Source organism: Streptomyces sp. NPDC002669 (genome assembly GCF_042889165.1).
In the GTDB taxonomy this organism is placed as follows: domain Bacteria; phylum Actinomycetota; class Actinomycetes; order Streptomycetales; family Streptomycetaceae; genus Streptomyces.
Genome location: NZ_JBIAQQ010000019.1, coordinates 1 through 115,343 on the forward strand (window position 1 = coordinate 1; position 115,343 = coordinate 115,343).

Genomic DNA, 115,343 nt, shown 5'->3' on the forward strand with positions numbered 1-115,343 from the left:
CACCGTCAGATCATCGGCAAAACGCCGCTCACCCGTCGCATCGGGCACGTACTTCACACAGACAACGATCCTCAAGCTCACGCCGGCTCTCCTACTGCATCGTCTTTTCCGGGCTGCCTTGTTGCACGCAGCATAGGCGCCTGATGGGGCGGATTCCGGTCCGGGTGACCGGCGCTCCGAACGAAATATTACTAGCCAGTACACCCAGCGGCCCGCTGATGGGCAAGCGCTCGGAACTGTGATCTGGCCTACGCCCTGAGCCCTTGTGCCGCCTGGCCGTTCTCAGTCCCGCAGGGTGGTGAAACGGCCCTGGTGATAGAGGAGCGGACGCCCGCCCCCGGCCGGGTCCCCGACCACGGCCTCGGCGATCACGAGGTGGTGGTCGCCCGCCGGGATACGCGCCACCACACGGCAGACCAGCCACGCCGACACACCGTCGAGCACCGGCACTCCCTCGGGCCCGTTGCGCCAAAAGGTGGACGGGCCGAACCGGTCGGCGCCGCTGCGCGCGAAGGTGGCCGCCAGCTCCTGCTGGTGCTCGCCCAGTATGTGGACGCCGACGTGCTCGGCCTCGGCCACGACGGGCCAGCTGGAGGACGAGGTGCCCACGCCGAAGGAGATCAGCGGGGGTTCGGCGGCGACGGAGGTGAGGGAGGTGGCGGTGAAGCCGACCGGCCGGTCGCCCGCCGCGGTGATCACCGCGACTCCGGCGGCGTGCTGCCGGAAGACGGAGCGGAGGAGTTCGGGCGAGGCCGCGCGGGGCGCACCGAGCTCGGGGGAAGCCGTCATGGAGATGTCCTTCTGCGAAGAGGGCGTACGGGGCCGGGGTTGCTCAGGCACCCGGACAGCGCGCGCTCGCGTTGCGGGCGAGGTCCACGTGGACCCGGCCGTGGAGAAGGATTTCAGGCGGCACAGCGTCAGACTGACGATGCTCGGGGGGTGCAGTCAAGGGTGTTCCGCGATGTGGGAGATGCATCACGGTCCGTCACAACGCCTGCCCCAGGGCGGCGACCACGTCGACGGTGCGCGGCTGTCCCGCGGCCCGGCGGACGATCGTACCGTCGGCGTCGAGGACCAGGACGGTCGGCGTCCGGCTGATCCCCAGCTCCCGCACGAGAGTGAGATGCGCCTCGGCGTCGATCTCGACGTGGGCCACGCCGTCCACCATGCGCGCCACCTCGGCGAGGGTGCGGCGGGTCGCCCGGCAGGGCTGGCAGAAGGCGCTGGAGAACTGCACGAGCGTGGCCCGTTGCCCCAGTTCCGCGCCGATCCGGGCCGCGTCGAGCGTGCCCCCTGTCCCCTGCCCGTCCACCTTCGACCTCCTGTCGGAACTCTCCTCAGGTGATCAGCACCACCGGCCGACGGGACATTCCCGCCGGTTCCACGTGACGAGAATCTCGCGCCCCGAGCCCTCTGAGACTGGCCACCGCGTCGCACATGGGGCACGATCGGCGCCATGCCGCAAACCTACGGCTGCGTAACTTCCGCCGGGAGAACCCTCCCCAGGCGCTGAAGAAGGGTCTTCTCCAGATGGCAGAACTCGTCTATCGGCCGGTCATCGGCGCCGCCCTGACGTTTTTCAAGGCGCTTGACCTGAAGATCGACACTCAGGGTTCCGAGCACATCCCGAAGACCGGTGGCGCGGTACTGGTGAGCAATCACATCAGTTATCTGGACTTCATCTTCACCGGGCTCGCGGCTCTGCCGCAGAAACGGCTCGTCCGCTTCATGGCGAAGGAGTCGGTCTTCCGGCACAAGGTCTCCGGGCCGCTGATGCGCGGCATGAAGCACATCCCCGTCGACCGCAAGCAGGGCGAGCACGCCTACGCCCACGCGCTCACCTCGCTGCGTTCCGGCGAGGTGGTCGGGGTGTTCCCCGAGGCCACGATCTCGGAGTCGTTCACGCTGAAGAGCTTCAAGTCGGGCGCCGCCCGGCTGGCCCAGGAGGCCGGCGTGCCGCTGATCCCGATGGCGCTGTGGGGGACGCAGCGGCTGTGGACCAAGGGCCGTCCGCGCAATTTCAGGCGCAACCACTTCCCGGTGACGATCCGGGTCGGCGAGCCCCTGGAGGCGCCCGCCGACCAGTACGCGGGCGCGATCACCCGGCGGCTGCGCGAGCGGGTCCAGGAGCTCCTGGAGGCGGCCCAGCGCGCCCATCCGGTGCGTCCGAAGGACGCGACCGACACCTGGTGGGTACCGGCACACCTCGGCGGCACCGCGCCCTCCCCCGCCGAGCTGCGCGAGAAGAGCTGACGCGGCGGGTTTCGACGCCGAAACGTCACTCCGGGGAGCAGCGGGCGCCGGCCCGCTGCTCCCCGGAGTCCGTTCGGCCCGGTCCGGGCGCCGGGCATGCGGACGGCCGGGAAGTCGGTGACTTCCCGGCCGTCCGGATGCCGCTCCGGCGGTGGCTACCTCGCCAGTTCTTCCTTCAGCGCGAGGAGGAACGCGTCGACGTCCTCCTCGGTCGTGTCGAAGGAGCACATCCAGCGCACGTCGCCGGCGGCCTCGTCCCAGAAGTAGAAGCGGAAGCGTTCCTGCAGCCGCTCGCTCACCGCGTGCGGCAGCCGGGCGAAGACCGCGTTGGCCTGGACGGGGTGGAGGATCTCGACGCCGCCCACCGCGCGCACCCCCTCCGCGAGCCGCTGGGCCATGGCGTTGGCCTGCCGGGCGTTGCGCAGCCAGAGGTCCCCGGCGAGCAGCGCCTCCAGCTGCACGGAGACGAAGCGCATCTTCGAGGCGAGCTGCATCGAGAGCTTGCGCAGGTGCTTCATCGCGCGGACGGCGTCCGGGTTCAGGACGACCACGGCCTCGCCGAAGAGCGCCCCGTTCTTCGTGCCGCCGAAGGACAGGACGTCGACGCCGACGGTGTTGGTGAACGTGCGCATCGGCACGTCCAGGGACGCTGCGGCGTTGGCTATCCGGGCCCCGTCCAGGTGGACCTTCATGCCGTGTGCGTGGGCGTGGTCGCAGATGGCGCGGATCTCGTCGGGGGTGTAGACCGTGCCCAGCTCGGTGTTCTGGGCGATCGACACCACCTGCGGCATGGCCCGGTGCTCGTCGTCCCAGCCGTACGCCTGCCGGTCGATGAGCTCGGGCGTGAGCTTGCCGTCCGGGGTGGGCACGGTGAGCAGCTTGATGCCGCCCACCCGTTCCGGGGCGCCGCACTCGTCCACGTGGATGTGGGCGGACTCGGCACAGATCACCGCGCCCCAGCGGTCGGTCATCGCCTGGAGGGCGACGACGTTGGCGCCGGTCCCGTTGAAGACCGGGAAGGCTTCGGCGGTGGGGCCGAAGTGGCTGTGCATGACGCGCTGGAGGTGGTCGGTGTAGACGTCCTCGCCGTAGGCGATCTGATGACCGCCGTTGGCGAGGGCGATGGCCGCGAGGATCTCCGGGTGCGTGCCCGCGTAGTTGTCACTGGCGAAGCCGCGCACCCGCGGGTCGTGGTGACGTCGCGCGTCGGTCCTTACGGTTGTGGGGTCAGCCACAGGCGCTTTCCGTTCACTTCCGGGGCGGGCCGGTCCCAGACGCCGGCGATGGCATCGGCCAGGTCCTTGACGTCGGTGAAGCCCGCGAATTTCGCATTCGGGCGCTCGGCGCGCATGGCGTCGTGCACCAGTGCCTTGATGATCAGGATCGCAGCCGCCGTCCTGGGGCCCTCCTCGCCCCCCGCCTTGCGGAACGCGTCCGCGAGGGCGAGGGTCCATGCCTCGGCGGCCGCCTTCGACGCGGCGTAGGCGGCGTTCCCGGCAGTGGGCTTGCTCGCCCCGGCCGCGCTGATCAGCAGGTAGCGACCCCGGTCGCTGCGCTGCAGCCCCTCCTGGAAGGCCAGCGAGGTGTGCTGGACCGTGCGGATCAGGAGCTTCTCCAGCAGGTTCCAGTCGGCGAGGTCGGTCTCGGCGAAGGTCTTGCTGCCGCGCCAGCCGCCGACGAGGTGGACCAGTCCGTCGATCCGGCCGAATTCCTTCTCGGTCTTGTCCGCCCATTCCCGGGTGGCCCCGAGGTCGAGCAGGTCGACGGTGTCGCCGGTGACGGTGGCGCCGCCGTGGGCGTAGCGCGCGGCGTCGACCGCCTCGGCCAGGCGGGCGGCGTCCGCGTCGGAGGCGACGACGGTCGCACCGGCCTCGGCGAGCCTCAGCAGGGTGGCCCGGCCGGCCGGTCCCGCGGCCCCCGCGACCGCGATCACGGCACCTTCGAGAGCCCCGCTCCCGTTGCCCTTGCCGTTTGCGTTCATGGCCACCGCCTCCTCGGATCCGGCGCTCACGCGGCTGCCTTCTCGGCGTCCGCGGCGGTGATCCCCTTGGTGGAGGCGATCACGTTCTTCAGCTTCTTGGCGAGCGCCTCGTAGAACATGCTCAGGGGAAACTCGTCCGGAAGCACATCGTCGACGAGCTTACGCGGCGGCTGCGACAGGTCCAGCGCATCGGGGCCCTTGGCCCAGCGGGAGCCGGGGTGCGGGGCGAGGTAGGTGGAGACCAGGTCGTACGCCGCGAACCAGTGGACGAGCTTGGGGCGGTCGATGCCGTCGCGGTAGAGCTTCTCGATCTCGCCGCAGAGCTGGTTGGTGATCTGCGGGGCGCGGTCCCAGTCGATCCGCAGCTTGTTGTCGGTCCAGCGGATCACGTCGTGCTTGTGGAGGTACGCGAAGAGCAGCTGGCCGCCGAGGCCGTCGTAGTTGCGGACGCGCTCGCCGGTGACGGGGAAACGGAACATCCGGTCGAAGAGCACGGCGTACTGGACGTCGCGGCCCTGGGCGAAGCCGTCGGCCTCCAGCTTCACGGCCTCCTTGAAGGCGGTGAGGTCGCAGCGCAGCTCCTCGAGGCCGTACATCCAGAACGGCTGGCGCTGCTTGATCATGAAGGGGTCGAACGGCAGGTCGCCGTGGCTGTGCGTCCGGTCGTGGACCATGTCCCAGAGCACGAAGGCCTGCTCGCAGCGCTGCTGGTCGCCGACCATCTGCTGGATGTCCTCGGGCAGTTCGACGCCGAGCAGCTCGACCGACGCCTCGGTGACCCGGCGGAAGCGGGCGGCCTCGCGGTCGCAGAAGATGCCGCCCCAGCTGAAGCGCTCGGGGGCCTCGCGCACGGCGATGGTCTCCGGGAAGAGCACGGCGGAGTTGGTGTCGTAACCCGAGGTGAAGTCCTCGAAGGTGATGCCGCAGAACAGCGGGTTGTCGTAGCGGGTCGCTTCGAGCTCGGCCAGCCAGTCGGGCCAGACCATCCGCAGGACGACCGCTTCGAGGTTGCGGTCCGGGTTGCCGTTCTGCGTGTACATCGCGAAGACGACCAGGTGCTGGAGTCCGTCGGCGCGGTCCGCGGCCGGCTGGAAGGCGAGCAGCGAGTCGAGGAAGTCCGGCACGCCGAAACCGTCCGCGGCCCAGCGGCGCAGGTCCGTGACGAGGGCGCGGTGGTAGGCGGCGTCGTGCGGCAGCAGCGGGGACAGCTCCTCGACCGCGGAGATCACCCGGTCCAGGGTCGCCCGGGCGGCGTCCGGGGTGGGCGCGCCCTCGGCCTCGAAGTCGATGGAACCGTCCTTCGACTGCCAGGGGCGGATCTCCTCCACGGCATTCTTGAGCGTCGGCCAGGCGGGGTGCTCGATCACCCGCTGATCCGTAACCATGTCACCCGTGGTGACGTCCTGCACAAGAATTTCCGTCATAACACTTCCTCCACGGGAGAACCTCGCGTCAAGCAACCGTATACATGTGCGGTTGCTACGGACAAGTGGAGTCTCAGTAAATTATCCTGCCGCACCCCCATGGTCACCGCGATTCTTCCTGTGTGAAACCACGTCAGCGGTGGCTTCCGTCGGCCGCCTCCCTCCCCTGGCCCCGGTCCGGACGGACCGCCCGGGCCGGGTTCGCACCGCCGCGCCGTGATGCCCCGGCGTCCGGTGGGTAGGAGTCGCACGCGCAGGAGGCCGTCGACGGAAGCGGGTTGCCTTGTCTTTTCTCACCATCGGTCACCGCGGGGTGATGGGCGTGGAGCCGGAGAACACGCTCCGCTCGTTCGTCCGCGCGGAGCGGGCCGGGATGGACGCCATCGAACTGGACCTTCATCTGAGCAAGGACGGCGCGCTGGCCGTCATGCACGACGCCGAGGTCGACCGCACGACCGACGGCACCGGGCCGATCGCCCTGAAGACCCTGGCCGAGCTGCGGGCGCTCGATGCCGGGCGGGGCGAGCGCGTACCGGTCTTCGAGGAGGTGCTCGACGCCGTGCGCTCGCCCCTGCAGGCGGAGATCAAGGACGCGGACGCGGCCCGGGTCCTGGCCGGGGTGATGCTGCGGCGCGGGCTCGTCGAACGGGTCGAGGTGTCGTCGTTCCACGACGGGGCGGTCGCCGAGATCGCCCGGCTGGTGCCGGGCGTGCGGACCGTGCTCATCGCGAGCCGCTGGGACGGGGACGTGGTGGAGCGGGCGAAGGCGGTGGGGGCGGCGACCCTGGCCCTGAACATCCGCCGCCTCACCCTGGAGGTGGTCGAGCGGGCGCACGCCGAGGGGCTGAAGGTCATCGGCTGGGTGGTGAACACCCAGGACCACCTGCGGCTGGCCCGCGCCCTGCGACTGGACGGCGCGACCACCGACTACCCGGAGATCCGCCGCGCCGGCCGCTTCACCGCATGAGGACGGGGCCGGTCAGCCCAGGTCCTTGACCAGCAGTTCGAACTGGAGGTCGTCGCGCTGCGGGATGCCGAAGCGCTCGTCGCCGTACGGGAAGGGAGTGAGCCTTCCCGTACGGCGGTATCCGCGCCGCTCGTACCAGGCGATCAGCTCGTCGCGCACCGAGATCACGGTCATGTGCATCTCGGCCGCTCCCCAGTCCGCCCGGACCACGCGCTCGGCCTCGGCGATGATCACCTTGCCGAGGCCCTCCCCCTGCAACTCGGGGCGGACCGCGAACATCCCGAAGTAGGCGGCCTCGCCCCGGTGTTCGAGCTGGCAGCAGGCGACGAGGACACCGCCGCGCTCCACCACGAGCAGTCGGCTGCCGGGGGTCTCGATGACCTGGCGGACCCCGTCCGGGTCCGTCCGCTGTCCCTGGAGGATGTCCGCCTCGGTGGTCCATCCGGCCCGGCTGGAGTCCCCGCGGTACGCCGACTCGATCAGCGTCACGAGCGCGGGCACATCCACGTCGTCCGCGTCGCGGAAGGTCAGTCGTCCCAGGTCCTGGGCAGGGGCTATGTCCATGGCGATGGTTCTCCGAATTCTCCGCTGTGGCCGTGCCGGAGCAGGGTAACCCCGTGCCCCGGCCCGGCGGGCGGCGTCCGTCGCGGGACGGGCGGGGAGACCCTAGGCTCGGGACATGGTCCATGTGCTGAGCAGTCGGATCCTGCTGCGTCCGGTCGATCCCGAGCGGTCCCGGGGCTTCTACGGGGAGGCCCTCGGGCTGCCCGTCTACCGGGAGTTCGGCACCGGCCCCGAACGGGGCACGGTCTACTTCCTCGGCGGCGGCTTCCTGGAGGTCTCCGGGCGGGCCGCCGAACCCCCGGTGCCCGGTCTCGAACTGTGGTTGCAGGTCGCGGACGTGCGGGCGGCCCACGAGGACCTGTCGGCCCGCGGCGTCGAGGTGCTGCGGCCGCCGGTGCGCGAGCCGTGGGGGCTGGTGGAGATGTGGATCCGTGACCCGGACGGGCACCGGATCGTCGTGGTGGAGGTACCGGCGGACCATCCGCTGCGCCACCGGCCCTGAGCCCTCGCGGCCGGCGGGCCGCTCAGTGCGTGGTGCGGCTGCGTTCCGCGCAGTCGGCCAGCAGCGGCAGGGCCCGCTCCAGGCCGCCGTCGTGGTCGGCGAACGGGAGGCGCAGGTGGTGCCGGAAGCCGTCCACGGCGGAGAACGCGGGGCCGGGGACGATGAGCACGCCCGCGCGGCGGGCCAGCTGGGCGGTGGCCTCGGCGTCCGCCCAGGGGATCTCCACCCAGAGGGCGGAGCCTCCCACGGGCCGTTCCCACCGCCAGCCGGTCCCCCGGTCGCGCAGCAGCCGTTCGGTCTCCGCCAGTCGTTCGCGCAGCCGGGAGCGGCGCAGGGCGCGGGCCTCGGGCAGCTGCCGGAGCAGTTTCACGGCCACCATCTGGTCCACCACCGGGCAGGCCAGGTCGACGGACCGCTTGATGTCCGCCAGGCGGCGGATGACGGTGGTGGAGGCGCGGATCCAGCCCAGTCGCAGACCGCCCCAGAAGAGCTTGGACAGCGTGCCGACGGTGGCCGTCGCGGCGGGCGGCAGCAGCCCGGCGAGGGAGACCGGCGCGTCGTCGTGGTGCAGGGACAGTTCCGCGTAGGCGTTGTCCTCCACGGTGTACAGGCCCTGTTCGGCCAGTACGGCGGCCCAGGCGCGGCGGGTGTACTCGGTCATGCCGCGCCCGGTGGGGTTGTGGACGGCCGGCTGCAGATAGACCAGGCGCGGGCGGACGTGGCGGGCCAGCCGGGCCAGGGCGGCGGCGTTGTCGCCGGGGGCGGTGTCGGCGGGCAGCGGGACCAGTCGGGCGCCGCGGGCCCGTAGCGCCTCCAGGGCGCCCCGGTAGGTCGGGTCCTCCACGATCACGGTGTCACCCGGCTCGACCAGCCCCTGGGTGATCAGCCAGACGGCCTGCTGCGACCCGGCGGTCACCAGGATCTGTTCCGGGGAGGTCGGCAGACCCGCGGCCCGGTGGTAGTCGGCGATCCCCTCGCGCAGCTCGGGCAGCCCGTACGGCAGGTATCCGTCACCGGTCAGCGCCGCGGAGAGGTCGTGGGCCGACAGGCCGCCGACCGCCTCCGCGACGGCGGGCAGCCCGTCCAGCGCGCCGCTGGACAGGTCGATGCCGTCGTCCCTGGTCCCGAAGCTGGCCAGCCGCCCCTCGGTCACGGGTTCGCCCATCGCCCCGGAGCCCCGCAGCCGGGAGCCGCTGCCCTGCCGGCTCTCCAGCCAGCCCTCGGCCTCCAGCATCCCGAACGCGGCGGTCACGGTGCTGCGGCTGACCCCCAGGGCCGAGGCGAGGGCGCGCTGCGAGGGGAGCAGGGTGCCCGGCGCCACGTCCCCGCGCTGGGCCAGCTCGCGCAGCGCCTGCGCCAGCAGCTGCGGCAGGGGGCCGGGGCCGCCCCTGGACCATCCGGTCAGCAGACGCGACAGGCGGGTGGGAGGAATCCGGTCCATGACCCCATCATGGCCCGCCCCAGGCCAATTGCCGTCAAGTGGTCTTTGCCGCCTCCTGGTGCCCGTCCCATGATCGGGGGAACGCCGTTGCAAAGGAGCAGAACATGGCGACCGTGGTGCTCGTCGGGACGCTGGACACCAAGGGGGCGGAGTACGCGTGGCTCTCGGAACGGCTGCGCGCGTCGGGATGCGACGTCGTGCTGGTCGACGCCGGGGTGCTGCCCCCGCCCGCGGGCGCCCCCTCGGGCGATGTCGACGCCGCGACCGTCGCCCGCCGCGCCGGGTACGACCTGGAGGCGCTGCGCGCCGCCGGGGACCGGGGCGCCGCGGTGACCGCCATGGCCCGGGGCGTCGAGCTGGTCGTCGGAGACCTGCACCGCCAGGGGCGGCTGCACGCGGTGCTGGCGGTGGCCGGCAGCGGCGGATCGTTCATCGCCGCCCGGGCGATGCGGTCCCTGCCCGTCGGCGTCCCGAAGGTGCTGGTGTCCACCATGGCCGGCGGGGACGTGTCGCCGTACGTGGGCAGCAGCGACATCACCATGATGTACAGCGTCGTCGACGTAGCGGGCATCAACTCCGTGTCGTCGCGGATCCTGGGCAACGCGGTGGCCGCGGCGGCGGGCATGGCCGTCCACCACGAGCGGAGCCTGAACGAGCCGCAGGACCACGGGCGCCCGCTGATCGGCGCCAGCATGTTCGGCGTCACCACCCCCGCGGTGGACGCCGCGCGGCAGCGTCTGGACGAGCTCGGCTACGAGGTCCTGGTCTTCCACGCCACCGGTGCGGGCGGCCGGGCGCTGGAGAAGCTCGCCGCGGGCGGCTTCCTGGCCGGTGTGCTGGACCTGACCACCACCGAACTCGCGGACGATCTGGTCGGCGGCGTGCTGAGCGCGGGCCCCGACCGGCTCACCGCGGCGGGCCGGGCCGGTCTCCCGCAGGTCGTCGCGCCCGGCGCGCTGGACATGGTCAACTTCGGTGCCCGGGAGACCGTCCCCGAACGCTTCGCCGAGCGGCACCTCCTCGTGCACAACCCCACCGTCACGCTGATGCGCACCACCGCCGAGGAGATGGCGGAGCTCGGCGGGTCCATGGGGCGGAAGCTGGCCGCGGCGCAGGGCCCGACGGCGGTCCTGTGGCCGCTGGGCGGAGTCTCCGCCGTGGACGCCCCGGGCGGTCCCTTCCACGATCCGCAGGCCGACGCGGCCGGACTGGCGGGCCTGCGCATCGCCCTGCGCGGCAGCGCCGTCGAACTGCGCGAGCTCGACGCCCATGTGAACGACCCGGCGTTCGCCGTCGCCGCCGCCGACCACCTGCACCGCCTGATCGGCGCCCACGGGCGCCCGGCCGCATCCGCCTGAGCGGGGCGGACACCCGAGACCGAGCGGACGGCCGACGGCCCGGCCGTCCGCACCGGGCGGAACGCCCCGCCCGCACCACGACCCGACAGGAGCCCCACCGTGAACCGAAACCAAGCCCTGGCCCGTCTGACCAAGCAGATCCACTCCGGCAAGGCCGTCATCGGCGCGGGGGCGGGCACCGGCCTGTCCGCCAAGTGCGCGGAGGCCGGCGGCGTCGACCTGCTGATCATCTACAACTCCGGCCGTTACCGGATGGCCGGCCGGGGCTCGCTGGCGGGCCTGCTGCCCTACGGCGACGCCAACGCCATCGTGCTCGACATGGCGGGCGAGGTCCTCCCCGTGGTGCGGGACGTCCCGGTGCTCGCCGGGGTGTGCGGCACCGACCCGTTCCGGATCATGGGCAACTTCCTCGACCAGTTGAAGGCCGTCGGCTTCACCGGTGTGCAGAACTTCCCCACGGTCGGCCTGTACGACGGGAAGTTCCGCGAGAACCTGGAGGAGACCGGCATGGGCTTCGGGCTGGAGGTCGACATGATCCGCCAGGCCCACGAACGCGATCTGCTCACCGCGCCGTACGTCTTCGACGCGGAGCAGGCCACCGAGATGGCGCGGGCCGGCGCCGACGTCCTCGTGCCGCACGTCGGGCTGACCACCAAGGGGTCCATAGGCGCCTCGACCGCGCTCACCCTCGACGAGGCCGCCGCCGCCGTGCAGGAGATGCACGACGCCGCCAAGCTCGTCAATCCCCACATCGTCGTGCTCTGCCACGGCGGCCCGATCGCCGAGCCCGAGGACGCCCGCTACATCCTGGAGCACACCTCCGGCATCGCCGGGTTCTTCGGCGCCTCGTCCATGGAACGGCTGCCGACGGAGCGCGCCATCACCGAGCAGGCACGCGCCTTCAAGTCGCTCACGGTCGGCTGAGCGAGGCACGGGAGCACACGGCGCGGCGGTGAACACCACCTCCGCGCGCTCCCGTGCACCCCAGTGCGCCGCGTACGGCGCTCCCGGGCCGGGCATCGACCAGGGGGACCACGTCGTACGTCCAGGGGGAGGTGCGCTGTGCACGGACCGGCGGTGTCGGGGTGGCTGTTGATGGCGTTGTGCGCGCTGACGGGCGCGTACTGCCTGCTGCGCACCCGCAGCGAGACCGGGGAGGGGCTCAGGACGGCGCGCGCGGAGGCGCTGATGGGCTTCGGCATGGCCGCCATGGCGGTGCCCGCGGCCGTCGTGCCGCCGCCCGCGTGGGGGTGGGCGGTGTACGCGGTGCTGTTCGGCGCGGCCTCGTTGCGCGCGTTGTGGTTCTCCCGGCGCAGCGGACACCACCTGCACCATCTGGTGGGTTCGGCGGCGATGGTCTACATGGCGTTGGCGATGGCGCCCGGCGGGCCGGCCGCCCAGGGCGGCCACGGAGGGCACGCGGGCCACGGCGCGGCGGCCACGGCCGGCGGAATCCCTTTGCTGACGGGGCTGTTGCTGGCCTACTACGCGGTGTACATGGTGCGGTCGGGAGCCCGGCTGATACCCGTGGCCGCCGCGGCGGGCGGGGGCGACGGCGGCGGTGCGGCGAAGGGCGGGTGGGGGACGCGGCCCGAGCTGGCGCTCGCCTGCCGACTGGCGATGGGGATGGCCATGTTCGCGATGCTGCTCGCTCTGTGAGACGTGGAAGGCGGCAAACCGTGGCGTGCGTCACTTGCCGTGCACAGCCATACCCGTGGGTACCGCACCCTCATAGGCTGACGCCATGTTGGTCTCCCTGGTGCTGCTGTCGCTCGGTGCACTGGCTGCCGTCCTGACCCCGCGGCTGCTGGCGCGGGCCCGGTGGCCGGAGCGCGAGCCCGTGGTGGCGCTGTGGGCGTGGCAGTGCGTGGTGGCCGGAGTGCTGCTCTCCTTCGCGCTCTCCATGACGTTCAGTGCGGCGGCGGCCTGGCAGGCCGTGCGCGGCCATGTCTTCGCGCCGGCGCCGCGGGCCGTGGTGGACGCGTACGCCCTGGGCGGCCACGGACAGTGGTCCGCCGTCATGGCCGTACTGCTGGCGCTCGGCGGGGTGTGGTCCGCGGTGATGCTGGCCCGGGAGATCCACCGGGCCCAGGCGCGTCGCAGGCAGCGCCGCGCCGAACTGCGGGAGCGGGCCCCGTTGCTGCCCGGCGAGGAGCCCGACAGCGGCCGTCTCGTCGTGCTGGAGGGGAAGCGTCCGGACGCCTGGTGGTTGTCGGGTGCCGCGCCCCGGCTGGTCGTCACCACCGCGGCGCTCAGTCGCCTGAAAGGCCGTCAGCTGGATGCGGTGCTGGCGCACGAGCAGGGGCACGCGAAGGCGCGGCACGACTGGCTGCTGCACTGTTCCGACGCGCTCGCGACCGGGTTTCCGCAGGTGCCGGTGTTCGCGGCGTTCCGGGACGAGATGCACCGGCTGATCGAACTGGCCGCGGACGACGTGGCGTCGCGGCGTTTCGGACGGCTGACGGTGGCGCTCGCCCTGGTCGAACTCAACGAGGACCGGGGCGTGTTCGGCCCCGGCACGGCGCCGGACGCCGATCTGCCGCTGCGGGTGAACCGTCTGCTGGCCCCGGTGGAGCGGCTCACGGCCGGCCGCCGGCTCCTGCTGACCGCGGCGGCCACGCTGGTGCCGGCGGTTCCGCTGCTGGTGGCCTTCCTGCCGGGACTCAGCGCCCTGGGATAGCCCGGACGGCGGTCTTCCGCGAAGATCACCCCATGTCGACGGCAACCCCGACGCCCACCCGGTCCGCCGGGCCGCGTCCTCGTGTCACCCCCTTCACGGCCGGCGCGGTCTGCGCGGTCCTCGGTCTGGCGCTGCTGACCCTGGTCGCCGCCCGGTGGTCACCGCTGATGGCGGCGGACCGTGCGGTCGCGACCTCGCTGCACCGCAGAGCGGTGACCGAACCCGGCCTCGTCCACGTGAACCGGATCCTCAGCGACTGGGTGTGGGATCCGTGGACGATGCGCATCCTGATCGCGGTGGCCGTGGTGACGCTGTGGTGGCGCGGGGCGCGGCTGCTCGCGGGCTGGGTGGCGGCGACGAGCCTGCTGTGCACGCTGCTCCAGCAGGGACTGAAGGCCGCGGTCGGCCGGGAGCGGCCCCAGTGGCCCGATCCGGTGGACAGTGCCCACTACGCGGCGTTCCCGTCCGGTCACGCGATGACCGCGACGGTGAGCTGCGGCCTGCTGCTCTGGCTGCTGTGCCGGCACGGCACGGGGGCCGGGCCGTGGTGGACGGCGGTGGCGGTGGCCTCCGTCTCGGTGATCGGGGTGGGTCTCACCCGGCTCTACCTCGGTGTGCACTGGATGAGCGACGTACTGGGCGGGTGGCTGCTGGGGGCGGCCCTGGTGGGGTTCTCGATCGCCGGGTTCGTACGCCATGAACGCCGCGGCCGCACCGCCCCCGGGGACTCGCCGCACCACTCGTGAACCCGTGCCGCACGGGCCCCGGGCGGCGCCGGGCACCGGGTCCGGCCTTGTCGCACCGCTCCCCGACCGGGAAGGATCGCCCCCATGCAGATCAAGGGTGTGCTCTTCGACTTCTCCGGGACCCTCTTCCGCATCGAGTCGGTCCGGTCCTGGTTGCGCGCGGTCCTCGTGGAGCGGGGGGTGGCGGTGGACGAGGCCGACTTCGAGCGGTACGCGCGGGAGCTGGAGACCGCCGGAGCGCTGCCGGGCGGCCCGTCCCCCCGGCACGTCCCCGCCGGGCTCGCCGCCGTGTGGGCCGCCCGCGACGAGAGCGCGGAACTGCACCGGGAGGCGTACACGGCGCTGGCCCGGCAGGTGGACCTGCCGGATCCTGGGCTGTACGAGGCGCTGTACGAGCGGCACAGGTCGCCCGACGCCTGGCGGCCCTACCCGGACGCCGCGGAGGTGCTCGGCGCGCTGAGTGCCGCCGGGGTCCGGATCGGTGTGGTCAGCAACATCGGCTGGGACCTGCGGCCGGTCTTCCGGGCGCACGGACTGGACGCCCCGGTCGACGCGTACGTCCTGTCGTACGAGCACGGCGTCCAGAAGCCGGACCCACGACTCTTCCACACCGCCTGCACACTTCTCGGACTGGATCCGACGGATGTGGTGATGGTCGGCGACGACCGGCACGCGGACGGCGGGGCGGCGGCGCTGGGCTGTGACGTACGCTTCGTGCAGCATCTGCCGCTGGAGGAAAGGCCCGACGGACTGCGGACGCTCGAACTGGTACCGGGCGTTGCCTGACGAACATGTGAGAGATGTCCCTGACGCCCAATGGGTCTGATTATCACATGGTGGCCTTAGCCTGTATGTATGTCCCGTTCTCCGTGCTCCTCCGATTCCACGCGTACCGCCGCCGTGGTGAACGAAGAAATTCGCGACCTGTGGCAGCGCTCGGGCGGCTGCCTGTCCCCGGAGGACGAGGAGCAGTACCAGCGGCTGCTGGTGGAGTGGGCCGCGGCGACTCACGGAAGCACCCGGTCCGCCGCCTGACCCCCGCCCTTCGGCGGTGACGGCGTACGGCCCCGGCCGCCCCCGCTCCTCCCGGCAGCCCCGCACCGCCCGCGGTGGCCGAGGCGTGCCGCCGGGCGGAAGAACCCTGCGGCACGCCTCGGTCACGCGGTGGAACCGTACGGTTCCACCGGGCCGACCGGCCGGCCCGTGACCGCCGGTCAGTGGTCGAAGTAGTCGGGCTGCGTCTGGACGTTGAGTTCGTCCAGCCGCACCCGCTTCGCCGGGTCGGTCCGCCGGTCGTCGATCTTCAGGACGTCGAGGCCCTTGGCGATGTCGTTGGAGTAGATGTAGCCGTTGTAGTAGTACGCCGACCAGGGGCCGGCCGTGGTGACGGCGTCCGTGGTGACGGGGCCGCGCTCGAAGTAGCCGATCTCCTTCGGCTTCGACGAGTCGGTGAAGTCCCACACCGAGACTCCGCCCTGGTACCAGGCCTGGACCATCAGGTCGCGGCCCTTGACCGGGATGATCGAACCGTTGTGGGCGACACAGACCTCGGTGTCGGCCTGGGGGCGGTCGATCTTGAAGTAGCTGCGGAAGACCAGCTTGCGGTGGTCTCCCCTGCCGACGATGTCGTAGATCCCGTTGGCGCCGCGGTCCGGGCCGACCTCGTCGTTGCAGGTGGCCGCGCCACCGCCGCCGAGCTCATCGGTGAAGACGACCTTGTCCGTCTTCTGGTTGAACGTCGCCGAGTGCCAGAACGCGAAGTTCACGTTGTCCTGCACCCGGTCGATGATCTTCGGGTTCTCCGGGTCCTTGATGGAGAACAGCAGGCCGTCCCCCATGCAGGCACCGGCGGCCAGGTCCTTCGAGGGCAGCACGGTGATGTCGTGGCAGCCGGTGGTCCTGGAGACGCCCGGGTTGGTCGGGGCGCCCGGGTTGCCGCCGTCCGGGAAGAGCACCGGGAAGTTCACGACCGCGGCCTTCTCGGGCGCGTTGCGCGGCACCTTGATGACGGAGATCCCGTCGTGCGGGGGCCGGCAGTCCGGGAACGCCTCGCTCGGCGAGTACGAGGAGACGTACACGTACACGTTCCTGCGTTCGGGCACCAGGGTGTGGGTGTGCGAGCCGCAGGCGGTCTCGACCGCTGCGACGTACTTCGGGTTGCGCTTGTCGCTGATGTCGAAGACCTTCATGCCCTCCCAGGAGGATTTCTCCGTGGCGGGCTGGGTGGTGCTGGTGCAGGAGTCGTCGCTGCGCGAGGAGTCGGTGGACAGGAAGAGCAGGTCGCCCGAGACCGAGATGTCGTTCTGCGAGCCCGGGCAGAGGACCTGCGAGACCGTCTTCGGGGACTTCGGGTCGCTGATGTCGAAGATCCGGAAGCCGTCGTAGTTCCCGGCGTAGGCGTACTTCCCCTGGAAGGCCAGGTCCGTGTTGAGCCCCTTGAGCGCGTCCTTGGGGACGTTGGCGAGGTGGGTGATGTTGTCGCTGTGGACTATCTCGTCCACGCCGGGTATCTCGCCGCTCCTGATGGCGGCCTCGGCCTCGGCCTGCTGGGCGGTGGAGACATCGGTGCGGGCCGTGGACGTGTCACCGGGGTCGGGCGAGGCGGCCGCGGGCCCGGCCGCCAGCAGAGTGGCCAGCAGGCCGGCGGCGGCCACCACCCCCGGGCGTCTGCGCCGCGCCGGGTTCGTGCGCAACGAAATCACTGCGTCCTCCCATGTATCCGAACGTAGTTGAACGGTTCACGGTCCCCGGCAGTATGGTCCTTCCCGCGGTGATCCCGACAGATGGCGACGGAGACGTGCCGAAAGTTTCCGCTCGCCGTCACGAGGAAGCGTGTCAGCACGGCCACAACCGACCCATGGGGCACTGGAGGTCCACTTGTTGATCCGCCGTCAGACCATGTGTGTACGCAGATCCGCGCTCGTCGCGGTCGTCCTGTCCGCGGCCCTGGCCCTGAGCGCGTGCGACGCGGACGGCGGCGGGGACCGGGCCGCCGGGGCGGGGGCGGACGGGGGTCCTTCGGTGGTGGCGCCGGGGAGGCCGGGCGAGCCCGCCCGGACCCTGTCCGCGCAGGAGGCCGCGAAGGCCGCCGGGACCGACCGGGCGAACTCCGCCGACTTCCGCTACGCGCAGATGATGATCCAGCACCACGCCCAGGCACTGGAGATGACCGGTCTCGTCCCCGCCCGTGCCGAGTCCGCCGCGGTCAAACGGCTGGCCGAACGCATTGCGGCGGGTCAGAAGCCGGAGATCGGCGCCATGGAGGGATGGCTCACGCACCACGGCGGCAAGAAGCGCGAAACCGCCCACGACCACGCGGCGATGCCCGGTATGGCCACCCCCGCCCAGCTGGAGCGGTTGCGCGGGGCGAAGGACAGCGCCTTCGACGAGCTCTTCCTGAAACTGATGATCACCCACCACCAGGGGGCGGTCACGATGGCGACCGAGGCCCTCTCGGAGGGGAACGACGTGCAGATCGAGGAGATGGCCGGGGACGTCGTCGCCCAGCAGACGGTGGAGATCAACAGGATGCGCACCATGATGCCCTGACCGGGCCGCTCTGCCCCCTGTTCCCCACCCTCTTCCCCGGGCCGCGGACGGCACCGGCCCGGGGTGCGGGCGGCGGCCTCCGGAGCATCCGCCCGGCGGCCGTCCTGCCCGCTGACGCGCCCGGGCCCGGCCCGGGCCGGACGACAGGCCCTAACGGTCCTCGCCGGTGCGCCGCGCCTGGAGGTTCGCCGCGTCGAGGATGCTGTCGAGGAGCCCGGGGAACAGCGCCTCCAGGTCGTCGCGGCGCAGCCCGTTCATCTTGGCCGTGCCCCGGTAGACCTGCTGGACGATCCCGCTCTCGCGCAGCACCCGGAAGTGGTGCGTGGAGGTGGACTTGGACACCGGGAGGTCGAAGCAGGAACAGCTGAGCTCCTGGTCGGCCGCGGCCAGTTCGCGGACCACCCGCAGCCGCATCGGGTCGGAGAGCGCGTGCAGCACTCCCTCGACGCGGATCTCGTCCCGCGCGGGATGGTCGAGCACGCGTCCGCCGACCTCGGCGGCGCTTGCGGCAGGGGCGCTGAGAGGGGTCACGACGGCTCCGTTCCTGGCCTGTCCCGGCCTTCCGCGGCCGGTCACCCGTGATCGGTCCGGCCCACCCCCATACTACGAAACCCATCGTAGTTCGGGAGCGGAAGGTCGCCGCCGGAGACATCCGTCGGGGCCGCCCCGGTGCCGGGCCCCCTGGCCCGGCCGTCCGGGTCAGCCGGTGAGCAGGTCCGGGTTCTCGGCGAGCGAGGCGAGGTGCCCGGCCGGGTCGGGGATCAGTCTGCGGGCCGCCAGGTCCAGCATCCCGGCCACTCCGGTGACCTCCGCCGCGACGGTGCCGTCCTCCTTGACGACCTGCTGCGCGACCGTGAACGTCTTCCCCCCGCCGTACACGAACCGGCAGGTCACCCGCACCCGGTCGCCGCCGCGCAGCTCACGCAGGAACTTCACCGTCGTTTCGAGCGCCACCGGCCCCACGCCACTGGCCAGCAGCTTGTCCTGCGGCAGGCCGGCCGCGCGCAGCAGCTCCCAGCGCGCGTGCTCGGCGTACTGAAGGTAGACGGCCTGGTTCAGATGGCCCTGGGTGTCGAGCTCGTAGCCCCGGACGGTCACGTCCACAGAGAAGGTCATGGACGTCCCAACCCCGAGGCGCATTCCGCCATTCCCGCTCCCCCGCCTCCTCGTCGCCCCGGGTGTCCCCTCCCCGGACCCGTACCGCCCGACCCGTGCCGCAACCCTTTACGCGTCCGTCACGCCCCGGTAGCTTCCTTGCCGCAAGAGATTGCAGAAAAATTCCGACAGATCTTGCTGTCCGGAACGGACTGCTCGCCCGAACCCCGAGGCGCGTCAGGGTTCTCCGGCGGGACCTCGCAGGCGGTCGTCGAGCGCCTGCGCCGTTGGCCGCCCCGGCCGCCCGGCCGCGGGCCCTCCCCTGGAGACGCAGATGAAACGCACCCCCCTACGGCTGCTGAGACGCCCCCTGGCGGCAGCCGCGGCCACCCTCGGGATTCTGGGACTTCTCACCGCCGCACCGGAGTCCGAGGCTCCGGCCGCCGTGCCCGTGGCGGCGACGGGCAACACCGCGACGGTCTTCTACTACACGAAGACGAAGAACTGGGCGGCGTACGACCTGCATTACGCACCGGACGGCGGAAGCTGGACGACCGTGCCGGGGGTGCGGATGGAGGCCGCCTGCACCGACTGGGTGAAGAAGACCGTCGATCTGGGTTCCGCTTCCGGGCTGTCCGCGACGTTCAACGACGGGGCGGGGGTCTGGGACAACAACGCGGGGAAGAACTACGCCCTGGGCACCGGCGCCGTCACCGTCAAGGACGGGGTCGTGGCCCACAGCGATCCGTGCGCCGGCACCGGCGGTCCGGATCCCTCGCCCTCCCCGACCGGCGCGGGGGCCGCCACCGTCTACTACTCGACCGCGACGGTCGGCTGGACCACCACCAACATCCACTACCAGCCCTCGGGCGGAACGTGGACCACCGTCCCGGGCGTGGGCATGGAGCCGGCCTGCACCGGCTGGACGAAGCGGTCCGTCGGCCTCCCCGAAGGGGCCTCCCTGCGGGCCGCGTTCAACAACGGCAACGGGGTCTGGGACAACAACGGCGGCCGTGACTACACGATCCCGGCGGGCGTCTCGACGGTGGAGAACGGCACGGTCACCGCCGACGCCGAGGACCCGTGCGCCGAGGAACCGGCCGACACCGAAGCCCCGTCCGTACCGACGAAGGTCGCCGCCGACGCGGACGGGGTGTCGGTCGTACTGACGTGGGAGCCGTCCACCGACGACCGGGGCGTCACCAAGTACCAGGTCACCCGGACCGGCGGCACCAGGGGCACGACGGTCGTCGACGTCGGTTCCACCGTCCATTCCGACACGGACCTGGAGGAGCGGACGACCTACAGCTACACCGTGAGGGCGGTGGACGCGGCGGGCAACGTGTCCCCCGCGTCGGCCTCCGCCACCGCGACCACCGGGGAACGGCCCGCCACCCCGGCCGCCGGGAAGCCCCTGGGCACCGACCCGCGCAAGGACCCGATCTACTTCGTGCTCACCGCGCGGTTCAACGACGGCGACCCCTCCAACAACCGGGGCGGCAGCCAGCACGTGAAGTCCGGCAACGCGGCCAACGACGACCCGATGTTCCGCGGCGACTTCAAGGGCCTGGTCGAAAGGCTCGACTACATCAAGGGGCTGGGCTTCTCCGCCGTCTGGATCACCCCGGTGGTGCTGAACCGGTCCGACTACGACTACCACGGCTATCACGGCTACGACTTCTACGAGGTGGACGGCCGGCTGGAGTCAGCGGGCGCCTCGTACCAGGACCTGATCAACGCCGCCCACGCCAAGGGCATGAAGATCTACCAGGACGTCGTCTACAACCACTCCTCGCGCTGGGGCGCAAAGGGCCTGTTCACCCCGACGGTGTACGGGGTCCGTGACGACCAGTGGAGCTGGTACTACGACGAGAGGAACGAGGGCTTCGAGTACGACGGCGTGAGCGTCGAGACCAAGTCGGGGAAGTCGTACTACAACGGCGACCTCTGGTCCACCGCCGAGCCCTCGGGCAACACCTGTCTCGACTGGGGCAAGCCCACAGGCGGCACCTCCCCCGAGGGGTACCGGCTCTACAACTGCCAGTGGCCGAACCCCACTTCCGGCATGTTCCCGAAGGCGTACTACCACAACTGCTGGATCGGCAACTGGGAGGGCGAGGACGCGCGCAGCTGCTGGCTGCACGAGGACCTGGCCGATTTCAACACCGAGAGCGCGCCCGTCCAGAACTATCTGATCGGCGCCTACGACAAGTACATCGACATGGGAGTGGACGGCTTCCGCGTCGACACCGCCGTGCACATCCCCCGCACCACCTGGAACCGTCGTTTCCTGCCCGCCATTCATGACCGGGTCACCCAGCGGCACGGCGCCGGGGCCGCGGAGAACTTCTTCGTCTTCGGCGAGGTCGCGGCCTTCGTCAACGACAAGTGGAACCGCGGCTCGGTCAACCACTCGGCGCAGTTCTACACCTGGAAGGAGCGCAAGGAGTACGACGCCGACGACGCGAAGGCCGCCCTGGAGATGTACGACTACGAGCAGCAGCAGGGCACCGGTTCCCAGCCCACGTCCACCAACGCCTTCCTGGACGGGAACGCCTACCACACCCCGGACCACAGCCGGTTCTCCGGCATGAACGTCATCGACATGCGGATGCACATGAACTTCGGTGACGCCGCCAACGCGTACGGCAACGGCAAGGACTCCGACGACAGTTACAACGACGCGACGTACAACGTCGTGTACGTCGACAGCCACGACTACGGCCCCAACAAGAGCAGCGAGCGCTACGCGGGCGGCACCGACGCCTGGGCCGAGAACATGTCGCTGATGTGGACGTTCCGCGGGATCCCGACCCTGTACTACGGCTCCGAGATCGAGTTCCAGGCGGGCAGGAAGATCGACTGCGGGCCCAGCTGCCCGCTGGCGACCACCGGCCGGGCGTACTACGGCGACCACCTCGCCGGCACGGTCGTGGCATCCGACTTCGGCAAGGTCTCGTCGGCCACCGGAGAGGTCGCCCGCACGCTGGAGAAGCCGCTGGTCAAGCACCTGCAACGGCTCAACGAAATCCGGCGCGCCGTACCCGCCCTGCAGATGGGCCAGTACTCCACCGAGGGCATCACCGGCTCGATGGCGTACAAGCGCCGCTACACCGACGCCGCGAGCGGGGTCGACAGCTTCGCACTGGTGACCGTCACCGGCGGTGCCACGTACACCGGGATCCCCAACGGCACCTACAAGGACGCCGTCACCGGGGACACCCGGGTGGTGTCGGACGGCAGGCTCACGGTCGCGGCGCCCGGCAAGGGAAACCTCCGGGTCTACGTCCTCGACCTGGGCGGCAGCAACGCGGCCCCGGGCAGGATCGGCACGGCGGGCCCGTACCTGAAGTAGCCGGACCGGACCCGCGGGCCGAGGAGGATCCCCCGGCTCGCGGGTCCTTCGGGGCGATCGGCCCAAGGGCCCGGTCAGACCGCCCGGAGGTACTGGTCCGGGACACGGATGTCAGCACCCAGTTCACGGGCCGCCTGCTGGGCCCACGAGGGGTTGCGCAGCAGTTCGCGGCCGAGGAGCACCGCGTCCGCCCGTCCCTCGGTGAGGATCTTCTCGGCCTGCTGCGGTTCGGTGATCAGACCCACCGCAGCCACGGGGAGCGAGGTCTCGTTCCTGACCCGCTCGGCGAACGGCACCTGGTACCCCGGCCCGGCCTCGATGCGGGCGCGCGGGGCGTTGCCGCCGCTGGAGACGTCCAGCAGGTCGACGCCGTGCGCCTGGAGCTCCGCGGCCAGCCGCACGGTCTCGTCGACGGTCCAGCCCTCGCGCTCGTCCTCGTCGTTCTCCGTGAGCCAGTCCGTCGCGGAGACGCGGAAGAAGACCGGCAGTTCCTGCGGCCAGACCTCGCGGACCGCGTCGACGACCTGGAGTGCGAGGCGGGCGCGGTTCTCGAAGCTGCCGCCGTACTCGTCGGTGCGCCGGTTGCTGTGCGGGGAGAGGAACTCGCCGATGAGGTACCCGTGCGCCCCGTGCACCTCGACGACCTGGAATCCCGCCTCGACCGCGCGACGGGCCGCGTCGCGGAACCGGTCGACGATGCCCCGGATCTCCTCGGTGGTCAGCTCGTGCGGCACGGGGTGGCCGTCGTCGAAGGGCAGCGGGCTGGGGGCGACGGGCGTCCAGCCGTGCGCCTCGGGTCCGACCGGGGCCCCGCCCAGCCAGGGAGCGGCCGTGGACGCCTTGCGCCCGGCGTGGGCGAGCTGGATGCCGGGAACGGATCCCTGTTCCTTGATGAAGTCGGTGATCCGGCGGAAGGCGGCGACCTGGGTGTCGTTCCAGATGCCGAGATCGGCGGGGCTGATCCGGCCCTCGGGGCTGACGGCCGTCGCCTCGGTGAGGATGAGCCCGGTGCCGCCGATGGCCCGCGCCGCGAGATGGGCGAAGTGCCAGTCGGTCGCGACGCCCGCCTCCGGCCCGACGGGAGCGGCGCTGTACTGGCACATGGGCGCCATCCAGACCCGGTTGGGAATGACGAGCGACCGCAGGGTGTAGGGCTCGAAGAGGGCACTCACGTCGGACTCCGTTTCGACGGTACGGAAGAATCGTTAGTACGATACACACCGTACTACGACGTCCGTCAAATTACGACGCTCTTCGTACAAGGGAGGTCCGGGTGGGCCTCGGGACCCCGTCATCCGCCTCCGGTCCGCTGCCGCAGCGCGATGCCTGCGTCCGCGTCGTACGCCTGGGTCCAGCTGCGCCCGGCGCCCGACCTCCAGACGACGTGGGCGGTGGCCCCGTCGACCCTGACCTCCTCCACCGTCATGGTCCGGTCGCCGTCCCGTACGTCCCCGCGCCGCAGCTCGCGCGCCGGGACGGTGACGGGCTCCGCCGGCCGGGCACTCTCCGCCTCGTCCGCCGCGCGGGCGAGGGCCGCCGCCAGTTCCCGGGCCCGGCCGGGGGTGCAGCTCAGCGAGAGTCCGCCCGAGGGCGCCGAGGCCCTGAGCCCGACCCGCGCCCCGACGGGCACCACCTCCAGGGACGCCCCGCGTCCGTCGCCGTCCTCGAACCCGCCGCCGTGTCCGCCCGCCATCGCCGCACTCTCCCTTCCTCACCCGGTCCGCCGGCCGGCCCGGTACGGCCCGACGCCCTTCGGCGGGCCCCGGGCCGGTCATCCAGATTTCAGCACACGGGCGTTCCGCAGCCGGGCCGGTGCCCGGTCAGCGCTCGGCCACGACGACGTAGAACGTCACGGCCGCCAGGAAGGGCCCGGTGGCGAGGTGGTCGAGCCAGCGCCGGGCCGCTTCCCCGGTGAGGTGCCCGGCCTCGACGGCCCGCCGCGTGGTGCGCTCCAGCCCGAGGATCTCGTCGGCGGCGCGGACGTCCCGGAACACGGAGGTGATCGGGAGGACCGTCGGCACCGCGAATCCGGCGTCCGCCGCCAGCCGGGGCAGCCGGCTGCCGATGCGGGCGTTGCGGACGACTTCGTCCGTGACGTACCGGGTGTATGCCTGCGACAGGCCGCCGTCCGGGTGGTCGACCGTCAGCGTGCCCCAGTCCGGCTCCCCCATGACGAGCCGCCCGCCGGGCCGGAGCACCCGCCACGCCTCGCCGAGCGCCCGGGCGGGATCGGCGACGTGCTGCAGGACCCGGTCGGTACGGGCCCGGTCGACGCCGCCGTCCGGCAGCGGCAGTTCGTGGAGATCGCCGAGCCGGACGGTCACGTTGTCCCGTCCGGCGGTACGCTCCCCGGCGGCCGCCACCGCGGACTCGTCGTGGTCGACGCCGATCACGGTCCCCGTCGCGGTGACCACGTCGGCCAGCGCGCCGAGATCGGTGCCGGGGCCGCACCCGAGGTCGGCCACCGTCAGCCCCGCCCCGATCCCGAGTTCGTCGAGCATCCGCTTCTTGTAGGACCGGCCCGGTTCGGTGGCCGCGACCCGGTCGAGGTAGGCGATCGGGTCGGGGACAACGGTTTCGAACAAGAATGAGTTCATCGGCCCAGTCAACCAACTCCCTTGCTCCCGCGCGCTCCTGAGCACACCGGAGCCCTCCTCGGCCGGTTCTCCCCGGGCGGCGGCATCATCGGAGCCCGGGGAGAACGTTGCCCGCACGCGCCGGACGCCCGGGCCGCCCGGCGCGTGCGGGGAAGCACACGACGGGCGGCCTGCGCCGGAACCGGATTCCGGAGCCGTCGGCTCAGCCGTGCCAGACCTTCACGTAGCCGACGTTGTTGTTGTAGATCTCGTCACCGAAGCTCTCCGGGAGGGCGAAGGACTTCGAGTGGGTCTTCGCGATGTTGGTCAGCCTGAGCTTGTTGCACTGACCGTATCCCCTGATCGACGAGAGGCTGTCCTTCCAGTCGTCGCTGGGCTCGAACCCGTACCCCGCGCCGTCGCACGTCCCGTAGCTGCCGTAGATGTCGGAGATCATCTTGCCCTTGTAGCCGCCGTCCGAGTACCACGTCATCAGCTTCGTCGACCCCGCGAGACGAAGACCCTGGCGGGCCTCTTCCGGGGAGTTCGACGAGCACGACTCGCGGAGCGTCTCCAGCTTTCCGGAGGCGCCCTTCTGCCCCACCACCTTCGCGCAGTACTTGACCGCGGCGGTTGCTTCCGCCGGCGCCGCGGTGGCGGGAGCGGCCAGGGCCGCGGTGCCGGCGATCATCGCGGTGCCGATCACGCCGGTCGCGATGGCTCCGATCCGGGAACGGTTGAACTTCATGGGAAATCCCTTCTCTTATGGAGGGAGAGCGGGATATGAGCTGCCATGTCCCGCTCTCGCCCCGGTGTACGAGAAAGGTCGCAGCAGCTCACGGCGGCCGGGAAGATTGTTCGGCCGAGGCCGAATGTGGGGCCGGGCGGTTCCGGATGCCGGACCGGCCGGCGGGACACGGCGGCACCCGGGGGCGGAGCCGGGCCCGGCGTTCAGGACTCCAGTGCCTGGTGTATCTGTCTGCGGGTCAGCTTGTGTCCGACACGGGTGGACAGCCGGTGCAGTTCGGGCCGGCCCAGGGCGTGCGGGAAGCGGGCCAGGGAGCGTACGGCCGCGCCGGTCGACGAGGTCCGCAGGGGCGGGCGTTCCACCAGGGCGCCGAGGACGCGGATCGATTCGGGGCACGGCGGGAGCAGCGGGAGCAGCCGTACGAGGCCCACGAGCGCGGGCAGGTTGTACGGGTCGTAGGCGCCGTCGTCGCGGCCCCCGCCCTCGGCCGCGAGGTCCAGCCAGGGGATCACCGTGTCCCGGACCCGCCCGGGTCCGAGCGGATCGGCGAGGGCGAGCGCCCGGCGCTCCCAGGACCGGGCGGGGTGTCCGGCCGGTGCGCGCAGCGCGTGCGCCACGAGGGCGTGCCAGGAATCGCCGAGCACGGGCAGTTCGGCCAGGACCCGGTCGGCCCAGCGGTCACCGGGGTCGAGCACGGGTCCGCGCAGCCTGCCGAGCACCGGCTCCACGCACTCCCGCGGCCAGGAACCCTCCAGGGCCGAGCGGCGGAGCAGTCCGACGACCTCGTCGTGCGGCTGTCGGCCCGCGTCCAGCAGCGCGTGGGCGCAGGTCCACAGGTCGTCCTCCGTCCCGCAGGACCAGAGCCGGTCCGCCTTGTCCCTCAGCAGGGCCTCCCAGGCATCGCACCAGGAGCGTTCCGCGAAGCCTCGCGACACGGCGGCGAGCAGCACCGGAGCGCGCTTCCCGGCATCGGTGCCGTTCCGCTCCGGAGTCATGTGCTCGGCGAACGACCGGGCCAGCACGAGCCGTTGGTCCTCCGGCAGGCCGCGCAGCACCGCCATGACACCGAGTCCGTCGTCCCACCATCCGCTCCCCGGGAGGAGCAGGGCGCGCGACAGCGCCATCGGGTCGCCCCTGTCGACGAGCCCCCGGACGTACTCCACCCGCTCCCGTGACTCCCACGGCGATGTCACCGGTTCCATGTCTCCCGACCGTACGGGCCACCACTGACAACGCCGGGCCGTCCGGTGGGGTGCCCCGGCGGAATCCCGCCGTCCGCCCGGCCGCGGGGCGTCCGCCCGCCGGTCACGAGAAATGTCCGTTGCGGACCTGCCGTGCCTCTGCGTAGCGTCACCGGTCATGACGAGCCCTGCCCTGAGCACCGCACGACTGTGTCTGGAGCCGTACGCGCCCGGCGACGAGGAGGACTTCGTCGCGCTCTTCCAGGACCACCGGGTTTCCCGCTGGATGGGGAACGGGCCCTGCACCGAGGCCGAGGACCGCGCCCTGTTCGGGCGGATCTTCAGCAAGGTGTACGCCCAGGACCTGTTCGACGTGTGGGCGGTCCGGCACGGGGGCCGGTTCGTCGGGCACGCCGAGATCAAGCCGTCCGAGGAGGTGGGCGGCCACGAAATCGTCTACGCGCTGGCCGTCACCGCGTGGGGGCGCGGGTTCGGCACCGAGATCGCCGAGGTGCTGACCGGCTACGGCTTCGGCACGCTCGGGCTTCCCGAGGTGCACGCCACGGTGGCCGCCGAGAACGCCGCGTCCCTGGCGCTGTTGGGCCGGATCGGGTTCCGGCACGTCCGGGACATGCTGGAGGACGACGGCAGCACGACCCGGGTGCTGACCCGCTCCGCCCCGCCCCACCCCCACGCCGACGCCGACGCCGACGCCGACGCCGACGCGCGAGTCTGACCCCGGCCTGTACCCGGCCCGGGGCCCCGGCCGGTCAGCCCCGGTAGACGTCCAGGTAGCCGCACATGCCGAACTCCCCGTGTCCGGAGGGCCGTTCCGCGTGCACTTGGGCGTCGCCGAGATAACCGCCGTCCCCGCGCTCCAGCGCGTCGAGCCGTTCGCCGGTCGCCGCGGAAGCGGCGGCGGCTCCCCGCCGCCAGCGGTCGCGCCAGTCCTCGATCCGGGGGCGCACGAGCGCGGCCGCCGCCCGGTGGAAGGCGGCGAGCGGCGCGGGGTCGCCCGCCTCGGTGGATTCGCGCAGGGCGAGGAAGCCCTCGACCGCGAGGTCGCGGCGCGCCCGGGCGGCCCGTTCCCGTTCCGCCTCGGAGCCGTCGACGGGCAGGGCGGCCACCGCCCGGTAGGTCTCCGGGTCCGTCAGGTGCTCCGGCGGCAGGGTGAGCACGGCGTCGCCCGCCTCGGGCAGCCCGCCGTTCTCCATCAGGACGACGAGCCGCAGCCCGTCCCCGGCGACGAGCCGGTGGATCGTGCCCGGCGCGAACCGGACCAGCGCGCCGGGCGAGAGCGGCGTCCGCCGGAATCCCGAGGCGGTGAGGGTCTGCACCGAGCCCGTGCCCCCGACCACCACGTACCCCTCGGAACAGGCGAGGTGGAGATGGGGCGTCCCGCCGCGCAGGCCGTCCGCGGCGGGCCAGTCGTAGACCCGCAGGTGGGACACCGCGACGCCGCCGGGCAACCCCTCGAAGGTGGGCACAGTCGCTCCTCCGCCCTTTCGTCCGGGCGCTCCGCGCCGGATGCTTGGCAAGCGCTTTCCACGCCGGTCCGTACGGTACTCGCACCGCCCTTGACGCGACAGCCCCCGGATTCCGGTGCCGCCCTGCGGGCCGGTGTCAGTGGTGGGGTGCAGACTGGCCCGTATCCGGCACAACGGCGTTTCGGGAGGTTCGGTCATGACCGACGTACTGCTCACCGTGGGCACCCGCAAGGGACTCTTCATCGGCCGCAGGCACGGTGGCGGGTGGGAGTTCGACGGCCCGCACTTCAACGCACAGGCGATCTACTCGGTCGCCATCGACACCCGGAGGAAGGTCCCCCGGCTGCTGGTCGGCGGCGACAGTTCGCACTGGGGCCCTTCGGTCTTCCACTCCGACGACCTGGGCAGGACGTGGGTGGAGCCGCAGCAGCCGGCCGTGAAGTTCCCCCGGTTCACCGGGGCTTCGCTGGAGCGGGTCTGGCAGCTGCACCCGGCGGGCCCCGAGGCGCCCGATGTCGTGTACGCGGGGACGGAGCCCGCCGCGCTGTTCCGCTCCGAGGACGGCGGGGAGTCGTTCGAGCTGGTCCGTCCGCTGTGGGAGCACCCGACGCGTTCGCGGTGGGAGCCCGGCGGCGGCGGCGAGGGCCTGCACACCGTCCTGACGGACCGGAGGGACCCCCGCGCCGTCACCGTGGCGGTGTCCACGGCCGGGGTGTTCCGCACCAAGGACGGCGGCGCGAGCTGGGCCCCGTCGAACAAGGGGGTGTCGGCGGTCTTCCTGCCCGACCCGAATCCGGAGTTCGGCCAGTGCGTCCACAAAGTGACCAGGGACGCGGTCGACCCCGACCGGCTCTACCTCCAGAACCACTGGGGGGTGTTCCGCAGCGACGACTCCGGGGACAACTGGACCGACATCGGGCGGGGCCTGCCCTCGGACTTCGGTTTCGCCGCGGCCGCGCACCCGCACCGCCCGAACACGGTGTACGTCTTCCCGATCAACGCCGATTCCGACCGGGTGCCCGCCGAGCACCGCTGCCGGGTGTTCCGCACCGACGACGCGGGCGGGACCTGGGAGCCGCTGTCGGCCGGTCTGCCCGAGGGCACCCATTACGGCACGGTGCTGCGGGACGCCCTGTGCACGGACGACGCCGACCCGGCGGGCGTCTACTTCGGCAATCGCAACGGCGAGGTGTACGCGAGCGCGGACGACGGGGACAGCTGGCAGCAGCTCGCCTCGCACCTGCCGGACGTCTTCTGCGTGCGGGCGGCGGTCATCGACGCCTGACCCCCGCAGTCGGCCGGACCCTCCGGCGCGATCGGCCCGCCCCGGGGCTCCCGGGGTGTTTTCGAAAAGCCCGCCGAGCCCGGTGACGGGAACGGCACCGGCCCCCGGAGGGGGCGGCGCCGTTCCCGTGCCGTGCCGGACCGCGAGCGGCCGCGCTACGGCAGTCGCCAGTCCACCGCCGGAGCGCCCTGGCCGAGCAGGAGTTCGTTGGTGCGGCTGAACGGGCGCGAGCCGAAGAAGCCGCGGTCCGCCGACATCGGCGAGGGGTGCGCGGACTCGATCGCCGGATAGTCGCCGAGGAACGGCCGGAGGTTGCGGGCGTCGCGCCCCCACAGCACGGACACCAGTGGTTTGCCGCGCGCGGCCAGTGCCCGGATGGCCTGTTCGGTCACTTCCTCCCAGCCCTTGCCGCGGTGCGCGCCCGGCTTGCGGGGGGCCGTGGTGAGCGCCCTGTTCAGCAGCAGCACACCCTGGCGCGTCCAGGGCGTCAGGTCGCCGTTGGACGGGCGCGGCAGGCCCAGGTCCGTGTGCATTTCCCGGAAGATGTTCTCCAGGCTGCCGGGCACCTGGCGGATCTCGGGGGCCACCGAGAAGCTCAGCCCCATCGCCATTCCGGGTGTCGGATAGGGGTCCTGACCGACGATCAGGACGCGTACCTCGTCGAAGGGCTGCTGGAACGCGCGCAGGACGTTCGCCCCGGCCGGCAGGTAGGTGCGGCCGGCCGCGACCTCCGCCCGCAGGAAATCGCCCATCGCGGCGATGTGTCCGGCCACGGGGGCGAGTGCCTCGGCCCAACCGGGCTCTACTACTTCATTCAAGGGTCGTGGTGCCACGGTGGATCACTCTACCGGCGTAGTCGGACAACTCCCGTCCGTTCCCACCCGCATCGACCCGCACCACCCCGCATCGGCCCGGAGCCGCCCGCCGAAGCGGGACGGCCGCTCCCCCGGTCCCGGTCCGCGGGGGTGGGGATAGGCTGCCGCCGTCGTGATCCCCTTCCCCGTTGGAGCCGGTCCATGAGCTCAGCCAGGCGTTCGCCGGAAAGCACCGCTGCGGCCTCGGGGCCGTACGTGCTCGGCGTGGACTCGGGCGGTTCGGGGCTGCGGGTGGCGCTGGGCGCGGTCGAGGCGTCCGGCCCGGTGGCGACGGCGGTCTGCGCCGGCCCGGTGCGCACCGGGCCGGCCGGGATCGACGCGGACCACCTGCTGGAACAACTGCTGCCCGCCGCCCGCCGGTTGCTGGAGGAGCACGGCGGTGCGGACGGCCGCGGGATCGGGGCGGTGGCGATCGGCGCCGCCGGCATGGCGACGCTCGGCGGGCAGTTGCGCGCGGAGCTGCCGTCGGCCCTGGAGAAGGCGCTCGGGGTGCGGCGGCTGGCCCTCGCCGCCGACGCGGTGACCGCGTACGCGGGAGCGGTCGGCCAGCGTCCGGGCGCCGTCGTCGCGGGTGGCACGGGCATGATCGCGCTGGGCACGGACCTGCGGAGCTGGCGCCGGGCCGACGGCTGGGGGCACCTGCTGGGCGACAGCGGCGGCGGCGCCTGGATCGGCCGGGCCGGACTGGAGGCGGCCATGCGCGCCCACGACGGGCGGCGCGGCGGGTCCGCCGCACTGCTGGCCCGGCTGGAGGCGGTGTTCGGACCGGCTCCGGAACTGCCGGGGCTGCTCTATCCGCGTACCGACCGCCCCGCCGTACTGGCCTCGTTCGCGCCCGAGGTCGCGGCGTGCGCCGGGGACGACCCGGTCGCCGCGGGCATCCTGCGCGAGGCCGCCGGACACGTCGCGGACGCGGCCGCGGCGGTGTGTCCCGAGGCCGGGGCCGACGGCGAGCCGTGCGAGGTGGCGCTGACGGGCGGTCTGTTCCGGATGGGCGATCCGCTGCTGCGGCCGTTGCGCGCGGAGCTGGCGCGCCGGCTTCCGCGGGCACGGGTGGTCCCCGGTTCGGGTGATCCGCTGACGGGCGCGCTCGTCATCGCCCGGGCGCTGGCGACCGGGGACCTGCTGCTGCCCCGCCATCCGACCCTGCTCGGCGTGCCTGGTGACGGGCCTGCGCGAGAAAACGAGTAGGAGGCGACAGAGCAGGACAGTCGACAGGTATGCCACTCATCGGATAAAAGGGGACAGATGTCGCCCGTCCGGGCCCTCCCCGAACAGAGGCGCACCCAAAACCAGTAGCATGCGGCGCCATGAGCACCCCCACTGGGCCCGCTTCCGGCCTGCCTGTACGAATGCCGCGACCTCGCCAGTCCGGACGGCACCGCCGCCCGGAGCCCGTGGTCGCACCCGAGGGCGCCGCCGCGCTCGTCCTCGCCATCCCCGGTACCCCCTCCTCGGCCACCCGCGGTCTGGCCGAGGAAGTGATCAGCATCGCCCGTTCCGAGCTGCCCGGCCTCAACGCCCGGATCGGTTACCTCGACGGCGACGACGCCGAGTACCCCACGCTCTCCTCCGTCCTCGCCCACTGCGCCGCCGAGCGCGTCGCGCGCTACGAGCAGGCGCAGGCCGCGGGCCGTGAGGTCGCCGAGCCCGAGGGGCCGTCCGCCGTCGTCGTACCGCTGCTCGCGGGACCCGACAGCGCCCTGATCCGGCGGATACGGCAGGCGGTGATGGACAGCGGCACGCAGGCCGAGCTGACCGACGTGCTGGGCCCGCACCCGCTGCTCGCCGAGGCTCTGCACGTGCGCCTCTCCGAGGCCGGGCTGGCCCGCGCCGACCGGGCGAGGCTCTTCACGGTGGCGACGGCCGCCGACGGCATCGTGCTGGCGACGGTGGGCGGCGAGGAGGCCGTGCAGGCCGCCGGGATCACCGGCATGCTGCTGGCCGCCCGGCTGGCGGTGCCCGTGATGGCCGCGGCGCTCGACGTGGAGGGTTCCGTCGCGTCGATCGCCGAGCAGCTCACCGGGTCCGGCTCGGTGCAGCTCGCGGTGGCGCCGTACCTGGTCGGCCCGGAGGTGGCCGAGGGTCTGCTGGACGCCGCCGCGAAGGAGGCCGGCTGCGCGACGGCCGAGCCGCTCGGTGCGTACCCGGCGATCGGCAAGCTCGTGCTGTCGATGTACATGACGACGCTCGGGATCACGCCGGTGACGCCGCAGGGCGCCCAGGCGCACTGACCCGGTGCCGGGTTCCCGGCGGCCCAGCCGTCCGCGAGCGCCGGACGGGACCGGTCCTCCGGTCCCGTCCGGCGCTCGTGCCGTGTGCGGGGTGCGGTCAGCCGAAGATCACGCAGGAGGCGGCGGGAACGTCCAGTGAGCCGGCCCGCTCCGGGACGCCGGTCTCCGGGTCGACGTCGAACCAGGTGACGTTCCCGGACCGCTCGTTGGCCGCGTACAGCCTGCGCCCGGTGGGGTCGAGCGCGAGATCGCGCGGCCAGTGCCCGCCGCAGTCCACGGCCGTGACCGGGGTGACCCGCTCGCCGGTGGGGTCGAGCGCGAGGACGGAGATGCTGTCGGGGCCCCGGTTGGCGGTCCAGAGGAACCGTCCGTCGGGCGAGACGACCACCTCGGACGGGTACGCCGCCGCGTCGCTGTCCGCCGGCGCCCCGTCCGGCAGCACGGGCGTCTCCCCGACCGGCTCCAGGACTCCGGCGGCGGCGTTCCACCGGCACGTGGTGACGGTGGGTTCCAGCTCGTTCAGGACGTAGGCGTGGCCGCCGGCGGGGTGGAAGGCCAGGTGGCGCGGGCCCGTGCCCGGCCGCAGGGGCGTCTCTCCGTGCGGCCGCAGCTCCCCGGTGGCCGGGTCGAGCGCGCAGATCCGTACGGAGTCGGTCCCCAGGTCCACGGACAGGACCCAGTTCCCCGACGGGTCCGGCAGCACCTGGTGGGCGTGCGGGGACCGCTGGCGGTCGGGGTTCGGGCCGCTGCCCTCGTGCCGGAGCACGGAGGCGGCCGGGCCGAGCGAGCCGTCCGCCCTGACGGGCAGGGCGGTGACGCTGCCGGAGTTGTAGTTGGCGGTGAGCAGGTGGCCGCCCGCGAGCGCCAGATGGGTCGGGCCGCCGCCGTCCACCGGGCGGGTCCCGTCGACCGGCCGCGGTACGTCGCCGGTGACGTCCAGCGCGGCCGCCGCGCCGTCCTCGGTCTCGCTGACCGCGTAGAGCACGCCGCCGGCCGGGCCCGTGCCCCGGCCGAGAGCGAGGTACGAGGGGTCGGGCACCGCGTCCGTGGCGCCGAGGGCGGTCAGCGCCCCGGACTTCGCGTCCACGGCGGCGACGGTGATTCCCGGTCCGCCCGCCGAGGTGAACGAGCCGATGAACGCCCGTGTCGCACCGCTGTCGCTGCCCATCGCACTGCCCCTCTCGGCCGACTGATCACGGCCGCGCACGGCCGTGATCTTCCGGGGCGACGGTAGCAGTGACCGCCCTGGTACGGACCAGCGCCTCGGTCACCGGCCCGGTGCGACGGGGCGGTTCACGCTCCGACCAGCGGCGCCCCGGGGTCGGAGCGCAGCGGTGCGGCGAGTTCGGCGAGCGCCCGTTCCAGGCCGTGCAGATGGGCGAGCGCGGGTCCGGCCGCGGCCGGGTGCGGCGGGAGACTCGGGACGGGGTCCGTGCCGTGCGGCGGTTTCGGGGTCGTCAGGGCCTCCACGGACGCCTCCACGCGCCAGCAGGCGGCGGCGAGCCGGGCGTCGTGGCTGGCTTCCGGGTCGGCCGCGACGGAGGCCAGGCCGCGCACCTCGCGGGCGCAGTCGTCCAGCAGCGCGAGCACCTGCCCGGCGCGGACCCGGCGGGCCCGCAGCGGGCTCAGCGGGTGGACCAGCGGGGCCAGGGACAGCCGCACCCGGCCCAGGAGCGCCTCCAGTTCGGCGATCCGGGGCGCCGGGTCCGCGGTGGGCGATCCCGAGAGCCGGGCGGCGGCCTCCGCGGTGCAGGCGTGCACACAGCGCAGGGCCCGCTGGATCCAGGCGTCGGTCGTGGCGTGCGTGGTGACGGGCAGGACGAGGAGCACCGCGAGCATCGCGCCGAGCGCGCCCACGCCGGTCTCGGCCAGTCGCAGCGCGAGCAGCGCCGGGTCCAGTACGCCGAGGAGTCCGTAGAGCGCGCCGGCCATCACCGTGACCGAGAGGACCATCCAGGTGTAGGAGACCGCCGCGGTGTAGAAGATGCCGAAGACCCCGGCGGCGACGAGGAGCGCGGTGGGCGCGGGCGCCCCGTGCAGGGGGACGACGACGGCCAGGCCGACGGGGATGCCGATCAGCGTGCCCAGGATCCGGCGGAAGCCGCGCACCAGCGTCTCGCCGCGCGAGGCGGTGTTCACGAACACCCACCAGGTGGCGCCCACGGCCCAGTACCACCGTTCCTCGGAGAGGAGCAGTCCCGCCGTGAGGGCGAGGGCGCCGCCGGCGGTCGCCTGGACCGCCTGGCGCGTGGTCGCCCTGGCCAGGCCCCGGCCGGTCACCGGGGCGAGGGCGACGGCGGGCGGCTGCCGCCGCTCGTAGCACCACAGGCCGAAGCGGACGGTCGAGGAGACGAGCAGCGAGAGGGCGATCGCGGTGTACAGCTCGGGCAGTTGCCCCGGCAGGGTGTGGAGGAACTGCGCGGTGAAGAAGGCCATGAACGCGAACACGCCGAGCGAGTGGCCGCGCGGCCCCCAGCGCCGGGCGTACACGCCCGCGCCCACGATCACGAGGAAGACCGCGTCGCGCGCCATCGGGTGGTCGTGCAGCCCCGCGGCGAGAGCGAGCACGGGGAAACCGGCGACGGGCAGCAGGGCCGTGGTGACCGCCTGGCCGCGCACCGTGGTGTCCAGCACCGTGAACAGGGCCAGCAGGGCGGCGAGGCCGCCGGTGATGGCCGCGACGAGCGAGTGGCCGGTCAGTCCGCACAGCGCGACGGCCGCTCCGATGCCGAGGACGGCCCGGAGGGCGCCGCGCAGCCGCGCCCGGCCCGGGTCCGGGGAAACGAACATCCTCTTCAGCACCGCATGCTCCCGCTTCAGCGCACCGGCTCCGTGCACCGGCATGAAAAAGGCGCCGCGGAGATCCGCAGCGCCATCGACGGGTACATCACAACATCTTTCCGAATCATGGCTCAACTCGGCGCGAAAGCGATGGGCCATTGGCCCAGTGAACCGCCCGTCCGGCGCACCACGGGTAAGCCAACGGACCGGCGGCGCACCGTGTCCGGGCCGTCCCGTCGCGCCGTGGACCGGTGGCGACGGGACGGCGCTCCCGCGGCGGGAGCCGGGCCCGTCAGCGGGTCGGCGTCCGTTCCTCGGCGGGGGTCAGGAGGTGGGTCAGATGGCGGGCCGACGCCTCCCAGGACCAGGTCTCCTCGACCCAGGCGCGGCCCGCGGCGCCCATCGCGGCCCGGTCGGGGTCGAGGAGTATGCGGGTCAGCGCCTCGGCGACGGCCGTGTGGTCGGTGCCGTCCACGACCCGGCCGGTCCTGCCGTCGAGCACGGTGTCCGGGGCGCCGCCCGAGTCGCCGACGACCACCGGCAGCCCGCTCGCCGCCGCCTCCAGGAAAACGATCCCGAGCCCTTCGGCCTCCAGTCCGGCCCTGCGGGTGCGGCACGGCATCGCGAAGACGTCCGCCGCGGCGTAGTAGGGGGGCGTGTCGGTGTGCGACACACCGCCCACGAAGCGGACGGCTCCCCCGCCGTGGCGTTCGGCCAGCTTGCGCAGCCGGGCCTCGTCGGGACCCTGGCCGACCACCACCAGCACCGCGTCGGGCACCTTGCTCCGGATCAGCGGCAGGGCCCGGATCAGCATGTCCTGCCCCTTGCGGGGGACGAGCCTGGCGACGCACAGGATGATGCGCGCCCCGTCCGGGCCGAGTCCGGCCCGCAGCTCCGCCGCGTCGGCGGGCGGCCGGTACGTCTCGGCGTCGACGCCGGGCACCAGCCGGCTCATGTGCACTCCCGGGCCGAGGGCGGGCCGGATCCGGTCGCGGGTGTACTGCCCCAGGTAGGTGACGACGTCGACGCCGCGGCCCATCCGGCGCATGAGCCCGCGCGCGCCGGGGGTCCGGGCCCACCAGATCTCGTGGCCGTGCGTGGTGGCCACGATGCGCCGCACGCCGCTGCGGCGCAGGGCCGGCGCCATCAGGGCCAGGGGGGCGGCGGCCCCGAACCAGACCCGGTCGCAGCCGTGGCTCCGGGCTATCTCGACGGCCCTGCGGGTCGCCCGGGCGGTCGGCAGCAGCGTGCGGCTGCGGTCCCGTACGACGGGGAACGGGAGCCGCGCGTCGTAGGCGGTGTCCCCGGGCTCGTGCGAGGTGTAGACGACCACGTCGTCGTCGGGCACGCGGGTGGCCATCGCGTGGACGAAGGTTTCGATGCCGCCCTGGCGGGGCGGGAAGTCGTTGGTGATGACGAGGGTGGAGCCCATGGGGATATCGGTTCCTTCGGCTGGACGGGATCGGTCGGTCCGCGGGGAAGCGGGGTGCGGGCACGGACGTGGTGCCGCACGGCCGTTTTCGGGCAGGCGGATGTCTCCGGGCGGGTGTTTTCGGGCAGGCGGGCGTTTTCGGGCAGGCGGAAACGGACGGTGCGCACGGGTGATGGTGGTGGGGGGTGCCGGGCGGGTGGCGGCGCCGGGTCAGTAACCGGTCGGGCGCACCAGTCCCGTCTCATAGGCGTGGACCGCGGCCTGGGTCCGGTCGCGCAGCCCCAACTTGAGCAGTATCCGGCCCACATGGGTCTTCACGGTCTGCTCGGCGACCACCAGGCGTACGGCGATCTCGGCGTTGGACAGGCCCTGCGCGATCAGGGAGAGGACCTCGGTCTCACGCTCCGTCAGATCGCCCGCGCGGCCCTTCGCCGGGGGGCGCGGCGTGGCGCTCACCCGGGCGAACTCGGCGATCAGCCGCTTGGTGATGTTCGGGGCGAGCAGGGCCTCGCCTGCCGCCACCACCCGTACCGCGTGGGCGAGTTCGTCGGCCGACGCGTCCTTCAGGAGGAAGCCGGACGCGCCGGCGCGCAGCGCCTCGTAGACGTACTCGTCGAGGTCGAAGGTGGTGAGGACGAGGACCTTGACGGTGGCGCCGTCGCGTCCGGTGACGGTGCGCGTCGCCTCGATCCCGCCGAGCCGGGGCATGCGGATGTCCATCAGGACCACGTCCGGGTCGAGTTCGGCCACCTTCTCGACGGCGTCGACGCCGTCCACCGCCTGGCCGACCACCTCGATGCCGGGTTCCGCGTTGAGCAGCACCGTGAAGCCCTGACGGACCATCATCTGGTCGTCGGCGATCAGAACGCGAATGGCCGTCATCGGCTTTCCTCGGCAGGGTCGGTGGGGGCGGCGCGCCCCGCTGGGGGCGGTGTGGGCAGTATCGCAGCGACCTCGTAACCGCCGTCCGGGGTGGTTCCGGTGACGATCTCGCCGCCCAGCATCGCGGTGCGCTCGCGCATGCCGAGCAGGCCGTGGCCCGCGCCCGGCGAGGGCGGTACCGCCCGGTCGGGGGCGGTGTTGGTGACCCGGACGGCGACCTCGGACGCACCGTGGCCGATCTCCACCCGTACCCGGGCGCCCGGTGCGTGCCGCATCGCGTTGCTGAGCGCCTCCTGCACGATGCGGAAGGCGGACAGTTCGACCCCCGGGGAGAGCGGGCGCGGCTCCCCGGTGGTCTCGGCGGTGACCTCGACCCCGGCGCCCCGCGCGTTGTCGACGAGTTCGTCCAGCCGGTCGAGGGTGGGCTGCGGGGCGTGCCGGGCCGCCTGCGGGAGGGGGTCCTCCGAGCGCAGCACGCCCAGGACGCGGCGCAGTTCGGTGAGGGCGTCGACCGCGTTGCGGCGGATGCCCTCGACGTTCTCCCGCAGTTCGTCGGACGGGTTGTCGACCAGGTGCGGGACGACCTGCGCCTGGATGGAGATGACCGACATGTGGTGGGCGACCACGTCGTGCAGTTCCCGGGCGATGCGGTTGCGTTCCTCCAGCAGGGTGCGCCGGGCGCGTTCCTCGGCGGTGAGTTCCTCCTGCACGACGAGTCGGGTACGGGCCACGACCAGGCCGCGCAGGGCGGCACCCATCCCCGCGGCGACGAGCAGGACGGCGGCGGCGAGTCCGGGGCCGGGGCCGTCGCTCCAGGGGACGGCCCGGCCGCAGGCGAATCCCACCAGCATGGTGATCGTCAGGGCCTCGGCGGTGATCCGGGGGCGTACCCGCAGGGCGAGCAGGAACAGCACACCGGCCTGCACCGCGATGTTGGCCTCGTTCCAGGGGAACGCCACGTGGTCCGGGATGGTGACTCCCTCCCGGGGGAACACCATCTGGCCGGAACTGGCGTTCGTGGCGAACGGGGTGATCACCACCATGACGAGCACCGACGTCCACCAGGCCGGGACCGGGCGGTACAGGGCGGCGACGAACGCCGCCGACTGGACACCGGCGAACAGGAGGCCGAGCAGGAGGCCCGTCCCGAGTTCGAAGGTGTACTGGTTGGTGTTGGTGATGAGCACGACCATCGCGAGCAGCACCAGCGGCACCAGGATCACCGGTCGCCATTCCAGCCAACGCGGCCGCCCGTTCGGGTCGGTGGCCGATGTCATGAGGTCCTTGTGCAGGGCGCGGGGCAACTCCCGCAGCACCCGCGCCGACCACTTCGTCATGTCTCCCCGGTTCACAGGTCGCACCTTATGCACGTCGTGCCGCCGCCCGTCCGGGGCGCCCTTCACGGACGACCAGGCTCCTGCGCCGCGACCGCCCCTGTTCGTGGCCCCGGAACGCCGCCCAGCAGACCGTCAGCGCGAGGGCGAACACGGGCAGCCAGGCCAGCCGGGCGAGCACCCAGCCGGGATGGTCGGGGACGGTGTGCAGCCCCGTCAGGGCCCCGCCCGCCGACAGGCCGAGCGCGGTGACCGCGATCATCGCGGTCTGGTGCCACAGGAACACCGTCATCGCGGAGAGGTTCAGTACCGCCACCGCCGCCCAGACGGCGGGACGCCGCAGCACCCGGCGCAGCGGGCCGAGCAGCAGCAGCGCCGCACCGCACTGCGCGAGGCCGAAGGTGACCACGGCGAGGGTCGGCGGGTCGAGGTTGGAGACCTCCGTGCCGGGCACACCGACCATGGCGGCCGGGTAGCCGCCCCACCCGACCAGTCCGGCGGTGGCCGCGGCCCCGCCGAGCAGCAGGATCCAGCCGGTCCGGCGGCTCCGCAGCTCACCGCGTGCCCACGCCGCGCCCAGGCAGTACAGCACCAGCCAGCCGGCCGCCACGTTGACCGAGGCGAACGCGGTGGGCGTGTCCAGGCCGAACCGGTAGAGGTCGACGACGAGCACGACGGCGAACGGCCAGAGCGGGTGCAGCCGCGCCACCAGCGGGGTGGCCGCCGTCAGCGCCGCGAAGACCGCCAGGAACCACAGCGGGGACCAGACCAGTTTGCACAGGGCCCGCACGGTGCCCTGGTCCGTTCCGGAGGCCAGCATCGCGCACGCCGCCACGGTCCACACGGCCAGTACGACGACCACCGGGCGCAGCAGCCTGGTCATGCGGGCGCGGAGCCACTGGCCGTAACTCCCGCCCCGGGCCATGGCGTCGGCGTGGCTCCTGGCCGCGACCTGGCCGCCGACCAGGAAGAAGAGCGCGAGGGTCTGGAAGACCCAGGAGGCCGGTACGAGTCCGGGCAGGTACTGGAGCGGGCTCGCGCCGTGCAGGGTGCCGCTGTCCGCGACCAGGGCGGTCACCAGCCAGTGGCCGAGGACCACTCCGAGGATGGCGACGGCGCGCAGGGCGTCGACGGTGCGGTCGCGGTCGGCGGGGGTGGCGGCGTCGATCCGCCGGACGAGGTCACGCATGGCGTCCTCCCGGGGCCGAAACGGGTGCCGCGTCCGCGGCCCCGGCGTCCGCGCGGTTCTCCCCGGTCACGATCCGGGCCATGTTCCTCAGCGATTCGGAGCCGCTTCGCAGGTAGTCGCTGTGACCGGCGGAGCCCGCCGCGAAGGTCTCGGCGCCGAAGGCGGGCGAGACCGGGTCCGTCCCGAACCCGATGTCCACGAAGGGCAGTCGGAGCCTCACGTGGGGCACGTCGGCGATCCAGTCGTCGCTGCCGCGGCCCGCCCAGACGGTGGCCCGGGCGTGCAGGGCCGCGGCGTTCCCGTAGCCGGTGCCGGGGCTGCCGTACAGGACGATGCCGGCGACCCGCAGTCCGTGTGCGGCCCGCGCGCAGACGACGGAGCCGTAGGAGTGGCAGAGCAGGGTGGTCCTGGCCGTGGGTCTCATTCTTCTCAACTCCCCGATGAACGAGCGCAGTCCGGGGGCCGCCTCGACGGCCCGCCCCGAGGTCAGCGAGGTCGTGCTCACGGTGGTCGGCGTCCGGTAGCCGAGCCAGGCGATCACGGCCGACCGCCCGCCCAGTTCCTCGCGCAGGGCGAGCGCTCCCTTGCGCAGCCGCCAGTAGTGGTCGAGGTCGACGCCCGCGCCCGGGACCAGTACGGCGATCCGCTCGGCGCGGGACAGGTCGCCGACGACCTCGGCGCCGCGGCCCCCGTCGCGTCCGTCGAAGGAGAGGAAGTGGCGGCCGGGTCCGGCCATCGCGCGCAGCGCCTCGGCCCGTCCGTGGTCCTTGTGCCGGGCCGCCGCCCGCCCGGCCGCTTCGATGTCGGCGCGGGTCGCGGCGTACCGCTCGGCGAGGGCCCCGGGGTCGGCGGTGTGCAGGGGTCCGTGGGCGGCCGGGGCGGGCGCGGGCACGGCCGAGGGAATCGCCGCGCCCGAGACCGGCACGGCCACCGAGGCGGCCACCAGCGCGGCGAGCAGGCCGTGACGCAGTCGGGTTCCGCGCGGGTGGGACCGCATGAGGGGTGTTCCTTCCGTACCGGGTCGGCCGGGGCTTCCCGTGCCGGGTGGCCGGGGCTTCGGGTACAGAAGTTATGGACGGCGGCCCGTAGTCGGCGTCCCACCGGGGTGTGAACCTTCCTCGTAGCTCTGAGGGACTACAGGTATGAGCGTCATCGAGCCGGGCCGGACATGTCCGTCAGACCCGCCTTTCGCACCGTTGGTACATTCGCAGCCCCGACCGACCCACCAGGAAGAGACCGACGGAACCATGGCGGTGGACGCCCTCGACACCCGCATCCTGCGGCTGCTCATCGAGCAGCCGCGCACCAGCGTCCGCGAGTACGCGCGCATCCTCTCGATCGCCCGGGGCACCCTCCAGGCCCGGATCGACCGGCTGGAGCGGGACGGGGTGATCACGGGCACGGGACCGGTGCTGTCCCCCGCCGCGCTGGGTCATCCGGTCCTGGCCTTCGTCCATCTGGAGGTCACCCAGGGGCATCTGGACGAGGTGGGCGAGGCGCTCGCCGCGGTGCCGGAGATCGTCGAGGCGTTCTCGACGACGGGGGGCGGCGATCTGCTGGCGCGGGTGGTGGCCCGGGACAACGGGCATCTGGAGGACGTGATCCAGCGGCTGATCCGGCTGCCGGGCGTGGTCAGGACCCGTACCGAGGTGGCGCTGCGCGAACGGGTCGCGCACCGGCTGCTGCCGCTCGTCGAGTCGGTGGGACGCACGACGGCCGGTGGCCGGAAGTGATCGCCGGTCCGGCGTGCCGAGGGCCCCGGGTCCACCGGACGAACGGCCGGCCGTTCCGCGACGGGGTGGGACGGGGCGGGACGGGGTCCGGCGGACCGATATCCTGATCTTGCCGCGCGCCCCCCACCTCGCCCCGATCCCGTCGGGTCGCCGCCGTGGCAGCAGAAGCGGCCCACGATCCGAGATTGGTGCACAGGTGCTGGTAGCTGGTCGGTACCGGTTGATATCCCCCATCGGCCGCGGCGGCATGGGGGAGGTGTGGCGCGCCGCCGACGAAGTGCTCGGCAGGGCGGTCGCGGTGAAGCTGCTGCTGGGCGACCACGCCGACGAGTCGGCCACCGCCCGGTTCCGCCTGGAGGCGCAGACCGCGGCCCGGCTGAGCCACCCCCATCTGGTGGCCGTGTTCGACTTCGGCGCCTGGGAGGACCGTTTCTTCCTCGTGATGGAGCTCGTCGAGGGCAGGAGCCTGGGCGATCTGCTCGCGGCCGAGGAGCGGCTCGGCGCCGAACAGGTGGCCCGGATCGCGGGGCAGGCGGCCGCCGGGCTCGCCGCCGCCCACCGCCAGGGCATCGTGCACCGCGACATCAAGCCGGGGAACCTGATGCTGGACGCCGAAGGGTCCGTCAAGATCGGCGACTTCGGCATCGCCCAGTTCGTCGACGACCCCTCGGCCGCGCTGACCACCACGGGGCAGATCGTCGGCACCAGTCTCTATCTCGCCCCGGAGCGGGCCCTGGGCCGCACGGCCGGCTCGGCGTCCGACATGTACTCCCTCGGCTGCGTGATCTACCAGCTCCTGCTGGGCCGGCCGCCGTTCCGTTCGGACACGGCGACCGCGACGCTCTATCAACATGTCGACACCGCACCGGTGCCGCTGCGCCAACAGGGCGTCGACCTGTCCCCGGCCTTCGACTCCTATCTGCTGGGGCTGCTGGCGAAGCAGCCCGAGGACCGGCCCGGTGCGCAGCAGGTCGCCGACTGGTTCCAGAGCGGTGCCTGGCGGGGACAGCCCGAGCCGCTCCCGATGTACTCCCCCGCGCCCCCGCCGCCGACCGGCGCCCCCCGCACCGCGCCGCCGGGCGCGGGCGCCCCTCACCTCCAAGCGCCCGCGCCCGCGTTCGCTCCCGGGCCCGGCTCCGACCCGCAGGCCGGGGGCCCTGCGACGTACCGCCTGCCGCAGACCGGTGGCCACCGGCGGCGCGCGGCCGAGCGTCCGCCGTCCGGCCGGCGGGCCGCGCCGGAGCGTCCGCTCACCGGTACGCGTGAGGCGATCAGGCGGCGCCCTCGGGTGGCGAGCGCCATCGCCGGCACGATCGCCTTCATCGCGGCGGTGTACCTGGGGATGGCCCTGTTCTCCCCGGACAACGGGTCGGAGGGCACCCCCGAGACCGGTTCGACCGCGACCACCGGGCCCGAGGCACCGGCTCCCTGACCGCGCGTCGGCCCGGATCCGGGCGAAGCGGCCGTGCGTCGGGGCCGGGGCGGCGGCCCCGGCCCCGTTCCCGTTTCCCGCCCCGCTCCCGGCCGTCGTGCGATCGCACCACCGCGGCTTGACCAAACTTGCCAAGTCTCCCGGCGGCCGACGCAGTTCATTGACGAGTTCATGGCGACGTGTGAGTGTTCGGTCGCTCGATCACGGGCGCCGGAAACCGGCGGCCGCCGCTGTCGCGTCTTCGTGCGCTGCTGTCCGCGATCGAGGACCCCCCGACTCAAGGAGCCTCGATGAAACGCAGACCGTTGACGGCCGGGACCACCCTGGCCGTCCTCGCCGGAATGCTGGTGGTCACCAGCGGGCAGTCGGCGTCCGCCGAACCGTCCCCGCCCGCCCCCTCCGCCCTCTCGGCCGCGGTGTCCGCCGCCGACCGGGCCGCCGCCAGCGGCCTCGACACCCTGGCCAAGGGGCCCGAGGAACGGTACGAGCGGCAGATGGTGACCCCGTGGGTCAAGGGCCTGTACTCCGTCGCGTACCAGCGCACCTACCGCGGCCTGCCCGTCGTCGGCGGGGACGCCGTCGTGGTGGCCGACTCCAAGGGCCGGGTCCGCGGCACCCAGTCGGCGGTCTCCCGGCAGATCAACGTGCCGACCGTCCCGACCGTCTCCGCGAAGAAGGCCGAGGCCACCGCCCGCAAGAAGCTCCGCACGGTGCGGCGGGTCGAATCGCAGCGCCTGGTGGTGCGCGCCACCGAGAAGACCTCCCGGCTGGCCTGGGAGACGGTGCTTTCCGGACGCACCGCCAAGTCCCCCAGCAAGCTGCACGTCTTCGTGGACGCCGGCACCGGCAAGGTCCTCGACAGCTACGACGACGTCAAGGCGGGCACCGGCAACAGCCAGTGGAACGGCCCGTCCCCGTTGGCCATCGACACCACCGCCTCGGGCAGCAGCTTCTCGCTGCGCGACCCGAACCGGCCCGGCCTGAGCTGTGCCGACTACAGCACGGGCAGCGTCTTCAGCAAGTCGAGCGACTCCTGGGGCAACGGCAGCGCCACCAGCAAGGAAACCGGCTGCGTCGACGTCATGTGGGGGGCCCAGCACGAGTGGAACATGCTCAAGGACTGGCTGGGCCGCAACGGGCACGACGGCAACGGCCGCAGCTGGCCGGTGAAGGTGGGGCTCAACGACGTCAACGCCTACTGGGACGGCTCGTCGGTCTCCATCGGCCACAACAACGCCAACCAGTGGATCGGCGCGATGGACGTGGTGGGCCACGAGTTCGGCCACGGCATCGACCAGTACACCCCGGGCGGCGCCAACAACGAGTCGGGGCTCGGCGAGGCCACCGGCGACATCATGGGCGCCCTGACCGAGGCGTACACCAATGAGCCCGCCCCGTACGACGACCCCGACTACACGGTCGGCGAGAAGATCGACCTGGTCGGCAACGGGCCGATCCGCGTCATGTACGACCCCTCGCGGACCGGGGACCCGAACTGCTACAGCTCCTCCATACCCAACACCGAGGAGCACGCGGCGGCCGGCCCGCTGAACCACTGGTTCTACCTGCTGGCCGAGGGCTCCAACCCGGGCGGCGGCAAGCCGGCCAGCCCCACGTGCAACAGCTCCTCGATCACCGGCGTGGGCATCCAGAGCGCCGGCAAGGTCTTCTACGGCGGCATGCTGCTCAAGACGAGCGGGATGACGTACAAGCGCTACCGCACGGCCACGCTCACCGCCGCCAAGAACCTCGACGCCGGGTGCACGCTCTTCGACCGCACCAAGGCCGCGTGGGACGCCATCAGCGTCCCGGCGCAGAGCGGCGACCCGACCTGCACGCCCAGCGGGAACAACGACTTCTCGATCTCCCTCGACCCGTCCTCGGGCTCGGTGCAGCCGGGCAGTTCGGTGACGGCCGCGGTGCGCACCTCGGTCAGCTCCGGCAGCGCCGAGGCCGTCGCGCTGACGGCGAGCGGTCTGCCGAGCGGGGTCACCGCCTCGTTCAGCCCGTCGTCGGTGCAGTCCGGCGCGGCCTCGACGATGACGGTCTCGGCGTCCTCCGGCGCCGCGCCCGGCTCGTACACCTTCACCGTCAAGGGCCAGGGCACCCAGAGCCACACCGCGCAGTACACCCTCACCGTCGGCGGCGGTGGCACCCCGGGCGGTGACGCGCCCGACATCAGCGTCGCCAACGTGCAGGCGCACCTCACCCAGCTCAACACCATCGCCTCGCAGAACGGCGGCAACCGCCGTGCGGGCAGCGCCGGTTACACCGCCTCGGTCGCCTATGTGAAGAGCAAGCTGCAGGCCGCCGGGTACACCGTCACCGAGCAGACCTGCACCGGCTGCACCTACCGCGGCAACAACCTGATCGCCGACTGGCCGGGCGGCCCGTCCGACCAGACCATCATGTTCGGCGCCCACCTGGACGGCGTCTCGGCCGGCCCCGGCATGAACGACAACGGCTCCGGTTCGGCCACCCTGCTGGAGAACGCGCTCGCCCTGGCCCAGCGCAACCCGACCATGACCAAGCACGTCCGCTTCGCCTGGTGGAACGGCGAGGAGCAGGGCATGCAGGGTTCGGAGTACTACGTCGGCCAGCTCACCTCCGCCCAGCGCGGCGCCATCAAGGCGTACTACAACTTCGACATGGTCGCCTCGACCAACGGCGGCTACTTCATCAACAACCTCAACTCGGCCGCGTCCGCCCCGATGAAGGAGTACTGGGACTCGCTGAACCTCTCGCCGGAGGAGAACGTCGAGGGCCAGGGACGGTCGGACGACTACTCCTTCCAGCAGGGCGGCATCCCCACCTCGGGCTACGCCACCGGCGCCAGCGACACGAAGACGTCGGCGCAGGCCGCCAAGTGGGGCGGTACGGCGGGCCGTTCCTACGACCCGTGCTACCACTCGTCCTGTGACACCACGGCCAACATCAACGCGACCGCGCTCGACCGCAGCGCGGACGGCGTCGCCCACACGCTCTGGAAGACGTCCGTCGGCACCACCGCGCCCGGCGACGACTTCTCCGTCTCGGTGAAGCCGGTCACCGGCAACGTGCAGCCGGGCGCCTCGGTCACCGCGACCGTCTCGACCGCGACCACCGGCGGCTCCGCGCAGTCCGTGAAGCTGTCCGCCTCCGGCGCGCCGAGCGGGGTCACCGTCTCGTTCGACCCGGCGTCCGTGCAGTCGGGCTCCTCCTCGACGATGACCGTCTCCGCCGGGGCGCAGACCGCGGCGGGCACCTACACCATCACGGTGACCGGAACCGGCAAGGCCACCCACACCACCACGTACTCCCTCGCCGTCGGTGGCGGCGGCAGCTGCCAGGCCCGGCAGGTCGTCGCCAACGGCGGCTTCGAGAACGGGGTGACCCCGTGGACGCAGACGGACGGTGTGATCAACAACCGGACGTCCGAGAAGCCCGCGCACAGCGGCTCGTACACGGCGTGGCTCGGCGGCTGGGGCTCCACCCACTCGGACACGATCTCGCAGTCGCTGACCGTCCCGTCGGGCTGCGCGACCTACAAGCTGTCGTTCCACCTGCGCACCGACACCGACGAGTCGGCGAGCGACCCGACGGCGTACGACACGTTCACCGTCAAGCTGGGCACCAAGACGCTCGCGACGTACTCCAACACGGACGCCACGGGCTCCTACGTCCAGCGGTCCTTCGACGTCGGTGAGTTCGCCGGCCAGACGGTCACCCTCGGTTTCACCAGCAAAGAGGACGCCTACCTGCAGACCAGCTTCGTCGTGGACGACGTCGAGCTGAACGCCGGCTGATCATCCGTCGGTGAACCACCCGGGCGGGGCGTGCGTCGCGCACGTCCCGCCCTTCGCCGTCTCAGCGCACGACGGCGGCCAGTCGGCGGAGGAAGTCCTCGGTCTCCGGCCGGTCGTCCCGCCGGGACGCCAGTCGGCCGTGCAGCCCGCGCAGTTCCTGCCCGAGCAGGGTCGAGGCGGTGATCTCGGTGGTGTCGAGCACGGGCCGGGCGATGGCGACGGCCGCCTGTGGGTCCTGGGCGCAGGCGTGGGCGTCCGCCATGCGGACCAGGAACAGCTTCCGCGCCGAGTGCATCCCGGGCGGGAGCAGGTTCAGCGCGGCGCGGGACGCCCCGACCGCGCGCAGTGCCAGCCGGCGGTCGCCGGTCGCCGCCGCGAGGTCCCGCAGTGCCCCGGCGGCGCCGGACTCCACCCGCAGGCGCACGGAGGCGACGGACAGCCAGGGCGCCTCCGCCTCGTCCCGCTCGCCGACCCGGTCCAGCTCCCACCAGGCGCGTTCGATGTGGTCCAGGGTCTGTCGCGCGTCGCCGCGGACGGCGTGGCCGCGGGCCTGGTACAGGTCGCTCATGGCCCCCGCCCAGTGCCGGCCGGCGGCCACCTGCCGGATCGCGCCCCCGTAGGCGAGGGCGGACAGGCCGTCGCCCTCCAGCCGGGCCAGGGTGCTCATGTCGCCGAGTGCGGCCACCTGCGTCCCGACGTGCCCGGCCGGCCCGGCCCAGACCAGTGACCGGTCGAGCCAGGCCATCGCCGTCGCGTTGCGGCCCCACAGCAGCCTCAGGCAACCGGCCGACTGTGCGTACTCGGCCGCCAGCGGCGCCAGTTGGCGCTGGTAGGGCGCCGCGGGCAGGGCCATCCAGCGGAGCATCGCGTGCAGGGTGCGCTCGACCACGACGGTCGCTCCGGGCCAGGCCCGTTCCTCGTCGGCCCGCAGGCAGACGGCGAGCAGCGCCGTCAGGGCGTGCACCGTGTCGGTGTCCAGCGCGGGGCGGGTCGCGGTGGCCGGGTCCGGCGCGCAGAAGGCCGCGTACAGGGCGACCACGTCGTCGAGCGCGGGGACGGCGCACCCGTCGCGGCCGTGCACCGGGCACACCACCCCGTAGGTGGGCAGGCTCCGGGGCAGTTCGGTGTCCGGCGGCAGCATGGCGAGCAGGGAGCCGCCGGCGGGTTCCCCGGGCAGCGGGCCGGTCCGGGCGGGGGCCGGTGCGGGCGGTGCTCCCCCGGCCTCCTCGCCCTGGCCCGCCGCGCTCTCGGCCCGTGCCGCGGCCTCGCAGGCGGCGAGGAGGTCACCGCCCGCCGTCATGAGTTCGTCCAGCCGGCGGGCCAGCGGCAGCGGTGTCCTGCGGGTGCCGTGCTCCAGTTTGCTGATGGCGGTGTGGTCGTAGCCGACGCGGGCGCCCACCTGGGCCTGGGTGAGCCCGGCGCGCCTGCGCCACTGCCGCAGTCTGGACCCGAAGTCCTGCCACGCCTCTGCGGTACGGGCGTCCGGCAGAGGGCCCATGCCCTCGGTGATCACCCGGAACTCCGCGCGACCCCGTCGAACTCCCCACCCGTGCCACGCTCATGGCTCATGGTCGGGAGAATAGCGAGCACGCGCGCCCGCTGTCCCCTGTGCGAGGTAAAGATGGCGTCTTCCCGTTGCCTCCCGTTCCGTCCCGCGTACGACGCGACGGCGCCGGGGCGCGGCCGGTGACCGACGGATCGTCATGTCCCGTCCGGCGCACGCGTGGTGGGGCGGAAAGGGCGGATGCGCCGGCCCGCCTCGAAGAGTCCCGGAAGATCCGCATGAGTGAGTCGCGCACCGGGCATATGACGGATTACCGATCAGGAGGTGATGGCAATGGGCCGCATCAGGATCGTCCGACGTCCACAGCCGCCGGCCCGGCCGGCGCCCCTCGATCTGCGGACTCCGTCCGGCCGCCCGCTGCCGTACTGAACAAGGGCCCGGCACACCGCCGCCCCCGCCCGGGGGCGGCGGACCGCGTTTCCCCGGCCGGAATCCCGGCCGATGGCTCCCCCGCCGTCGCGTCCGCGCGGCACCATGCCCCCATGACTTCGCGACACCGTGCCCCCGTGCCCTCACGTTTGAGGAAAACCGCAGGGTGGCGGGGCGGAGTACCGCACCCGGTCCGGGGGTGATCCGCGTACCGGCGCCGACCGCCGATTCCTAGCGTTGCCGGTGAGGCGCGACGGACTTCTCGCGCCCGTCACCACCGGCCGGGAGTCAGGTCATGGATTTCGTGCAGTCGAGCCTTCCCCAGGAACCCGCGGGAGGCGTCGCGGGCTGGGCAGCCGATCTCGTCGACGCCATGGGAGGTCCGGGAGCCGGCCTCGCCATCGCGCTGGAGAACCTCTTTCCCCCGCTGCCCAGCGAGGTCATCCTCCCGCTGACCGGTTTCGCGGCGGGGCGGGGCGTCATCTCCCTGGCCTCCGCGCTCCTGTGGACCACGCTCGGTTCCGTGGTGGGCGCGGTGGCCCTGTACTGGCTGGGGATGCTCTTCGGCCGTGACCGGATGCATGCGATCTGGGCGAGGCTGCCCCTGGTGAAGGCGTCCGATCTGGAACGCACGGAGCGGTGGTTCGCCAGACACGGCACCAAGGCCGTCCTCCTCGGCCGCATGGTGCCGATCTTCCGGAGCCTCATCTCCGTGCCGGCCGGGGTGGAGCGCATGCGGCTGCCGCTCTTCGTCTCCCTGACCGCCGTGGGCAGCCTGCTGTGGAACACGGTGCTGGTGATGGCCGGGTACTGGCTCGGCGACCGCTGGGACCTGGTGGAGACCTATGTGGGGGTCCTGTCCAAGGCCGTTCTCGCCCTGGTCCTGGCGGCGGTCGCCGGATACGTGTGGCTGCGCCTGGGCGTCCGGGAGCGGGGCCGGCACCGGGGCGCCTCATGAGCTCCCGCCCCGGCCCCGCCGAACCGGCTTGCCGCGCCCGTGACGTGCGGCTAACCTCGGCGTCCGTACAGGGGACCGAGGGCCGTACGGGCGGCCGCACCCCGGAGCGTGACGGGGAGGGAGCGCCGACGGTGCGCAGGTCCCCTCGGCTCCTCCGGACCGCGGGCACCCTTCTCGGCTGCTGCACCGCTCTGGCGGGACTCCTCCACTTCGCCGTCGTGGGTGTGGCGGCAGGCCCGTTCCTCCTGTGGCCCCGCACCCGTCGGCGCGCGCGGACCGTGCTGAGCGCCGGTGCGCGACGGCTCGTGGAGCTCGAACGCGGGCGCCGCCGCTTCTTCTTCGGCGACCGCTTCCCCACGCGCCGGGCCTCCGACCCGGAAGTGCTCCGCCACCTCGCCGCGCGCACCTGGGCGGGTGTGCTGACGGGCGCCGTGCTCGCGCTGCTCGGCTACGGGGTCGTCCTGGCCGGTGTGCTGGTGGCCCGGCTGCCGCACTCCTCGTCGGGTCCGCTCACCCTGTTGTCGCAGGCCGCCCTCGGCGGCCTGCTGCTCTTCCTCGGCCTCCAGGGGCTCGTCTCCCTCCACGCCCTCGACGCCCGGCAGGCGCGCGAGCACTTCGGCCCCTCCGAACGGGAGTTGCTGGAGCTGCGGGTCGCGGAACTGGCCGCCAGCCGGGCCGAGGTGCTCCGGGCCGTCGACGCGGAACGCAGGCGCATCGAACGCGATCTGCACGACGGGGTGCAGCAGCGGCTCGTGGCGCTGGCCATGCTGCTGGGACGGGCGCGCCGCAACCGGACGCCCGAGCAGGCGGCCGCGCTGCTGAGGCAGGCGCACGAGGAGGCCGGGGAAGTCCTCACCGAACTGCGGGAAGTGGCCTGGCGGGTCTATCCGTCCGCGCTGGACGAACTGGGCCTGGAGGAGGCGCTGACCGGGGTGGCGCAGCGCTGCGCCATTCCCCTGCACATCACGTTCGACGTGCCGCTGCCGCTGCCCCGGCCCGTGGAGACGGCCGCCTACTTCGTGGTGTCGGAGGCCGTGACCAACGCGGCCAAGCACTCCGGCGCGACGTGCATCAGCGTCGGTGTCAGCGGCGACGGGCACGGGGTGTCGGTGCGGGTGCGGGACGACGGCACCGGCGGCGCGGACCCCACCGGCAGCGGCCTGGCCGGGCTGCGCGGCCGGGTGAACGCCCTCGACGGCCGCCTGTCCGTCGACAGCCCCCCGGGGGGACCCACCACCGTCGTCGCGGAGCTGCCGTGCGCATCATGATCGCCGAGGACTCGACACTGCTCAGGGAGGGCCTGGTCCGCCTGCTCGCCGAGGAGGGACACGAGGTCCTCGCCGCGGTGGGCGACGGGGACTCCCTCGTCCGGGCGGTCGAGGCGGACCCGCCCGACGTCGTCGTCGTGGACATCCGCATGCCACCCACCCATACCGACGAGGGGGTGCGGGCCGCGCTGGAGATCCGCGAGCGCCTGCCCCGCATCGGTGTGCTGGTCCTCTCCCAGCACGTGGAGCGCAGTTACGCCGTGCGGCTGCTGTCCGCGAACGCCGAGCGGATCGGCTATCTGCTCAAGGACCGGGTCGCGCAGGTGGACGAGTTCCTGGACTCGTTGGAGCGCGTCCACGCGGGTGGCGCGGCCATCGACGCCGAGGTGGTACGGCAGTTGGTGATCAGGACCACGCACACCGACCCGCTGGCCGGACTGACGCCCCGGGAGCGCGACGTGCTGGAGCAGGTCGCGCAGGGCCGTACCAACGCGGCCATCGGGGAGCAGCTGCACCTCTCGGTCAGCTCGGTCGAGAAGCACCTCAACTCCGTCTTCGACAAGCTCGGTCTGGCCCGCGCCACCGGTTACAGCCGACGGGTGCTGGCGGTCCTGCGCTATCTGGAGTCGTAGGCGGCCGGCTCCGACGGCCCCGGCCCGCGCTGCCGCGCGCCGGGCTGACGCCGCGTCAACCGGCCGCCGGGCGGCCGGGCCTGGTTCCGCCCGGCCCCTTCCTGATCGATGATGATCCCCGGAAATGCCGTCCCCGGTACGGCACCGGCTGTTCCAGGAAGGGGTTCCCGATGCGGGAGACGACGCCAGAGCGGTCACCGGCCGACGCCCGGTCCGACCACGGGTCGGATCAGGACGCCCAGGTCATCGTGGTGGGAGCGGGGCCCGCGGGCTCGGCCGCGGCCTTCCACCTCGCCAGAGCGGGCGTGGACGTCCTGCTCCTGGAGAAGTCGCACTTCCCCCGGGAGAAGGTGTGCGGGGACGGTCTGACGCCGCGTGCCGTGCACCAGCTCATCAGGATGGGCGTCGACATCAAGGCGCCGGGGTGGACCCGGTCGCGCGGAATGCGCTGGGTGGCCGGGGAGCACCAGGTGCACATCGACTGGCCCGCGCTCGGGCGCTACCCGGACTTCGGGCTCTCCCGGAGCCGGCACGACTTCGACGACATCCTCGCCCGGCACGCCGTGGCCGCCGGGGCCCGGCTGCGCCCCGGCATGAAGGTGACCCATCCGCTGACCGACCGGGCCGGCCGCATCACCGGCGTCACCGCCGTGACCGGGGAGAAGGAGTCCCTGGAGTTCCGCGCCCCGGTCGTGATCGCCGCCGACGGCGCCTCCGCCCGGCTCGCCCTCGCCATGGGCCTCCAGCGCGACAGGAGCAGGCAGATCGCGACGGCCGCCCGCCGCTACTACCACAGCCCGGAGCGCTCCAAGGAGGAGTACCTGGAGCTGTGGGCCGATCTCCGCTTCCCGGGGAGCGACCGGTACCTGCCCGGCTACGGCTGGATCTTCCCCATGGGCGACGGCCGCGTCAACGTCGGTCTCGGCGCGCTGCCGCACCGCCGGCACGGGAAGGCCGATCTGCGCGCCACGCTGGACGAGTGGCTGGCCCGTACCCCCGAGGAGTGGGGGCTGCGCGAGGAGAACGCGGAGGGGCCGGTCCGCAGCGCGGCCCTTCCGCTGGGCTTCAACCGCCACCCCCTGTACACCCGCGGGCTCCTCCTGGTGGGCGACTCCGGCGGCATGATCAGCCCCTGGAACGGCGAGGGGATCGGCCAGGCCATGGAGGCGGGCGAGGTCGCGGCCGAGACCGTCGCACTGGCCCTCGCCCTGCCCCGGGGCCCCCGGCGGGAACAGGTGCTGCGCGGCTACCCCCTGGAGATGAACCGGCGTTGGGGGCGCTACTACCGGCTCGGCAACAAGGCCGCCGACCTCGTCTTCAGCCGGTCCGGATTCCAGCCGGTCCTCAACCGCTACGTCATGGGCTCGCCGTTCCTGCTCGACACCCTGGCCCGGCTGCTCACCAACCTCACGGACAAGCCCTCGCACGACCTGATCGACCATCTGCTCAACGGCGTCGTGCGCCTGGTGCCCGAGCCCAGGGTGCGCCGCGGGCGCTGAGCACGGCGGTGCGGGCGGCGCGCCGGGCGTTCCCCGGTGCGCCGCCCCTCCGGCTACTCGTCGATCGCGGCCCCGTACGCCGCGTCCGACGAGGGCGCGTCCAGCGAGCCGCCGCCGTACGTCCACGAGCCGGTGGCCGTGATTCCGCCCGGTCCGGCCGGGAGCACCCACACCACTCCGTCGCCGGTGTTCTCGCCCGGGGCGGAGGCCAGCAGGCCGTGGCGGCCGTCCCGGTTCGGGTCGGTCAGCCGGACCTGCGCGCCCCAGCGGTCGCCCTTCTCGGCGGTGCCCGGGACCCCCGCGGAGTTCTGGTCCCACGACCTGGCGCCCCTCGCGGTCAGGCCGTCCGCCGTGCCGCGCAGCACCCACACCGCTCCGGCGTCCGTCACCGTGCCGATGTCCTCGCCGGCCGCCCCGACCACCACGTCCGCGTACCCGTCGCCGTCCGTGTCCTCGACGGAGAGGTCCGTGCCCCAGCCGTCGCCGCGTTCGGCCGTTCCCGGCACGCCCGGGGTGTCCTGGGTCCACCACTGCGGCGGACCGTCCGCGCCGTCGGCGCCGAGCGGGCCGTCGGGGCTGCCCCGGTACACGCCGACGAGGCCGCCGGTCGTGGTCTCGCCACCGTCGTCGGGGCCGTTCGGTTCGCCGGTGACGAGGTCGTCGTAGCCGTCGTGGTCGATGTCGCCCGAGGCGGCCACCGGTCCGCCGCGCAGATCGCGTGCGTACGTCAGCCCCGCGGCCTGTCCCGGGAAGAGGGCCGACCAGCCGTGGCCCGGCTCGTCGCCGGTCGTGACTCCGGAGACGACGAGGTCGGCGTAGCCGTTGTCGTCGTAGTCGCCGGTGGTCAGGGACCTGGGCAGGATCCGCCGCTGTGCCGCGGCCGCGGAGCGGTCGGGGGCGGTGCGGCGCAGCGGGGCGGACCGCTGCTGCGGGACGCTGTCGTAGACGTACAGCGCCAGGTCCTCGCGGTCGGCGACGGCCAGTTCGTCGCCGGGGGTGGCGGCGCTGAAGCGCGCCGCGGCGAGGGCGGAACCGAACCTCTTGCCCGCCGTGGGCTCCGCCGCCTCCAGCCAGTCGCCGCCCGCGCCGGTCAGTCCGCGCGGCGAACCCCACAGGACGGTGACGCCTCCGGCGTCCGTCACCGTGCCGATGTCCTCGCCGGGGATGCCCACGACCGCGTCGTCGTAGCCGTCCGCGTCGAGGTCACCGGTGGTCAGGGCCCGGCCGAAGCCGTCGCCCGTCTCGGGGGCGCCCGGCACCCCGGTGGTGGCCTGGGTGATGACCACGGCACGGCGGGTGCCCATGCCCGCCGGGCCGCCGTACTGCGCGGCCACGTATCCCGCGCCCTTCTTCCCGCCGACGGTGGCGCCGGGCGCGCCGACGAGCACGTCCTCGTAGCCGTCGCCGTCGAAATCGCTGTTGCGGTCGCTCGCGTGCGTTCCGCCAGGGGTACCGGCGTACGCGGCGGGGGCGGTGAGGCCGACCCCCGCGGTCAGGAGGAATGTTGCCGCGACGAGGGCGGCCGAACGGTAGGTGCGCACGAGCGGCTCCTTGGTCCAAGGATGACCGGGCGGGTGCGGGGGGCGACGGCCGGAAAGGGCCCGTTCCCTCCCGACGCACCGTTCGACCGCACATGGGACGAAAGGGTTGTACGGAACCGGGCGACGGGCGGGCCGATTCGCCCGTACGGCTGATTCCCGCCGGGTGCCGCGGCCCCGTCGCGACGCGGGGCGCGGGGTGGCTACGAGCGGCGGCGGGGCTTGCCGCGTCCGGCCGACCTGCCGCCGGAACCGCTCCGCGGATTCTTCCCCGCCGACTTGCCGTCCGTCCTCTTCCCCGTCGACCGGCCCGTCGCCGACCTGCCGCCCGCCGCGGGCTTGCGCCGCGCGCCGCCCGTCTCCGCGCGCTTGCCCTTCGCCGACCGGTCCTGGGCCTGGGCCGGGGGCTTGGCCCGGCCCCTCGTGCTGTTGACGGTCCGCCCGCGGACGATCCCGATGAACTCCTCCACCAGATCGGGGGTTTCGCCCTCCGGCCACGAGAGCGCGACCCCGGAGGCGGGGGCGTCCGTCACCGGCCGGTACGTGAGGTCCTTGCGGTGGTGCAGGCGGGCGAGCGACTGCGGTACGACGAGCAGCCCGATGCCCGCCGCCACCAGCTCGACGGCGTCCGCCGTCGTGGCGGGGCGCTCGTTGGCCGGCCGGCCGGGGAGCCGCTCCCAGTCGAGCGTGTCGTCGAGGGGGTGCAGCACGATCTCGTCGGCCAGGTCGGCCACGGCGATCTCGTCGGCCGCCGCCACGAGGTGGTCCTTCGGCACCACGACCACGGTCGTCTCGGTGTAGAGCGGAATCGCGCTGAGGACCGTCCGGTCGACGGGCAGCCGTACGAGACCGGCGTCGGCGCCACCGTCCCGCAGCATGCCGGGGGCCTCGGCGGCCGGCACCCCGACGAGGGTGAGCGGGACGTCGGGCAGCCGCTCGTTCCAGACCCGCACCCACTTGGCGGGGGTCACCCCCGGGACGTAGGCGAGCCGGAACGAGGGGGTTTCTTCCGCACATGTCACCCCGCCAGGTTACCGGCCCTGGTCGGAGGTAGCTCACATGCTCGATACCCTGGACCCCATGACGTCGCACAAGACCGCCCAGACGATGAAGCCCGCGACCGCGGCGAAGAAGCTGGGCGTGTACCTAGAGGCCACCCCCGCCGAGTTCCAGGAGGGTGTCGTCTCGCGCACCGAACTGAACGCCCTGCAGTCCGATCCTCCCCAGTGGCTGCAGGACCTGCGACGCAACGGCCCGCATCCCCGCCCGGTGGTCGCGGCGAAGCTGGGCGTCTCGATCTCCGGTCTCGCCCGGGGCGGGGTCACGCAGGCCCTCACGACGGAGCAGATCGAAGCGCTGAAGCAGGAGTCCCCCGAGTGGCTCCGGAAGGAGCGGGCCACCCAGGCGGAGGTCCGCAAGGAAGCGGTACGGATCAAGGAGAAGAACGCGGCGCGCGAGGACCGGACCGACGGCCCGCGCTCCTGAACGTCCCCCGTCCCCGCCATGACGCAGGAGTCATCGGTTATGACAGAGTCCGGGCCCTTCGAGCCGGAGTCGGAGCGCGTGACCCGGCAGTTGCGGGACGACATCCTCGACGGGGTCCGGCTGCCGGGCAGCAAGCTCGTCGAGCGTGAGATCGCCGCCGAGCTCGGGGTGAGCCGGGTGCCCGTGCGCGATGCCCTCAAGGCGCTCGTGACCGAGGGGCTGGTCACCCCCAGGCCCCGGACCTGGGCGGTCGTGCGGGAGTTCACCGCCTCGGACATCGCCGACCTGGACGAGATCCGGACCTCGCTCGAACTGCTCACCTTCCGGCTGGCCGCCCAGCGGCACACCCGCGCGGGCCTCGAAAGGCTTCGCTCGGATCTCGATTCGGAGCTGTCCGCGGCTCTCGCGGGCGACGCGGTGGGGGCCCGGCGGGCCGCCGCCGACTTCCACCAGACGGTGACCTCACTGGCCGGGAACGACCTGCTCCGCGAGTTGGAGCAGACGCTCCGCAGCAGGATGCGGTGGTTCCTGGCCCAGCACGACGACCTCGTGGGAGTCGCGAAGGAGCACGAGGCGCTCTGCGCGGCGATCGCCGACCGCGACGTCCAGCGGGTGGAGGAGCTCGTGACGGAGCACCTGGTGAACAGCCGCCGCGCCGTCGCGGCGCGGCGGCGCGGCACACCGGCTTCCTGAGGCCCGGAGAGCGCTGCCGGACCCGTCCGGTCCGGCGGCGCCCGGGGCGCCTCAGGAGGTGGGGGCGCCGCTGTACCCGAGCAGTTGGGGCACCCGGAGCGCGAGCGTCAGCAGGATCGCGACGAGCAGGAGTCCGCTCAGGAACGCGGTGGTGCCGACGCCCACCGACCCGGCGGCCGCGCCGAGCCCCAGCGACGCGAAGGGCATGACGCCGATCGCGAGTTCCTGGAGACCGAGGGCCCGGCCCCGCACCTCCGGCTCGGTCGTCATCAGCAGCAGTGTGGTCTGGAGCACGCCGAACGTGGCGCTCATCAGGCCGATGCACGCCATCAGGGCGAACGAGAGCGGGACCGTACGGGAGAGTGCGAACAGCGACCACAGGGCGCCCCACGCCGCGGTCCCGAGCACGAAGAGCCCGCCCTTGTACCGGAAGTCGCCGAGCACGGCGATGACGAGCGAGCCGACGAGACCGCCCAGGCCGCCGCAGGTCAGGAGCCATCCCAGGCCCGCCGCGTCGAGCCCGAGGTCGTCCGCGAACACCGGCATGAACGCCTGGTGGACGGGCCAGAGCAGAACGTTGGCGGCCAGGGTGACCAGGAGCACGGCCGAGGCGAGCCGGCCGGCCAGGACGGTGCGGAAGCCGCCGGTGAGCATCTTCAGCACGGGTTCCGGCCGGTGCGGTGCCGTGCGCCCCGCGCCGCGCAGCGGCCAGAGCGCCGCGAGCGAGACCGCGTACCACGTGGTCGAGATCCACAGGGCCGCGGGCGCCCCGAAGGCGCTGATCATCGCCCCGCCGACCGCCGGGCCGATGACCTGCGTCATGTTCATCGCCAGCGCGTTCAGCGCGTTGGCGTTGCTGAGGTTCTCCCGCCCGACGAGGTCGAGCACGAGCGAGGCGCGCGCGGGCTGTGACGGGGACTGCGCCAGGCCGATCGCCAGGCCGCCGGCGACCAGCGCCCCGTACGACACGAGGCCCGACGACGCCATCGCCGCCACCACGACGACGGCGCCCAGGGCCCACAGGCAGGCGAGCACGAGCAGGCGCACCCGGTCGTACCGGTCGGAGAGCACCCCGGCGAAGGGGCCCAGGAGCATCGGGGCGAGACGGACCGCGGTGAACACGGCGAGCAGGAACTCGGAGTCCGTCGTCTCGAAGACGAGCCAGCCCAGGACCATCGTCTGGGTCCACGCGCCGCCGTAGAAGAACAGGTTGGAGACCCACAGGAGGCGGAACCCCGGGCTGCTCCGCAGGGAGGCCAGTGCGTGCCGGGCGCCGCCCGCCCCCCGTTTCCGCGAGGCGGGCCGCGGCGGCGCCTCGACCCGTTCCGTGACGTTCGTCCGCTCCCCCGGCTCCTCCTGCGACAACGCGTTCCCTCCTCGTACGGCGCCCCGGTGCTCGGACCGTCCGCGGGTACGCGAAGGCGCCGCCCCTCTCCCCCGGTGCGGGACGGCCACCCCGAAGGACGATCACCGGCAAAATGGTATACCAATAATGGTTGCCGGTTGAATCGATCTGGCGGGAGCCGGGCGGCGACCGGGCGGGTCAGGAGGCCGTCGTCGGGGCCTCCCGCAGGGTGACGTTGGCGTGGCTCTCCTGGAAACTCTGGTCCGAGACGAGGGTCATCCGGGCCGTGGAGCGGAATTCCGGCAGGGTGGTGGAGCCGCAGGAGACCATCGTGGTCCTGAGCTTGGCCGTGGTCAGGGCGAGCCCTTCGTCGAGGTCGCCCGCGTAGGGGACGTAGCCGTCCACGCCCTCCTCGAAGACCAGCCCCTGGCCGCCCTGGCCGTAGCGCTGCCAGTTGCGGGCACGGTTCGAGCCCTCGCCCCAGTACTCCTTCACGAAGCCGTCGCGGGTGGGCAGCTTGGCGCCGGCCGCCTGGTCGAAGCGTGCGAAGTACCGCCCCATCATGACGAAGTCGGCTCCCATCGCCAGCGCCAGGGCCACGTGGTAGTCGTGCACCAGCCCGCCGTCGGAGCAGATCGGCACGTACTCGCCGGTGCGCTCGCAAAAGGCGTCCCGGGCCGCCGCGACGTCCAGCACCGCGCTGGCCTGGCCGCGGCCGATGCCCTTCTGGTCGCGGGTGATGCAGATGGAGCCGCCGCCCACCCCGACCTTGACGAAGTCCGCCCCCGCCTCGGCGAGAAAGGTGAACGCCTCGCCGTCGACCACGTTGCCGCCGCCGGTCGGGATCTCCGGATAGTGCTTCTTCACCCAGGTCAGGGCCTGTGCCTGCCAGTCGCTGTAGCCGTCGGACGAGTCGAAGCACAGCGCGTCCGCCCCCGCCTCCAGCAGGGCCGGGACGCGCTCTCGGTAGTCGTGGGTGTTGATGCCCGCGCCCACCCGGAGCCGCTTGGCGGCGTCCACGAGCTGGTTCGGGAAACGCTTGTTGTCCGCGTAGTCGGAGCGGAACACCAGGTGCTGGAGGCGGCCCTCGGCGTCCAGCACCGGGAGGCAGTCCAGCCGTTCGTCCCACAGCCGCGCGTTGGCCTCGGAGAGCGTGATGTCGGGGCCCGCGAGAGCCAGGTCGGCGACGGCGGTCATCCGGCCGCTCACCGGCCCGTCCAGCCCGTGGCGCTGGGGGTGGAAGTCCCGGGAGGTCACCAGGCCGAGCAGGCGGCCGTTCGCGGTCCCGTCGTCGGTGACCGCGGCGGTGCTGTGACCGGTGCGGCGCATGACCTCGGCCAGGAGACCCAGGCCGTCGTCGGGGCGGACGTTGGTGTCGCTGGTGACGAAGCCCGCCTTGAAGTTCTTCACCCGGCGGACCGCCGCGGCCTGTTCCTCGACCGGCTGGTTGTGGTGCAGGAAGCTGAGACCTCCGTTGCGCGCCAGTGCGATCGCGAGGTCGGGCGTGCTGACGGCCTGCATGATCGCGGACGTGAACGGGGACCGCAGCTCGATCGCCGACTCCTCGCCCACGGGGTGCCGCACCAGTGACGTACGCAGGTCGACCGTCGAGGCCGAGCAGTCGGTCCTGGTCCGGTTGGGCAGAAGCAGAAACTCGTTGAACGTCCGTGAGACCTCGGCGATGATCTGTGCCACTCGTTCCTCCTGGCCCGTCGGCGGGGCCCGGCCGGCCCCGCCGTGAGGATCGCCCCCGTGTTCCAGGGCCCCGGGCAGGCAGAGACGGCGCGGCGGTCGTGGAGGTGCCACCGACCGCGGCAGAGCTCTGACCGGCCCCGGATCGAACAGGGTGCGGTCGTGACCAGGCACCTTAGCGATCAACCCGGTCCCCGCACGAATCGTGGCCCCGCTCCGGCCGTCGGAGCGCGCACGGAGGGTGCGGCCGGGCGCATCGTCCCGGAGTATGACGGTGGCTCCGCCGCGCGGCTGACCGCAGGGCCCGGCTCCCCTTCCGGCGGCCTTCCGAGTCAGCCGTGCGGGCTGATGAAACGCGCTGGGGGCCGCTCGACGATGAGACGCATGAGTACTCACTCGACCGCCTCTCCTGTCGTATCCGCAGCGGCGCCGCCCCGTTGGGCGGTCCGGGCCGCGCACCTGACCACGCTGGTGGTCCTGCCGAGCGGGCTGTGGCGCATCGCCCTGGTGCTCGGTCACCCCGCCGGCTACACGGAGGCGGGCTTCGTGCCGTTCGATACGCCCGGTGCCAAGGTGTGGATGCTGACGCTCAGCGTGGTCAGCGAGCTGGTCGCCTTCCTGACGATCGGTCTGGTACGGCCGTGGGGTGAGGTCGTGCCTCCCTGGATACCGCTGATCGGGGGGCGGGCGGTCCGGCCCCTGGCCGCCGTCGTCCCCGCCGCCGTCGGCGCGACGGCCCTCACTCTGATCTGGGCCGGCATTCCCCTGTGGTGGACGCATCCGCACGAGGACATGACGCCGGCCGGGAACCTCGTCGTCGGCATCCTCTACCAGCCGTTGCTTCTGTGGGGCCCCCTCACCGCGGCCGTCACCGTCTCCTACCACCGCCGCCACCGAGCCCCTCAGCGGCGGCGTCACACGTCCGGCAGTCCGCGTGCGGACCGGCGCAGGTAACAGGCCCAGGTCAGCACCATGCACAGGCCGTAGCAGCCGAGGAACGCCAGGTCCGCGGCCCGGTCGTCGTGCGTCCGCAGGAAGGACTCCCGGAAGGCCAGGTTGACCAGTACTCCCCCGAAGGCCCCGACCGCTCCCGGGTGTCGAACTGCTGGTGGAACTGCACCTGGAGCACCTGCCCGAAGGCGAAGCCGAAGCCGATGAACGAGCCGGAGGTGCCGATGTGGAGCAGCGACATCACCCAGCCGTGCGCGTCCCCGAGCACCTCGCGCATCGCGCCCCGCTCGCCGCGCACGGTGGCGAGGTTGCCCATCCGCAGGGCGGCGGCGAGCGCCGCCGGCACGATCAGCGGCAGGTGGCCGAGCACCGGCCGTTGCTGCTGAGCACCGGCCACCACGTCACGGTCGACCTGCCCGCGGTCCGGGCCGCCGCGCCGCACCTGGACATCGGGCAGGCGCGGCCGCTCGGGCCCGATCCGCTGCTTGCCGCCGCTCTGGGCGACCGGCTCGTCGAGGCGGACCGGTCCCCGGCGCGGCCCGGGCCTGGCGGGGCGGACGCGGTCGTGCTGGCGGCGGCCGGTTCCACCGATCCGGCGGCCCGCACCGACACCGCGGCGATGGCGGACCTGCTCCGGCGGCGGCTCGGACGTCCGGTCGTTCCGGCCCACCTCTGCGCGAGTTCCCCGACCCCGGCCGAGCCCGTGCGGGCCCTGCGGGCGGCGGGCCACCGGCGGGTGGCGGTGGCCCGGTACCTGATGGCCCCCGGCGATTTCGCCCGCCGCGCGGACGGGGCCGGCGGCTGTTTCGTCTCGGCCCCGCTCGGCGCGCACCCCGAGGTGGCGCGTCTGGTGCTGAAGCGCTTCGACGAGGCGTGCGGAGGCGGGGAGCCGGCCCGGCCCCGGTGACGGCGGGCAGGCGGGCAGGCGGGCAGGCGGGCAGGCGGGCAGGCGGGCAGGCGGGCAGGCGGGCAGGCGGGCAGGCGGGTCCTACTCGAACCGGGCGGTGTCGCCGGCCCCGCGACGGACGATCTCGGGTTCGCCGCCCGAGAAGTCGATGACCGTGGTCGGTTCGGTGCCGCAGTCGCCCGAGTCCACGACGGCGTCCACCACGTGGTCGAGCCGTTCCTTGATCTCCCAGCCCTGGGTCATCGGCTCGTCCTCGTCGGGCAGGAGCAGGGTGCTGGACAGCAGCGGCTCCCCCAGTTCGGCGAGCAGCGCCTGGGCGACCACGTGGTCGGGGATCCGGACGCCGACCGTCTTCTTCTTGGGGTGCATCAGCTGGCGCGGCACCTCCTTCGTCGCGGGGAGGATGAAGGTGTAGCTGCCGGGCGTCGCCGCCTTGATCGCGCGGAAGACGTCGTTGTCGACGTGGACGAACTGGCCGAGCTGCGCGAAGTCCTGGCAGACGAGGGTGAAGTGGTGGCGGTCGTCGAGGTTGCGGATCGATCTGATCCGGCCGATGCCGTCCCGGCTGCCGAGTCGGCATCCCAGTGCGTAGCAGGAGTCCGTGGGGTATGCGACGAGCGCGCCGGACCGAATACTTTCGGCCACGCTGCTGATGGTGCGCCGCTGAGGATTCACGGGGTGTACGTCGTAGTACTTCGCCATTTCACCGAGTCTAGGCCCGTTCGCGGGCCGGTCCGCCCATCGGCGGTCGCGTCGCCCGTCCGGGTGCCGTGCGCGGCACGGCGGACCGGCTCCGGTGACGGCCCCTCAGTCGGAGAGCGGGACGTGGAGTTCGGGAGGGAAGCCGGTCCAGCGCAGTTCCCCGGGGAGGTGTCCCGTGTCGTTGAAGAGGAGCACGGATGCGGGACGGTCGGCCGCGTACCGGATGACGGTGAGCGCGGCGTTGGCCTGGTGGAGGCCCATCCAGCGCCACTCGGGGGCGTCGAGGGCGTCCCGGACGAGCCAGCCGATGAGGAAGTTGTGGGTGACGACCAGTTCGTGGCGGGGTTCGTCGCCCTCGACGGGTCCGGTGAACCGGGCGAGGGCCTCCCGGGCCAGTCCGGGCCCGCACTCGCGTTCCTCGGCCGGGAAGCCGGACAGGCGGGCGAGCACGGAGTCGGCCCATTCCGCGGGGAGTTCTTCTCGTTCCGGCAGGTGGGGGAGGTAGTCCCCGGCCGGTTCGGACGGCTGCGGGAGCACGCCGTCGAGCCGGTCGCAGATCAGCCGGGCGGTCTGTGCCGCCCGCGGGAGCGGGCCGTGGTGGACGGCCGCGAGCGGGACGTGCCGGAGCCGCTCGCCGAGCAGCAGGGCCTGGCGGCGGCCGTTGTCCGTCAGACGGCTCTCGTCCGGTGTGGCCTCGCCGTGCCGGGCGAGGTAGAGGTAGCGGTCGGCTGTTCTGGGCATGTACGGGTTCCTCCGGTGCCGTTCACGATCTTGCGGACATCCGGACCGACGCCGGTCCGCGCCGCGCGGTTCCGTCGCCGTCCGGGCACACGTCCTGGCGGGTCACCGGGAGGACACCGAATGTTCCACCGCCCGTTCCCGTCCCCCGGTCGCATACGTGTGCGGTGCGATTGCCCGCGTGGCATGGTGGTGCGGCGCCACGGCCCTTCCGGGCGCCGCGGGCCCGCCGACGGCGCCGCGACGGGGGATTCCGCAGGGAGGTCGGTGTGACGGGGGCACGGTCCGCCGGGGACGTGATCGATGGCCGGTACGAGGTGCTGCGGGTGCACGGCGACGGGGCGATGGGGCTGGTGTACCGGGTGCGCCACCTCCGCTGGGGCACCGAGCTGGCGATGAAGTGCCCGCGTCCCGGGCTGTTCGCGACCGCCGCCGACCGGGACCGGTTCGTGGCGGAGGCGGAGACCTGGGTGTCGCTCGGGCTGCATCCCAACGTGTGCGGCTGCCACTACGTGCGCGTGATCGACGGGGTGCCGTGCGTCTTCGCCGAGTACGTCGCGGGCGGCAGCCTCAAGGAGCGGATCGCCGACCGGAGCCTCTACACGGGCGGCGCGGCGGCCGCACTGACCCGGATCCTGGACGTCGCGGTGCAGTTCGCCCGCGGTCTGGAACACGCCCACGCGCACGGACTGGTGCACCAGGACGTCAAACCGGCGAACGTGCTGCTGGACACGGACGGCACGGTGAAGGTGACGGACTTCGGGCTGGCCCGCACCGGCGGCGGCACCGGGTCCGGGGCGCCGGGCCGAAGCCCGGCCGGGGGGACCGTTCTCGTGCCCACCGGCGGGCTGACCCCCGCCTACGCGTCCCCGGAGCAGAGCGCGGGCGGGCCGCTGGGCCGACGCAGCGACATCTACAGCTTCGGCGTCTCGGTGCTGGAGATGTTCACCGGCGGAGTCGGCTGGATGGCCGGGCCGGTGGCCGGGGCCGCGCTGGAGAGTCATCTCGCCGACGGCCCGGACGACCCCGCCCTGCCCGCCGTGCCCCCGGACGTGGCCGCCCTCCTCGCCCGCTGCCTCGCCCCCGAGCCCGCCGGCCGCCCCGCCACCATGACCCGGGTGGCGGACGAACTGACCTCCGCCTACCGTCGTGTGACGGGAGGTCAATATCCGCGGGCGGTGCCCGAGGCCGCCGAGCTGCGTGCCGACGAGCTCAACAACCGCGCCCTGTCCCTCCTCGACCTCGATCGCACGGACGAGGCCGAGGAGGCGTTCACCGCCGCGCTGGCCGCCGACCCCCGGCACCTGGAAGCCCTCTACAACTCCGGGCTCCTGCGGTGGCGACGGGGTTCCCTGGTCGAAGGGCCCACCGGGCACGGCCCGGAGGACGGACGCGAGCCCGTCACCGACAGCCACCTCCTCGCCCGGCTCCACACCGACGGCACGGACGCCGACGCCGACCGGCAGTCCCGGGTGCTGCGGGCGCATGTGCACCTGGAGCGCGGCGACACGCGAACGGCCCGTCAGCTGCTGGAGGAACTGGAACGCGAGCAGCCCCATGACCCCGAGGTGCGCGGCCCGGCCGAGGCCCTGCGGTCCGGCCGGGCCGGGGAGGGGAACTGCGCCGGCTCCATGGAACTGCCGTGGAGCCACGGGGAGGAGAGCCGCTACCTCCAGCCCTCGGTGCGGCTGACCGCCGACAGCCTGTGGGCGATGCGCAAGGTCGGCCGTTTCGACGTCCAGGTGTGGGACCTCGGCCGAAGCCGCCTGGCACTCACCCTCACGGGCACCGAGCCCGACGCGGTCGACGTCACCGCGGACGGCCGCGCCGTCGTGTCGTCCCACACCGACGGCCTGCTGCGGTTCTGGGATCCGGAAAGCGGCGGTCTCCTGCACGAGCACGCCCTGCCGGGGTGGTCCGCGGGGGCGCCGGGTGCGGTGCTGCCGCGGCGGGCGGGGCTGGTGCGGATGGCCGTGGACGGCCGTCACTTCGCCGTGGTCGCCGACCGCGAGGCCCAGTTGTGGCCCGCCGCCGCGACCCCGGGCCTGCGGCCGGTGCGCCGACGGCCGTTGGAGGGGTACCGCGACCACACGTGGCTCGCGGTGAGCGACTTCGGCCGCTGGGCGCTGGGCGGGACCACCGGGGGCGGGGCCGCCCTGTGGGACCTGGAGACCGGTCGGCACCGGCTGAACCTGGCGGGCGACGGCGACCGCCTCACCACCGCGTTCGTGAACGCCGACGGCCGCCACGCGCTGACGGCGTCCCGCAACCGCCTGAGCCTGTGGGACCTGACGGACGGCCGCTGCGTCGGCCGGGTCCTCACCGGCACCGGTCTGATCCACACGATGTGGCTGAGCCCCGACGCCCGGCTCGCCCTCGTCGGCGGCGCCGACCGCAACGTCCGGCTGTGGGACCTGCGCACGGGGCGCTGTCTGCGCACGTTCTCCGGTCACACGAAACCGGTGTACGCCGTGCTCATGGGCACCCGGGCCGACCGCGGCGCCTCGATCGACGCCTCGGGAACCCTCCTGGGGTGGACCTGGCGGCTCCCCGGTACCTACACCGCCCCGATGCACCCGAGCCGCCCCCGCCGCGTCGCGGAGCGGCAACGGCTGGACCACGACGCGGGGGCCCTGGCGGCCGAGGCGGAGCGGGCCCTCACCGACGGCAGGCACCGAAGGGCCCACGAACTGCTCGTACGGGCCCGGGAGTTGCCCGGACACGAGCGGCGGCCGCAGCTGCTGGACGCATGGTGGCGGCTGGGCACGGCGACCGGGTTCGCGGGGCTGCGGACGGCCTGGCCGGTACGGAGTTTCCCACCGGTCACGGACACCCGCGTCGACGACGTCGCGATCGGCGCCGACGGCCGCACGGCGGTGTCCGCCCATGGCTCCAAGGGGGTGTACTCCTGGGACCTCACCACCGGCCGGAGCCGGCACCGGCCGCACCCCCGAACCCTCTTCGCGGTGGGGATCGGCCGGGACGACGGCCGGGTGCTGGCGGGCGGTGACGCGCTGGTGGTCTGGCGGGGCGGCGCCGGGCCCCGGCACGCGGCCGGCGCACGGATCAACTACATGTTCAAGGGAGTCTCGTTCAGCGCCGACGGCCGACGCGCCCTGACCGCCGAACGGAAGACCGTACGGCTGTGGGACCTGGACACCGGGCGCTGTCTGCGCGAACTGACCGGCCACCGCGCCCCGGTCTCCGCGGTGGCCATGTCCGGGTACGGGCGGTGGGCCGCCTCCGCCGATCTCGACCGGGGCGTACGGGTCTGGGACCTGTTCAGCGGCAGGTGCCGGCACGTCCTGCTCGACGGCCGCCGGAAGGTGTCCGACCAGGTCGGCATCAGCGCCGACGGCCGCAGGCTGCTCTGCTACGGCCTGCACGGCGGCCGTCTGCTGTGGGACACGGTCACGGGCGAGCAGTTGACCGTCTTCGACGAGGAACCGGGGGTGACGGTGGTGGGCCGGCTCACCGCGGACGGCCGCCATGCCGTCACCGGGGACAGCGACGGCCGCGTCCGCGTCTGGGACACCGGCAGCGGCCGCTGTCTGCACGCCCTCGGCGGCCACGCCGGGATGGTCAGCTCCCTCGCGATCACTCCGGACGCCCGGTTCGTGGTGTCGGGCGGCGGTGACGGCACGGTGCGGCTGTGGGAGCTCGACTGGGAGCCCGCGACAGGGGACGGGGGCGGCGGACGCGCGAGGGGCTGAGCGCCCGCCGCCGGTTCCCCGTCCGGCGGGTGTCAGTCCCAGCGGTCCTGGTTGATGAAGCGGCTGAAGCCGCGCCAGGAGTTGGGGCCCATCACGCCATCGACGGGGCCGGTGTAGCCGTGTGCGGCGGCCAGTCGCTGGACGGCGGCCCAGGTGTTGGGGCCGGGGGCTCCGTCGACGGGTCCGGTGTAGCCCCAGCCGCGCATGTTCCGCTGGAGCGCGGCGTAGGTGTTGGGGCCCGGGGCGCCGTCGATCGGACCGGTGTAACCGGACTCGATCCGCAGCCAGTTCTGGGTGCGTTTCCACATGACGGGGCCGGGGATGCCGTCCTGCTCCGTCGTCGTCTTCGGCAGCCCGCCACCGCCACCGCCCAGATGGTCCAGCGGGTTGACCCGGGTGCCGCCCGGGGTGATCAGGTGCCAGTGCACGTGCGGGCCGGTGGAGCTTCCCGAGCCCGGGGCCCCGGCGGCGCCGCCGGAGTACCCGACGATGTCCCCCCGGCCGACCGGGGTGCCGTCGGACAGCCGGAACTCCGACAGGTGCATGTACTGCGTCCGGTACCCGTCGCCGTGGGTGATGGTCACCGTGTGCCCGCCGGTGCCGTTGTACGGAATGTTGGTGACGACACCGGCGCCCGCAGCCGGCAGTGCGGTGCCGACTCCCATCGCGTAGTCGATTCCGCCCAGGGAACCCCGGTTGATGTGCTCCCACCAGCCGTCCGTCATCGGGTAGCCGCTGAACGGGTTGTAGATGTCCAGTGCCCGGGCGGGGCTTCCCGAGAACAGCACGCCGCCGGCGGCCAGACCGAATGCGGCGACCGAGCCGCGCAGCAGCGTGCGCCGGCTCGCTCCGGCCTGCGATTGGCTCTTTTGACCGTCATCGGATCCACGACTTCCGCACACATCAACTCCCTTGATTTTATGGCCACTTGACCAGTTCCGACGGAGTGGAGCCACGGTAGCCCACGCGCGTAGATTCTGATACGGACATGACATGACGCTGCCGCGACCCCACCCGGGCGCACCGACCCGCCCCCCGGCGACCGCCATCCCGGCCGGCCCACCGCCCGGACTGCGCGGACGCGGCGGCGCGGGCACGAAAAATCCCCGGACCACAATTGCGGGCCGGGGATTTTGCCGAGTATATTGAGTGTTTCTCTGTGTCCATAGAAAAGGCCCCACAGCGGGGGCCATTAAGAAACACCATATCCGGCAGGGAGCCATTTTGTCAAATCGGGAAAGCGCCGAATTGCAGAAGGAACAGGAATTCGTCGACCGGCTCCACGACCGTGTCGACGTCCTGCGCGGCGACACCGCCCAGGGCGTCGAGGACGCGCTGACACCGGTCGGGAACGGCTTGCAGGCCCGGCTCGAACGGGATGTGCTGGTCGCCGAACGTTCCGGTCTGCTGGCCGCCCTGAACGCGGTGGACGGCTCGCTGTGTTTCGGTCGCATCGATTTCCGCGACGGCACCGCGCGCCATATCGGCCGGGTCGGAATCCGTGAGGACGACGCCGAACGCACTCCGCTGCTGATCGACTGGCGCGCACCGGTCGCCCGCCCCTTCTATCTCGCCACCGGTCACACCCCCATGGGGCTGCGCCGGCGCAGACACATCAGTTCCAGGAACCGCACCGTCACCGAGCTGCACGACGAGATCCTCGACCTCCGGGACCGGGAGCGCACCGGCTTCGAGGACCCGAGCGGCGACGCCGTGCTGCTCGCCGCCGTGAACTCCGCCCGTACCGGCCGCATGGGCGACATCGTGCGGACCATCCAGGCGGAGCAGGACCGCATCATCCGCGCCCCGCACCGCGGGGTCCTCGTCGTCGAGGGCGGCCCCGGCACCGGCAAGACGGCGGTGGCACTGCACCGGGCGGCCTTCCTGCTGTACGAGCACCGCGAGCTGCTCGCCAGGCGCGCCGTCCTGATCGTGGGCCCCAATCCCGCCTTCCTGCACTACATCGGCGAGGTGCTGCCCGCGCTCGGCGAGACCGGTGTCCTGCTCGCCACCCAGGCCGAACTCTTCCCCGGGGTGCGCGCCCACGGCACCGACACGCCCCGCGCCGCCGCGGTCAAGGGCGGGGCCCGGATGGCCGGGGCGCTCGCCCTCGCCGTCCGTGACCGGCAGCGGCTGCCCGAACCCGGCGCACCGCTGGTCGTCCCGCACGACGACGGGGAGCTCGTGCTCGACCGGGAGATCGCCCGCGAGGCCCGGGAGGCGGCCCGTGACACCCGGCTGCCGCACAACCTGGCCCGCCCGTACTTCGCGTTCCGGATCATCGACGCCCTCACCGCGCAGCTCGCCGAGCGGATCGGCGCCGACCCGTACGGCGGCCCCAACTTCCTCGGCCCCGACGACATCGCCCAGCTCGGCAAGGGGGTCGCGGCCAGTCGGGAGGTGCACTCCGCCGTCGAGGAACTGTGGCCGGCCCTCACCCCGGAGGGGTTCCTCACCGACTACCTGGCCGACCCCGCGCACCTGCCGGACGAGGACGCCGGGGCCATCCGGCGCCCGCCCGGCGAGGGGGCGTGGACCCCTGCCGACGTTCCGCTGCTCGACGAGGCGGCGGAGCTCCTCGGGGTCGACGACAGCGCCGAACGGGCCGCCGCCGAGGCCGAGCGCCAGGAGCGGATCGCGTACGCGCAGGGCGTGCTGGAGCTTTCGCGGGGCTCGGAGACCTACGAGTTCGAGGACGAGGAGTCCGAGGTCCTCGCCGCCCACGACATCGTCGACGCCGAGCGGATGGCGGAGCGGCACGAGGAGGCCGATCACCGCAGTGCGGCCGAGCGCGCCGCCGCGGACCGGACCTGGGCGTTCGGGCACATCATCGTCGACGAGGCGCAGGAGCTGTCGCCGATGATGTGGCGGCTGCTGATGCGCCGTTCGCCGACCCGTTCGATGACCCTGGTCGGCGACCCGGCGCAGACCTCCGAGGAGGCCGGCGTCGGTTCGTGGGAGCAGATCCTGGAGCCGTACGTCGGTGACCGCTTCGAGCACGTCCGGCTCGGGGTCAACTACCGCACGCCCGCCGAGATCATGGAGCTGGCCGCCGGGGTCGTACGGGCCGAGAACCCCGGCTTCCGGCCGCCCGGCTCGGTGCGGTCCACCGGTGAGGCGCCGTGGATCCGGCACGCCGGGGAGGATCTGGCGGGTGCCGTGGCCCGGGCGGTCGCGGAGCTGACGCCGGAGGAGGGGCGCCTCGCGGTGATCGCGCCGCGGGAGCTCCACGAGGAGATCGCGGCCCCGCTGGAGGGGGTCACGGCCGGCGCCGAGCCGGATCTGACCCGGCCGGTGGTGCTGCTCGGCCCGCGCCAGGCCAAGGGGCTCGAATTCGACCACGTGCTGGTCGTGGAGCCCGCCCGGTTCGGGACCAGTGACCTGTACGTGGCCCTGACCCGCGCCACCCAGCGTCTGGGCATCGTCCACCGGGAGGAGCTGCCCGGGGCGCTGCGCTGACGGGACGGGGAGAGGGAACGGCACGGGCCGGGAGCCGGATGGCGGGCCGGGACCGGCGGGCATAGCCTGCCCAGCAGTGCCGTTCCATCGTCCCCGGTCCGCCCGGCGGAAGGGTTGAGAGCCGTGAGCACCACCCGTGACGAGCAGGAATCCCCGGAGCCCCCGGCGGGGCCCGCCCCCGGGGGCGATCCGGAGTTCCACCCCTACCACCACCCCGCCGCGGGCTGGGGCGCGGCGGAGAGCGTGAGCCGTTTCCTGATGCGCGAGGGCTCGCTGGTGGACGGCCCGCGGGCCATCATGCGGATGAACCACGAGAACGGCGGGTTCGACTGTCCCGGATGCGCCTGGCCGGACGACACCAAGGGCCTGCACCTGGACATCTGCGAGAACGGGATCAAGCACGTCACCTGGGAGATGACCCGCAAGCGGGTCGGGCGCGAGTTCTTCGCCGCCCACCCGGTGACCGAGCTGGCCGGATGGAGCGACCACGATCTGGAGAACCAGGGCCGGCTGACCGAGCCGATGGTCTACGATCCCGCGACGGACCACTACGTCCCGATCGGCTGGAAGGACGCGTTCGAGCTGGTGGGCCGCGCCCTGCGCGAGCTGGACCATCCGGACCGGGCCGCGTTCTACACCTCCGGCCGACTCGGCAACGAGGCCACCTTCCTCTACCAGCTGATGGCCCGCGAGCTGGGTACGAACAACCTGCCGGACTGCTCCAACATGTGCCACGAGGCCAGCGGCCGCGGCCTCCAGGCATCCCTGGGCACCGGCAAGGGCACCGTCGACCTCAAGGACTGGGAGCGGGCCGACGCGCTGTTCGTCCTGGGGGTCAACGCCGCCTCCAACGCACCCAGGATGCTCACCGCCCTCGCCGGGGCGTACCGCCGCGGCGCCCGGATCGTGCACGTCAATCCGCTCGTCGAGGCGGCGGCCACCCGCACCATCGTCCCGCACGACTTCACCGACATGGCCCTCTTCAGGACGACCCCGACCAGCACCCTGAACCTGCAGCCCCGCATCGGCGGCGACATGGCGCTGCTGCGCGGGATGTCCAAGGCGATCCTGGAACAGGCCGAGTCCGACCCCAGGGCACTGGACCGGGAGTTCATCGAGCGCCACACCGCCGGCTTCGAGGAGTACCGCGCGCTGTGCCGGGCCACTTCGTGGCAGGAGATCGAGCACCAGTCCGGGCTGAGCCGCGTCGACATTCTCGACGCGGCGCGTGTGTACGGCGAGGCCGACCGCTCCGTCATCAGCTGGTGCCTGGGGATCACCCAGCACGAACACGGCGTCGACACCGTCCGGGAGATCGTCAACCTGCTGCTGCTCCGCGGCAACCTGGGGCGGGAGGGGGCGGGCCCCTCCCCCGTGCGCGGGCACAGCAACGTCCAGGGCAACCGCACCTGCGGCATCGACCACCGCCCCACCGACGCGTTCCTGGACCGCCTCGCCGAGGTCTGCGGGATCGAGCCGCCCCGCCGGCACGGCCTGGACACCGTCGGCACGATCAAGGCGATGCACAGCGGCGACGTGAAGGTGTTCGTCGGCATGGGCGGCAACTTCGCCCTCGCGGCGCCCGACACCCCGTACACCTGGGCGGCGCTGCGCTCCTGCGACCTCACCGTCCAGGTGAGCACCAAGCTGAACCGCAGCCACGTCGTCCACGGCCGCCGGGCCCTCATCCTGCCGTGCCTCGGCCGTACCGAGAAGGACCACCAGCGCAGGGGCGTCCAGAGCACGTCCGTCGAGGACTCGATGAGCATGGTCCACCTGTCGGTCGGCATGAAGCGCCCCGCCTCGCCGCACCTGCTGTCCGAGCCGGCCGTCGTCGCCGGCATGGCCCGCGCCGCCCTGCCCGACAGCGCCACCCCCTGGGAGTGGTACGTCGAGGACTACGACCGCATCCGGGACACCATGGCCCGCGCGCTCGACGGCTTCGAGGACTTCAACCGCCGGGTGCGGATGCCCCTCGGCTTCCGCATCAAGCAGCCCGCCCGCGAGCTGGTCTTCCTCACCCCCTCCGGGCGTGCCGAGTTCTCCACCGCCGCCCTGCCCGACGTCGTCCCCGCCCCCGGCACCCTGGTCCTGGGCACCATGCGGTCCCACGACCAGTGGAACACCACCGTCTACTCCGACAACGACCGCTACCGCGGCGTCAAGAACCTGCGCACGCTCATCTTCATGAACCGGGCCGACATGCGCGAGCGCGGCATCGCCGACCTCGGCCCCGTCGACATCACGAGCACCGCGAAGGACGGCAGCCAACGCTCGCTCGAGGGTTACCTCGCCGTCCCCTACGACATCCCCCGCGGCTGCGCGGCCGGCTACATGCCCGAGATGAACGTGCTGTGCGCGCTCTGCGACTACAGCACCCAGAGCGACCAGCCGATCATGAAGCACGTCAGGGTCACCGTCTCCCCCGCCGCCCGGGCCGGGGGTACGGGGCGGGAAACGGCGTAATCGCTTCGACAGCGCCCGCCGCGCCCGGCAGAGTCGCCGGTCATGACGAGCAGTGAGTCGTGGACCCGTGCGACCGCCGAACGCCACGACGCCGAGGAGAGGGAGATGTCCTCGGCCGCCGTGCCCGGACCGGCCCTCGACTGCCTCGCCGGGGACGGCCGGGCGCTGGAGTTCGCCATCGGGACCGGACGGGTGGGCGTCCCGCTCCGGGAGCGCGGCGTGCCCGTGGTGGGCATCGAGCTGGGTGTGCCGCCGCTGCGGTTCCTGCCGCCCGGGCAGGTCGCGGTGCCGTTCGACGTCTCCGAGGACCATCTCGGCTTCGACACCTTCGACCTGGTCGAACAGGTCCTGCGCTCGCACCGCCTCACCCGTGACGGCGACGACGACCGCTACCGTCGCGAGGTTTCCCGGCACCGGTACGCGTGGCCGGCGGAGCTCGACCTGATGGCCCGGCTCGCGGGGATCGAACCGGAGCGGCGCGTCGCGGACCGGGACGGGACGCCGTTCACCCAGGACTCCCCGAAGCACGTCTCCGTGTGGCGCAAGCCGGTCCGAACCGCCCCTCCCGGCTCTCTCCGCTCCCCCGGTCCGGCCGGCCCGGGCCCGCAGGGTACGGTCGCCTCCCATGTCATCACTTCACGCACCGGAGCCGGGCCCCGCGAGGGATCTGCGGGTGGGTGACGTCGTCAGGATCTCGTGCCCGTTCACCGAGGCCCTGGTCACGGAAGGGGCGCGGCCGGACGGGGAGGTCGCCCTGCGGTGGCCCTGGTGGTCGGCCGACCCGGACTGCTCGTGGTTCCGCTGGGACGGTTCGGTGGTCGTCGACGGCGGGACGGGGCCGGACTCGGGGGACGGGGGGCTGTTCCGCACCGATCCGGCGCCCCGGTCGCTCGCCACGGGTGACCCGTGCCGCGTCGGCATCCCGCCGACCCTCGTCCATGTCATCGACATCGCCCATTACGACCCGCCCCAGGAGACCGGCCGGCTGCCGCGCCCCGCCCGGCTGGTGGTCGTCCTGCCCGCGGGCCGCTCGTACGACCCCCGTCTGGAGGAGCAGGGGGAGAGTTTCGACCCCGACGACGACATCCCGCTCGTCCTCGAACCGGTCCTGCGCCCGTACGCCTTCCTGGAGCCCGGCGACGAGGTCGCCGACGACACCGGCCGGGCCTGGCGCTTCGACGGGCCGTGGGACTGGTGCCCCTTCGACGGCGCCGGGCCCCGCGAACCCGTCTGGCCCCTCGTCCTGCTCGCCCGCCGCTCCTGCGCCGACGCGGCGGAGGCGGGGGCCGCCGTCGCCGGGGCGACCCGTACCGGCTCACACCGCGAGGAAGTCGCCCGCTGGCGTGCCGTCGCACGGGCGGAACCTCCCGTCTTCGCGGGGTCGTGAGGCGTGGCGCGAAGTCGCCGGGCCCGCCGCCCTTCCGCCCGCCCCGTGATCCGCCCGCCCGGACCCGGCCGTGGCCGTATTCCTCTCCCCGGTCCGCTCGGTACGGGGCCGTCGTCGCCCGGCGGCCGGGGGCACGGAGGCCGCGCGCGTCGTTTCCCCGTCCGGTCGCACGCACCGCTTCCCGTCCGGCCGCGCGGGGGAGCCGCCGGAGGGGCTGTGACTCTTCGCGCGGGAGGCCGGGGAACGGTCCGGGCCGCCGCCGGGCACTGAATGGCCGAATACAGCTCATGGCACGCGGGCCCGGGCCCGTATCTATGGGGCGATTTCGAGCCGCTCGGCCATCGAGGCCCCGGGAGGGCACGGGGGCCGACCTCGGCGAACCGGGCGGGGGCACGGGCCGGACGGCCCCGGGCCGCGTACCGGACCGGGCGGTGGGCGGGCGAGGTAACCGGAGCGCGCGCCGCCGGTGGCGGGCGCCTCCGCGGCACGGTACGGCCGGACCGTGCGCCGTCGACCGCGGGCGCTTCCGGGGCGGGGTGCCACCGGGCCGGGCAGTCGACATCGCGCGGCCACACTCCGTGAGACCTCCAGCCCTCCGGGTTGCTGTGATCTTCGACACATCACCCTTTTCACGCCGCTCGAACACGCGTCATACACGTGTCATGCCCATGACTTGCAGGTGACGGCCGGTACGCGCCCGCGCGAGGAAGTCCGGATTGCCGCGCCTCGGGGTCTTTGCGGTTCACACCCGCTTAACGCGCGTAGACATCGGCGGCCGGACGGAGCAACGCGACCTGTTGACCTCGCAGAGGCCCCACCAGTTAACTACCGCAGATCACGCCCAACAGCCCCTCGAATCAGGAGACTTCATGTCGATGCCGTTATCCGGCGCGCCCTCCGTGCCGTCGGCGCCGGACCTGGTCATCGCGGTGAATCCACTCCACCGCCCCTCCCCCCGACTGACCGCGGCGGCGGTCCGGGCAGGCGCACTCGGCGTGCTGGAGCTGCCCACGGGGGACGCGCGCGGGGCCGGGGAGTTACTGGCCCGTACGGACCGCTGGACCCGGGCACCGTTCGGCGTGCGGCTCCGCCCCGGCTGCGTACTGCCGAACGGCGACACCGCCGACTCGCTGCCCGAGGGCGCGGGCACCGTCCTGCTGGCCGATTCCGCCCGCCGCCCCGCCGACTTCCCCGGCCGCCGGGTCCTGGTGGAGGTCACCGACCTGGCCGGGGCCCACGAGGCGGCCCGGGCCGGTGCGCACGGCCTGGTGGTACGCGGCCACGAGGGCGGCGGCCGGGTCGGTGAACTGAGCACGTTCATCCTCCTGCAGCAGGTCCTGGCCGACGAGGCGCTGGGGCTCCCCGTGTGGGCCTGCGGGGGCATCGGGCCGCACAGCGCGGCGGCGGCCGTCGCGGGGGGCGCGGCCGGGGTGGTGCTCGACACGCAGCTGGCGCTGTTCGACGAGGCCGAGCTGCCCGCCGGGATCGCGGACGCCCTGCGCGGGCTCGACGGTTCGGAGACCGTGGTGCACCACGGCCGGCGCGTGCTGCGCCGCCGGGGCCCCGGGGCTCCCCGACTCCCCGACGATCCGGACGAGTTCGCCTCCCGCATCGGCTCGGACGATCTGCGCACCCAGTTCCTGCCGGTCGGGCAGGACGTCTACCTGGCCGGGTCGTTCGCCGGACGGTACGCCCATGTGTCCCGGGCGCTGCGGGCGGTCCGCGACGCCGTGACCGGGGCGCTGGCCGACGACTCCGCCGGCGCCGCGCTGCTCGCGGACTCGCCCGGTGCCCGGACGCTCGGCACGGCCCTGCCCGTCGCCCAGGGCCCGATGACCCGGGTCAGCGACCAGCCGGCGTTCGCGGCGGCCGTGGCGGCACGGGGCGGACTTCCGTTCCTGGCACTGGCGTTGGCGGGACCCGAGCGCACCCGCGCCATGCTGGAGGAGACCCGCTCCCTGCTCGGGGACGCCGCCTGGGGCGTCGGCATCCTGGGCTTCGCGGACGACGCCGTGAAGGACGCCCAGCTGGAAGTGGTCCGCGAGCTGCGGCCCTCGCACGCGATCATCGCGGGCGGCAGGCCCGCGCAGGCCGCCGCCCTGGAGGCCGAGGGCATCACGACCTTCCTGCACGTGCCGTCGCCGGGGCTGCTGCGGCAGTTCCTGACGGCCGGGGCGCGCCGGTTCATCTTCGAGGGCTCGGAGTGCGGCGGCCATGTGGGCCCGCGCGGCAGCTTCCCGCTGTGGCAGGCCCAGACCGAGGTGCTGCTCGACTTCCTGGCCGAGTCCAACGGGCGGGGCGCGGGGGAGCTGACCGTGCTCTTCGCGGGCGGCATCCACGACGAGCGGTCGGCGGCGATGGCGGCGGCCCTGGCCGCCCCGCTGACCCGGGCCGGGGTGGGCTTCGGCGTGCTGATGGGCACGGCGTACCTGTTCACCGAGGAGGCCGTGACCGCCGGGGCGATCCAGCCGCTGTACCAGCGCCAGGTGATCGCCGCGGACCGCACCGACCTGCTGGAGACGGCCCCCGGACACGCCACCCGCTGCGCGCACTCCGCGATCACCCGCGACTTCGCGGCCCTCAGGGACGGGCTGCGCGAGCAGGGGGTGCCCGACCGGGAGGCATGGGAGCAGCTGGAGCGGTTCAACGTGGGCCGGCTGCGGCTGGCGTCCAAGGGCATCGAGCGGGTCGGCGACGAGCTGCTGACGGTGAACGAGGACCGCCAGGCGCACGAGGGCATGTTCATGGCCGGCGAGGTGGTGGTGCTGCGGCACGGCACGACCGACGTGGCGGCCCTGCACTCCTCGGTGACCGAGGGCGCGAACCGTCTGCTGCGGGAGCGCTCCACCGGCCCCGAGGCACCCGCCGAGGAACCCGCGCCGCTGCGGATCGCGGTGATCGGCATGGCCGGCATGTTCCCGGGGGCGGCCGATCTGACCGAGTTCTGGGCCAACGTCCTGTCCGGCGAGGACTGCGTGTCGGAGGTCCCGGCGGACCGCTGGGACCCGGAGCTGTACTACGCGCCGGACGGCGACGGCGAGCGCACCCCGTCCCGCTGGGGCGGCTTCCTGCCCGAGATCCCCTTCGACCCGCTGGTGTACGGCATTCCGCCGGCCTCGCTCGCCAGCATCGAACCGGTGCAGCTGCTGGCGCTGGAGGCGGCCCGCCGGACGTTGGTGGACGCCGGGTACGACGCGCCGGGCACCGACCACCGGCGCACCTCGGTGATCTTCGGGGCGGAGGCGGGCAGCGACCTGTCCAACGCGACGACGCTGCGCACGGTGCTGCCCGCGTACACCGGGAGCGTCCCGGCCGGTCTCGACGAGCAGTTGCCGAGGCTGACCGAGGACTCCTTCCCGGGCATGCTGGCCAACGTCATCGCGGGCCGCATCGCCAACCGGCTCGACCTGGGCGGCGCCAACTACACGGTGGACGCGGCCTGCGCCTCCTCGCTGACCGCGGTGGACGCGGCCTGCAAGGAGCTGGTCACCGGCACCAGCGACCTGGTGCTGTGCGGCGGCGCCGACCTGCACAACGGCATCAACGACTTCCTGCTGTTCTCCTCGGTGCACGCGCTCTCCCCCTCGGGCCGCTCGGCCACCTTCGACAGCTCCGCCGACGGCATCGCGCTCGGCGAGGGCGTGGGCTGCGTGGCGCTGAAGCGGCTCGCCGACGCGGAGCGCGACGGCGACCGGATCTACGCCGTCATCGACGGGGTGGGCAGCGCGAGCGACGGCCGGGCGCTGGGGCTGACCGCGCCCCGCCCCGAGGGCCAGCGCGCGGCGCTGGAGCGGGCGTACGCGGGTGCGGGCGTCTCCCCCGCCGAGGTCGGCCTCATCGAGGCGCACGGCACCGGCACCGTCGTCGGCGACCGTACCGAACTCGCCACGCTCACCGAGTACTTCTCCGAGTCCGGTGCGCTGCCCGGCAGTTGTGCGGTCGGTTCGGTCAAGTCGCAGATCGGGCACACCAAGTGCGCGGCGGGCATGGCCGGTCTGATCAAGACGGCGCTCGCCCTCCACCACGGGATCAAGCCGCCGACCCTGCACGTGCGGGAGCCCAACCCGGCCTGGGAGAAGGGGTCGAGCCCGTTCGTCTTCCACACCGAGGCCGGCCCGTGGCCGGTGGAGCCGGCCCGGCGGATCGCCGGGGTCAGCGCCTTCGGTTTCGGCGGCACCAACTTCCACGTGGTGCTGCGCGCCCACGAGCAGGCACCGGCGCCCCACACTCTGGACGGCTGGCCCGCCGAGCTGTTCGTGTTCCGCGGCAGGGACGAGGAGGCCGCCGCCCGTTCCGTACGGCGCCTGCTCGACCTGCTGGAGCGGGGCGGGACCTGGCGGCTGCGGGACTACGCCCGGCACGCCGCGCTCCGCGCCGACCGGGCCGCGCTGGACGGGGAGGCCGTCCGGTACGCGGTGGTGGCCGACTCGCTCGACGCGCTGCCCGGCCTGCTGGAGCGGGCCGTCCGCGGTGAACACGCCCCCGACGACGGCGTGTTCGTCGCGGCGCGGGAGCAGGAGGGCCTGTACGGGGACGCGGAGGCCGCCCCCGCCGAGGCGCTGGCGTTCCTCTTCCCCGGCCAGGGCAGCCAGCGGCCGGGCATGCTGGCGGACCTCTTCGTCGCCTTCCCCGAGCTGCACCACTACCTCCACCTCGGTGCCGAGTGGGCCGAGGCGCTCCACCCGCCCACCGCCTTCGACGCGGACACGAAGGCCGGGCAGCTGGCCCGGATCACCGACACGGCCGTGGCGCAGCCCGCGCTCGGCATCGTGGAGCTGGCCGCGGCCGATCTGCTCGGCAGCCTGGGGGTGCGGCCCGCGATGGCGGCGGGGCACAGCTACGGCGAGCTGGCGGCGCTGGGCGCCGCCGGGGTGTTCGCGCCGGAGGACCTGCTGGCGGCGAGTGCCGCGCGCGCCACGGCGATCCTCGGCGCGGTCGACGGCGGTGACCCGGGGTCGATGGCGGCCGTGAACGCTTCCGCGGAGCAGATCGAGGAGGTGCTGCGGCTGGCCGGTCTGCACGGCGAGGTCGTCACGGCCAACCACAACTCGCCGCGGCAGACCGCCATCTCGGGCCCGACCGGGTCGGTGGAAGCGGCCTGTGCCGCGTTGCGGGACGCCGGCCGCTCGGCCAAGAAGCTCCAGGTGGCCTGTGCCTTCCACAGTCCGGTGCTGTCGGGCGCGGGTGACGCCTTCGCCGGGCACCTGGCACGGGTCGCGCTGCATCCGCCCGCCTTCGACGTGTGGGCGAACCGCACCGCCGCGCGCTATCCGACCGCGCCCGGGGACATCCGTGCGGCGCTGGCGGGGCAGATCGAGGCCCCGGTGCGGTTCACCGAACAGATCGAGGCCATGTACGAGGCGGGGGCCAGGGTCTTCGCCGAGGTCGGCCCCGGCCGGATGATGTCGCGGCTGGTGGACACCATCCTCAAGGGCCGGCCGCACCGCACCGTGCCGGTGGCCGCCGACCACCGGGGCGGCCTGCGCGGGCTGCTCGACGCCCTGGCCCGGCTCGCGGCCCTCGGCGTCGACGTGCGCCTCGCCCGGCTCGTCCAGGGCCGTGACACCGTCGATCCCGCCACCGCCACCGCGCCGCGGGCCGCGGGCTGGACGGTCGACGGCCACCTGCTGCGCCGCGCCGACGGCACCATCCCGTCGGGCGCCCTCCATCCCCCCACCCAGATATCGGAGTCGGTCGTGTCGGAGCACCTCCACAACAACGGTTCCCTGTCCGGCCCCGACGCCCTGATCGCGGAGTTCCTCCGCAGCAGCCGGGACATGGTCGCCGCCCAGCGCGACGTGCTGCTGCGCTACCTGGGCGGGCCCGACACCGGTCACCCGGCGCCTTCGGTGCCGAGCGCCCCGGTGTACGCGCAGACCGTGGCGTACGAGCCGCCGCAGCTCGCCCCGGCGCTCCCGGCTCCCGCCGCCCCCTCCGCTCCCGGGGCCGCGGCGCCCGCGCCCGCCACCGACCGGGAGAGCGTGCTCGACACCGTCCTCGGGGTCGTCGCGGACCGCACCGGCTACCCGGTCGACATGATCGAGCCCGAGCTCGACCTGGAGGCCGACCTCAGCGTCGACTCCATCAAGCGCGCCGAGATAGCGGGCGAACTGGCCACCCGGCTCGGGCTGCCCACCGACACCCCCGACGGGCTCGACCGCCTCAGCGCCGCCCGTACCGCCGCCGCCCTCACCGGTCTCCTCGTCGAGGCGCTCGGTGACGGCGCGCCGGAGCCCGGGGCCGGGACGGCGGCCTCCGCGCCGGCTTCCGCGCCGGTCGTGGCCGAGGCCGTCGAGCCGGAGATCATCGCCCCGGTGCGGCTGGAGTTCACCGAGGAGGCGCTGCCCGGGGTGACCGCCACGATCCCGGCCGGGAGCCGGGTGCTGCTGCTCGGCGGCGGTGCGGCGGCCGAGGCACTGGCGGACCGGCTGCGGGCCGCGGGCGCCGAACCGGTGGTCCGTGACGACGTGCCCGACGAGGTCCCCGGCACCGTGTACTGCCTGGGCACCCTGGACGCCGACACCCCGCCGCTGCCCGACGCCCTGCCGCTGTTCCAGAAGCTGCTCGCGGCGGCCCCCGCCCGGCTGGTCGCGGTGGAGCGGCGCGCCGTGGGCGCGGCCAGCGGTCTGCGCGGCTTCTTCCGTACGGTCTCCCGCGAGTACCCCGAGTGCGCCGCGACCCTGCTGGAGGTGGAGGAGGGTGCCGACGCCGGGGCCGTCGCCGATGCCCTGTTCGTCGAGGCCGCGGCCACGGACCGGGAGCCGGTCGTGCTCACCGACGGAACGGTCCGGCGCGCGCTGCGGCTGACCCCGACCGGTCTGGGCGCGCTCGCCGAGACCGGCGCGGGCCCCGCCGGGGACGGCGTGGCGGAGGCGGAGGCCGTCGGTCTCGACCGGGAGGCCGTGGTGCTGCTGGTGGGCGGCGCGCGCGGCATCACCGCCCGGTTCGCCCGGACGCTGGCCGCCACCAGCCGTTGCCGGCTGGTCCTCATGGGCCGCACTCCGGTGCCGTCGGAGGCCGAGGACCCGGCGACTGCGTCCGCACAGGGCCGCGACGCGTTGCGCCGCGCGCTGCTGGCGACGGGGCTGACGCAGCCCGCCGAGATCGAGCGCAGGCTGAACTCCCTGCTGGCGGCCCGTGAGGTGCGCGACACGCTGCGGGAGTTGCGGGAGCTGGGCAGCGAGGCCCGGTACCACTGCGTGGACGTGCTGGACACCGAGGCCGTCAGCACCACGGTGAAGGAGGTGCACCGGGAGTACGGGCGGCTGGACGGGGTCGTCCACGCGGCCGGTGTCATCGAGGACAAGCTGATCGCGGAGAAGACCGCCGTCTCCTTCGACCGGGTCTTCTCCACCAAGGTCCAGGGGGCCAGGGCCGTGCTGGACGCGGTGGACTCGCTGCCCTCCGGGCCCCGTTTCGCGGTGCTCTTCGGCAGCATCGCGGCGGCCCTGGGCAACCGCGGCCAGTGCGACTACGCCGCGGCCAACGACGCCCTGGAGGAGCTGGGCCGCCGGTGGACCAGGCCCGGCCGGCGCGGGTTCACCGTGCACTGGGGGCCCTGGGCGGCGGCGGAGACCGGCGGCGGCATGGTGACCCCCGAGCTGATGCGTTCGTACGCGGCCCGCGGGATCAAGCTGATCGACCCGGAGGAGGGCCCGCTGAGCCTGCTGCGGGAACTGGCCTGGGGCCTGCCGGAGACGCACGCCACGGTCTACACCGCCTCGGGCTGGTGACGGGCGTGGACGCCCGCACACCGGTCGCCATCGTCGGCATGGACGCCTTCTTCCCGGGCGCCACCGACCTGGACGCCTACTGGCGCAACATCGTCGACGGGGTGGACGCCGTCACCCGGGTGCCGGACGACGGCTGGGACGCCGGTTTCTACGCGCCGGGTGCCACGGACGGGGACCGTCGCAGCGACCGGATCTACTGCCGGCGCGGCGGGTTCGTGGACCGGACGGCCGAGTTCGACGTGGCCCGGTTCGGGATCATGCCGTCGTCGGTGGCGGGCACCGAGCCGGACCAGCTGATCGCGCTGGAGGTGGCGCACCGTTCGCTCCAGGACGCGGGGGGCACCGATGTGCTGCCGTCCGCGCGGGAGCGGGCCGGGATCGTGCTGGGCCGCGGCGGCTATCTGACGCCCGGGCTGGTCCGCCTGGACCAACGGGTGCGCACCGCCCACCAGTTGGTCCGGACGCTGGGCGAGCTGGCCCCGCAGCTCGGCGCCGACCAGCTGGAGCGGGTGCGGGCGGCGTTCACCGAGCAGCTCGGCCCCGAGCAGCCGGAGTCCGCGATCGGGCTGGTGCCGAACCTGGTGGCCTCCCGGGTCGCCAACCGGCTCGATCTGCGCGGCCCGGCGTACACGGTCGACGCGGCGTGCGCGTCCTCGCTGATCGCGGTCGACCACGCGGTGCGCGAACTGGCCTCCGGGCGCTGCGACCTGATGCTGGCGGGCGGGGTGCACCACTGCCACGACATCACGTTGTGGAGCGTCTTCAACCAGCTCGGGGCGCTCTCCCCCTCCGAACGGATCCGTCCCTTCCACCGGGGCGCGGACGGGGTGCTGATCGGCGAGGGCACCGGTGTGGTCGTCCTGAAGCGGCTCGCCGACGCCGAGCGGGACGGGGACCGGATCTACGCCGTGGTCACCGGCACCGGGGTGGCGGGCGACGGCCGTTCGGCCAGTCTGCTCGCCCCGGACCCGGGCGGTCAGGTCCGGGCGGTGCGCCAGGCGTGGCAGGCCGCCGGGCTCGACCCGAGGGCCGCCGGTTCGATCGGTCTGCTGGAGGCGCACGGCACCGCGACCCCGGCCGGGGACAAGGCCGAACTCACCACGCTCGCCGAGGTGTTCGGCCCTTCCGCGGAGGGCGATCGGGCGGTCATCGGCTCGGTGAAATCGATGATCGGACACACGATGCCCGCCGCCGGGATCGCCGGTCTGATCAAGGCGGCGCTGGCGGTGCACCACGGGGTGCTGCCTCCGACGCTGCACTGCGAGGAGCCGCATCCGGCGCTCGCGGACACCCGGTTCGCCCCGTTGGCGAAGGCCCGTCCCTGGCAGGACCCGGCGGGCGGTGCGCCGCGCCGGGCGGGGGTGAACGCGTTCGGCTTCGGCGGCATCAACGCCCATGTGGTGCTGGAACAGCCGGCTGCGGCCGCGCCCCGGGCGGCGGGCCGGGTGACGGTGAGCGAGCCGGAGCGGGTGCTGCGGCTGGCCGCCGACACGGTCGACGAACTGGCCGGGCTGCTGACCGCCGACGACTCCTCGGTCCTGGCCGCGGGCCGGGACGAGCGGGTCCCGGGCGGCGGGCCGGTGCGACTGGGCATCGTCGACCCGACCGGGCGCAGGCTGAAGCTGGCCCGCCGGGCCGTGGCCAAGGGCGTGCCCTGGCGGGGCCGTACCGACGTGTGGTTCACACCGCGTCCGGTACTGGGGGCGGCCGGTGGCCGGACCGTGTTCGTCTTTCCCGGCCTGGAGGCCGAGTTCACCCCGCGCGTCGAGGAGCTGGCCTCTCGTTTCGGGCTGCCCTGGACCCCGGGCTCCGACGCGCGCGTCGGTGACGTGGGCCGGCACGGCACCGCCGTCTTCCAGTTGGGCCGGTTGCTGGACACCGCGCTGCGCCGGGTGGGCGTGGTCCCGGACGCCGTCGCGGGGCACAGCGTGGGCGAGTGGACGGCGATGGCCTGCGGCGGCATCCACGCGGCCGACGAGGTCGACGCGTTCCTCTCCGCCTTCGACCCGGACGCGCTGCGCGTGCCGGGCGTCGCCTTCGGGGTGCTGGGCACGTCCGCGCAGCGGGTGCTGGAGGAGCTCGGGGACCGCGAGGACGTGGTGCTCTCGCACGACAACGCGCCGCAGCAGTCGATGATCTGCGGCCCCGAGGAGGCGGTGGCCGAGCTCGTGCACCGCTTCCGCTCCCGGGGCGTCATCTGCCAGGTGCTGCCCTTCCGTTCCGGTTTCCACACCCCGCTGCTCGCGCCGTACCTGGGGCCGATCCGCGCGGCCGCCGAACGCTACTCGCTGCACCCGCAGACCACCCCGGTCTGGTCCGCGACGACCGCCGCGCCCTTCCCGGCCGGGGCGGACGCGGTGCGCGAGCTGTTCGTGCGCCACCTGCTGGAGCCCGTCCGCTTCCGGCAGACGGTACTCGCGCTGCACGAGGCCGGGTTCCGGGCCTTCGTGCAGCTCGGCGCGGGCCAGCTCGGCTCGCTCATCGACGACACCCTGGCCGGGCAGGACCGGCTGGTCGTCTCCGCGCACTCCTCGTCGCACGACAGCCTGGCGCAGTTGCGCCGGGTGGTGACCGCGCTGTGGACGGAGGGCGCCGCCCCCGACGTCACCCCGTTGCTCGCTCCCGGCCCGGCCGGGGCCGGTGCCCCGGGGGCGGCGCGCACCGCGCGCACCGGCCGTCCGGGGGTCCGGCTGGACCTCGGCGGGGCGCTGGTGTCGCTGCCCGCGCGGGAGCACGGCCTGCTCGCCCGGACCTCCGGGGCCGGTGCCGGTGTCGGCGCGCCGGTTCCCGGTACGGCGGGTGATCCGCTGAGCGCCGAACTGTCCGCGCTGCTCGACGACACGGCGTCGGTGGCCAGGGAGCTCATCGGTGCCCGCGCGCTCGCCCGCCGCGCCCCCGCGCCCCGGCCGGGGCGCGGGGTGCCGGTCCGGCGTCCGGCGGGCCCCCCGCCGTCCGCCGGTGTCCCGGCGCGCCCTGCTCCCCCGGCGCGTCCGGACGGGTCGGAACGGATGCTGCGGGTGGACGTGGCCGAGATGCCCTATCTGCTGGACCACTGCTTCTTCCGGCAGCGTCCCGGCTGGCCCGACGAGGGGGACCGCTGGCCCGTGGTGCCCGCCACCACGGTCATCACCCACCTCATGGAGTTCGCCGAACGGGCCCGCCCCGGGACGCGCGCGGTCGCCGTCCACGACGTGCGACTGCTGAAGTGGATCGCCGCGATCCCCTCGGTGCGGGTGCCGGTGGAAGTGCGGGACGTGACCCCGGACCGGGTGGAGGTCGCCCTGACCGGCTACTCCCGGGCGGTCGTCGAGCTGGCTCCGCGGTACGCCGCCGCCCCGGCGGTGTGGCCCACCGACCCGGCCGCGGAGCGGCGGCCCGAGCTGCGCGCGGAGCAGCTGTACACGGACCGGTGGATGTTCCACGGCCCCCGCTTCCAGGGGGTGAGCGAACTGACGGCCGAGGCCGACCACTACGTACGAGGGGTGCTGACCACCCCCGAGGCGCCCGGCGCGCTGCTGGACAACGTGGGGCAGCTGCTCGGCTACTGGATCATGTCGAAGCTCGACGAGCGCACCACGGTCTTCCCCGTGGCCATGGAGCGGATCCGCTTCTTCGGCCCCCATCCCGCCCCCGGCACCCGGCTGGTCTGCGCCATCCGCATCACCGATGTGAACGCGTCGACGCTGACCGCCGACATGCAGCTCAGTCACGAGGGCCGGGTGTGGGCGGAGTTCACCGGGTGGCAGGACCGGCGCTTCGACAACGACGCGACGATGCGCGCGGTCGACCGCTTCCCCGGCCGCAACACCCTCTCCGAGCCGCGCCCCGGCGGCTGGCTGTCGGTCCACGAGCGCTGGCCCGACCTGGCCACCCGCGAGCTGGTGATGCGCAACGTGCTGGGCGGCGCGGAACGCGAGGTGTACGAGGGGCTGAAGCCCATGGTCCGCCGCCGCTGGCTGCTCGGCCGGATCGCCGCCAAGGACGCGGTGCGCACCCTGTTGTGGCAGGAGGGCCGCGGCGACATCTACCCGGCGGAGCTGGCCGTGCACAACGACGCGTCCGGCCGGCCGCTGGTCCGCGGGGTGCACGGGTGCGAGCTGGGCGAGGGGCTGGTCGTGTCGCTCGCGCACTGCCGGGACATCGGTGTGGCCGTCGCCCGCCGGGGACCCTGCGGGATCGACGTCGAGGAGGTCGTCGACCGCCCGCGGGGCACCGTGACGGCCTCCTGCGACCCGGCGGAACTGGCCCTTCTCGACGGGCTGGTGGCGACGGACGGGGAGGGCGGGGCGGTCTGGTTCACCCGGTTCTGGACGGCCAAGGAAGCGGTCTCCAAACGGCTCGGGACCGGGCTGCGGGGCCGCCCCGCCGACTTCCGGGTGGTGTCCGCGACCCCCGAACGGCTGGAGGTCGTGACCGGGGGCGTGACCTACGAGGTGAAGAGCACCGAATTGACCGGCGGTGCACGGGAGCCGGACGGGCGGCGATACGTCGTCGCCTGGACGGCGGACGACAGGACGACAGGAGTCCAGAATGAGCACTGAAGCAATCGGGCGGCCCACCACGGCCACCCTTCCGGGGGACGAACTGTGGGAGAGGACCTTCGCCGACATCGCGGGCATGCTCCGCGACCTGTTGGCCGAGGAGGGGCTGGACGACGTCGGGATCGACCGGGGGACCACGTTCCACGGCGACCTCGAACTGGAGAGCATCGACCTGGTCACGCTCGCCGGTTCGCTGCGCGAGCACTACGGCGAGAAGGTCAACGTGGCCCTGTTCGTCGCCGATCTGGAGCTCGACGAGATCATCGCCCTGACGGTGGGACAGCTCGTCGACTACGTGACGGAATCGCTGCGGGCCGCTCCGTGAACCGGTCCGCTCCGTGAGCCGGGGTGCTCCGTGAGTCGGGGCGCCTCCCCTCCGTGCGAGCGCCCCGCCGAACCCCCCGCTCGACCGTCCCCGTGGCAGGCCCACCCCCCGGCGCCCGCCACCACCCACGAAAGGGTCCGACCCCCCATGTCCAAGATCCGTACCGGCGAGATCACCACACACGTGCAGCGGTTACCGGCCGCGACCGTGCCCGCCCACGGCGGTGAGCCCCAGGTCGTCGTCTTCGTCCACGGGCTGCTCACCGACAGCCTGGCCAGTTACTACTTCACGCTCGGCCCCGCCTTCGCCGCCGCCGGGCACGACGTCGTCATGTACGACCTGCGCGGCCACGGGCGCAGCGACCGGCCGCGCACCGGCTACCGGCTGGAGGCGTTCGTCGACGACCTGGCGGCACTGCTGGACGGCCTGGAGATCCCCGGCCGGGTGCACCTGGTCGGCAACTCCTTCGGCGGGACGATCGCCGCCGGCTTCGCCGCCTGGTACCCGGACCGGGTGGCCACCATCACCATGATCGAGTCCGAGCCGCCGGTCGCCCTGTGGAACGAGCACATGGCGGCGGGGCTCGCGGACGCCAAGACGCACCTGGTGCTGGAGGAGTCCATCAGCTGGATCGCCGCCAACCACGGCGCGCACACCGCCCGGTTGTCCCGCAACGCCGGCCGGATCCTGAGGACGACGACGCTCGCCGAGGACGTGCCGCTGAGCCGGACCATCGACGACGACCTGTCCGCGCTGACCTGCCCGCTGCTCGCCGTCTTCGGCGACGAGTCGGGGCTCGGTGCCCAGGCACCGGACCTGGAGAAGCGGGTGGCCGGCTGCCGCACGGTGATCCTGCCGGAGCAGGGCCACTCGGTCCTGGTCGAGCAGCCCGCCGTCACCCGCGATCTCATCCTGGAGTGGATCGCCGAGCACACCCCCGCGGGAGCGTTGCGGTGACGCGTTTCCTGCTGGTCGTACCGCCGCTGGTCGGTCACACCAACCCGCTGGTCGGGGTGGCCGACGAGCTGGCCGGGCGCGGGCACGACGTCGCCTGGTGCGGGAACGCCGGACAGCTCGAACGGCTCGTGGGCGGGGGCGCGCGGATCTACGACTGTCCGATGCCGCGCGACGAGCACATGGTCCGGCCCCCGAAACTGACCGGCCCGGCCGCGTTCCGCTTCCTGTGGGAGAACTTCTTCGTCCCCCTCGCCGACGCCATGGCGCCCGGTGTCGACGCCGCCGTCGAGGACTTCCGGCCCGATCTCGTCCTCACCGACCAGCACACGCTGGCCGGCTCGCTGACCGCGGAGCGGCGGGGCGTCGTGCACGTCACCTCGGCCAGCACCTCGGCCGAACTCGTCGACCCGCTCGCCGCGTTCCCGAAGATCGGTGCGTGGCTGCGGGAGCTGATGGACGGGCTGCGCCACCGCATCGGGGACCCCGGCGCCGAGGGCGACCCGCGGTTCTCCCCGTACGGGGTGGTGGCCTTCACCGGGCGCGAGCTGCTCGGTGACGCGCCGCTGCCGCACGACCGGGTCCGGCTGGTCGGCCCGGTCATCGCGCCGCGCCCCGGCGACGGCGACTTCCCCTGGGAGGCGCTGGACGGGGACCGCGAACTGGTGCTGGTCTCGCTGGGCACCGCCAACACCGACGCCGGGGGCCGTTTCCTGAGGGAGGCGGTCGCCGCCCTGGACTCGCTCCGCGACCGGGTCCAGGGCGTGGTCGTCGACCCCGGGGGCCTGTTGGAGGACGTCCCGGACGGCATCCTCGTACGGGAGTACGTGCCACAGCTCGACCTGCTGGCACGGGCGTCCGCGGTGGTGTCGCACGGCGGACACAACACCGTCTGCGAATCGCTGTGGCACGGGCTTCCGCTGGTCCTGGCGCCGATCCGGGACGACCAGCCGATCGTCACCGAGCAGGTCGTCGCGGCGGGCGCCGGGGTCCGGGTCCGCTTCGGACGGGTCGACGCGGCCCGGCTGCGGACGGCGCTGGAGACCGTGCTGGACGACACCGGGGGGCACCGCACCGCGGCCCGTGCCATCGGCCGCTCCCTGCGGGCGGCCGGCGGCCGGCGGGCCGCGGCCGACCTCGTGGAACGCGTCGCGGCCGGCACACCCGTACGCGGCTAGGACCTTTCGGCCGGACCGGCCCGGAAGCGCCGTCCGGTGCGTACGCCCGCGGGGCGGCGGGCCGTACCGGACGCGTCCCGCGCCCCGAGAAGCACGCACGAACCGCCCCGAGCACGCACGGACCGCACGGAGCACCACCGGGCCGACGGCCCGCCCCGCTCTCCTTCCTCGATGGGTTTCCCATGACACACCCCGTACGGGACGAGGCTCCCGCCACCGCCCCGGCCCCGCCCGGCACCGACCCCGCGGTGTCGCCGCTGCGGATCCTGCTGCGCTACGCCCGTCCGCACCGCGCGGTGCTCGGCGCCACCCTGCTGATGGTGCTCGCCGCCAGCGCCTCCGGGCTCGTCCAGCCCCTGGTCGCCCAGCACGTCCTGGACGGGCTGGGCGAGAGGCGCGGCGTGCTGGGTCCGGTGGTGCTGCTCGCCGCGCTGGTCGTCCTCGGCGCCGCGCTCACCGGGCTCCAGTCCTGGTGGCAGCAGCGCACCTCCGAACGCGTGGTCCGGCAGATCCGCACCGAACTGGTGCACCGTCTGATCCGGTTGCGGGTGCCCGAGCTGGAGCACCGCTCGCCCGGCGACCTGATCGCGCGCGTCACCTCCGACAGCGTCCTGGTGCAGAACGCCGCCACCGAGGGCATGGTGATGGTCGCCAACGGCGTCCTGAGCATCCTGGGCGCCGTCGTCCTGATGGGCGTGGTGCATCCGGGTCTGCTGGGGGTGACCGCCGCCGTCATGGTGGCCGTGGCCGTGGTGATGGGGCTGATCCTGCCGCACATCCGGAAGGCGGTGGCGCGGGCGCAGGAGTCGGTCGGGGCGATCGGGGCGACCCTCGACCGCACGCTGGGCGCGTACCGCACCGTCAAGGCCAACGGCGCCGAGGGCCGGGAGACCCTGCGCGCCGAGGCCGCCGTCGAGGAGGCCTACCGCGCCGGGCTGACCGGGGCGCGCTACGTGGCCTGGGTGAAGGTGCTGTCCGGGGTGTCCATCCAGGCGGCGTTCCTCGCCGTGCTCGGAGTCGGGGGCGCCCTGGTGGCCTCCGGCAGCCTCACGGTCTCCGCCCTGATCGCCTTCCTGCTGTACGTGTTCTACCTGGCCAGTCCGATCGGCTCGCTGGTCGGGGGGCTCAGCACGCTCCAGCAGGGGCTGGGCGCGATCGGCCGCATCGAGCAGGTGCGCCACATGCCCGCCGAGGACGACGTGGACGTGCCGCCCGCCGACGCTCCGGCGGAGGGCGGCGCTCCCCCGGTCGAGTTCGACGACGTCCGGTTCTCCTACCCGGGCCGCGGACCCGCGCTGCGCGGCATCTCCTGCACGGTGCCCGGGGGCACCCGGACCGCGCTGGTGGGTCTGTCGGGGGCGGGCAAGACCACCCTGTTCGCGCTGCTCCAGCGCTTCCACGAGCTCGATTCCGGCGCCATCCGGATCGACGGCGTGGACATCGCGACGCTGCCGCGCGCCGAGGTGCGCCGCCGCATCGCGTACGTGGAGCAGGAGTCGCCCGTGATGGCCGGCACCGTCGAGGACAACCTGCGGTACGCGGCACAGGACGTGACCGCCGAGGACATCGCCGAGGTACTGCGGCTGACCCGGCTCGACTCGCTGATCGCCCGGCTGCCCGAGGGGCTGCGCACCGAGGTCGGCAACCGCGGCGTCACGCTGTCCGGCGGGGAGCGCCAGCGCCTGGCCATCGCGCGTGCTCTGCTGCGCCGCCCGGAGGTGCTGCTGCTCGACGAGGCCACGGCACAGCTCGACGCGAACAACGAGCGCGCCCTGCGGGACGCCGTCGACCAGGCCGCGCGGCGCTGCACGGTGATCCTGATCGCGCACCGGCTCTCCACGGTCACGGAGGCGGATCAGATCGTGGTGCTCGAACACGGGCTGGTGCGGGCCTGCGGCCGTCACACCGAGCTGGTCGCCTCCGACGGTCTGTACCGCGAGCTGGCGGCCAGTCAGATGCTGGTGCCGGAGGTGGAGGACCCGTCGTCCCTCGCGGCTCCGGACGCCGTCGGCCCCGGCGGACCCTCGCCCGCCGGGGCGGAACGGAGCGGCCCCACCGGCTGAACGATCTTTTGCGGGGCGCCACTCCGGATGTTTCCCGGGCCGAATGCTTCCCGGGCCGGGACGAGGGCGCCCGGCCTTCCGGCCGAACGCCCTCGTCCTCGCGCTTGCCCGACAGCGGAGTCAGGAATTCCTTTCCCTTTTTCGTGGGCGCGGAATTCCCCATGCCCTTTCGGGGTCTCCGTCCGGGAAAATTACGGCCGGATGATTCAGCCGGTAATGCCGTTGAGCTGGGCGAGATATCCGTCGCGGTGGCCGGCCGCATTCGGGTGGTAGGACTCGTTGAGCTTGCTCCACTCCAGGCTCGTGACCCATTCCGAGCCGCCCGAGCAGATGGTGTGGGGGTCGAACGCGGCCCGCGGGTCGAGGTAGGTGAGTCCGGCGGCGGAGGCGGCCGCCGACTGCACCCCGGCCAGGGTGTCGGCCGCCGAGTTGAGCGCCGTGCGCTCCTTGTCGCTCAGCCCGAAGATGCCGCAGTTTCCGCCGATGGTGTAGAGGCGCGGGTAGCCCACGGCGACGATCCGGGCCTGGGGGGCGCGGGTCCGGATCGCGGAGTAGACCTGCTGGAGCCGGCCCGGAAGGTACCCGGTCGCGGCGGCCTTGGCGGCCTCGACGCCCTTGATGCAGTCCTTGTCGTCGATGGTGAGGATGCAGTTCTTCAGCACCTCGACGAAGCCGACGTCGTTGCCGCCGATCTGGACGGTCACCAGGGTGGTGTCCGCCGTCACCTTGGGCACCTGGTTGGCCAGCAGCTCCGTGGTGGTGTCACCGGAGCAGGCCGCCTCGACGAAGGAGTAGTTCGGGTGCTGGGCCGCCCACAGCCGGGTGTACGACAGCGGCCCCCGGCGGCACGCGTCGTCGGGGTTGTCGTACGTCCGCGTGCCGACACCCACGGTGTAGGAGTCGCCGAGCGCCACGTACTTGCCGTCCGCGGCGTGCGCCGGGGTGGCTAATGTCAGGCCGAGCAATAAGGCCGAAGCCATACCGAGAAAGATCTTCAAGGTTCTCATGGAGCCCTCTCCGATGAACGAAATTACCGACCCCAATGAAATACCATTGATGAATGCGGCGGAACACCCGCTGCTCGAAAAAATTCGAAACTCCCGATGACGTCCGCCCAAAAAGCACCGACCACCGGAAGAAACAGATGAAAGCGGACCAAGTGGGGTCAGGAGATACGGAGAAGACCGCCGCCCAGAAATGCACAACAAAGGCAAAAACGGTGCGGGGAACACCGCACCGGGAGATACCGCGTACGGGAAAGTCCGTCGCGGGGACGACCCCGGCACGGGGCGGGCCCCGGGTCGGCGGGCGGCGGACTCCGGCGGGGGCGGGCAGATGGTGTCATCCGGACCGGGCGGTGCATGTCGCCCGGTCCCGGTCCGTTCCGGCGGCGGGTCGTCGGCGGTAGTCGCCGGGCGGTACGCCCAGGACGCGTTCGAAGGCGATGCCGAGCGCACTCCCGGAGCCGTAGCCGACGGAGTGGGCGATGGCGGCGAGCGCGGCGTCGTCCTTCCGCAGCCGCTGGGCGGCGAGTTCGATGCGCCAGCGGGCGAGGTACTCCAGGGGGCCCCTGCCCGACGGCGGACTTGAGCGCGCGGCGCGGGTCGTCCGGGGCAGCGAGGAGCGGCCCGGGAGCGCGGGGCAAGAGGCGAGGGGCACAGGACGAGGGGGCGCCGGGTCGGCGCGGAGCGTACGCCGAATATCTCCCCTTGCATTTAGTCCGCGCATGCAAGTATTGTCTCTGCATGTAAGGCGCGCTTGCATCTGATGCGGGCCCGCACAATCGGTGGACCGCCCTCCCCCACGGCACCCCGGCTCCCCGGAGCCGGATCCGGCCGGGCATCCACCCCCACCCCCCGCAAAGGCACTTCCCATGTCGCTCAAGAACATCCTTCCCGGCCGTCTCGGCTTCGGCACGGCCCCGCTCGGCAACATGTTCCGCGCGATCCCCGACGCCGAGGCCCGCGCCACCGTCGAGGCCGCCTGGAACCACGGCATCCGCTACTACGACACCGCCCCCTTCTACGGCGCCGGCCTGGCCGAGACCCGCCTCGGCCAGGTCCTCGCCGGCAAGCCCCGCGACGAATACGTGCTCTCCACCAAGGTCGGCCGCGTCATCCTCGACGAGCACGAGACGGACGTCCCCGACTTCGGCGAGAAGGGCGGCCTGTTCGAGCACGGCAACCCGAACAGGATCGTCCACGAGTGGACCGCCGAGGCCACCGAACGCTCCATCGAGGACAGCCTCAAGCGTCTGGGCACCGACCGGCTCGACGTCGTCTGGGTCCACGACATCGCTCAGGACTTCCACGGCGACGCGTGGCTGCAGAAGTTCGAGGAGGCCCGCACCGGCGCCTTCCGCGTCCTGTCCCGGCTGCGCGACGAGGGCGTCATCCAGGCATGGGGCCTCGGCGTCAACAAGACCGAGCCCGTCGAGCTGACCCTCGCCCTCGACGAGCCGCGGCCCGACGGCTTCCTCCTCGCGGGCCGCTACACCCTCCTCGACCACGAGCACGCCCTCCAGCGCCTGCTTCCCATGGCCCAGGAGCAGGGCGTCGACATGGTCGTCGGCGGCCCCTACAGCTCCGGCATCCTCGCCGGCGGCACCCACTTCGAGTACCAGCAGGCCCCGGCCGAGATCGTCGAGCGCGTCGGGAAGCTGAAGGCCCTGGCCGAGCGGCACGGTGTGAGCATCAAGGCCGCCGCCCTGCAGTTCTCCCTCGCCCACCCGGCCACCGCCGCCGTCATCCCCGGCGCCACCCGGCCCGGCCGCATCGCCGAGGACACCGCCGCCCTCGCCGAGGCCGTCCCCGCCGCGTTCTGGACCGAGCTCCGCGCCGCCGGCCTGGTCAGCCCGGCCGCCCCGCTCCCGAACAACGCCTGACCCCCACGACTCCCCTCCCCCACACCCCCCACGGACTCCACCCCTCAGGAGAGAAGATCATGGCCTCCACCTCCGTCTCCCGCGTCGTCCCCGCCTCCCCCCAGCAGGTCTGGAACCTCATCGGCGGCTTCGACTCCCTCCCCGGCTGGCTTCCCTACATCCCCGAGAGCACCGCTCTCGAAGGCGGCCGGGTCCGGCGCCTGACCAACCCGGACGGCGATGTCATCATCGAGCGCCTGGTCGCCTTCGACGAGGCGGAGCGCCACTACAGCTACGCCATCCTCCAGGCGCCGTTCCCGGTCACCGGTTACGTCTCCACCCTCCGCGTCCACGCGGTCGCCGGCCGGGACGACGTCGCCGAGGTCCAGTGGTCCGGCCGCTTCACCCCCGACGGCGTCACCGACGCCGAGGCCGAGGACCTGTTCGCGGGCATCTACCGCGACGGCCTGGCCGCCCTCCATCAGGCCCTGGCCTCCTGACCTGTCGCCGGCCCCGGCCTCCCGGCCCGGAAGCCGCACCGAATCGCACGGCCCGGACACGCCCCACGCGTGCCCGGGCCGCGGTGCACCCGGCCCACCGCCGGTCCGGGGCAGCGGCCCCGGCCGACGGCCCCGCCCCTCCTGAGTCGGCGAACCTGCCCTCCGGCTCGATGTTCTCCGGGTTCGTGCCGTCGGGGGCGTTCCCCGCCGGCTCTTCCGACAGTTCCGCATCGCGCATTCTGACCGGCGCGTGACGGCGCGGGCCGTCGTCCCGGTCCCGCTGCGGCTGACCGGGGCGGGCATGGGCCCCGGACGCGCGGACCGGCCGGGCGTAAGCTGCGTTCAGCATGGACACGGCGGGGGACGGAGCACATGGCGACTGAGCCGGCACAGCAGTGGGGATCGACCCTCGATTCGGTCGTGGTGTACGCGCAGGGCGCGCTCTGCCGGCGCCTGGCCCGGGGCGGCGTGCCGTCCGACGGCCGGGTTCGGGTGACGGGGCTGCCCCGCTCGCTGGACCCGGGTTCGCTGCGGGCCCGGGTCCTGGGCGCCCCCGGGGTACGCGTCACCGGGGCCCGGGTCGAGGTCGGGGCCGAGCCGGTGGCCGCGGACGCGCCGGACGGCCTGCGGCACGAGGTGGAGCGGCTGAGCGACGCGTGCGCGGCGGCGCGGGGCCGCCGGGACCGACAGTTGGGCCTGATCGCGGAGGTCGGCGCCCTCCGCCCGGTCCCGCCCGCCCGCAAGCGCGAGGACCCGCACCGCAGCACCCCGGTCGACGCCTGGCTGGAGCTCGCCGACTTCGTCGACGAACGGCTGACGGGACTGCACCGGCGCCTCGTCGAGCTGGAGGAGGAACTGCGCGACGTCGAGCACGAACTCGACGTCGCCGCCGACCGGCTCGCCCGCGCCTCCACCGACGCGCCGTCCGCGCATGTGGAGACCACGGTCTGCGCGGCCCTGACCCTCGACGGCGCCGGGGACGCGGGGACGGAGCTGGAACTGGAACTGGAGTACGGGGTGCCGGGCGCGGTCTGGGTGCCCGCCTACCGGCTCACCCACCGTCAGGGCGAGGGTGACGGCCGTCTGGTGCTGCGCGCCTCGGTCGCCCAGCGGACCGGTGAGGACTGGACCGGCGTACGCGTCGCCCTGGCCACCGCCGATCTCCGGCGCCGCACCGACCTGCCGGAACTCCGCTCGATCCGGGTCGGACGCAGTCAGCCCGTCCCCGCGCCCTCCGGCTGGCGCGAGCCCCCGGCCGGGCTCGCCGACCTGTTCTCCGGATACGACGCGGCAGGCCCCGCACCGGCCCCGGCCGCCGTGCCCGCGGCCCTGGCCGCGGGTGCCGGTGCCGCGCCCGATCCCGTTCCGGCTGCCCCGCTGCCTCCCCCGCCGCCCGCGCCGCAGGGCTACGGCGGTCCGCCCCCTCCGGCACCCAGTGGCGGATACGGGGCTCCCCCGGCGGCCTTCGGCGGACGGGCCGAGCGTGCGCGGTCGGCCCGTCCGCGGGCGGGCGCCGGCGCCTTCCCGAGCGCCCCCGCCGCGATGAGGCCCGCGGGCCTCGGCCGGACCGCGCCGGCGCCGGTGACCGGTCCGCCGCAGCCGAGCGGTGACGAACTCGACTACGCCGCCCTCGTCCTGTGCGGCCCCGACGAACAGAGCGGCCGCAGGGGCCGGCTGTTCCCCGGCGAACCCTTCGACCCGGTGGCGGTCGAATACCGCCGCCGCGCCGAGGCGGTGGCCGCGCTGCCGCTGCCCGGGCAGGCCGTGCGCCCCCGCGAGTCGGCGGGGTCCTTCGACCACCGCTTCGACGCCGCCGCCCGCGCGGACATCCCGTCGGACGGCACCTGGCACACCGTCACCGTCGGCGAGATCCCGGTCGGTCTGCGCACCGAGTACCTCTGCGTCCCGTCCGTGGAGCAGACCGTGTACGCGACGCTGGTGCTCTCCAACGCCACCGATCAGGCGCTGCTGGCCGGTCCGGTGGAGGTCGTCGTCGACGACGACTTCCTGCTGACCGCCGCCCTGCCCACGCTCGCCCCCGGCGGGATCCGCCGGGTGGGGCTCGGACCGGCCGAGGGCATCCGGGTCACCCGGCGCACGAACCTGCGCGAGTCGACCGCGGGGCTGCGCAACAACATCACCGTGCTCGACCACCACGTCCACGTGGAGCTGGCCAACCGGCTCGCGCGGCCCGTCACCGTGGAGGTCCGCGAACGGGTGCCGGTCTCCTCCGAACCGGACGTCCGGATCGAGGAGCGGGCCGACTGGACGGCACCCGAGGAGAGCACCGGGCCCGACCCGCACGCGCCGGGCACCCGAGTCTGGCGACTGGACCTGCCCGCAGGCGCCACCGCCGCCCTCGACGGCGGCTACGAGATCCGCATCCCGGCCGGCAAGGCCCTGGCCGGCGGCAACCGCAGGAGCTGACACCCGCCATGTCCACGGCCCCGAAGCCGATCGCCCTTCCCGTCACCGCCGTCACCTGTCTGGAGGACCGCGCCCACGTCGAGCGTGCCGTCGTGCTCGATCTGGCGGCCGGGGTCCAGCGGCTGCGTCTCGGGCCGGTCAGCGCGCTGGCCGTCGACCGCACTCTCCACGCCGAACTGACCGGTGAGCACTCCGCGACCGTGCTCGACGTGCGGATCGTCCGCGACTGGACGCCGCGCGGGCCGCGGCCGCCCGCCGACGACGACTCCGCCCTGCGCCACCGCGTGCACGCCCTCGAAGCGGAACAGCTGTCCCTGGAGCAGCACCGCGACCGGCTGCGCGCCCGCCTCGACCTGCTCGGCCGCCTCGCCACCGACCTGCTGCGGGAGATCGGCGAGGGCGCCGGATCCGGGGAGGCCGACCCGTCCCGCTGGACCCGTGAACTGGACCGGGTGGACGGCGAGCGCGACACGCACGGCGAACGACTGCGCGCCGCGGAGGCCCGGTTGGGCGACCTCGCCACCGAACTCGGGGAGGCGCGGCAGGCCGTGCTCCTCTCCGAGGAGGAACCCGCCGAGCTGGTCGGCCACATCGAGTTGACCGTGCGGGCCGGGACCGCGGGACCGGTCGGGCTGCGCCTGAGCCACCTCGTCCCGTGCGCGCTGTGGCGGCCCGCCTACCGGGCCGTGCTCGACGGGGACTCCCTGACGCTGGAGACCGACGCGATGGTCTGGCAGCGCACCGGTGAGGACTGGTCGGACGTGCGGCTGACCCTGTCGACGGCCCGTTCGGCGCTGGCCACCGATCCGCCGCGACTGGACGAGGACCGGCTGACGCTCCGGGAGCGTTCCGCGGCGGAGCGCCGCACGGTGGACGTCGAGCTGCGCGAGGAGGAGGTCGGTGACCTCGGACCGGCCCCGGTGCTCGGTCTGCCGGGGGTGGACGACGGCGGCGAGGCGCGGGTGCTGAGGTCCCCCGCGCCGGTCTCGGTGCCCTGCGACGGCCGCGCCCACCGGGTGCCGCTCTCCTCGTTCACCACGGCCGCGCCCAGTGAGTACGCCTGCGCACCGGAGCTGTCCCCCCTGGTCACCCAGGTGGTGCGGTTCGACAACCTGTCCGGCCACGCGCTGCTCGCCGGGCCCGTGGACCTGGTCCGCGACAGCGGGTTCGGCGGTCGCGGCACGCTGGACTTCACCGCTCCCGGCGCCCCCGCCCGGCTGGCCTTCGGCAGCCGGGACGACTACCGGGTGGTGCGACGGACCGAGGAATCCCGCGACACCATCGGCATCGCCCAGCGGACCGTGGTGACCCGCACGGTCCAGTTGCACCTGTCCCGGTTCTCCGCCCCCGGGGAGCACGGCGAACAGCGGGTGGCGCTGCGGGAACGGATCCCGGTCTCCGAGGTCTCGGCGGTGGAGGTGCGCCTGCGCGAGGGCTCCTGCTCCCCGGTCCCCGACGCGGTCGACGCCGAGGGCATCGTCCACTGGAACGTCCCCCTCCCGCCCGGCGGCCGCCGCACGGTCACCCTGGTCTACGAACTGTCGGCGAGCGCCCGGGTCACCGGCCTCTGAGCCCGGTCCGCACCGGCCGCCGCCCCGCCCCAACCGGGCGGCGGCGCCCGGCCGTTGCCGGGCCGACGGGCCGGACGGCCCCGCTCACCCCGTCTCCGGCAGCCGGGCCACGGTGGCGGGGCCGTCGTGGAACATCGAGGCCAGGACCTCGTCCTGCACGCGCGCGCCGTGCCGCTCCAGCCGTTCCCGGCCGCCGGGCAGCACACCGAGGATCCGGTACCGGACCGTGTTCGTGACCAGGGCGAGTGCCGGCCCCCACGGGAGGCTGGGCCGCAGCCCCAGTTCGCGCATCCCGGTCGGGCCCACGAAGGCGGTGAGCAGGCTCATCTGCCGGGCGCGCTCGTAGCGCCGGTGGAGCCGTTCGGCGACGGGGCTCTCGTGGCCGAAATCGCGCTCGGCCTGGGCGTCCATGGTCAGGCGGGCGAGGTCCCGGCCGGCCCGGGTCTGTCCGGCGGCGGACAGCAGGATGTGGTAGTTCCACCGGTGCCGGACGTCCTCGACGTCCGTCAGCCACTCCGGCGCGACGCCCATCAGCAGGCCGACGTACCGCCACAGGTGCATGAGGTCGTCGCGCTGCCGGCGGGTCAGGCGCACCCCGAGCCCGAGGCAGCCGACGATCACGGTCGCGTCGAAGAGCCCGAGGGTGGCCGCCTGGTCGGCCTGGTTGATCGGCAGGCCCCAGCGCCCGGAGTCCCAGCGCGGCTCGAAGTGCGCGTTCACCAGGGCGTGCATGGCGCGCACGTGGACGGTGAGGCGCCAGCCCTCGGCCCCCGGGCGCAGGCCGCCGGGGCGGGTGACGGCGTGGGACCACTTGGCCGTCTCGCCGAGGCGCCGCAGCGTCTCGTCCCCGCCCAGGCCGCCGGTGAGCACCAGCAGGTCGGCCGGGCCGCCGAAGCGGTAACCGCCGACGAGAGAGAGGAGGGTGAGGACGTCGCCGCTGTTGCGGCCCAGGGAGCGGTAGGCCGCCGCGCCGCGCTCGATTCGGTCCCAGTCGACCCAGTGGGGGACGGTCGTCGCGTGGTCCAGGAAGGCCCGCAGCGCGGGCGGCAGGTCCCGGGGCACGTCGGGGACCGCGTGCAGCGCCCTGCCGAGCAGGGAGCGCGTGACCCGGGCCGGATCACCGGGTGGCAGGCGCATCGCCCCGGCGAGGGCGGCGCCCAGTTCGTCGCGCTGGAGGAGAGCGGCCCCCAGCCGCTCCATGAGGGCCTCGTCGACGTCCTTGTCGATGTCGGTGAGGAGGAAGAGCGCACGGGCGATCCTGCGGCCGCGTCGCTCGGCCTCCCGGAAGCGGCTCGGAAACGGACCGATGGCACGGACCTCGCTGCTCTGCGTCATACAACCGTTGTAATGCGAATAATTATTCGCATACAATTCGCTTATGCGTAAGACGCCCCGTCAGGAGCGGTCGCGGGAGATGGTCGAGCGGATCATCGACGCAGGGCGCGCGGTCCTGGCACGCGATGGCTACGCACGGTTCGCGACGACCCGGGTCGCCGACGCGGCCGGCATCAGCCCGGGTTCCCTCTACCAGTACTTCCGGAACAAGGAAGAACTCCTCACCGTGCTCATGGAGCGGTACTGGGCGGAGGCGGGCGACCGGGTGGCGGCTTCGCTCGCCGACCATCTCGCCGATCCGCCCGAACGGCTGATCCCCAATGTGATCGAGGCGCTGCTGTCCGCCCTGGAGCAGGACTCGCAACTTCTTCGCGTCGTGATCGAGGAGGTGCCGCCGAGCTATCACGAGGATCATCTGCATCACCTCCGGCGGCGCATCCAGGATCTGGGGTCGGCGTACCTCGCGGGGCGCGCGCCCGAGGAGCGGAACGGGGCCACCCGCGCCTGGGTGCTCGTGGCCGCGATGGAGGCGCTCAGCGTGCGCTGGATCCTCGACCGGCCCGCCATCCGGCGCGACGAGCTGATCGAGGAACTCACCGCGCTCGTGACCCACTACATGTTCCGCCCGGGCCCGGCCTGACGGCGGGGCGCCCGCGCCACCGGGCCCCGGGACGTCGCAGGACGCCCGGAGCCGGCGGGGATGTGCTCAGTAGCGCAGGACCGCGGCGATCCGCCCCTCGTCGGCAAGGGTGCCGGTGGGGACGAACCTGACCTCGGCCCCGGTGTCCAGGGCGCGTTCGACGATCTCGTCGACCATGTCGTCCCGGGCACCCGGTTCGCCGGAGCCGGCCGGTTCCAGGTGGCCGCCCTCCTCGCGCACGACCGTCCGGTAGTCGTCCTCGACCGCGACCACACGGGCCCGGCCCTCCTTCGCGGCCAGCCACACCTCGTCGATGCCGCCCGCGTACTCCCGTCTGCCGCGCGCGGCGTCCAGTTCCGTGACGAGGGCGGAGACGGCGGCCGTCTCCCGTGCGGTGCGCGAGGGTTCGACGGCCCGGTGCACCTCGGCGGCCGGTCCCTCGGCCAGCCCGCCGTGCTCCACCGTGACCGTCTCCGGGGCCGGCGGGCCGAGTTCCTCCAGCAGGGCCAGGGCCTCGGCGGAGCCGAGGACGTACAGCGGGCGGGGTTCGGCGGCCAGGACGGCACGCAGCTTCTCGTGCGCCTCGCGCAGGAACTGCCGGGTGGCCTCGTCCCGGAAGGTGCTGGGCAGGTCGCCGATGCGTTCCTTCCGCTCGGCGTCCGGGTCCTCCAGACTGCGGGTCAGCGGAAACCCGTCGCGTTCGGCCTCGACCACGCGTTCGGGATCGCCGCTCCACAGCGAAACCCGGTCGGCGGCCACTGCCAGCACCCAGTACGGCCGCTCCGCGGCGGCGGCCGCGACCAGGTTGCGGGTGAGGAAGGTGTCCGAGAGGACCACCCGTTCCGGAACGGCCCGGGGCAGCGACCACACCTGGTGCTCGCCCTGCGCCACGTGGATCACCAGGCCGTCCTCCGCGTGCACGAGGTCGACCTCGGCGGCGGCCCGGCCCAGCTCGTCCAGGATGTCGACCCGGCGCTCCCGCGACACGTCGGGGTCCTCGGTGAGCGCCTTCTTCGCCTCGGTGAGGAGGTTGCGCAGCCGCACCTGGTCCTGGGCGTTGTCCGGTTCGCGGCGGTGCGTCGGCATCACGAGCGAGACGGCCGGGTACGGACGGGGCCGGCGGAGTTCCGCGAGTACCTCGCCGCTGAGCACGGGGTTCATGGAGAAGCCTTCCTGCTGGTTCGGTGGGAACCGTCGGTACGGGCCCGAGGTCCTGCTCCGCGCCGTTCCGTCCCGGGCCCCGCTCCGGGGTGCCGTTCGGATTCGGAGCCGTCGCCGCTTCCCTCCGTCGCCCCGGCCTCCGCCCGGAATCGACCGGGTGCGGTCGTCGACGGTGTCGCGGACGACCGGGCGGGTCATGCGGCTGCCTCCCGGCCGCGGCCGAACCCGCCGTCGACGGCGAGGATCCCGACGCCCGCCCGCCGCGACAGGGCGGCGGTCTCGCGGCCGTACGTGACGGCGACACCGGTGCCGGGGCGACGGTGTCGTTGCCGCCGCCCGGTTGCTGACGTCAGGTGATACCGACGTTACTCCCCGGCGCCGGGGCGTGCACTCGGAGAACGACTGCGGGCCTCCCCCGGGTCCGCGAGCGCGGGCCCTCTCCCGGAGAGGTCTCAGGGGACGACCGGGGCCGAGCATCCACGGGCCTTCGCCGAACGCTCGGCGAACGCCTTCGGCGCGGCACGTTCGTACCCGAGGTCCGCCTCGCCGGCCGGGGGCTCGGCCCGCTTCCCCTTCTCCTGCCTCCCGTACGAGGGGCGCAGGACGAACAGGGCCCGGCCGTCCGCGCACATGGCCGTGGTCCAGCTCATCCGGCCGTACCGGTCCCGGTGGTGCGCGGGGGTGTCGCTGTCCGGTGCGGCCTCCTCACTGCCGAGCCGCCGGTGCTCCTCGTAGCCGTACAACCGCTCCTGCGCGTAAGGGCCGTAGTCCGCGTCGAGCGAGTAGCGGGTCGTGCCGTCGGTGTCACCGAGCAGGCACATCTCTTGCGGTGTCCCTCCGCGAGCGGTCTCGGTGGCGGTCGTCACGCCGTGTGCGGCGGGGATGCCGGAGCAGGTCCCGTCGGCCGTGCCGAGCGGCTCGTACTCGTCCGCGCGCACCGGCAGGCCGAGGCTGCCGACGGACTTGCCGAGCTCGGCCCCGCAGTGCCGGGCCTTCGAGACCCTGGCCGCAGTGGAGGTGGCGATCCTGGCGAACTCCGGTCGTGCGGCCGGGTCGTCCGTGGACTTGTCGAGGGTGGTCCCGACCGTGCCGGACAGGCTTTCGGCACCGCTCCCCCGGGCACACCGGAGGACCGGGCTCACGGTCACCTCCTCGTCCTCGCCGGTCTCGAAGGGGTCCTCCGTTCCGGAGCGGGCCGGGATCGCGCCGAAGAGTCCCGTCCAGCCATGACCGACCGGCACGGTGAGCTCCGCCGCCGTGCCCCTGTAGCAGAGGTCTTCCAGGTTCCGTACGGGGCGGGTGGTGTCGAGGACCCGGATCTCGGCGGCACCACCGTCCTGGACGCGCACCTCGCAGCCCACCAGGTCCGTACCGCTCGCCTCGGCGGCCCTCCTGTCCGGGTCGTGGACCGGGTCCTCGACCTCGACGGTTCCCGGTCCGAGGAGGTCGCGCACCACGTTCCGGTCGAGCAGGCCGTCGCAGGCTCCGTCGAGCGCCGCCTCGTCGCTCCAGCGCCGGAAGTCGCCGTGCACCAGGAGACGACCGGCGACGGCGACGGCCGTCGCGACCACGGCCGCGACCGCTCACAGAACGATCCGCCCCACCGCCATCTCTCCCAGGATCTCGGCGTCATGGCACCGCTGCTGTCCGGGCCAGCCGCCGGGGTCGGTGAGGCAACTGTCCATCAGCTTGCGGACGTTCTCGGAGAACTCGGTGCGTTCGGCCTCATCGAGCGTGCGCGATTCGATGCCGGAGGTCTCCGTGCGGACGGTGACCCGGTGGTAGGTGGCGCCCGCGGCGCACTTCGACCGTGCCCCCGGGGCGAGTTCGTGCGGCTCCGATTCGGGGATGTCCCTCGTCCGCTTCCCCTCGCGGAAGCCGAAGCTGTCACCGGTGCTGTCGTACTGGTCGTTGACCGACTCGCCGAGCGGCCCGGCCCAACTCGCCGCCGAGACTTCCACCACCGCGCCGTCGGGCGGTTCCGGATCGGTGGCCGTCGGATCCTCGCGGTCCAGGACGGTGGCGCCGCAGACACTCAGCAGCCGTGAGTCCTGCAGATCACCACTGGCGGTCCACTTGCCGGGGAAACCCGCCCGCGGGCCGAGTCCCCGGCACTTCTTCACGCCCGGACCCGGCTCCTCGATCCTCTCGACCTCCATGTCGGCCCCGTCCTCGTCCGAGGTGACATGGGCCTCGTAGGTGTCGACGAGCCGGGTGGGCATCCTCAGCGGGGAGCCACCACACTTCCGAGCGACGGTGATCCCGTCGGCGACCCGGACGGCAATACGGAAGTCGGCGAGGTACTCGGCCTTCCCGCCCTTGTCGGGCCCGGGCAGACGGAACAGTTCACCAGGGAGCGGCTCTCCTCACCGGGATCGAGGACGGTGCCGTACTGACCCACCGCCCCGGCAACCTCGTCGGGCACGCGGTCCCGCAGCTCCTCGTACGGCAGCAGTCCCCCGCAGGCGCGCTTCAACTGCGCCCGGTTCGCCGCCGAATGCCCTCCGTCGTCCGCCCGGTCCACAAAGCCCCCTCACCGGCTGCCCCCTCCTCCGGTCCGGTGGCGGGTGCGGCTACCGGTCGTCCGCCACGGCGGCGAGCTCGTCGAGCAGGGTGGCGACGGCGGCATCGGTCATCCGGTAGCCGTCGGCGGTCTCGGTGATGCGCCCCGAGGCGACCCGGGAGTCCCACCAGTCCTGGAGGAAGCCGGGGGCGTACCCGCCGGTCCTGAACCCGTAGGGCTCGGCCACGAGGCCGAAGGCGATCATGAGCTCGTAGTTCGGTACCGCGTAGGAACTCTCCTGCCCCGCGGGAGCCTTCAGGTACCGGTCGAAGGATTCGACCCGGTGGGAACCGGTGAACAGCCAGAACAGGTAGTCGTACATCAGCGTGGATCGCGCGTCGGCGTGCAGCGCGAAGAACCCCTTGTCGTGCACGACGGCCTCCGCGAGGGCCCGCATCCGCCGGTCCGCGTCGGGCAGTACGTCGGCGACCTCGCGGAAGGCCCGCACCAGCACCGGGGAGAAGCTGCCGTCGCGCACCGTTTCCAGGGCGTCGATCAGGTCCTGTTCCGAGGTGTCGTAGACGGACCCGTCGACCAGCCCCCTGACGAATGCCTCGAAGTTCTCCGCGACCGGGGTGATCGCGAAGTCGTCCTCCTGGTCGACGTGCACCACGGCCGGTTCGCCGTGTCTGCCGCACGCGCGGTAGTCGAGGGCGAGCATGTCGTGGCCGGCCGACGGTGTGTCGGCGAAGTAGACGCCGATGTCCGGGTACTCCCACATGTCGATCCAGAACCGGCTGCCGAACTCGCCGGCGAGCGACTGCGGCTTGGTCCGCCCCACGCCCTTGATCCCGTCGATCACGATGTGGTCGTCGGCCCAGGAGGTCGGCTCGGTCATGGGGAAGTGGTCCCGGTTCGGAACGCCGCCGTTGCGCGCGGTCATCAGCTCGATGTAGGAGCCGGGCAGCCGGTACCCACCGATCTCCTCCTCCACCGACGCGATCAGCTCCCGCGTGGGCGGGGTCTCCTCCCCGTACTTCTGCGCGTACGCCGAGTCGTCCCAGAACCCGTCCGTGTCGAAGCCCTCGAAATGTCCCACTGCGCCCTCCCTGGCCGCTCGCCCGGCAAGCGTGCGTTCCGCGACCGGACACGACCGGCCGTGCCGCCCTCCCCGGTCGTCCCGACGAAACCGCCGGATCCCGCCGGCCCCGTCGAGTTCTGCCGGATCCCGCCGGTGGGCGGGCCCGGCCCGGTCATGTCTCCATGATGACGACCACCACTGACAGACCGGGCTCCGGGGCGCGGGGGACGCGTGGAGGCGGCCGTGGGCCGTCGCGATTCGAGCCGGATCAGCCCTGCTTCGGCGGCTCCTGCCCGCCGAAGGCGAAGAGCGTGTTCTTGGCCGCGGCCACGACCACCACGCCCTCCACGACGGTCACCCGCGGGCTTGCGCCGATCTCGCCCGTCAGGCCATCGGCCTGCGGGTCCGTCGTCCACAGGAGTTTGCCGTCGCGCGACGACAGCGCGACCACCCGGCCGGTGGCCGAGCTGAAGTACAGCGCGTCACCGCCCGCGGCGGGGCCCGACGCACCCTCCACGCTGGTCTGCCGCGACCACTTCTCCCTGCCGGTCGCCGGGTCGAGCGCCGTGACGAGACCGGTCTGCCCGCTCACGTAGAGGGCGCCGTCCACCATGCCGGGCGTCCCCTCGTACGTCTTGGCCAGTCGGGAGTACGTGACCTTCCGCGAGGCCGGGTCGACCCGCGCCACCCCGTCGTAACCGGTCAGCTCCGGTCCCTCCAAGTGCACCCGGAGGAGTACGAGCTCCCCGTCGGCGACGCCCATCGGCACGACGGGACCGTCGACCGCGATGGGCCTGCCCAGCGCCCCCGAGGCACGGTCGACCGGGTACAGGGTGGAGTGGCGCACCTCCACGGTGTCCACCTCCGCGTTCGGCGCGCACATCGCGAAGAGCCGCGGGCCCACCGGGACGGGGGCGCACTGCGTGTCCGCGGGGAACGGCGTCGTCCAGGCGACCTCACCGCTGTGCGCGTCCCGGGACTCCAAGCGGGAGTTGAAGGCGTCGACCGTCACGACGGCGGAGCCGAGCACCAGGGCGTCCTGGGACCGGCCCGTGACGGCCTGCGACTGGGCGCCGGACGGTGTGGACCACAGCTCCCGGCCGCTCTTCGCGTCGACGGCCACGACCTCGCTGGCAGGGTCCTGCGGGAAGTTCTCGGCGGCGAAGCGGTAGCCGAGCACCGTGTCGTCGGTGGCGCCCACCAGGTGCACGCCCCGGACGGGGACGCCCGGGCTCTTCACCGTCCACTCCGGCGAGCCGTCCGTGACCTTGATACGGGTCGCGACGACGCTGCCACCCCCGCAGAACAGCGCCTCGCCCCGCGCGACGCAGCGCAGTTCGTCGGGGATTTCCGGACGTCCGCCCTCCACGGTCGTGTGCCACGGCTCGAAACCGGCCGGAAGCACGGCCCCCGGCGTCGCGACGCCGTCACCGCTGCTGCCGTTCCCCCCGGGGCCGGCCGTCTTCAGCACGGCCACGCCCCCGCCGATCGCGGCCACCGCGACCGCGGCCGCGAGCACGGGCCGCCACCGGCGCCCCGGACGGCGGCCGGCGGAGGTGCCGGTGGTTCCCGTACCGGTGCTTCCCGTGCCGGGACCGACCGGGGCGGTCGGCGCCGGGGTGTCCCGGGCCGCGAAGTCGTGCTCGGTGGCCACGTCGCGGGTGCGGCCCGTCTCGGCCCCGTCCGCGTCGATCCCCCCGAGGTCGGCCGGCAGGTCCCGCAGCAGCACGAGGAGTTCGTCCGCCGAGGGGCGCTTGTCGGGCTCCTTGTCCAGGCACAGCTCGACGACCGCGCGCAGTGCCACCGGCACGGCGTCCAGTGACGGCTCCTCGTGCAGCACCTGGTACGCCGTCATGTAGGGGCTGTCCGCGTCGAAGGGGCCGTGGCCCGTCGCCGAGTACACCAGCAGGGTCCCCAGCGAGAAGACGTCGGACCGCGGTCCCACGCCGCGCGGCGCCTGCAACTGCTCCGGCGACATGAAGGGCGGCGTGCCGATGACCCGACCGGTCATCGTCAGCGTCTCCTGGTCCGCGGCGCGCGAAATGCCGAAGTCGATGACGCGCGGGCCCTCGGGCGAGAGCACGACGTTCGAGGGCTTCAGGTCACGGTGGACGACCCCCACCCGGTGGATGTCGCGCAGCGCCTCGGCCAGCCCGATGGCCAGCCTCCTCAGTTCCGCTCCGCCCAGCGGGCCCTTCATGGCGATGTGCTGGGTGAGGGTGTGCCCCTCGATGTAGGCCGTCGCCATCCACGGCTGATCCGCCTCGGGGTCGGCGTCGACCACGGCGGCGGTGAACGCGCCGCTCACCCGCCGCGCCGCCGCCACCTCCTGCCGGAAGCGGATACGGAACTCGTCGTCCCCCGCGAACTGCTGGTGGATCAGCTTGATCGCGACGGGCCGCCCCGAACTCGTACGGGCGAGGAAGACCGTGCCCATGCCACCCGAGCCGAGCCGAGCCTCAAGCGGGTAACCGCCGATCTCGGTCGGATCACCTCCGCGCAGCGACACTCTTCCCGACCTCCAGTCCCCCGGGCGCCTCTGTCGCCACGGGCCTGCCTATCTTTCCTGCACACAAACTAGCCGCAGGGCAGTGGGGCGGAGCAAAGCGGGTGACGTCGACGCCGGGGCCGTCCCCCGTGGTGTCCTGGTCCGTCCGGCGGGCGACAGCGGCTTCTCGTCCACGGGGCTCAGCAGGTGGACGGTTCCGTCGGCGCCCGCCCCACCCGAAAGGGGCACGACCGATCACCGGTCACGGAGCCGCCCGTCGCGCCGGTACGGCCCGTGGTGCTCTTCGCCGGACCCTTCGTCCGGCTCGTCCGGCTGGTCCGACTCGTTCGGCTCGGCGAAGAGCTGACGGCCCGGATCGCCCGATCCTCCTCCCCGGGGCATGCCGTCCGAGGTGCGTGCGGGCAGTCCCCGCTCTTCGCGGCCGCTGTCAGTGGCCTCTGTCAGGATGCCCCGGTCACCAACGACCCCTGCCCGGAAGGCCACCATGAGCTGGGACGTGTTCCTCCTGCGCCTGCCCGACGACATCACGTCGGTGCGCGAGATCCCCTCCGACCACGCCCCGGACCCGCTCGGCCGGCGGCACGACGTACTCGCGGCTGTCGCCCGGGCCGTTCCCGAAGCCGATCTTTCGGACCCCTCCTGGGGCACCCTTTCCGGCTCCACGTGGTCGATCGAACTCAACATCGGCTCGGAGGACCCGGTGGACTCGATCATGCTCCACATCCGGGGCTCCGGCGACGACGTGCTGATGCCCGTCTTCCGTCTGGCCGAGTCCCTGCGGTGCAAGGTGATCGACTGCACCGACGGAGAGCTGATCGCTCCGGGGCGGGCGTCGGGCTGGCATGCCTTCCAGCAGTTCCGCGACCAAGTCGTCGGACCGTCCCAGTGACGCCCCGGCACCGGCGTCCGCGCCGGTGCCGTGGCCGCGTCGGCACTCGTGCGTGGGAGGCGGTGACGCCCCCGTACGCGGGGCCCGGCAACGCTCGTGCGTGGGGCCCGGCGGCGCCGGCCGCCCCGGGCCCCCTGCCCCCTCAGATGGCCAGAATGCCGCCGTCCACCGCCACATGGCTGCCGGTGGCGAACGAGGAGCGGTCGCCCAGCAGCCACAGGGCCGCCTCCGCCACCTCTCGTGGCTCGGCCATCCGCTTCTGGATCTGGCGTGCGACGAACGCCTCCTCCAGAGCCGGAGCGGCCGCCACCGCCGCGTTGATCATTTCCGTCCGGGTGGTGCCCACGATCAAGGAGTTGACGCGGATGCCGGACGCCCCGTATTCGGCGGCCGTGGCCTTCGTCAGGCCCAGGACGGCGTGCTTCGCCGCGACGTAGGGGGATGGTGCGCCGGTGGCGATGAGCCCCGCCGAACTGGCGGTGTTGACGATCGCCCCGCGGCCGGCGTCCAGCATGACGGGGATCTGACGGCGCAGGCAGTTCCACGTCCCGCGTACGTTGACGTCCATGATGCGGTCGAAGTCCTCTTCCGGCAGCTCGTGCGACCGGCCGAAGGTGGAACCGGCGTAACCGGCGTTGTTGAAGGCGCCGTCGAGGCCGCCGAAGCGTTCGACGGCCGTCGCGACGGCACGCTCGACGTCGTCGGCCACTGTCACGTCGCCGACGCTGCGGGCCGCCCGTCCGCCGGATGCCTCGATCTCATGGACGAGGTCCTTGAGCCGGTCCTCGCGGCGGGCCATGAGGACGACGGCCGCACCCTCGGAGGCGAAGAGCCGCGCCGCGGCCTCGCCTATGCCGCTCGACGCTCCGGTGATCATCACGGTCCTGCCGGTCAGCAGACCGGTGCTGTGCGCTGGGGCTGTTCGCTCGTTCATGACGCGAGTAAACCTGAAGTGGCGCCCCGTCACTCGGCTTTCGTCAGACGGAAGTTCACCGATCGGGGCCACCAAGGCCACGACCGGTGCCGTCGTACCCCTCCGCGCCCACCAGTCCGTTCAAAGCCTTCGGGGTCAGACGGGCGGCATCAGGTCGCTCTCGCTGACGGTGTACGCCAGTGAGGGGTACCTGAAGTCCGTTTCGTTGTTCTCACGGCGTCGCAGTCGGTAGAACTCGTGGCTCTGCTCGTCGTCGGCCGGCAGGAGGGGCGCGCCCTGCGGGAGGTATACGTTTCCGTCGCGAAACCGAACGAGAGTCTTCGACGTACGAAAGGTTATGCCCAGCCATTGATTTTCCACTGTCCGGGCACTCGCCTCCAGCACAATTTTGTGCTTGAGCCGTCGATTCGATTCGACAGAAAAAGCGACGACGCCGTTGTGCACGAGGGGGATCTCGAACTTCTCGCCTTCCGACCCCTTTGATTCGAAGATCAGCTTCCTCGGCGGGCCGGCTTCAGGGTGCCGATAGCAGGAGAAGACAGCGATGAACGATCCGTCGGCCAGATCGAGGGCCTGATCGGAATGGCTGCCCATGGTCGCGTAAGCGTTCGTGTAGCTCTCGATGAGAGCGTTGTTGAAGCCGACCGGAAGCCCCGCACGTTCCTGTATCTGCCGCGCCAGCCGTTCGTGCGCCACCCGGAAACGCTGCGCGGGGCTGCCGTACCGGGTGGTGGTGCGCACGAGAGGCACACCACCCGCCTCGTCGACCCTGGTGAGCACGGCGCCTCGCCGGCCTTTTCCCACGTCTTCCAGACGAGCCGACGCCAACAGCTCCGCGAAGGGGTTCTCCTCGACCGGAAGAGCACACGAGAGGATCTCGTCCGAGACCCTAGGACCGAGGGGCAACGTAGTCTCCCGTGTTCATGCTGAAGAGAAATTTTTCGCCGTAATCGATGAAGGACGAGGTCCTGTTCTCCTCGGCGTACAGCCGGCGCAGGTCATCCATTCCGTCCGGTGTGGGCCGCTCCAGCTCCACCAGACCTCCGGCCCTTTTGAGGAACGTTCGGCCGTTCTTGTGGACGGCTTCGGTGCTCGAACAGCGCACCACGTATCCCAGGCGGGTCGGAAGCAACTCGGCGTCCAACGTCGACGGCCGGATTTCGTGCGTGTACAGGCGGTTGGTGGACAGCGGCATGAAGAACACGGAGCCGGGATAGAGGGTCAGGGTGAACTTCGACGGGAGCCCGGCCCCCTCGTCTTCCTCGGCCGGCTCCTTGAGGCGAAACTGAATCCTGGTCAGCCCGCTTGCCTTCTTCACCCCGTAATCGAAGGCGTCTTCGGCCATGGGTCGCAGGCTTTCGAGCCGGTCGTAGAAAGTACAGAAGGCCATGATGCCGTTGACCGGCATGTCCTTGGTCTTGTCGGCATGGGCCGAGATCCTGGCCTTGGACTGCTTGCGCCCGGCCGTGGCGAGGGTGTTGTGGTAGGTCTGGGCCAGGACGTGATTCAGCGGTGCATGATTCCGGAAGACGGTGGCGGCCTCGCGGTTCAATGCCTCGACGATGCTCATGTCGGTCGGACGGAAGCTCTCGGTCGGCCCCGAGAGATTCGTGGAGCACCGGAGCAGGCGGAAATGCAGTTCGTCGCCGTTCCGCGTGACGGGCGTCAGATAGATTCCGCTGCGATGAGCCGTTCCGGGCTTGGTGGACTCCGTCAGGGACTGGAACGCGTGCTCCGCACGGATCCGTCCGAAGTGGTCGGCGTCGAGTCCGAAAAACCGGCGGTAGTACACGCCGACGCCGTGTACGCGGACGGGAACCCGGCCGAGATCGACGAGGGTCCAGGGGGCGCCGGCGTCCTCGTCGTAGCCGTGCGACAGCTCCCGGACAACGAACACCCGGGCCGCATCGCGCAGTTGGCGGCCGCTGATCCCGGATATGTCACCGCACAGGTAGACGGTCCTCCGCGCGAGATCGGGCGAACCCGAGGCAAGCTCCTCAGGCGTGATCACGGCCCCGAAGAAGTCCCCGGCCAGTTCGTCGTCCTGCACTACCGAAGGCGCGACCAGGACGTTGTCCGCATCCTCGATGCGGGCTTCTGCCAGCTCTGTCGCGTACATCAAACAGCACCCGCCGTTCGCAGACCTCGATGAATTGCCCAAAACCTGGGACATGGCAATGGTCCGCACTCTTTCGTTTGCGTTGCACGGCACAAAAGAAAGGAGACGGACCGTTGAGGACCTTGATGCTCTCACGGGGCTCGACAGCGGGCAACGAGGTTCTGCCCGTACGGACAAGTGCACGGAGCTGCCGCCCGACCGTCGGTGCCGCGTTGCCCGTTCCCCGGGCAGTTCCTCGCGGATCACCGCATCGGGCCGGGCTTTCGGTGGTGTGATGGCTTCATGCGGCCCGAGAACTGTGCGACCAGGAACCACATCGAGGTGTGGCATGGACGTGTGCTGCCGTCGGGGCCGGAGCAGGTCGGGTTCGGGACGGTGTTGCTCGGCTCGCTCCTGCCGATCCTGGTCTGGGCCGGTGTCGCATGCTTCGTGTGCTTCGTTTACAGCCCAGTCGTGGCGATGGTCCTCGGTGGGCTCTTCGTCCTGTCGTTCGTTGTGGGGTTCGGGCTGCGACGCAGGGCGGGGCACTCGGTTCGCTGCAGCGTCCACGGTGCGCTGGGCGGAGTGCTCGACAAGTCCATGGCCGGTTTCTGAAGCGTTGCGGTGGAAACGGCCCGTCGCCGTATCGAACGTGCCGACCTGCGCAACCGGTGGAGCGGGCGCGAAGAGGGCGGCCGGAGCAAGCACGGGGAGGGAGCCGCCGCAGTCGTCGCCCGTTCCGGTTCCGTCCTGCGGAGCACTCGTCGGGAAGCAGTCCCCTGTGCGTGTCACGGATCCGTCCGCTGTTCGGTCCATGGGGTGACGGCGTCGGCCCGAGGGCGGGTTCCCGCTCCCCGGGGCCCCGGCGCCGTTCACCACTCGCAGCACGTACCACCCGCTTCGTCGGGAATCCGTGCGCACCTGCCAGAAAGGAACTCCGGGCATGTCCGATGACCAGCCGCTCGTTCTCGATCCCACCGGTGCCGACCACCACGCCGAGGACCGGAGCCTGCGCGCCCGCGGGGCGGCCACGCTCGTGGACATCCTCGGGGTGACCGCGTGGTCCATATCCGATCCCGGCCTCCTCAAGCATCTCCTGACGCGTACGTGCGTCTCCAAGGACGCCCGAGCGCACTGGCCCGCCTTCGCCGACACCGTCCCCACCTGGCCACTCGCGCTCTGGGTGACGGTCGACAACATGTTCACCGCCTACGGCGGCGACCACCGCCGTCTGCGCCGTCTGATCGCCCCGGCCTTTTCTGCCCGCCGCGTCGCCGCCCTGGCGCCCGTCGTCGAGGACCTCGTCACCGGCATCCTCGACGACCTGGACACCCTCCCGGCCGGTGAAGTCGTCGACCTGCGCGAGCACTTGGCCCATCCGCTGCCGATCGCGGTCATCGGCCGGATGCTGGGCCTGTCCCCCGCCCGGCTGAACGGGCTCCGCACCGTGGTGGACCGGGTGTTCGACACGACCCTCTCCGCCGACGAGGCCGCCGCGAACACGGCCACCCTCTACCGGCTCCTCGACGAGTTGATCGCCGTGAAGCAGACCTCGCCCGGCGACGACATGACCTCCCTCCTGATCGCCGCCCGCGACGAGGAGGGCGACGGCGGCGCCCTCACCCACGCCGAACTGCGCGGCACCCTCGTACTGATGATCAGCGCGGGGTACGAGACGACCCTCAACCTCATCGACCAGGCCGTCACTTCCCTGCTGACCGATCCGGAGCAACTGGCCCATGTCCGCGTCGGCCGGTGCGGCTGGAACGACGTCGTCGAGGAGACGCTGCGCCACGAGCCGGCCATCAAGCACCTGCCCCTGCGCTACGCGCTCGAGGACATCCCTCTGCCCGACGGACGGACGATCCGGGCCGGGGAGGCGATCCTCGCCTCCTACGCGGCCGCCAACCGCCACCCGGACTGGCACGGCCGGGACGCCGATCTCTTCGACGCCACCCGGGCCACCAAGGACCACCTGGCTTTCGGGCACGGTGTCCACTACTGCCTCGGCGCCCCGCTCGCCCGCCTCGAAGTCGCCACCGCCCTGCGTCAGCTGTTCACGCGCTTCCCCGACGCCCGGCTCGCGGTGCCCGCCGAAGAACTGCGGCCGCTGCCGACCCTGATCAGCAACGGGCACGTGACCCTGCCCGTTCGCCTGCGGCCGGTCACCCGGTAACGGCCCCACCGGCGGGACGAGCGAGCACGGCCCCGGCCGCCCCGGACGCCTCGTTCGCCCCGCCGGACGATGCAGGAGACCCAGCACCTCGTTCGCCGGCCCCGGAGCCGCCGCCGAGGGTGCCGTTCACGCCCTCGACGGGGCCGTGGCAGCACTCCGGCGATGGTTCGCCGCCCCGGGGCCGACCACTTCCGGACAGCCGCTCACACACCCGCCCACGGCATCGGAGGAAAGGCTCTGACCTGGCAATTTCCTGGGATCTTCCTACCCTGGGGAGTTCTGTCGGACAGCATCGGAAGGGGCATCGTGAGCGAGGAAGCCACCATGTACGACGCCTGCGACATCCGGGTACTGGAAGGGCGGGAAGCAATTCGGAAACGGCCCGGCATGTACATCGGCTCGACCGGTGAACGCGGCCTGCGCCACATGGTGTTCGAGGTCGCGGACCGGGCGGTGAACGAGGTTCTGGAGGGCCGCGCCGCCTCCGTCGACATCACTCTGACGCCCGATGGCGGCGTGTGCGTCGCCGACGACGGGCCGGGCGTTCCCGACGACGAGATGGAGGGCGGCCCCGGGCTCGAAGCCCTGCTCACCCACATGCAGGCCGGGATGGGGACCGGAGGCCGCCACGACGTGACCCTCGGCTTCTGCGGCGTGGGACCCGTCGTCGTCAACGCCCTGTCGCGGCGGATGACGGCCGAGGTGCGGCGCGAGGGAGCCCGCTGGGTCCAGGAGTACGCGCGCGGCGTGGCCACCACCCCGGTCACCGGGGCGGGGACGGCCGTGGGAAGCGGGACCACCATCGCCTTCTGGCCCGACGCCGAGATCTTCGGAGCCGCGGAGTTCTCGTTCGACGGACTGGAGGAGCGGTTCCGGGAACTGGCCTTTCTGAACCAGGGCCTGGAGATCTCCCTGACCGACCTGCGCCGCCCGGACGAGCCCCGGTCGGTGCGACTCCGATTCCCGGGCGGGGCACGGGACTTCGTCGCCTTCCTCGACGGCCACCCGGCGGCGCCCGCCCCCACGGACACCATCGCCTTCGAGCACGAGGACCCTCGGATGGCGGGGACGATGAAGGTGGCCTTCCGCTGGTGCGGCTGCCCCGGGGAGCGGATCCGGACCTTCGCCAACAGCCGGCCCACCGTCGACGGCGCGCACATGGTGGGCTTCCGTGACGGGATGACGGCCGCGGTCACCACGTACGCGCGGAAGCAGGGGCTGCTGACGGCCACGGCCCCCGGCTTCGGCGCCGATCGGATCGGCGAGGGGCTGACGGCGGTGGTGTCGGTGAAGCTGGACCGCCCCGAGTTCGGAGGCTCCACACGGGGTGTGCTGGGCAACGCCGAAGTACGCGACTGCGTCGGACAGGCCGTCCAGGACCACCTCGGCAGGTGGCTGGAGGAAGACCCGGAGCGGGCCGCAGCCGTCATCGACCGGATCGCCCGGGGTGCCGCCTGCCGGGACTGACCCGCAGCGAACCGCCCTGCCGGCCCGGAAGAACGAGGCCGGCAGGGCGCCGGACGCCGGGAAAACCGGACAGAAACCACGCGCGCGGGCCTGCCCGCACACGCGACCCGGGAGCATGATCCTCCCCGGTGTCACCCCGGGAAGATCCTCGCCCCCACGA

General features: G+C 73.2%; 90 protein-coding genes and 2 pseudogenes. 47 read left to right on the plus strand and 45 right to left on the minus strand.

What is annotated here, in order from left to right; translation table 11 throughout:
* From ACFYW1_RS25535 to ACFYW1_RS25545, 3 genes and pseudogenes are all read right to left on the minus strand, one after another.
* Window positions 1-81 (minus strand): annotated as a pseudogene (locus ACFYW1_RS25535) (electron transfer flavoprotein subunit beta); the annotation flags it as partial.
* A gap of 201 nt (window positions 82-282) precedes the next feature.
* Entirely contained in the window at window positions 283-789 is a 507-nt protein-coding gene (locus tag ACFYW1_RS25540) for a flavin reductase family protein (protein ID WP_388997594.1), read from the minus strand.
* A gap of 196 nt (window positions 790-985) precedes the next feature.
* The gene (locus ACFYW1_RS25545; RefSeq protein WP_388997597.1) at window positions 986-1,312 is read right to left on the minus strand and encodes a TlpA family protein disulfide reductase; all 327 of its coding nucleotides are present in this window, start codon (window positions 1,310-1,312) and stop codon (window positions 986-988) included.
* A gap of 218 nt (window positions 1,313-1,530) precedes the next feature.
* Between ACFYW1_RS25545 and ACFYW1_RS25550 the strand changes: the two genes are divergently transcribed.
* Entirely contained in the window at window positions 1,531-2,253 is a 723-nt protein-coding gene (locus tag ACFYW1_RS25550) for a lysophospholipid acyltransferase family protein (protein WP_388997600.1), read from the plus strand.
* 155 nt (window positions 2,254-2,408) lie between these two features.
* On the opposite strand, the gene ACFYW1_RS25555 is transcribed toward ACFYW1_RS25550, so the two are convergent.
* From ACFYW1_RS25555 to ACFYW1_RS25565, 3 genes are read right to left on the minus strand one after another with little or no spacing between them, the layout of a single operon-like run.
* Window positions 2,409-3,488 carry a threonine aldolase family protein gene (locus tag ACFYW1_RS25555; RefSeq protein ID WP_388997602.1) on the minus strand — a complete coding sequence of 360 codons (1,080 nt, stop codon included), beginning with the start codon at window positions 3,486-3,488 and terminating at the stop codon, window positions 2,409-2,411.
* Window positions 3,467-4,234, minus strand: coding sequence for an SDR family NAD(P)-dependent oxidoreductase (locus ACFYW1_RS25560; protein WP_388998001.1), 768 nt, complete (start codon window positions 4,232-4,234; stop codon window positions 3,467-3,469). The genes ACFYW1_RS25555 and ACFYW1_RS25560 overlap by 22 nt, the downstream gene beginning before the upstream one ends.
* Window positions 4,235-4,260: 26 nt before the next feature.
* The gene (locus ACFYW1_RS25565) at window positions 4,261-5,658 is read right to left on the minus strand and encodes a DUF6421 family protein (protein ID WP_388997605.1); all 1,398 of its coding nucleotides are present in this window, start codon (window positions 5,656-5,658) and stop codon (window positions 4,261-4,263) included.
* 283 nt (window positions 5,659-5,941) lie between these two features.
* On the opposite strand from ACFYW1_RS25565, the gene ACFYW1_RS25570 reads away from it, so the two are divergent.
* The gene (locus ACFYW1_RS25570) at window positions 5,942-6,625 is read left to right on the plus strand and encodes a glycerophosphodiester phosphodiesterase (RefSeq protein ID WP_388997608.1); all 684 of its coding nucleotides are present in this window, start codon (window positions 5,942-5,944) and stop codon (window positions 6,623-6,625) included.
* A gap of 12 nt (window positions 6,626-6,637) precedes the next feature.
* Here ACFYW1_RS25570 and ACFYW1_RS25575 read toward each other — a convergent pair whose 3' ends face one another.
* The gene (locus tag ACFYW1_RS25575) at window positions 6,638-7,189 is read right to left on the minus strand and encodes a GNAT family N-acetyltransferase (RefSeq protein WP_388997611.1); all 552 of its coding nucleotides are present in this window, start codon (window positions 7,187-7,189) and stop codon (window positions 6,638-6,640) included.
* Between the two features lie 115 nt (window positions 7,190-7,304).
* Here ACFYW1_RS25575 and ACFYW1_RS25580 point away from each other — a divergent pair, with 115 nt between their 5' ends.
* On the plus strand, window positions 7,305-7,691 hold the full coding sequence (locus tag ACFYW1_RS25580; RefSeq protein ID WP_351830911.1) for a VOC family protein: 387 nt from the start codon (window positions 7,305-7,307) through the stop codon (window positions 7,689-7,691).
* Window positions 7,692-7,713: 22 nt separating this feature from the next.
* On the opposite strand, the gene ACFYW1_RS25585 is transcribed toward ACFYW1_RS25580, so the two are convergent.
* Window positions 7,714-9,132, minus strand: coding sequence for a PLP-dependent aminotransferase family protein (locus ACFYW1_RS25585; protein ID WP_388997614.1), 1,419 nt, complete (start codon window positions 9,130-9,132; stop codon window positions 7,714-7,716).
* Window positions 9,133-9,236: 104 nt separating this feature from the next.
* Here ACFYW1_RS25585 and ACFYW1_RS25590 point away from each other — a divergent pair, with 104 nt between their 5' ends.
* From ACFYW1_RS25590 to ACFYW1_RS25620, 7 genes are all read left to right on the plus strand, one after another.
* Window positions 9,237-10,490, plus strand: coding sequence for a Tm-1-like ATP-binding domain-containing protein (locus tag ACFYW1_RS25590; RefSeq protein WP_388997617.1), 1,254 nt, complete (start codon window positions 9,237-9,239; stop codon window positions 10,488-10,490).
* Window positions 10,491-10,589: 99 nt separating this feature from the next.
* Window positions 10,590-11,414: a phosphoenolpyruvate hydrolase family protein gene (locus ACFYW1_RS25595; protein WP_283850320.1), complete on the plus strand. Its 825-nt coding sequence runs from the start codon at window positions 10,590-10,592 to the stop codon at window positions 11,412-11,414.
* Window positions 11,415-11,552: 138 nt separating this feature from the next.
* Window positions 11,553-12,149 carry a DUF5134 domain-containing protein gene (locus ACFYW1_RS25600; RefSeq protein WP_388997621.1) on the plus strand — a complete coding sequence of 199 codons (597 nt, stop codon included), beginning with the start codon at window positions 11,553-11,555 and terminating at the stop codon, window positions 12,147-12,149.
* A gap of 85 nt (window positions 12,150-12,234) precedes the next feature.
* Window positions 12,235-13,170, plus strand: coding sequence for a M56 family metallopeptidase (locus ACFYW1_RS25605; RefSeq protein ID WP_388997624.1), 936 nt, complete (start codon window positions 12,235-12,237; stop codon window positions 13,168-13,170).
* A 32-nt stretch (window positions 13,171-13,202) separates the two neighbouring features.
* Complete coding sequence (locus tag ACFYW1_RS25610) at window positions 13,203-13,916, plus strand: phosphatase PAP2 family protein (RefSeq protein ID WP_388997628.1); 714 nt, start codon at window positions 13,203-13,205, stop codon at window positions 13,914-13,916.
* 84 nt (window positions 13,917-14,000) lie between these two features.
* Window positions 14,001-14,702, plus strand: coding sequence for an HAD family hydrolase (locus ACFYW1_RS25615; protein WP_388997631.1), 702 nt, complete (start codon window positions 14,001-14,003; stop codon window positions 14,700-14,702).
* 69 nt (window positions 14,703-14,771) lie between these two features.
* A complete protein-coding gene (locus tag ACFYW1_RS25620; protein ID WP_148837920.1) occupies window positions 14,772-14,951 on the plus strand; it encodes a hypothetical protein in 180 nt (59 codons plus the stop codon).
* 179 nt (window positions 14,952-15,130) lie between these two features.
* On the opposite strand, the gene ACFYW1_RS25625 is transcribed toward ACFYW1_RS25620, so the two are convergent.
* Window positions 15,131-16,618 (minus strand): LVIVD repeat-containing protein, encoded by a 1,488-nt coding sequence (locus ACFYW1_RS25625; RefSeq protein WP_388997635.1) that lies wholly within the window; start codon window positions 16,616-16,618, stop codon window positions 15,131-15,133.
* A 196-nt stretch (window positions 16,619-16,814) separates the two neighbouring features.
* Between ACFYW1_RS25625 and ACFYW1_RS25630 the strand changes: the two genes are divergently transcribed.
* Window positions 16,815-17,465 carry a DUF305 domain-containing protein gene (locus tag ACFYW1_RS25630; protein ID WP_388997638.1) on the plus strand — a complete coding sequence of 217 codons (651 nt, stop codon included), beginning with the start codon at window positions 16,815-16,817 and terminating at the stop codon, window positions 17,463-17,465.
* A gap of 150 nt (window positions 17,466-17,615) precedes the next feature.
* Here the strand turns inward: ACFYW1_RS25630 and ACFYW1_RS25635 are convergent, their stop codons facing one another.
* Both ACFYW1_RS25635 and ACFYW1_RS25640 read right to left on the minus strand, forming a co-directional pair.
* The gene (locus tag ACFYW1_RS25635) at window positions 17,616-17,996 is read right to left on the minus strand and encodes an ArsR/SmtB family transcription factor (RefSeq protein ID WP_388997641.1); all 381 of its coding nucleotides are present in this window, start codon (window positions 17,994-17,996) and stop codon (window positions 17,616-17,618) included.
* Window positions 17,997-18,164: 168 nt separating this feature from the next.
* Window positions 18,165-18,581 carry an acyl-CoA thioesterase gene (locus ACFYW1_RS25640; protein WP_388997644.1) on the minus strand — a complete coding sequence of 139 codons (417 nt, stop codon included), beginning with the start codon at window positions 18,579-18,581 and terminating at the stop codon, window positions 18,165-18,167.
* A 313-nt stretch (window positions 18,582-18,894) separates the two neighbouring features.
* Between ACFYW1_RS25640 and ACFYW1_RS25645 the strand changes: the two genes are divergently transcribed.
* Window positions 18,895-21,915 carry a carbohydrate binding domain-containing protein gene (locus ACFYW1_RS25645; RefSeq protein ID WP_388997647.1) on the plus strand — a complete coding sequence of 1,007 codons (3,021 nt, stop codon included), beginning with the start codon at window positions 18,895-18,897 and terminating at the stop codon, window positions 21,913-21,915.
* A 74-nt stretch (window positions 21,916-21,989) separates the two neighbouring features.
* Here ACFYW1_RS25645 and ACFYW1_RS25650 read toward each other — a convergent pair whose 3' ends face one another.
* The 5 genes from ACFYW1_RS25650 to ACFYW1_RS25670 all read right to left on the minus strand — a co-directional run bounded on the left by ACFYW1_RS25650 (window position 21,990) and on the right by ACFYW1_RS25670 (window position 26,441).
* Entirely contained in the window at window positions 21,990-23,087 is a 1,098-nt protein-coding gene (locus ACFYW1_RS25650) for an NADH:flavin oxidoreductase/NADH oxidase (RefSeq protein ID WP_388997650.1), read from the minus strand.
* A 119-nt stretch (window positions 23,088-23,206) separates the two neighbouring features.
* Window positions 23,207-23,608, minus strand: a complete 402-nt coding sequence (locus ACFYW1_RS25655) for a hypothetical protein (RefSeq protein ID WP_388997653.1) — start codon at window positions 23,606-23,608, stop codon at window positions 23,207-23,209.
* A gap of 127 nt (window positions 23,609-23,735) precedes the next feature.
* Window positions 23,736-24,512, minus strand: a complete 777-nt coding sequence (locus ACFYW1_RS25660; RefSeq protein WP_388997656.1) for a methyltransferase domain-containing protein — start codon at window positions 24,510-24,512, stop codon at window positions 23,736-23,738.
* A gap of 202 nt (window positions 24,513-24,714) precedes the next feature.
* Entirely contained in the window at window positions 24,715-25,239 is a 525-nt protein-coding gene (locus ACFYW1_RS25665) for a hypothetical protein (RefSeq protein ID WP_388997660.1), read from the minus strand.
* Between the two features lie 203 nt (window positions 25,240-25,442).
* Window positions 25,443-26,441, minus strand: coding sequence for a hypothetical protein (locus tag ACFYW1_RS25670; protein ID WP_388997663.1), 999 nt, complete (start codon window positions 26,439-26,441; stop codon window positions 25,443-25,445).
* Between the two features lie 157 nt (window positions 26,442-26,598).
* Between ACFYW1_RS25670 and ACFYW1_RS25675 the strand changes: the two genes are divergently transcribed.
* Complete coding sequence (locus ACFYW1_RS25675) at window positions 26,599-27,156, plus strand: GNAT family N-acetyltransferase (RefSeq protein ID WP_388997666.1); 558 nt, start codon at window positions 26,599-26,601, stop codon at window positions 27,154-27,156.
* A gap of 34 nt (window positions 27,157-27,190) precedes the next feature.
* Here the strand turns inward: ACFYW1_RS25675 and ACFYW1_RS25680 are convergent, their stop codons facing one another.
* Window positions 27,191-27,907: a cupin domain-containing protein gene (locus ACFYW1_RS25680; protein ID WP_388997669.1), complete on the minus strand. Its 717-nt coding sequence runs from the start codon at window positions 27,905-27,907 to the stop codon at window positions 27,191-27,193.
* A gap of 196 nt (window positions 27,908-28,103) precedes the next feature.
* On the opposite strand from ACFYW1_RS25680, the gene ACFYW1_RS25685 reads away from it, so the two are divergent.
* Window positions 28,104-29,192 (plus strand): WD40/YVTN/BNR-like repeat-containing protein, encoded by a 1,089-nt coding sequence (locus ACFYW1_RS25685; protein ID WP_388997671.1) that lies wholly within the window; start codon window positions 28,104-28,106, stop codon window positions 29,190-29,192.
* 155 nt (window positions 29,193-29,347) lie between these two features.
* On the opposite strand, the gene ACFYW1_RS25690 is transcribed toward ACFYW1_RS25685, so the two are convergent.
* The gene (locus ACFYW1_RS25690) at window positions 29,348-30,025 is read right to left on the minus strand and encodes a uracil-DNA glycosylase (RefSeq protein WP_388997674.1); all 678 of its coding nucleotides are present in this window, start codon (window positions 30,023-30,025) and stop codon (window positions 29,348-29,350) included.
* A gap of 183 nt (window positions 30,026-30,208) precedes the next feature.
* Here ACFYW1_RS25690 and ACFYW1_RS25695 point away from each other — a divergent pair, with 183 nt between their 5' ends.
* Together ACFYW1_RS25695 and ACFYW1_RS25700 are read left to right on the plus strand one after the other, a co-directional pair.
* Window positions 30,209-31,258, plus strand: coding sequence for an N-acetylglucosamine kinase (locus ACFYW1_RS25695; protein ID WP_388997676.1), 1,050 nt, complete (start codon window positions 30,209-30,211; stop codon window positions 31,256-31,258).
* 119 nt (window positions 31,259-31,377) lie between these two features.
* A complete protein-coding gene (locus ACFYW1_RS25700; protein WP_388997679.1) occupies window positions 31,378-32,301 on the plus strand; it encodes a sirohydrochlorin chelatase in 924 nt (307 codons plus the stop codon).
* A gap of 97 nt (window positions 32,302-32,398) precedes the next feature.
* Here the strand turns inward: ACFYW1_RS25700 and ACFYW1_RS25705 are convergent, their stop codons facing one another.
* The 7 genes from ACFYW1_RS25705 to ACFYW1_RS25735 all read right to left on the minus strand — a co-directional run bounded on the left by ACFYW1_RS25705 (window position 32,399) and on the right by ACFYW1_RS25735 (window position 40,916).
* A complete protein-coding gene (locus ACFYW1_RS25705) occupies window positions 32,399-33,469 on the minus strand; it encodes a lactonase family protein (RefSeq protein WP_388997682.1) in 1,071 nt (356 codons plus the stop codon).
* A 125-nt stretch (window positions 33,470-33,594) separates the two neighbouring features.
* Complete coding sequence (locus tag ACFYW1_RS25710) at window positions 33,595-35,103, minus strand: FUSC family protein (protein WP_388997685.1); 1,509 nt, start codon at window positions 35,101-35,103, stop codon at window positions 33,595-33,597.
* Window positions 35,104-35,374: 271 nt separating this feature from the next.
* Window positions 35,375-36,514, minus strand: coding sequence for a glycosyltransferase family 4 protein (locus ACFYW1_RS25715; protein WP_388997688.1), 1,140 nt, complete (start codon window positions 36,512-36,514; stop codon window positions 35,375-35,377).
* 210 nt (window positions 36,515-36,724) lie between these two features.
* Window positions 36,725-37,396, minus strand: a complete 672-nt coding sequence (locus ACFYW1_RS25720) for a response regulator (protein WP_388997691.1) — start codon at window positions 37,394-37,396, stop codon at window positions 36,725-36,727.
* On the minus strand, window positions 37,393-38,733 hold the full coding sequence (locus ACFYW1_RS25725; RefSeq protein WP_388998004.1) for a sensor histidine kinase: 1,341 nt from the start codon (window positions 38,731-38,733) through the stop codon (window positions 37,393-37,395). The genes ACFYW1_RS25720 and ACFYW1_RS25725 overlap by 4 nt, the downstream gene beginning before the upstream one ends.
* A gap of 25 nt (window positions 38,734-38,758) precedes the next feature.
* The gene (locus tag ACFYW1_RS25730; protein ID WP_388997694.1) at window positions 38,759-39,919 is read right to left on the minus strand and encodes an acyltransferase; all 1,161 of its coding nucleotides are present in this window, start codon (window positions 39,917-39,919) and stop codon (window positions 38,759-38,761) included.
* The gene (locus tag ACFYW1_RS25735; RefSeq protein ID WP_388997696.1) at window positions 39,912-40,916 is read right to left on the minus strand and encodes an alpha/beta hydrolase; all 1,005 of its coding nucleotides are present in this window, start codon (window positions 40,914-40,916) and stop codon (window positions 39,912-39,914) included. The genes ACFYW1_RS25730 and ACFYW1_RS25735 overlap by 8 nt, the downstream gene beginning before the upstream one ends.
* Window positions 40,917-41,166: 250 nt before the next feature.
* On the opposite strand from ACFYW1_RS25735, the gene ACFYW1_RS25740 reads away from it, so the two are divergent.
* The 3 genes from ACFYW1_RS25740 (at window position 41,167) to ACFYW1_RS25750 (ending at window position 46,869) form a co-directional block, all read left to right on the plus strand.
* A complete protein-coding gene (locus tag ACFYW1_RS25740; RefSeq protein WP_388997699.1) occupies window positions 41,167-41,652 on the plus strand; it encodes an Lrp/AsnC family transcriptional regulator in 486 nt (161 codons plus the stop codon).
* Between the two features lie 247 nt (window positions 41,653-41,899).
* On the plus strand, window positions 41,900-43,084 hold the full coding sequence (locus ACFYW1_RS25745) for a serine/threonine-protein kinase (protein WP_388998007.1): 1,185 nt from the start codon (window positions 41,900-41,902) through the stop codon (window positions 43,082-43,084).
* A 290-nt stretch (window positions 43,085-43,374) separates the two neighbouring features.
* Complete coding sequence (locus ACFYW1_RS25750; protein ID WP_388997702.1) at window positions 43,375-46,869, plus strand: M28 family peptidase; 3,495 nt, start codon at window positions 43,375-43,377, stop codon at window positions 46,867-46,869.
* Window positions 46,870-46,930: 61 nt separating this feature from the next.
* Here the strand turns inward: ACFYW1_RS25750 and ACFYW1_RS25755 are convergent, their stop codons facing one another.
* Window positions 46,931-48,382 carry a helix-turn-helix domain-containing protein gene (locus tag ACFYW1_RS25755; protein ID WP_388997705.1) on the minus strand — a complete coding sequence of 484 codons (1,452 nt, stop codon included), beginning with the start codon at window positions 48,380-48,382 and terminating at the stop codon, window positions 46,931-46,933.
* 715 nt (window positions 48,383-49,097) lie between these two features.
* On the opposite strand from ACFYW1_RS25755, the gene ACFYW1_RS25760 reads away from it, so the two are divergent.
* The 4 genes from ACFYW1_RS25760 to ACFYW1_RS25775 all read left to right on the plus strand — a co-directional run bounded on the left by ACFYW1_RS25760 (window position 49,098) and on the right by ACFYW1_RS25775 (window position 53,159).
* On the plus strand, window positions 49,098-49,760 hold the full coding sequence (locus tag ACFYW1_RS25760) for a DedA family protein (RefSeq protein WP_388997708.1): 663 nt from the start codon (window positions 49,098-49,100) through the stop codon (window positions 49,758-49,760).
* Between the two features lie 131 nt (window positions 49,761-49,891).
* Window positions 49,892-51,028 carry a sensor histidine kinase gene (locus ACFYW1_RS25765; RefSeq protein ID WP_388997711.1) on the plus strand — a complete coding sequence of 379 codons (1,137 nt, stop codon included), beginning with the start codon at window positions 49,892-49,894 and terminating at the stop codon, window positions 51,026-51,028.
* The gene (locus ACFYW1_RS25770) at window positions 51,025-51,660 is read left to right on the plus strand and encodes a response regulator transcription factor (protein WP_148841160.1); all 636 of its coding nucleotides are present in this window, start codon (window positions 51,025-51,027) and stop codon (window positions 51,658-51,660) included. The genes ACFYW1_RS25765 and ACFYW1_RS25770 overlap by 4 nt, the downstream gene beginning before the upstream one ends.
* Before the next feature lie 170 nt (window positions 51,661-51,830).
* Window positions 51,831-53,159, plus strand: a complete 1,329-nt coding sequence (locus tag ACFYW1_RS25775) for a geranylgeranyl reductase family protein (RefSeq protein WP_388997714.1) — start codon at window positions 51,831-51,833, stop codon at window positions 53,157-53,159.
* A gap of 53 nt (window positions 53,160-53,212) precedes the next feature.
* On the opposite strand, the gene ACFYW1_RS25780 is transcribed toward ACFYW1_RS25775, so the two are convergent.
* Together ACFYW1_RS25780 and ACFYW1_RS25785 are read right to left on the minus strand one after the other, a co-directional pair.
* Window positions 53,213-54,700 (minus strand): esterase, encoded by a 1,488-nt coding sequence (locus ACFYW1_RS25780; protein WP_388997717.1) that lies wholly within the window; start codon window positions 54,698-54,700, stop codon window positions 53,213-53,215.
* A 200-nt stretch (window positions 54,701-54,900) separates the two neighbouring features.
* Entirely contained in the window at window positions 54,901-55,719 is an 819-nt protein-coding gene (locus ACFYW1_RS25785; RefSeq protein ID WP_388997720.1) for a LysR family substrate-binding domain-containing protein, read from the minus strand.
* Window positions 55,720-55,777: 58 nt separating this feature from the next.
* On the opposite strand from ACFYW1_RS25785, the gene ACFYW1_RS25790 reads away from it, so the two are divergent.
* Both ACFYW1_RS25790 and ACFYW1_RS25795 read left to right on the plus strand, forming a co-directional pair.
* Complete coding sequence (locus tag ACFYW1_RS25790) at window positions 55,778-56,182, plus strand: DUF5997 family protein (protein ID WP_388997723.1); 405 nt, start codon at window positions 55,778-55,780, stop codon at window positions 56,180-56,182.
* A 39-nt stretch (window positions 56,183-56,221) separates the two neighbouring features.
* Window positions 56,222-56,875 carry a GntR family transcriptional regulator gene (locus ACFYW1_RS25795; RefSeq protein WP_388997726.1) on the plus strand — a complete coding sequence of 218 codons (654 nt, stop codon included), beginning with the start codon at window positions 56,222-56,224 and terminating at the stop codon, window positions 56,873-56,875.
* Window positions 56,876-56,926: 51 nt separating this feature from the next.
* Here the strand turns inward: ACFYW1_RS25795 and ACFYW1_RS25800 are convergent, their stop codons facing one another.
* Both ACFYW1_RS25800 and ACFYW1_RS25805 read right to left on the minus strand, forming a co-directional pair.
* The gene (locus ACFYW1_RS25800; protein WP_388997729.1) at window positions 56,927-58,240 is read right to left on the minus strand and encodes an MFS transporter; all 1,314 of its coding nucleotides are present in this window, start codon (window positions 58,238-58,240) and stop codon (window positions 56,927-56,929) included.
* 178 nt (window positions 58,241-58,418) lie between these two features.
* Window positions 58,419-59,915, minus strand: a complete 1,497-nt coding sequence (locus ACFYW1_RS25805; protein ID WP_388997732.1) for an IMP dehydrogenase — start codon at window positions 59,913-59,915, stop codon at window positions 58,419-58,421.
* A gap of 381 nt (window positions 59,916-60,296) precedes the next feature.
* Between ACFYW1_RS25805 and ACFYW1_RS25810 the strand changes: the two genes are divergently transcribed.
* Complete coding sequence (locus ACFYW1_RS25810; RefSeq protein ID WP_388997735.1) at window positions 60,297-60,866, plus strand: hypothetical protein; 570 nt, start codon at window positions 60,297-60,299, stop codon at window positions 60,864-60,866.
* A gap of 10 nt (window positions 60,867-60,876) precedes the next feature.
* On the opposite strand, the gene ACFYW1_RS25815 is transcribed toward ACFYW1_RS25810, so the two are convergent.
* On the minus strand, window positions 60,877-61,260 hold the full coding sequence (locus ACFYW1_RS25815; protein ID WP_388997738.1) for a hypothetical protein: 384 nt from the start codon (window positions 61,258-61,260) through the stop codon (window positions 60,877-60,879).
* Between ACFYW1_RS25815 and ACFYW1_RS25820 the strand changes: the two genes are divergently transcribed.
* On the plus strand, window positions 61,240-61,770 hold the full coding sequence (locus tag ACFYW1_RS25820) for a sirohydrochlorin chelatase (RefSeq protein ID WP_388997741.1): 531 nt from the start codon (window positions 61,240-61,242) through the stop codon (window positions 61,768-61,770). The two genes, ACFYW1_RS25815 and ACFYW1_RS25820, sit on opposite strands and share 21 nt — an antisense overlap.
* 81 nt (window positions 61,771-61,851) lie before the next feature.
* On the opposite strand, the gene ACFYW1_RS25825 is transcribed toward ACFYW1_RS25820, so the two are convergent.
* Window positions 61,852-62,472, minus strand: a complete 621-nt coding sequence (locus tag ACFYW1_RS25825) for an L-threonylcarbamoyladenylate synthase (RefSeq protein ID WP_388997744.1) — start codon at window positions 62,470-62,472, stop codon at window positions 61,852-61,854.
* Between the two features lie 105 nt (window positions 62,473-62,577).
* Entirely contained in the window at window positions 62,578-63,213 is a 636-nt protein-coding gene (locus tag ACFYW1_RS25830; RefSeq protein ID WP_388997747.1) for a histidine phosphatase family protein, read from the minus strand.
* Between the two features lie 266 nt (window positions 63,214-63,479).
* Here ACFYW1_RS25830 and ACFYW1_RS25835 point away from each other — a divergent pair, with 266 nt between their 5' ends.
* A complete protein-coding gene (locus tag ACFYW1_RS25835) occupies window positions 63,480-66,923 on the plus strand; it encodes a protein kinase (protein ID WP_388997750.1) in 3,444 nt (1,147 codons plus the stop codon).
* A gap of 32 nt (window positions 66,924-66,955) precedes the next feature.
* On the opposite strand, the gene ACFYW1_RS25840 is transcribed toward ACFYW1_RS25835, so the two are convergent.
* The gene (locus ACFYW1_RS25840) at window positions 66,956-67,825 is read right to left on the minus strand and encodes a peptidoglycan DD-metalloendopeptidase family protein (RefSeq protein ID WP_388997753.1); all 870 of its coding nucleotides are present in this window, start codon (window positions 67,823-67,825) and stop codon (window positions 66,956-66,958) included.
* Between the two features lie 346 nt (window positions 67,826-68,171).
* Here ACFYW1_RS25840 and ACFYW1_RS25845 point away from each other — a divergent pair, with 346 nt between their 5' ends.
* The 10 genes and pseudogenes from ACFYW1_RS25845 to ACFYW1_RS25890 all read left to right on the plus strand — a co-directional run bounded on the left by ACFYW1_RS25845 (window position 68,172) and on the right by ACFYW1_RS25890 (window position 91,029).
* Window positions 68,172-70,382 (plus strand): HelD family protein, encoded by a 2,211-nt coding sequence (locus ACFYW1_RS25845; RefSeq protein WP_388998011.1) that lies wholly within the window; start codon window positions 68,172-68,174, stop codon window positions 70,380-70,382.
* A gap of 123 nt (window positions 70,383-70,505) precedes the next feature.
* Window positions 70,506-72,848, plus strand: coding sequence for an FdhF/YdeP family oxidoreductase (locus tag ACFYW1_RS25850; protein WP_388997756.1), 2,343 nt, complete (start codon window positions 70,506-70,508; stop codon window positions 72,846-72,848).
* Window positions 72,849-72,890: 42 nt separating this feature from the next.
* Window positions 72,891-73,397: pseudogene (locus ACFYW1_RS25855) on the plus strand (hypothetical protein); the annotation flags it as partial.
* A 124-nt stretch (window positions 73,398-73,521) separates the two neighbouring features.
* The gene (locus tag ACFYW1_RS25860; RefSeq protein ID WP_388997759.1) at window positions 73,522-74,235 is read left to right on the plus strand and encodes a hypothetical protein; all 714 of its coding nucleotides are present in this window, start codon (window positions 73,522-73,524) and stop codon (window positions 74,233-74,235) included.
* Between the two features lie 869 nt (window positions 74,236-75,104).
* The gene (locus tag ACFYW1_RS25865; protein WP_388997761.1) at window positions 75,105-81,968 is read left to right on the plus strand and encodes an SDR family NAD(P)-dependent oxidoreductase; all 6,864 of its coding nucleotides are present in this window, start codon (window positions 75,105-75,107) and stop codon (window positions 81,966-81,968) included.
* Window positions 81,965-86,509, plus strand: coding sequence for a beta-ketoacyl synthase N-terminal-like domain-containing protein (locus ACFYW1_RS25870; RefSeq protein WP_388997764.1), 4,545 nt, complete (start codon window positions 81,965-81,967; stop codon window positions 86,507-86,509). Before ACFYW1_RS25865 ends, ACFYW1_RS25870 begins: the two co-directional genes overlap by 4 nt.
* On the plus strand, window positions 86,499-86,834 hold the full coding sequence (locus tag ACFYW1_RS25875) for an acyl carrier protein (protein ID WP_388997767.1): 336 nt from the start codon (window positions 86,499-86,501) through the stop codon (window positions 86,832-86,834). The genes ACFYW1_RS25870 and ACFYW1_RS25875 overlap by 11 nt, the downstream gene beginning before the upstream one ends.
* Window positions 86,835-86,981: 147 nt before the next feature.
* Window positions 86,982-87,791 (plus strand): alpha/beta fold hydrolase, encoded by an 810-nt coding sequence (locus ACFYW1_RS25880; protein ID WP_388997770.1) that lies wholly within the window; start codon window positions 86,982-86,984, stop codon window positions 87,789-87,791.
* The gene (locus ACFYW1_RS25885; RefSeq protein WP_388997773.1) at window positions 87,788-88,966 is read left to right on the plus strand and encodes a glycosyltransferase; all 1,179 of its coding nucleotides are present in this window, start codon (window positions 87,788-87,790) and stop codon (window positions 88,964-88,966) included. The genes ACFYW1_RS25880 and ACFYW1_RS25885 overlap by 4 nt, the downstream gene beginning before the upstream one ends.
* Before the next feature lie 182 nt (window positions 88,967-89,148).
* A complete protein-coding gene (locus ACFYW1_RS25890) occupies window positions 89,149-91,029 on the plus strand; it encodes an ABC transporter ATP-binding protein (protein ID WP_388997776.1) in 1,881 nt (626 codons plus the stop codon).
* 206 nt (window positions 91,030-91,235) lie between these two features.
* Here the strand turns inward: ACFYW1_RS25890 and ACFYW1_RS25895 are convergent, their stop codons facing one another.
* Both ACFYW1_RS25895 and ACFYW1_RS25900 read right to left on the minus strand, forming a co-directional pair.
* Window positions 91,236-92,009, minus strand: coding sequence for an SGNH/GDSL hydrolase family protein (locus tag ACFYW1_RS25895; RefSeq protein WP_388997780.1), 774 nt, complete (start codon window positions 92,007-92,009; stop codon window positions 91,236-91,238).
* Between the two features lie 361 nt (window positions 92,010-92,370).
* A complete protein-coding gene (locus ACFYW1_RS25900; protein WP_388997783.1) occupies window positions 92,371-92,688 on the minus strand; it encodes a helix-turn-helix domain-containing protein in 318 nt (105 codons plus the stop codon).
* A gap of 214 nt (window positions 92,689-92,902) precedes the next feature.
* Between ACFYW1_RS25900 and ACFYW1_RS25905 the strand changes: the two genes are divergently transcribed.
* From ACFYW1_RS25905 to ACFYW1_RS25920, 4 genes are all read left to right on the plus strand, one after another.
* The gene (locus tag ACFYW1_RS25905) at window positions 92,903-93,913 is read left to right on the plus strand and encodes an aldo/keto reductase (RefSeq protein ID WP_388997786.1); all 1,011 of its coding nucleotides are present in this window, start codon (window positions 92,903-92,905) and stop codon (window positions 93,911-93,913) included.
* A 59-nt stretch (window positions 93,914-93,972) separates the two neighbouring features.
* Window positions 93,973-94,392, plus strand: a complete 420-nt coding sequence (locus ACFYW1_RS25910; protein ID WP_388997789.1) for an SRPBCC family protein — start codon at window positions 93,973-93,975, stop codon at window positions 94,390-94,392.
* 372 nt (window positions 94,393-94,764) lie between these two features.
* Window positions 94,765-96,819: a DUF4139 domain-containing protein gene (locus ACFYW1_RS25915; protein ID WP_388997792.1), complete on the plus strand. Its 2,055-nt coding sequence runs from the start codon at window positions 94,765-94,767 to the stop codon at window positions 96,817-96,819.
* An 8-nt stretch (window positions 96,820-96,827) separates the two neighbouring features.
* A complete protein-coding gene (locus tag ACFYW1_RS25920) occupies window positions 96,828-98,390 on the plus strand; it encodes a mucoidy inhibitor MuiA family protein (protein WP_388997795.1) in 1,563 nt (520 codons plus the stop codon).
* Window positions 98,391-98,474: 84 nt separating this feature from the next.
* Here ACFYW1_RS25920 and ACFYW1_RS25925 read toward each other — a convergent pair whose 3' ends face one another.
* Window positions 98,475-99,725, minus strand: coding sequence for an oxygenase MpaB family protein (locus ACFYW1_RS25925; protein ID WP_388997798.1), 1,251 nt, complete (start codon window positions 99,723-99,725; stop codon window positions 98,475-98,477).
* Window positions 99,726-99,768: 43 nt separating this feature from the next.
* Here ACFYW1_RS25925 and ACFYW1_RS25930 point away from each other — a divergent pair, with 43 nt between their 5' ends.
* Window positions 99,769-100,365 (plus strand): TetR/AcrR family transcriptional regulator, encoded by a 597-nt coding sequence (locus tag ACFYW1_RS25930; RefSeq protein ID WP_388997801.1) that lies wholly within the window; start codon window positions 99,769-99,771, stop codon window positions 100,363-100,365.
* Window positions 100,366-100,431: 66 nt separating this feature from the next.
* On the opposite strand, the gene ACFYW1_RS25935 is transcribed toward ACFYW1_RS25930, so the two are convergent.
* The 5 genes from ACFYW1_RS25935 to ACFYW1_RS25955 form a co-directional block, all read right to left on the minus strand.
* Window positions 100,432-101,526: a chemotaxis protein gene (locus ACFYW1_RS25935; protein WP_388997804.1), complete on the minus strand. Its 1,095-nt coding sequence runs from the start codon at window positions 101,524-101,526 to the stop codon at window positions 100,432-100,434.
* Window positions 101,527-101,978: 452 nt separating this feature from the next.
* Window positions 101,979-103,097: a hypothetical protein gene (locus ACFYW1_RS25940; RefSeq protein WP_388997807.1), complete on the minus strand. Its 1,119-nt coding sequence runs from the start codon at window positions 103,095-103,097 to the stop codon at window positions 101,979-101,981.
* A gap of 12 nt (window positions 103,098-103,109) precedes the next feature.
* A complete protein-coding gene (locus ACFYW1_RS25945) occupies window positions 103,110-103,748 on the minus strand; it encodes a hypothetical protein (RefSeq protein ID WP_388997810.1) in 639 nt (212 codons plus the stop codon).
* A gap of 351 nt (window positions 103,749-104,099) precedes the next feature.
* A complete protein-coding gene (locus ACFYW1_RS25950; protein ID WP_388997813.1) occupies window positions 104,100-105,128 on the minus strand; it encodes an SMI1/KNR4 family protein in 1,029 nt (342 codons plus the stop codon).
* Between the two features lie 250 nt (window positions 105,129-105,378).
* The gene (locus ACFYW1_RS25955; protein WP_388997816.1) at window positions 105,379-107,619 is read right to left on the minus strand and encodes a PQQ-binding-like beta-propeller repeat protein; all 2,241 of its coding nucleotides are present in this window, start codon (window positions 107,617-107,619) and stop codon (window positions 105,379-105,381) included.
* Window positions 107,620-108,103: 484 nt separating this feature from the next.
* On the opposite strand from ACFYW1_RS25955, the gene ACFYW1_RS25960 reads away from it, so the two are divergent.
* Complete coding sequence (locus ACFYW1_RS25960) at window positions 108,104-108,508, plus strand: hypothetical protein (RefSeq protein ID WP_388997819.1); 405 nt, start codon at window positions 108,104-108,106, stop codon at window positions 108,506-108,508.
* A gap of 142 nt (window positions 108,509-108,650) precedes the next feature.
* Here ACFYW1_RS25960 and ACFYW1_RS25965 read toward each other — a convergent pair whose 3' ends face one another.
* The 3 genes from ACFYW1_RS25965 to ACFYW1_RS25975 form a co-directional block, all read right to left on the minus strand.
* Window positions 108,651-109,442 carry an SDR family NAD(P)-dependent oxidoreductase gene (locus ACFYW1_RS25965; protein ID WP_388997822.1) on the minus strand — a complete coding sequence of 264 codons (792 nt, stop codon included), beginning with the start codon at window positions 109,440-109,442 and terminating at the stop codon, window positions 108,651-108,653.
* A gap of 135 nt (window positions 109,443-109,577) precedes the next feature.
* Window positions 109,578-110,348, minus strand: a complete 771-nt coding sequence (locus ACFYW1_RS25970; RefSeq protein WP_388997825.1) for a hypothetical protein — start codon at window positions 110,346-110,348, stop codon at window positions 109,578-109,580.
* Window positions 110,332-111,561 carry a hypothetical protein gene (locus ACFYW1_RS25975; protein ID WP_388997828.1) on the minus strand — a complete coding sequence of 410 codons (1,230 nt, stop codon included), beginning with the start codon at window positions 111,559-111,561 and terminating at the stop codon, window positions 110,332-110,334. Before ACFYW1_RS25975 ends, ACFYW1_RS25970 begins: the two co-directional genes overlap by 17 nt.
* 282 nt (window positions 111,562-111,843) lie before the next feature.
* Between ACFYW1_RS25975 and ACFYW1_RS25980 the strand changes: the two genes are divergently transcribed.
* The 3 genes from ACFYW1_RS25980 (at window position 111,844) to ACFYW1_RS25990 (ending at window position 115,183) form a co-directional block, all read left to right on the plus strand.
* Window positions 111,844-112,155 carry a hypothetical protein gene (locus ACFYW1_RS25980; protein WP_388997831.1) on the plus strand — a complete coding sequence of 104 codons (312 nt, stop codon included), beginning with the start codon at window positions 111,844-111,846 and terminating at the stop codon, window positions 112,153-112,155.
* Window positions 112,156-112,483: 328 nt separating this feature from the next.
* Complete coding sequence (locus ACFYW1_RS25985; protein WP_388997834.1) at window positions 112,484-113,716, plus strand: cytochrome P450; 1,233 nt, start codon at window positions 112,484-112,486, stop codon at window positions 113,714-113,716.
* 306 nt (window positions 113,717-114,022) lie between these two features.
* Window positions 114,023-115,183 (plus strand): ATP-binding protein, encoded by a 1,161-nt coding sequence (locus tag ACFYW1_RS25990; protein WP_388997837.1) that lies wholly within the window; start codon window positions 114,023-114,025, stop codon window positions 115,181-115,183.
* The last annotated feature ends 160 nt before the right edge of the window (window positions 115,184-115,343 follow it).

Coding starts and splice junctions, on each gene's coding strand:
- ACFYW1_RS25540 (WP_388997594.1), bottom strand. CDS start 789: ATGACGGCTTCCCCCGAGCTCGGTGCGCCCCGCGCGGCCTCGCCCGAA.
- ACFYW1_RS25550 (WP_388997600.1), top strand. CDS start 1,531: ATGGCAGAACTCGTCTATCGGCCGGTCATCGGCGCCGCCCTGACGTTT.
- ACFYW1_RS25560 (WP_388998001.1), bottom strand. CDS start 4,234: ATGAACGCAAACGGCAAGGGCAACGGGAGCGGGGCTCTCGAAGGTGCC.
- ACFYW1_RS25565 (WP_388997605.1), bottom strand. CDS start 5,658: ATGACGGAAATTCTTGTGCAGGACGTCACCACGGGTGACATGGTTACG.
- ACFYW1_RS25575 (WP_388997611.1), bottom strand. CDS start 7,189: ATGGACATAGCCCCTGCCCAGGACCTGGGACGACTGACCTTCCGCGAC.
- ACFYW1_RS25580 (WP_351830911.1), top strand. CDS start 7,305: ATGGTCCATGTGCTGAGCAGTCGGATCCTGCTGCGTCCGGTCGATCCC.
- ACFYW1_RS25585 (WP_388997614.1), bottom strand. CDS start 9,132: ATGGACCGGATTCCTCCCACCCGCCTGTCGCGTCTGCTGACCGGATGG.
- ACFYW1_RS25590 (WP_388997617.1), top strand. CDS start 9,237: ATGGCGACCGTGGTGCTCGTCGGGACGCTGGACACCAAGGGGGCGGAG.
- ACFYW1_RS25605 (WP_388997624.1), top strand. CDS start 12,235: ATGTTGGTCTCCCTGGTGCTGCTGTCGCTCGGTGCACTGGCTGCCGTC.
- ACFYW1_RS25610 (WP_388997628.1), top strand. CDS start 13,203: ATGTCGACGGCAACCCCGACGCCCACCCGGTCCGCCGGGCCGCGTCCT.
- ACFYW1_RS25615 (WP_388997631.1), top strand. CDS start 14,001: ATGCAGATCAAGGGTGTGCTCTTCGACTTCTCCGGGACCCTCTTCCGC.
- ACFYW1_RS25620 (WP_148837920.1), top strand. CDS start 14,772: ATGTCCCGTTCTCCGTGCTCCTCCGATTCCACGCGTACCGCCGCCGTG.
- ACFYW1_RS25630 (WP_388997638.1), top strand. CDS start 16,815: ATGTGTGTACGCAGATCCGCGCTCGTCGCGGTCGTCCTGTCCGCGGCC.
- ACFYW1_RS25640 (WP_388997644.1), bottom strand. CDS start 18,581: ATGACCTTCTCTGTGGACGTGACCGTCCGGGGCTACGAGCTCGACACC.
- ACFYW1_RS25645 (WP_388997647.1), top strand. CDS start 18,895: ATGAAACGCACCCCCCTACGGCTGCTGAGACGCCCCCTGGCGGCAGCC.
- ACFYW1_RS25655 (WP_388997653.1), bottom strand. CDS start 23,608: ATGGCGGGCGGACACGGCGGCGGGTTCGAGGACGGCGACGGACGCGGG.
- ACFYW1_RS25660 (WP_388997656.1), bottom strand. CDS start 24,512: ATGAACTCATTCTTGTTCGAAACCGTTGTCCCCGACCCGATCGCCTAC.
- ACFYW1_RS25665 (WP_388997660.1), bottom strand. CDS start 25,239: ATGAAGTTCAACCGTTCCCGGATCGGAGCCATCGCGACCGGCGTGATC.
- ACFYW1_RS25670 (WP_388997663.1), bottom strand. CDS start 26,441: ATGGAACCGGTGACATCGCCGTGGGAGTCACGGGAGCGGGTGGAGTAC.
- ACFYW1_RS25675 (WP_388997666.1), top strand. CDS start 26,599: ATGACGAGCCCTGCCCTGAGCACCGCACGACTGTGTCTGGAGCCGTAC.
- ACFYW1_RS25685 (WP_388997671.1), top strand. CDS start 28,104: ATGACCGACGTACTGCTCACCGTGGGCACCCGCAAGGGACTCTTCATC.
- ACFYW1_RS25695 (WP_388997676.1), top strand. CDS start 30,209: ATGAGCTCAGCCAGGCGTTCGCCGGAAAGCACCGCTGCGGCCTCGGGG.
- ACFYW1_RS25700 (WP_388997679.1), top strand. CDS start 31,378: ATGAGCACCCCCACTGGGCCCGCTTCCGGCCTGCCTGTACGAATGCCG.
- ACFYW1_RS25705 (WP_388997682.1), bottom strand. CDS start 33,469: ATGGGCAGCGACAGCGGTGCGACACGGGCGTTCATCGGCTCGTTCACC.
- ACFYW1_RS25715 (WP_388997688.1), bottom strand. CDS start 36,514: ATGGGCTCCACCCTCGTCATCACCAACGACTTCCCGCCCCGCCAGGGC.
- ACFYW1_RS25720 (WP_388997691.1), bottom strand. CDS start 37,396: ATGACGGCCATTCGCGTTCTGATCGCCGACGACCAGATGATGGTCCGT.
- ACFYW1_RS25725 (WP_388998004.1), bottom strand. CDS start 38,733: ATGACGAAGTGGTCGGCGCGGGTGCTGCGGGAGTTGCCCCGCGCCCTG.
- ACFYW1_RS25730 (WP_388997694.1), bottom strand. CDS start 39,919: ATGCGTGACCTCGTCCGGCGGATCGACGCCGCCACCCCCGCCGACCGC.
- ACFYW1_RS25735 (WP_388997696.1), bottom strand. CDS start 40,916: ATGCGGTCCCACCCGCGCGGAACCCGACTGCGTCACGGCCTGCTCGCC.
- ACFYW1_RS25740 (WP_388997699.1), top strand. CDS start 41,167: ATGGCGGTGGACGCCCTCGACACCCGCATCCTGCGGCTGCTCATCGAG.
- ACFYW1_RS25745 (WP_388998007.1), top strand. CDS start 41,900: ATGGGGGAGGTGTGGCGCGCCGCCGACGAAGTGCTCGGCAGGGCGGTC.
- ACFYW1_RS25750 (WP_388997702.1), top strand. CDS start 43,375: ATGAAACGCAGACCGTTGACGGCCGGGACCACCCTGGCCGTCCTCGCC.
- ACFYW1_RS25760 (WP_388997708.1), top strand. CDS start 49,098: ATGGATTTCGTGCAGTCGAGCCTTCCCCAGGAACCCGCGGGAGGCGTC.
- ACFYW1_RS25770 (WP_148841160.1), top strand. CDS start 51,025: ATGATCGCCGAGGACTCGACACTGCTCAGGGAGGGCCTGGTCCGCCTG.
- ACFYW1_RS25775 (WP_388997714.1), top strand. CDS start 51,831: ATGCGGGAGACGACGCCAGAGCGGTCACCGGCCGACGCCCGGTCCGAC.
- ACFYW1_RS25790 (WP_388997723.1), top strand. CDS start 55,778: ATGACGTCGCACAAGACCGCCCAGACGATGAAGCCCGCGACCGCGGCG.
- ACFYW1_RS25795 (WP_388997726.1), top strand. CDS start 56,222: ATGACAGAGTCCGGGCCCTTCGAGCCGGAGTCGGAGCGCGTGACCCGG.
- ACFYW1_RS25810 (WP_388997735.1), top strand. CDS start 60,297: ATGAGTACTCACTCGACCGCCTCTCCTGTCGTATCCGCAGCGGCGCCG.
- ACFYW1_RS25825 (WP_388997744.1), bottom strand. CDS start 62,472: ATGGCGAAGTACTACGACGTACACCCCGTGAATCCTCAGCGGCGCACC.
- ACFYW1_RS25830 (WP_388997747.1), bottom strand. CDS start 63,213: ATGCCCAGAACAGCCGACCGCTACCTCTACCTCGCCCGGCACGGCGAG.
- ACFYW1_RS25865 (WP_388997761.1), top strand. CDS start 75,105: ATGTCGATGCCGTTATCCGGCGCGCCCTCCGTGCCGTCGGCGCCGGAC.
- ACFYW1_RS25875 (WP_388997767.1), top strand. CDS start 86,499: ATGAGCACTGAAGCAATCGGGCGGCCCACCACGGCCACCCTTCCGGGG.
- ACFYW1_RS25880 (WP_388997770.1), top strand. CDS start 86,982: ATGTCCAAGATCCGTACCGGCGAGATCACCACACACGTGCAGCGGTTA.
- ACFYW1_RS25890 (WP_388997776.1), top strand. CDS start 89,149: ATGACACACCCCGTACGGGACGAGGCTCCCGCCACCGCCCCGGCCCCG.
- ACFYW1_RS25895 (WP_388997780.1), bottom strand. CDS start 92,009: ATGGCTTCGGCCTTATTGCTCGGCCTGACATTAGCCACCCCGGCGCAC.
- ACFYW1_RS25905 (WP_388997786.1), top strand. CDS start 92,903: ATGTCGCTCAAGAACATCCTTCCCGGCCGTCTCGGCTTCGGCACGGCC.
- ACFYW1_RS25910 (WP_388997789.1), top strand. CDS start 93,973: ATGGCCTCCACCTCCGTCTCCCGCGTCGTCCCCGCCTCCCCCCAGCAG.
- ACFYW1_RS25915 (WP_388997792.1), top strand. CDS start 94,765: ATGGCGACTGAGCCGGCACAGCAGTGGGGATCGACCCTCGATTCGGTC.
- ACFYW1_RS25920 (WP_388997795.1), top strand. CDS start 96,828: ATGTCCACGGCCCCGAAGCCGATCGCCCTTCCCGTCACCGCCGTCACC.
- ACFYW1_RS25925 (WP_388997798.1), bottom strand. CDS start 99,725: ATGACGCAGAGCAGCGAGGTCCGTGCCATCGGTCCGTTTCCGAGCCGC.
- ACFYW1_RS25930 (WP_388997801.1), top strand. CDS start 99,769: ATGCGTAAGACGCCCCGTCAGGAGCGGTCGCGGGAGATGGTCGAGCGG.
- ACFYW1_RS25935 (WP_388997804.1), bottom strand. CDS start 101,526: ATGAACCCCGTGCTCAGCGGCGAGGTACTCGCGGAACTCCGCCGGCCC.
- ACFYW1_RS25945 (WP_388997810.1), bottom strand. CDS start 103,748: ATGCCCACCCGGCTCGTCGACACCTACGAGGCCCATGTCACCTCGGAC.
- ACFYW1_RS25960 (WP_388997819.1), top strand. CDS start 108,104: ATGAGCTGGGACGTGTTCCTCCTGCGCCTGCCCGACGACATCACGTCG.
- ACFYW1_RS25965 (WP_388997822.1), bottom strand. CDS start 109,442: ATGAACGAGCGAACAGCCCCAGCGCACAGCACCGGTCTGCTGACCGGC.
- ACFYW1_RS25975 (WP_388997828.1), bottom strand. CDS start 111,561: ATGTACGCGACAGAGCTGGCAGAAGCCCGCATCGAGGATGCGGACAAC.
- ACFYW1_RS25980 (WP_388997831.1), top strand. CDS start 111,844: ATGCGGCCCGAGAACTGTGCGACCAGGAACCACATCGAGGTGTGGCAT.
- ACFYW1_RS25985 (WP_388997834.1), top strand. CDS start 112,484: ATGTCCGATGACCAGCCGCTCGTTCTCGATCCCACCGGTGCCGACCAC.